Source organism: Plantactinospora soyae, from assembly GCF_014874095.1.
Lineage (GTDB): Bacteria > Actinomycetota > Actinomycetes > Mycobacteriales > Micromonosporaceae > Plantactinospora > Plantactinospora soyae.
The window spans coordinates 115,343-228,859 of sequence record NZ_JADBEB010000001.1; the positions used below are offsets into that span (position 1 = coordinate 115,343).

The 113,517-nt window shown below is 71.1% G+C and carries 104 protein-coding genes, 1 tRNA gene, 2 pseudogenes and 1 riboswitch (2 of these 108 only partly in view); of the genes and pseudogenes, 37 read left to right on the forward strand and 70 right to left on the reverse strand.

Translation table 11 applies throughout. The features are described from left to right. Positions 1-370, reverse strand: the beginning of a protein-coding gene (locus tag H4W31_RS00460) for a GntR family transcriptional regulator (protein ID WP_192764815.1). Its footprint begins 422 nt before the window's first position; the window shows 370 of its 792 coding nt (coding positions 1-370); the start codon lies at positions 368-370; its stop codon lies beyond the left edge, outside the window. 76 nt (positions 371-446) lie between these two features. Here H4W31_RS00460 and H4W31_RS00465 point away from each other — a divergent pair, with 76 nt between their 5' ends. Beyond that, positions 447-770, forward strand: coding sequence for a nuclear transport factor 2 family protein (locus H4W31_RS00465; protein WP_192764816.1), 324 nt, complete (start codon positions 447-449; stop codon positions 768-770). Between the two features lie 52 nt (positions 771-822). Here the strand turns inward: H4W31_RS00465 and H4W31_RS00470 are convergent, their stop codons facing one another. Then, positions 823-1,689, reverse strand: coding sequence for an SDR family NAD(P)-dependent oxidoreductase (locus H4W31_RS00470; protein WP_225945331.1), 867 nt, complete (start codon positions 1,687-1,689; stop codon positions 823-825). A 139-nt stretch (positions 1,690-1,828) separates the two neighbouring features. On the opposite strand from H4W31_RS00470, the gene H4W31_RS00475 reads away from it, so the two are divergent. Continuing rightward, positions 1,829-2,674 carry a helix-turn-helix transcriptional regulator gene (locus H4W31_RS00475; protein ID WP_192764817.1) on the forward strand — a complete coding sequence of 282 codons (846 nt, stop codon included), beginning with the start codon at positions 1,829-1,831 and terminating at the stop codon, positions 2,672-2,674. 322 nt (positions 2,675-2,996) lie between these two features. On the opposite strand, the gene H4W31_RS43615 is transcribed toward H4W31_RS00475, so the two are convergent. From H4W31_RS43615 to H4W31_RS00480, 3 genes are all read right to left on the reverse strand, one after another. After that, on the reverse strand, positions 2,997-3,125 hold the full coding sequence (locus H4W31_RS43615) for a hypothetical protein (protein WP_264084052.1): 129 nt from the start codon (positions 3,123-3,125) through the stop codon (positions 2,997-2,999). A 31-nt stretch (positions 3,126-3,156) separates the two neighbouring features. Next, the gene (locus H4W31_RS43620) at positions 3,157-3,288 is read right to left on the reverse strand and encodes a hypothetical protein (protein ID WP_264084053.1); all 132 of its coding nucleotides are present in this window, start codon (positions 3,286-3,288) and stop codon (positions 3,157-3,159) included. 275 nt (positions 3,289-3,563) lie between these two features. Next, positions 3,564-5,819 carry a glycoside hydrolase family 127 protein gene (locus H4W31_RS00480; protein WP_318782955.1) on the reverse strand — a complete coding sequence of 752 codons (2,256 nt, stop codon included), beginning with the start codon at positions 5,817-5,819 and terminating at the stop codon, positions 3,564-3,566. 407 nt (positions 5,820-6,226) lie between these two features. Here H4W31_RS00480 and H4W31_RS00485 point away from each other — a divergent pair, with 407 nt between their 5' ends. Continuing rightward, entirely contained in the window at positions 6,227-6,661 is a 435-nt protein-coding gene (locus H4W31_RS00485) for a VOC family protein (RefSeq protein WP_192764818.1), read from the forward strand. A 222-nt stretch (positions 6,662-6,883) separates the two neighbouring features. On the opposite strand, the gene H4W31_RS00490 is transcribed toward H4W31_RS00485, so the two are convergent. From H4W31_RS00490 to H4W31_RS00570, 17 genes are all read right to left on the reverse strand, one after another. Next, entirely contained in the window at positions 6,884-7,582 is a 699-nt protein-coding gene (locus H4W31_RS00490) for a DUF4097 family beta strand repeat-containing protein (protein ID WP_318782956.1), read from the reverse strand. 185 nt (positions 7,583-7,767) lie between these two features. Next, a complete protein-coding gene (locus H4W31_RS00495; RefSeq protein ID WP_192764819.1) occupies positions 7,768-8,469 on the reverse strand; it encodes a mycothiol-dependent nitroreductase Rv2466c family protein in 702 nt (233 codons plus the stop codon). 86 nt (positions 8,470-8,555) lie between these two features. Beyond that, entirely contained in the window at positions 8,556-10,109 is a 1,554-nt protein-coding gene (locus H4W31_RS00500) for an ABC transporter substrate-binding protein (protein ID WP_192764820.1), read from the reverse strand. A 9-nt stretch (positions 10,110-10,118) separates the two neighbouring features. Next, positions 10,119-11,054 carry an enoyl-CoA hydratase/isomerase family protein gene (locus tag H4W31_RS00505; RefSeq protein ID WP_192764821.1) on the reverse strand — a complete coding sequence of 312 codons (936 nt, stop codon included), beginning with the start codon at positions 11,052-11,054 and terminating at the stop codon, positions 10,119-10,121. Next, positions 11,047-11,838, reverse strand: a complete 792-nt coding sequence (locus H4W31_RS00510; RefSeq protein ID WP_192764822.1) for an SDR family NAD(P)-dependent oxidoreductase — start codon at positions 11,836-11,838, stop codon at positions 11,047-11,049. Before H4W31_RS00510 ends, H4W31_RS00505 begins: the two co-directional genes overlap by 8 nt. Before the next feature lie 269 nt (positions 11,839-12,107). After that, positions 12,108-13,073 carry an SDR family NAD(P)-dependent oxidoreductase gene (locus tag H4W31_RS00515; RefSeq protein WP_192764823.1) on the reverse strand — a complete coding sequence of 322 codons (966 nt, stop codon included), beginning with the start codon at positions 13,071-13,073 and terminating at the stop codon, positions 12,108-12,110. Beyond that, positions 13,070-14,566, reverse strand: a complete 1,497-nt coding sequence (locus H4W31_RS00520) for an NAD-dependent succinate-semialdehyde dehydrogenase (RefSeq protein WP_264084054.1) — start codon at positions 14,564-14,566, stop codon at positions 13,070-13,072. The genes H4W31_RS00515 and H4W31_RS00520 overlap by 4 nt, the downstream gene beginning before the upstream one ends. Continuing rightward, complete coding sequence (locus H4W31_RS00525; RefSeq protein WP_192764824.1) at positions 14,563-16,062, reverse strand: CoA-binding protein; 1,500 nt, start codon at positions 16,060-16,062, stop codon at positions 14,563-14,565. The genes H4W31_RS00520 and H4W31_RS00525 overlap by 4 nt, the downstream gene beginning before the upstream one ends. Further along, positions 16,059-16,946 (reverse strand): fumarylacetoacetate hydrolase family protein, encoded by an 888-nt coding sequence (locus tag H4W31_RS00530; protein ID WP_192764825.1) that lies wholly within the window; start codon positions 16,944-16,946, stop codon positions 16,059-16,061. Before H4W31_RS00530 ends, H4W31_RS00525 begins: the two co-directional genes overlap by 4 nt. Then, positions 16,943-18,115 (reverse strand): cupin domain-containing protein, encoded by a 1,173-nt coding sequence (locus H4W31_RS00535; protein ID WP_192764826.1) that lies wholly within the window; start codon positions 18,113-18,115, stop codon positions 16,943-16,945. Before H4W31_RS00535 ends, H4W31_RS00530 begins: the two co-directional genes overlap by 4 nt. Continuing rightward, on the reverse strand, positions 18,112-19,509 hold the full coding sequence (locus H4W31_RS00540; protein ID WP_192764827.1) for an FAD-dependent oxidoreductase: 1,398 nt from the start codon (positions 19,507-19,509) through the stop codon (positions 18,112-18,114). The genes H4W31_RS00535 and H4W31_RS00540 overlap by 4 nt, the downstream gene beginning before the upstream one ends. Before the next feature lie 148 nt (positions 19,510-19,657). Continuing rightward, entirely contained in the window at positions 19,658-20,335 is a 678-nt protein-coding gene (locus H4W31_RS00545; protein WP_192764828.1) for a 4-carboxy-4-hydroxy-2-oxoadipate aldolase/oxaloacetate decarboxylase, read from the reverse strand. Beyond that, entirely contained in the window at positions 20,335-20,994 is a 660-nt protein-coding gene (locus H4W31_RS00550) for an RraA family protein (RefSeq protein WP_192764829.1), read from the reverse strand. Before H4W31_RS00550 ends, H4W31_RS00545 begins: the two co-directional genes overlap by 1 nt. After that, the gene (locus H4W31_RS00555; protein WP_192764830.1) at positions 20,991-21,734 is read right to left on the reverse strand and encodes an RraA family protein; all 744 of its coding nucleotides are present in this window, start codon (positions 21,732-21,734) and stop codon (positions 20,991-20,993) included. Before H4W31_RS00555 ends, H4W31_RS00550 begins: the two co-directional genes overlap by 4 nt. Beyond that, positions 21,731-22,765, reverse strand: a complete 1,035-nt coding sequence (locus tag H4W31_RS00560; protein WP_192764831.1) for a DODA-type extradiol aromatic ring-opening family dioxygenase — start codon at positions 22,763-22,765, stop codon at positions 21,731-21,733. The genes H4W31_RS00555 and H4W31_RS00560 overlap by 4 nt, the downstream gene beginning before the upstream one ends. A gap of 31 nt (positions 22,766-22,796) precedes the next feature. Continuing rightward, positions 22,797-23,798, reverse strand: coding sequence for an amidohydrolase family protein (locus H4W31_RS00565; RefSeq protein ID WP_192764832.1), 1,002 nt, complete (start codon positions 23,796-23,798; stop codon positions 22,797-22,799). A 217-nt stretch (positions 23,799-24,015) separates the two neighbouring features. Then, positions 24,016-24,789, reverse strand: coding sequence for an IclR family transcriptional regulator (locus H4W31_RS00570; RefSeq protein ID WP_192764833.1), 774 nt, complete (start codon positions 24,787-24,789; stop codon positions 24,016-24,018). Between the two features lie 185 nt (positions 24,790-24,974). On the opposite strand from H4W31_RS00570, the gene H4W31_RS00575 reads away from it, so the two are divergent. The 7 genes from H4W31_RS00575 to H4W31_RS00605 all read left to right on the forward strand — a co-directional run bounded on the left by H4W31_RS00575 (position 24,975) and on the right by H4W31_RS00605 (position 31,946). Further along, positions 24,975-26,183 (forward strand): cytochrome P450, encoded by a 1,209-nt coding sequence (locus tag H4W31_RS00575; protein ID WP_192764834.1) that lies wholly within the window; start codon positions 24,975-24,977, stop codon positions 26,181-26,183. Next, on the forward strand, positions 26,183-26,380 hold the full coding sequence (locus H4W31_RS00580; protein WP_192764835.1) for a ferredoxin: 198 nt from the start codon (positions 26,183-26,185) through the stop codon (positions 26,378-26,380). Before H4W31_RS00575 ends, H4W31_RS00580 begins: the two co-directional genes overlap by 1 nt. A gap of 56 nt (positions 26,381-26,436) precedes the next feature. Beyond that, positions 26,437-27,663 (forward strand): NAD(P)/FAD-dependent oxidoreductase, encoded by a 1,227-nt coding sequence (locus H4W31_RS00585; protein WP_192764836.1) that lies wholly within the window; start codon positions 26,437-26,439, stop codon positions 27,661-27,663. Between the two features lie 103 nt (positions 27,664-27,766). After that, entirely contained in the window at positions 27,767-29,059 is a 1,293-nt protein-coding gene (locus tag H4W31_RS00590) for an MFS transporter (RefSeq protein WP_318782957.1), read from the forward strand. A 94-nt stretch (positions 29,060-29,153) separates the two neighbouring features. Further along, positions 29,154-30,119 carry a MerR family transcriptional regulator gene (locus tag H4W31_RS00595; protein ID WP_192764837.1) on the forward strand — a complete coding sequence of 322 codons (966 nt, stop codon included), beginning with the start codon at positions 29,154-29,156 and terminating at the stop codon, positions 30,117-30,119. A gap of 171 nt (positions 30,120-30,290) precedes the next feature. After that, the gene (locus H4W31_RS00600; RefSeq protein ID WP_192764838.1) at positions 30,291-30,797 is read left to right on the forward strand and encodes a GNAT family N-acetyltransferase; all 507 of its coding nucleotides are present in this window, start codon (positions 30,291-30,293) and stop codon (positions 30,795-30,797) included. A 21-nt stretch (positions 30,798-30,818) separates the two neighbouring features. After that, the gene (locus H4W31_RS00605) at positions 30,819-31,946 is read left to right on the forward strand and encodes a hypothetical protein (protein ID WP_192764839.1); all 1,128 of its coding nucleotides are present in this window, start codon (positions 30,819-30,821) and stop codon (positions 31,944-31,946) included. Between the two features lie 173 nt (positions 31,947-32,119). On the opposite strand, the gene H4W31_RS00610 is transcribed toward H4W31_RS00605, so the two are convergent. From H4W31_RS00610 to H4W31_RS00690, 17 genes and pseudogenes are all read right to left on the reverse strand, one after another. Next, a complete protein-coding gene (locus H4W31_RS00610; protein WP_192764840.1) occupies positions 32,120-32,929 on the reverse strand; it encodes a hypothetical protein in 810 nt (269 codons plus the stop codon). 128 nt (positions 32,930-33,057) lie between these two features. Further along, positions 33,058-33,819: a mycothiol-dependent nitroreductase Rv2466c family protein gene (locus H4W31_RS00615; RefSeq protein ID WP_192764841.1), complete on the reverse strand. Its 762-nt coding sequence runs from the start codon at positions 33,817-33,819 to the stop codon at positions 33,058-33,060. A gap of 17 nt (positions 33,820-33,836) precedes the next feature. Next, on the reverse strand, positions 33,837-34,883 hold the full coding sequence (locus tag H4W31_RS00620; protein WP_192764842.1) for an ABC transporter ATP-binding protein: 1,047 nt from the start codon (positions 34,881-34,883) through the stop codon (positions 33,837-33,839). Beyond that, positions 34,880-35,902 (reverse strand): ABC transporter ATP-binding protein, encoded by a 1,023-nt coding sequence (locus H4W31_RS00625; protein ID WP_192764843.1) that lies wholly within the window; start codon positions 35,900-35,902, stop codon positions 34,880-34,882. The genes H4W31_RS00620 and H4W31_RS00625 overlap by 4 nt, the downstream gene beginning before the upstream one ends. Then, on the reverse strand, positions 35,899-36,870 hold the full coding sequence (locus H4W31_RS00630; RefSeq protein WP_192764844.1) for an ABC transporter permease: 972 nt from the start codon (positions 36,868-36,870) through the stop codon (positions 35,899-35,901). Before H4W31_RS00630 ends, H4W31_RS00625 begins: the two co-directional genes overlap by 4 nt. Then, positions 36,851-37,900 carry an ABC transporter permease gene (locus H4W31_RS00635; RefSeq protein WP_192764845.1) on the reverse strand — a complete coding sequence of 350 codons (1,050 nt, stop codon included), beginning with the start codon at positions 37,898-37,900 and terminating at the stop codon, positions 36,851-36,853. Before H4W31_RS00635 ends, H4W31_RS00630 begins: the two co-directional genes overlap by 20 nt. Before the next feature lie 131 nt (positions 37,901-38,031). Further along, positions 38,032-38,580 carry a TIGR03086 family metal-binding protein gene (locus H4W31_RS00640; RefSeq protein WP_192764846.1) on the reverse strand — a complete coding sequence of 183 codons (549 nt, stop codon included), beginning with the start codon at positions 38,578-38,580 and terminating at the stop codon, positions 38,032-38,034. Positions 38,581-38,591: 11 nt separating this feature from the next. Further along, positions 38,592-40,166 (reverse strand): ABC transporter substrate-binding protein, encoded by a 1,575-nt coding sequence (locus H4W31_RS00645; RefSeq protein WP_192764847.1) that lies wholly within the window; start codon positions 40,164-40,166, stop codon positions 38,592-38,594. Continuing rightward, a complete protein-coding gene (locus H4W31_RS00650; protein ID WP_192764848.1) occupies positions 40,163-40,924 on the reverse strand; it encodes a mycothiol-dependent nitroreductase Rv2466c family protein in 762 nt (253 codons plus the stop codon). The genes H4W31_RS00645 and H4W31_RS00650 overlap by 4 nt, the downstream gene beginning before the upstream one ends. Continuing rightward, positions 40,924-42,030 (reverse strand): oligopeptide/dipeptide ABC transporter ATP-binding protein, encoded by a 1,107-nt coding sequence (locus H4W31_RS00655; RefSeq protein ID WP_192764849.1) that lies wholly within the window; start codon positions 42,028-42,030, stop codon positions 40,924-40,926. Before H4W31_RS00655 ends, H4W31_RS00650 begins: the two co-directional genes overlap by 1 nt. Then, entirely contained in the window at positions 42,027-43,226 is a 1,200-nt protein-coding gene (locus H4W31_RS00660; RefSeq protein WP_192764850.1) for an ABC transporter ATP-binding protein, read from the reverse strand. Before H4W31_RS00660 ends, H4W31_RS00655 begins: the two co-directional genes overlap by 4 nt. Further along, on the reverse strand, positions 43,226-44,164 hold the full coding sequence (locus tag H4W31_RS00665; RefSeq protein WP_192764851.1) for an ABC transporter permease: 939 nt from the start codon (positions 44,162-44,164) through the stop codon (positions 43,226-43,228). Before H4W31_RS00665 ends, H4W31_RS00660 begins: the two co-directional genes overlap by 1 nt. 82 nt (positions 44,165-44,246) lie before the next feature. After that, on the reverse strand, positions 44,247-45,215 hold the full coding sequence (locus tag H4W31_RS00670; RefSeq protein ID WP_192764852.1) for an ABC transporter permease: 969 nt from the start codon (positions 45,213-45,215) through the stop codon (positions 44,247-44,249). A gap of 563 nt (positions 45,216-45,778) precedes the next feature. After that, positions 45,779-46,282, reverse strand: a complete 504-nt coding sequence (locus H4W31_RS00675; RefSeq protein ID WP_192764853.1) for an O-acetyl-ADP-ribose deacetylase — start codon at positions 46,280-46,282, stop codon at positions 45,779-45,781. 36 nt (positions 46,283-46,318) lie between these two features. Further along, a complete protein-coding gene (locus tag H4W31_RS00680) occupies positions 46,319-47,233 on the reverse strand; it encodes a cation diffusion facilitator family transporter (protein ID WP_192764854.1) in 915 nt (304 codons plus the stop codon). 163 nt (positions 47,234-47,396) lie between these two features. Further along, complete coding sequence (locus H4W31_RS00685; RefSeq protein WP_192764855.1) at positions 47,397-48,413, reverse strand: coiled-coil domain-containing protein; 1,017 nt, start codon at positions 48,411-48,413, stop codon at positions 47,397-47,399. A gap of 3 nt (positions 48,414-48,416) precedes the next feature. Further along, positions 48,417-48,548, reverse strand: a riboswitch (cyclic di-AMP (ydaO/yuaA leader). Positions 48,549-48,896: 348 nt separating this feature from the next. Further along, a pseudogene (locus H4W31_RS00690) lies at positions 48,897-49,921 on the reverse strand (SDR family oxidoreductase). Between the two features lie 271 nt (positions 49,922-50,192). Between H4W31_RS00690 and H4W31_RS00695 the strand changes: the two are divergent. After that, the gene (locus H4W31_RS00695; RefSeq protein ID WP_318782958.1) at positions 50,193-50,915 is read left to right on the forward strand and encodes a polysaccharide deacetylase family protein; all 723 of its coding nucleotides are present in this window, start codon (positions 50,193-50,195) and stop codon (positions 50,913-50,915) included. A 20-nt stretch (positions 50,916-50,935) separates the two neighbouring features. Here H4W31_RS00695 and H4W31_RS00700 read toward each other — a convergent pair whose 3' ends face one another. Both H4W31_RS00700 and H4W31_RS00705 read right to left on the reverse strand, forming a co-directional pair. Then, the gene (locus tag H4W31_RS00700; RefSeq protein WP_318782959.1) at positions 50,936-52,051 is read right to left on the reverse strand and encodes a glycosyltransferase family 2 protein; all 1,116 of its coding nucleotides are present in this window, start codon (positions 52,049-52,051) and stop codon (positions 50,936-50,938) included. A gap of 134 nt (positions 52,052-52,185) precedes the next feature. Next, the gene (locus H4W31_RS00705; RefSeq protein ID WP_192764858.1) at positions 52,186-52,719 is read right to left on the reverse strand and encodes a hypothetical protein; all 534 of its coding nucleotides are present in this window, start codon (positions 52,717-52,719) and stop codon (positions 52,186-52,188) included. A gap of 103 nt (positions 52,720-52,822) precedes the next feature. Between H4W31_RS00705 and H4W31_RS00710 the strand changes: the two genes are divergently transcribed. Then, positions 52,823-54,079, forward strand: a complete 1,257-nt coding sequence (locus H4W31_RS00710; RefSeq protein ID WP_192764859.1) for a GNAT family N-acetyltransferase — start codon at positions 52,823-52,825, stop codon at positions 54,077-54,079. Positions 54,080-54,117: 38 nt separating this feature from the next. Next, complete coding sequence (locus tag H4W31_RS00715; RefSeq protein ID WP_192764860.1) at positions 54,118-54,429, forward strand: hypothetical protein; 312 nt, start codon at positions 54,118-54,120, stop codon at positions 54,427-54,429. 41 nt (positions 54,430-54,470) lie between these two features. On the opposite strand, the gene H4W31_RS00720 is transcribed toward H4W31_RS00715, so the two are convergent. The 3 genes from H4W31_RS00720 to H4W31_RS00730 all read right to left on the reverse strand — a co-directional run bounded on the left by H4W31_RS00720 (position 54,471) and on the right by H4W31_RS00730 (position 57,142). Further along, positions 54,471-54,947 carry a ribose-5-phosphate isomerase gene (locus H4W31_RS00720; protein ID WP_192764861.1) on the reverse strand — a complete coding sequence of 159 codons (477 nt, stop codon included), beginning with the start codon at positions 54,945-54,947 and terminating at the stop codon, positions 54,471-54,473. A gap of 169 nt (positions 54,948-55,116) precedes the next feature. Next, positions 55,117-56,370 (reverse strand): DUF1015 family protein, encoded by a 1,254-nt coding sequence (locus H4W31_RS00725; RefSeq protein ID WP_192764862.1) that lies wholly within the window; start codon positions 56,368-56,370, stop codon positions 55,117-55,119. A 145-nt stretch (positions 56,371-56,515) separates the two neighbouring features. Beyond that, on the reverse strand, positions 56,516-57,142 hold the full coding sequence (locus H4W31_RS00730) for a mycothiol-dependent nitroreductase Rv2466c family protein (protein WP_192764863.1): 627 nt from the start codon (positions 57,140-57,142) through the stop codon (positions 56,516-56,518). A 216-nt stretch (positions 57,143-57,358) separates the two neighbouring features. Between H4W31_RS00730 and pepN the strand changes: the two genes are divergently transcribed. Next, positions 57,359-59,908 (forward strand): aminopeptidase N, encoded by a 2,550-nt coding sequence (gene pepN / locus H4W31_RS00735; protein WP_192771746.1) that lies wholly within the window; start codon positions 57,359-57,361, stop codon positions 59,906-59,908. Positions 59,909-60,062: 154 nt separating this feature from the next. Here pepN and H4W31_RS00740 read toward each other — a convergent pair whose 3' ends face one another. The 4 genes from H4W31_RS00740 to H4W31_RS00755 form a co-directional block, all read right to left on the reverse strand. Then, positions 60,063-60,500 carry a DUF5130 family protein gene (locus tag H4W31_RS00740; RefSeq protein ID WP_192764864.1) on the reverse strand — a complete coding sequence of 146 codons (438 nt, stop codon included), beginning with the start codon at positions 60,498-60,500 and terminating at the stop codon, positions 60,063-60,065. After that, the gene (ctaJ, locus tag H4W31_RS00745; RefSeq protein WP_450091419.1) at positions 60,487-60,783 is read right to left on the reverse strand and encodes an aa3-type cytochrome oxidase subunit CtaJ; all 297 of its coding nucleotides are present in this window, start codon (positions 60,781-60,783) and stop codon (positions 60,487-60,489) included. Before ctaJ ends, H4W31_RS00740 begins: the two co-directional genes overlap by 14 nt. 520 nt (positions 60,784-61,303) lie before the next feature. Then, a complete protein-coding gene (gene kynU / locus H4W31_RS00750) occupies positions 61,304-62,578 on the reverse strand; it encodes a kynureninase (RefSeq protein ID WP_192764865.1) in 1,275 nt (424 codons plus the stop codon). A 72-nt stretch (positions 62,579-62,650) separates the two neighbouring features. Continuing rightward, on the reverse strand, positions 62,651-63,544 hold the full coding sequence (locus H4W31_RS00755) for a tryptophan 2,3-dioxygenase (protein WP_192771748.1): 894 nt from the start codon (positions 63,542-63,544) through the stop codon (positions 62,651-62,653). A gap of 189 nt (positions 63,545-63,733) precedes the next feature. Between H4W31_RS00755 and H4W31_RS00760 the strand changes: the two genes are divergently transcribed. The 3 genes from H4W31_RS00760 to H4W31_RS00770 all read left to right on the forward strand — a co-directional run bounded on the left by H4W31_RS00760 (position 63,734) and on the right by H4W31_RS00770 (position 65,667). Beyond that, positions 63,734-64,186 (forward strand): Lrp/AsnC family transcriptional regulator, encoded by a 453-nt coding sequence (locus H4W31_RS00760; RefSeq protein ID WP_192764866.1) that lies wholly within the window; start codon positions 63,734-63,736, stop codon positions 64,184-64,186. Between the two features lie 116 nt (positions 64,187-64,302). Further along, positions 64,303-64,824 (forward strand): hypothetical protein, encoded by a 522-nt coding sequence (locus tag H4W31_RS00765; protein ID WP_225945333.1) that lies wholly within the window; start codon positions 64,303-64,305, stop codon positions 64,822-64,824. Positions 64,825-64,836: 12 nt separating this feature from the next. Beyond that, positions 64,837-65,667, forward strand: coding sequence for a class F sortase (locus H4W31_RS00770; RefSeq protein ID WP_192764867.1), 831 nt, complete (start codon positions 64,837-64,839; stop codon positions 65,665-65,667). A 71-nt stretch (positions 65,668-65,738) separates the two neighbouring features. On the opposite strand, the gene H4W31_RS00775 is transcribed toward H4W31_RS00770, so the two are convergent. Beyond that, on the reverse strand, positions 65,739-66,272 hold the full coding sequence (locus H4W31_RS00775) for an HNH endonuclease (RefSeq protein WP_192764868.1): 534 nt from the start codon (positions 66,270-66,272) through the stop codon (positions 65,739-65,741). Positions 66,273-66,656: 384 nt separating this feature from the next. On the opposite strand from H4W31_RS00775, the gene H4W31_RS00780 reads away from it, so the two are divergent. From H4W31_RS00780 to H4W31_RS00790, 3 genes are all read left to right on the forward strand, one after another. Next, positions 66,657-67,682 carry a mechanosensitive ion channel family protein gene (locus H4W31_RS00780; RefSeq protein ID WP_192771750.1) on the forward strand — a complete coding sequence of 342 codons (1,026 nt, stop codon included), beginning with the start codon at positions 66,657-66,659 and terminating at the stop codon, positions 67,680-67,682. A gap of 292 nt (positions 67,683-67,974) precedes the next feature. Next, positions 67,975-69,387, forward strand: a complete 1,413-nt coding sequence (locus tag H4W31_RS00785; protein WP_404825679.1) for an MFS transporter — start codon at positions 67,975-67,977, stop codon at positions 69,385-69,387. 89 nt (positions 69,388-69,476) lie between these two features. Beyond that, complete coding sequence (locus H4W31_RS00790; RefSeq protein WP_192764870.1) at positions 69,477-69,908, forward strand: globin; 432 nt, start codon at positions 69,477-69,479, stop codon at positions 69,906-69,908. Positions 69,909-69,942: 34 nt separating this feature from the next. Here H4W31_RS00790 and H4W31_RS00795 read toward each other — a convergent pair whose 3' ends face one another. The 4 genes from H4W31_RS00795 to ettA form a co-directional block, all read right to left on the reverse strand. Further along, on the reverse strand, positions 69,943-70,527 hold the full coding sequence (locus tag H4W31_RS00795) for a type III secretion system chaperone family protein (RefSeq protein ID WP_192764871.1): 585 nt from the start codon (positions 70,525-70,527) through the stop codon (positions 69,943-69,945). Positions 70,528-70,658: 131 nt separating this feature from the next. After that, the gene (locus H4W31_RS00800; protein WP_192764872.1) at positions 70,659-71,423 is read right to left on the reverse strand and encodes a hypothetical protein; all 765 of its coding nucleotides are present in this window, start codon (positions 71,421-71,423) and stop codon (positions 70,659-70,661) included. Positions 71,424-71,444: 21 nt separating this feature from the next. Beyond that, positions 71,445-71,942 (reverse strand): acyl-CoA thioesterase, encoded by a 498-nt coding sequence (locus H4W31_RS00805; RefSeq protein WP_192764873.1) that lies wholly within the window; start codon positions 71,940-71,942, stop codon positions 71,445-71,447. Continuing rightward, the gene (ettA, locus tag H4W31_RS00810; RefSeq protein ID WP_192764874.1) at positions 71,935-73,611 is read right to left on the reverse strand and encodes an energy-dependent translational throttle protein EttA; all 1,677 of its coding nucleotides are present in this window, start codon (positions 73,609-73,611) and stop codon (positions 71,935-71,937) included. Before ettA ends, H4W31_RS00805 begins: the two co-directional genes overlap by 8 nt. A gap of 321 nt (positions 73,612-73,932) precedes the next feature. Here ettA and H4W31_RS00815 point away from each other — a divergent pair, with 321 nt between their 5' ends. Then, positions 73,933-75,333, forward strand: a complete 1,401-nt coding sequence (locus H4W31_RS00815; RefSeq protein WP_192764875.1) for an alpha,alpha-trehalose-phosphate synthase (UDP-forming) — start codon at positions 73,933-73,935, stop codon at positions 75,331-75,333. A gap of 11 nt (positions 75,334-75,344) precedes the next feature. Further along, positions 75,345-77,939: a trehalose-phosphatase gene (gene otsB, locus H4W31_RS00820; protein ID WP_192771751.1), complete on the forward strand. Its 2,595-nt coding sequence runs from the start codon at positions 75,345-75,347 to the stop codon at positions 77,937-77,939. 55 nt (positions 77,940-77,994) lie between these two features. On the opposite strand, the gene cobA is transcribed toward otsB, so the two are convergent. From cobA to cobC, 3 genes are read right to left on the reverse strand one after another with little or no spacing between them, the layout of a single operon-like run. Further along, entirely contained in the window at positions 77,995-79,356 is a 1,362-nt protein-coding gene (cobA, locus tag H4W31_RS00825; RefSeq protein ID WP_192764876.1) for a uroporphyrinogen-III C-methyltransferase, read from the reverse strand. Next, positions 79,353-80,567, reverse strand: a complete 1,215-nt coding sequence (locus H4W31_RS00830) for a nicotinate-nucleotide--dimethylbenzimidazole phosphoribosyltransferase (protein ID WP_192771752.1) — start codon at positions 80,565-80,567, stop codon at positions 79,353-79,355. The genes cobA and H4W31_RS00830 overlap by 4 nt, the downstream gene beginning before the upstream one ends. Beyond that, positions 80,567-81,691, reverse strand: a complete 1,125-nt coding sequence (gene cobC / locus H4W31_RS00835) for an Rv2231c family pyridoxal phosphate-dependent protein CobC (RefSeq protein WP_192764877.1) — start codon at positions 81,689-81,691, stop codon at positions 80,567-80,569. Before cobC ends, H4W31_RS00830 begins: the two co-directional genes overlap by 1 nt. A gap of 144 nt (positions 81,692-81,835) precedes the next feature. Here cobC and H4W31_RS00840 point away from each other — a divergent pair, with 144 nt between their 5' ends. Continuing rightward, on the forward strand, positions 81,836-83,998 hold the full coding sequence (locus H4W31_RS00840; RefSeq protein WP_192764878.1) for a transglycosylase domain-containing protein: 2,163 nt from the start codon (positions 81,836-81,838) through the stop codon (positions 83,996-83,998). Between the two features lie 129 nt (positions 83,999-84,127). On the opposite strand, the gene H4W31_RS00845 is transcribed toward H4W31_RS00840, so the two are convergent. Further along, entirely contained in the window at positions 84,128-84,697 is a 570-nt protein-coding gene (locus H4W31_RS00845) for a GNAT family N-acetyltransferase (protein WP_192764879.1), read from the reverse strand. Between the two features lie 57 nt (positions 84,698-84,754). Next, positions 84,755-86,932 carry a cobyrinate a,c-diamide synthase gene (locus tag H4W31_RS00850; RefSeq protein ID WP_192764880.1) on the reverse strand — a complete coding sequence of 726 codons (2,178 nt, stop codon included), beginning with the start codon at positions 86,930-86,932 and terminating at the stop codon, positions 84,755-84,757. A gap of 255 nt (positions 86,933-87,187) precedes the next feature. On the opposite strand from H4W31_RS00850, the gene H4W31_RS00855 reads away from it, so the two are divergent. After that, complete coding sequence (locus H4W31_RS00855) at positions 87,188-88,078, forward strand: SURF1 family cytochrome oxidase biogenesis protein (RefSeq protein WP_318783695.1); 891 nt, start codon at positions 87,188-87,190, stop codon at positions 88,076-88,078. Between the two features lie 134 nt (positions 88,079-88,212). Beyond that, on the forward strand, positions 88,213-88,857 hold the full coding sequence (locus H4W31_RS42370) for a hypothetical protein (RefSeq protein ID WP_225945334.1): 645 nt from the start codon (positions 88,213-88,215) through the stop codon (positions 88,855-88,857). A 12-nt stretch (positions 88,858-88,869) separates the two neighbouring features. Here H4W31_RS42370 and H4W31_RS00865 read toward each other — a convergent pair whose 3' ends face one another. From H4W31_RS00865 to H4W31_RS00885, 5 genes are all read right to left on the reverse strand, one after another. Continuing rightward, a complete protein-coding gene (locus tag H4W31_RS00865; RefSeq protein WP_192764881.1) occupies positions 88,870-90,627 on the reverse strand; it encodes an ATP-dependent DNA ligase in 1,758 nt (585 codons plus the stop codon). Between the two features lie 69 nt (positions 90,628-90,696). After that, the gene (locus H4W31_RS00870) at positions 90,697-90,903 is read right to left on the reverse strand and encodes a hypothetical protein (RefSeq protein WP_192764882.1); all 207 of its coding nucleotides are present in this window, start codon (positions 90,901-90,903) and stop codon (positions 90,697-90,699) included. A 156-nt stretch (positions 90,904-91,059) separates the two neighbouring features. Then, positions 91,060-92,433, reverse strand: a complete 1,374-nt coding sequence (locus H4W31_RS00875; RefSeq protein WP_192764883.1) for a dipeptidase — start codon at positions 92,431-92,433, stop codon at positions 91,060-91,062. Positions 92,434-92,583: 150 nt separating this feature from the next. Then, positions 92,584-93,762, reverse strand: coding sequence for a M48 family metallopeptidase (locus H4W31_RS00880; protein WP_192764884.1), 1,179 nt, complete (start codon positions 93,760-93,762; stop codon positions 92,584-92,586). A gap of 82 nt (positions 93,763-93,844) precedes the next feature. Further along, positions 93,845-94,456 (reverse strand): uridine kinase family protein, encoded by a 612-nt coding sequence (locus H4W31_RS00885; RefSeq protein WP_192764885.1) that lies wholly within the window; start codon positions 94,454-94,456, stop codon positions 93,845-93,847. Positions 94,457-94,505: 49 nt separating this feature from the next. Between H4W31_RS00885 and H4W31_RS00890 the strand changes: the two genes are divergently transcribed. After that, on the forward strand, positions 94,506-94,916 hold the full coding sequence (locus H4W31_RS00890) for a rhodanese-like domain-containing protein (protein ID WP_318782961.1): 411 nt from the start codon (positions 94,506-94,508) through the stop codon (positions 94,914-94,916). Here the strand turns inward: H4W31_RS00890 and H4W31_RS00895 are convergent. Both H4W31_RS00895 and H4W31_RS00900 read right to left on the reverse strand, forming a co-directional pair. After that, positions 94,913-96,550 (reverse strand): cobyric acid synthase, encoded by a 1,638-nt coding sequence (locus H4W31_RS00895; protein WP_318782962.1) that lies wholly within the window; start codon positions 96,548-96,550, stop codon positions 94,913-94,915. The genes H4W31_RS00890 and H4W31_RS00895 overlap by 4 nt on opposite strands. A gap of 20 nt (positions 96,551-96,570) precedes the next feature. Next, on the reverse strand, positions 96,571-97,656 hold the full coding sequence (locus H4W31_RS00900) for a cobalamin biosynthesis protein (protein WP_192764886.1): 1,086 nt from the start codon (positions 97,654-97,656) through the stop codon (positions 96,571-96,573). A 279-nt stretch (positions 97,657-97,935) separates the two neighbouring features. Between H4W31_RS00900 and H4W31_RS00905 the strand changes: the two genes are divergently transcribed. Continuing rightward, complete coding sequence (locus H4W31_RS00905) at positions 97,936-99,192, forward strand: acyltransferase family protein (protein ID WP_192764887.1); 1,257 nt, start codon at positions 97,936-97,938, stop codon at positions 99,190-99,192. Between the two features lie 115 nt (positions 99,193-99,307). Here the strand turns inward: H4W31_RS00905 and H4W31_RS00910 are convergent, their stop codons facing one another. After that, positions 99,308-100,819, reverse strand: a complete 1,512-nt coding sequence (locus H4W31_RS00910) for a cellulose binding domain-containing protein (RefSeq protein ID WP_192764888.1) — start codon at positions 100,817-100,819, stop codon at positions 99,308-99,310. A 164-nt stretch (positions 100,820-100,983) separates the two neighbouring features. Here H4W31_RS00910 and H4W31_RS00915 point away from each other — a divergent pair, with 164 nt between their 5' ends. The 3 genes from H4W31_RS00915 to H4W31_RS00925 all read left to right on the forward strand — a co-directional run bounded on the left by H4W31_RS00915 (position 100,984) and on the right by H4W31_RS00925 (position 103,639). Further along, a complete protein-coding gene (locus H4W31_RS00915) occupies positions 100,984-101,469 on the forward strand; it encodes a hypothetical protein (protein WP_192764889.1) in 486 nt (161 codons plus the stop codon). Positions 101,470-101,583: 114 nt separating this feature from the next. Further along, positions 101,584-102,951: a hypothetical protein gene (locus tag H4W31_RS00920; protein ID WP_192764890.1), complete on the forward strand. Its 1,368-nt coding sequence runs from the start codon at positions 101,584-101,586 to the stop codon at positions 102,949-102,951. A gap of 121 nt (positions 102,952-103,072) precedes the next feature. Next, positions 103,073-103,639: a hypothetical protein gene (locus H4W31_RS00925; RefSeq protein WP_192764891.1), complete on the forward strand. Its 567-nt coding sequence runs from the start codon at positions 103,073-103,075 to the stop codon at positions 103,637-103,639. Here H4W31_RS00925 and H4W31_RS00930 read toward each other — a convergent pair. Then, complete coding sequence (locus H4W31_RS00930; protein WP_192764892.1) at positions 103,636-104,307, reverse strand: TetR/AcrR family transcriptional regulator; 672 nt, start codon at positions 104,305-104,307, stop codon at positions 103,636-103,638. The genes H4W31_RS00925 and H4W31_RS00930 overlap by 4 nt on opposite strands. Positions 104,308-104,367: 60 nt before the next feature. On the opposite strand from H4W31_RS00930, the gene H4W31_RS00935 reads away from it, so the two are divergent. Beyond that, positions 104,368-105,036 carry a class I SAM-dependent methyltransferase gene (locus H4W31_RS00935; RefSeq protein ID WP_192764893.1) on the forward strand — a complete coding sequence of 223 codons (669 nt, stop codon included), beginning with the start codon at positions 104,368-104,370 and terminating at the stop codon, positions 105,034-105,036. 261 nt (positions 105,037-105,297) lie between these two features. Here H4W31_RS00935 and H4W31_RS00940 read toward each other — a convergent pair whose 3' ends face one another. Both H4W31_RS00940 and H4W31_RS00945 read right to left on the reverse strand, forming a co-directional pair. After that, on the reverse strand, positions 105,298-105,489 hold the full coding sequence (locus tag H4W31_RS00940) for a DUF397 domain-containing protein (RefSeq protein ID WP_192764894.1): 192 nt from the start codon (positions 105,487-105,489) through the stop codon (positions 105,298-105,300). After that, complete coding sequence (locus H4W31_RS00945; protein ID WP_318783696.1) at positions 105,476-106,486, reverse strand: helix-turn-helix domain-containing protein; 1,011 nt, start codon at positions 106,484-106,486, stop codon at positions 105,476-105,478. Before H4W31_RS00945 ends, H4W31_RS00940 begins: the two co-directional genes overlap by 14 nt. A 385-nt stretch (positions 106,487-106,871) precedes the next feature. On the opposite strand from H4W31_RS00945, the pseudogene H4W31_RS44650 reads away from it, so the two are divergent. After that, a pseudogene (locus H4W31_RS44650) lies at positions 106,872-106,995 on the forward strand (flavin reductase); the annotation flags it as partial. Between the two features lie 208 nt (positions 106,996-107,203). On the opposite strand, the gene ssb reads toward H4W31_RS44650, so the two are convergent. Further along, the gene (gene ssb, locus H4W31_RS00955) at positions 107,204-108,076 is read right to left on the reverse strand and encodes a single-stranded DNA-binding protein (RefSeq protein WP_192764896.1); all 873 of its coding nucleotides are present in this window, start codon (positions 108,074-108,076) and stop codon (positions 107,204-107,206) included. A 172-nt stretch (positions 108,077-108,248) separates the two neighbouring features. Here ssb and H4W31_RS00960 point away from each other — a divergent pair, with 172 nt between their 5' ends. The 5 genes from H4W31_RS00960 to H4W31_RS00980 form a co-directional block, all read left to right on the forward strand. After that, the gene (locus H4W31_RS00960) at positions 108,249-109,367 is read left to right on the forward strand and encodes an alpha/beta hydrolase (RefSeq protein WP_192764897.1); all 1,119 of its coding nucleotides are present in this window, start codon (positions 108,249-108,251) and stop codon (positions 109,365-109,367) included. 981 nt (positions 109,368-110,348) lie between these two features. Beyond that, positions 110,349-110,421 (forward strand) — tRNA-Arg (locus H4W31_RS00965). 93 nt (positions 110,422-110,514) lie between these two features. Continuing rightward, complete coding sequence (locus H4W31_RS00970) at positions 110,515-110,982, forward strand: DIP1984 family protein (protein ID WP_192764898.1); 468 nt, start codon at positions 110,515-110,517, stop codon at positions 110,980-110,982. Positions 110,983-111,326: 344 nt separating this feature from the next. Next, positions 111,327-111,950, forward strand: a complete 624-nt coding sequence (locus tag H4W31_RS00975) for an ATP-dependent Clp protease proteolytic subunit (RefSeq protein WP_192764899.1) — start codon at positions 111,327-111,329, stop codon at positions 111,948-111,950. Positions 111,951-112,072: 122 nt separating this feature from the next. Further along, positions 112,073-113,517 carry the start of an AfsR/SARP family transcriptional regulator gene (locus tag H4W31_RS00980; RefSeq protein ID WP_192764900.1) on the forward strand. It continues 1,789 nt past the right edge of the window, so 1,445 of the gene's 3,234 nt are visible here — the first part of the coding sequence; the start codon lies at positions 112,073-112,075; its stop codon lies beyond the right edge, outside the window.

The following is a 113,517-nucleotide window of genomic DNA, read 5'->3' on the forward strand; positions in this document are numbered from 1 at the left end:
CGGCGGCGACGGCGGCATCGGCCGGCAGCACCTCGGCGCGGCGTACCTCGCTGCGCAGGTGACCGCCCCGGGCGGCGACGTCCTCGAACAGCCCCGTCAACGACTGGACCAGCCCTTCGGCGGTCTTCGGATGCGCGACGAAGGTGCCCCGACCCTTGACCCGCTCGATCAGGCCCTCGTTCTCCAGGTCGGTCAGCGCCTGCCGGACGACCGTACGGGAGACGTCGTACCGGGCACACAGCTCATGGTCGCCGAGGAGCCGATCACCCGGCTGGAGTCCCCGTCGCTCGATGTCCCGAAGGATCAACTGCTTGAGCTGGTAGTACATCGGCAGCGGCGAGCCGCGGTCGATCCGGTCCCCTGCCTGCATGTCATGAGAGGATAACAGGACGGGTGCAGGCGAACGGGGCTGACTGACGGCCACCGATGGGCGTAGGTTCGCCTCCATGACCGAGGCCAGGGCGCGCGCCCACATCGAGCGGTTCAACGCGGCCGTCGCCAGTGGTGACTGGTCCTGGCTGACCGCCAGCCTCCATCCGGACGCGGTCATGACCTTCGTCGGCCCGCCGGTCGGCCCGTTCGTCGGCCGGGACGCCATCGCCGAGGCGTACGCGACGAATCCTCCGGACGACACGATGCGGGTCCTGGCCGTACGCACCGACGCGGCGGCCGAGGTGATCTCCTTCGAGTGGTCCCGTGGCGGCACCGGCACGCTCACCATCCACCGCAGCGCCGATCAGATCACCAGCCTCCTGATCAAGTTCGACTGATCACCGGGGGCAGGATTGGCGGAGGGCTGAGCGGTGACGTCCGCCCGTCGTGTCACTTTCGGACGGGGTCGCCTTGTGCGAGGTGTGAGATGTAGTCCCATTCCTCAAGCCCAGCGAGACGGCCGGAGTACTCCGTTCGTAGCGCGTCGAGTCCGTTGGTGCCGAAGAGTACTCGCAGGGGCGGATTGGGCGTGTCGGCGAGTGCGAGGATCGCATGGGCCGTGGCCGCGGGGTCTCCAGGGACGAATCCGGAGCTGGCCGCGCCGGCATAGAGGGCTTCGCGGGCATGCGTGTATGCGGGGTCCGGGGTGGCCTGGGGCGAGGCGGCGGCCAGGCCGGTGGGAAACATGATCGGTTCGATGAGGGTGACGTGGATGTCGTAGGCGGCGACCTCGGCGGCCAGCGCCTGGCTCATCGCTTCGAGTGCCCATTTCGACGCCTGGTAAATGCCCAACGCCGGGTAAGCGACCAGACCCCCAAGGGAGGAAACCTGCATGATTCGGCCACGGCGACGACGACGCATGCCGGGCAGCACGGCCCGGGTGGTCCACAGGGCGCCGAAGTAATTGACGTCCATCTGCGCGCGGGCCTGCTCGGCGCTGACTTCTTCCACCGCGCCGACAAGCATGTGCCCGGCATTGTTGACCAGTAGGTCGATACCGTCGAATCGCTGCTCGGCCGTGTCCACGGCGGCGTCGACGGCGGCGCGGTCGGTGACGTCCAGCTCGAGCGCGAGCATCCGGTCGCCATAGCGGTCGGTCAGCGGTTTCAGCGTTTCGGCGTCGCGGGCGGCGGCGGCGAGGTTGTCGCCGCGGTCCAGGATGGCTTCGGCCCAGTGGGCGCCGAGCCCGCGGGACGCGCCGGTGAGGAACCAGGTGGCCATGGTGTTTCTCCCAAGATCGGTCGAATCAATCGTCATCAACCCAGATAAGCCGAATCCGTCATAATTAAACCCAGATCGGTCGGATCGGTCGTGATCCAAGCTACGGTCATCCCGGCGGCCCTGGCAGAGTGAGTTTCACTCTGTCGAACGAGTGTGTGGGCGCCACACTGGAAGGGTGGATGCTCAACTGCTGGCAGGGTTCCTGAGGACTCGCCGGGCCGCGCTGAGCCCCGGCGAGGTCGGCTTACCCGCGGCTGGCCGGCGGCGGACCCCCGGACTACGTCGAGAGGAAGTCGCTGCCCTGGCCGGCGTCTCGACCGACTACTACACCCGGCTCGAGCAGCAACGGGCCACCGCGGTGCCCTCCGAGGTCGTGGTGCGTTCATTGACCCGGGCGCTACGGCTGAGTCAAGACGAGCGCGACCACCTCTACCGGCTCACCGGTCACCCAGTTCCCGGACGCCACAAAGACGATCGGCATGTCGCTCCGGCGTTGCTCAGTGTCCTCGACGCGCTGACCGACATTCCGGCCCAGGTAATGACCGATCTCGGCGAGACTCTCGTGCAGAACAGCTTGGCGCGCGCCGTCTTTGGCAGTCCTTCCGCTGGTAACAAGTTGAAGGCGAGCGTCATCTACCGCTGGTTCTGCGAGCCCGCCGCACGGGACGGCTACCCCGTCGAGGACCATGGCGCGGAATCCCGCGCACTGGTTGCCGATCTGCGTGCCGCGGTCACGCGCCGCGACGATGCTCCCGCCCGGTCGCTGGTTTCGCACCTACTGGCCGACAGCCCGGAGTTCACCGCGCTCTGGAACCTACATGACGTTGCCGTACTGCGCCGTCGCCGCAAACGGATACGGCATCCTCAGGTCGGGCTGCTCGAGTTCGACTGCCAGTTCCTCGTTGACGAGGACCGTTCGCAAATCCTTGCCCTCTTCTCACCGCTGCCCGGAACTCCGACAACCGAGCGGCTCACGCTGCTTGCCCTCGCCCACGACTCATTCGCCGTCCCGACAAGATGAAACGCCGCGAGGAGAACGTCGATCCCGAGGGGGCTATAGCGGCAGCAGGTCCCGGACGAGGCGGTGTCTCACCTGCCACTGGTCATCGTCACCGGACGGCCAGGGAAAACCGCCTCTCACGCTGGAGCCAGTTGTCGTTCCCTGTTTTCCTCCCGGGCCCGCTGCCACGGCGGCCGTGGTGTCGTTGATCATGCACCGGTAGACGATGTCGGACAGGCGTCGTTTCGGCGCCCGCATCGCTTACATCGATGCGCATGTGCCGGTCCACCTCGGGGTATGCCGGGCCGACCGATAAGGCCCGGCCGGCCCGGATCGCGCGGTGCTACCTGTTGCGCGAGCGCAGGAACAGGATCACGACCATGGCGACCGCGACGAGGACGAAGAAGCCGATCAGCACCGGTGTGGCGACAGGCGTTTTCGGGCCGCCGACCACGGCGAGGTCTTCCAGCATGTCGATCTCCGTCCGATGAGGAGGGTACGGGTCAGAACCTCTCTGTTTCCAAAATGCCCAGCGAGCAACCCAGGTCGGCGCTGCCCGGGCCGACCGAGGTGCCGTACTCGTCCTCGCCGGTCTCCCTGGACTCCTCGACCTCGGCGTTGAACGACCCGGCCAACCCGCCCAGGTCACCGGATGCGACGCGCCTTGCCGCGCGATCAGGGTGGGGAGCGTGGAGTCAGTGTGCGGTCGGTGCCGGCCTGCGGCGAACCCGCCACCACACCTCGAGCTGTCACGCGATCAGGGAGCGGCGCTCGCTCGGGGTGGCGGCCGGCTGCGGGCCGCCGGGCAGCCGGCCCGGTTCTCGAACCGGAGGCGACCCCGGCGGGCCTGGTCCTCCGGCCCGTCGAGGTCGCCTCGTCGGTGTTGCTCAGCCCGTCATCAGGCTGCCGGTCAGGGGTTCAACTCCTCCTCGGCGTTTCCGGCGGCCAGCAGGATGTCCCAGCGATCGTCCTTGGTGATCAGGCCCAGCCGTACCCACTCGGTCGAGGTCTGGGAGACCTTCGTCATGAACCTGCTGTGGCTGGCGAAGGGCGCCGCCGACCAGACCGCGTCGAGGAACGACGTACCGTCCTCGCGCCGGGCATTGGCGACGCCGGAATCCTCCGTACCGAAGACGATCGACGGCTCGTGGCGCCGGAAGTAGACGTGGTGCGCCTGGGTGTCGCCGACGTAGAGCGGCCGGAGCGTGTGGTCGTTCGTGGTGAAGGTGTTCGAGTCGCCCGGCAGGACCGCCCGGGAGAGATCCCCGTTGCGGTTGTAGTGCCGGTAGAACGAGAAGTCCCGCAACGACGTCGCGGTGCTGAGCGCCGGGAGCAGGATCGGGCCGTTGAACAGGGACTGGACCTCCGGGGCGTCCAGCGCCTTCTCCACCCGTACGTCGAACGGGATCGACACCTCGATGGTGTCGCCGGGCTTCCAGTTCCGCTGGATGCTCAGATAGCTGCCCGGGGTCGCCTTCCCCTTGCGTACCACGCCATTGATCTTGACCTGGAAGTCCTTCGCCCAGCCCGGCACCCGGAGCTTGATGTCGAGCCGGCCCCGACCGTTCACGGTCAGCTTGCTCTGCTCCGACCTCGGGTAGTCGGTCTCCTGCCGGATGACGAAACCGTTCGCCTCCCAGGTGAGGACGGACGCCAGGTACAGGTTGACGTAGAGCGCCGAGTTGTCGGCGGCCCGGAAGTAGATTGACTCCTGGTACTTCGTGTGGTTCTCCAGACCCGAGCCGCCGCAGCAGGTGCCGGTGTTGCCGTAGCCCCGGGAGTTGCCCGGGGACAATGGCACGAAGTAGGTGACGTTCGGACTGGTGCCGCTGTCCGCGTCCCGCCGCGAGCCGAGAATGTGGTTGAGCAGGGTGCGCTCGTAGTACTCCATGTACTTCGGGTCCGGGTCGTGGAAGAAGAGGTTCCGCGCCACCTTGAGCAGGTTGTACGACGTACAGGTCTCGGCACCGCTGCCGCCGATGGAACCGGCGATGTTCCCCCTCGGCTGGAACAGTTCGGCGTTCGTGTTCGCCGGCAGTCCCGGGCTCGCCGGCCAGGTACCGCTGGTGCCGCCGTGGCTGTACATCCGGTGCGGAACGACCATGTTCCAGAAGTTCTCCGCCGCCGCGTGGTACGTCTCCTCGCCGCTACGGTCGAAGACCCGCAGGTAGCCGACGAACTGCGGTACGTGGGTGTTGGCGTGCAGCCGGGTGATGATGTCCTGGTCGTTCACGCAGGCGTCGAAGAGCGACTGCCGGTTGTCGAAGCACTTCGCCGTGGTCAGGTACTTCTCGTTCCCGGTGAGGGCGTGCAGGTCCGCCATCACCTCGTTCATTCCGCCGTACTCGCCCGCGATGTAGATGGCCCACATCCGGTTCAGGGTCTCCCGGGGCAGCACGGAGAGCCGGCTGTGCACCCAGTCGCCCATCTTGGTCACGACGTCGAGCGCCTGCTCGTTGCCAACCAGCAGGTACGCGTCCAGCAGTCCGCGCATGATTTTGTGACAGGTGTAGTACGGCGCCCAGATGGTCGGGTACGTCGCGAACGATTCGAGCCGGACGAACTGCTCCTCCGGATAGGCGGCCAGGAATCCGGGATGGCTGTACAGCCCGCCCTCGGCCATCGCATCCTGGCACTTCGCCAACTCGGCGACGATGTAGTCGACCTTGTCGGCGAAGACCGAGTCGCTCGTCGAGGCGTACGCCTGGCTGAAGGCGGTGATGAAGTGTCCGCTGTAGTGACCGCGCAGGTTGCCGGTGGCGTCGTCCCAGCCGCCCGGTGGGCTGGACCCGGTGGGCGTGGGCAGGCCGGCGGTGACCCGGAAGTTGTGCAGCACCCGGTCCGCCGGGTACGCCGCGATGAAGTCCAGCACCCGGTCCCGCTTCTCGGCGAACAGCGTCCCGTCGAGCAGTTCGACCTCGTCCAACCCGAACGGCTTCACCACCCAGCGCGGGTTCTGGTCGTAGAAGTCGCCGTGGGACAGGGTCGCGGCGCGCGCCGCCGCACCGGAATCGGGCGCGGTCCGGGCCGCCGGCTGCCCCGCCGGAACGGGAGCGGCCGAGGCGGCCGTCGGGTCGAGCTGGGTGGTGATAACGGTGCCGGCCGTGACGGCACCGACGGTCTTCAGGAAACGTCGCCGGTCAACTGCCTGCTGGTCTGAGGCCACTGCCTACCTACCTCTCGGGTGGTGGCCGGCGCCCGTCGCGTCCGATCCTGGCGAATCGTGGCGGGGGCGGGCCACGGCGTTCTGGCTGGCTGCCGACCCGTGGCAACGCCCGCCACTGCGGGACGCCCGGGCGTCACCAAGATCGACATCCATGTGATCGCTAACATCTCGGCCGGAATTTACTGAAGAATCCCCGGGGCGCCTATGGACGTTTGTCGGAAACCTGGGCCGGCGAAGACCTGCTTCCGCCGTACCGGACGCCGTCAACCGGCCTCGATGGATCTCGGCGACGCCGCATGTGCGTCCTCGTCTCTTCGAACCGATCGTCAGCCGGGGCCCGGATGTCGAACTCGGGAGCCGCACACGGCCGTCCCGACGACGAAAGATCCCGCAACTATGCTGGACCGATGCCGTCGGTCAAACAGTTCCAAGTCACCTTCGACTGCGCGGACCCTGAGCGCGTCGCCCGGTTCTGGTGCGAGGTGTTGGGGTACGTCGTACCGCCGCCGCCGAAGGGGTTCGCCAACTGGGAGGAGTACAACCGCACGCTGCCGCCCGAGCGTCAGGGTGCATCGTTCGTCTGCATCGATCCCTCGGGCGTGGGCCCTCGGATGTACTTCCAGCGCGTGCCCGAAGGCAAGGTCGTCAAGAATCGGGTGCATCTCGACGTACGGGTCGGCACCGGGCTCGTGGGTGAAGAGCGCCTGGCCGCGCTGGAGGCCGAATGCGCCCGACTGGTCCCGCTCGGCGCGGTACGCGGGCAACTACTGCTTGCCGATGACGAAAACGAGTCGTGCCTCGGGATGCAGGACGTCGAGGGCAACGAGTTCTGTCTCGACTGAGTGGCCGCGAAACGCCCCGCCGTCAGAACGGAACGTCTCAGCTCGGAGCTGTCAACGCCCACCGGCCGGGCCAGCTTGGCACTGGCGGCAACGGCGGGATCTGGCCGGGCCAACCGAGATCAGGCGTGCTCTCCTGTCGCGATCGGCGCGTGTCCCTGCGCCGACGACCGACAGGATCTCGATCGCGGTGGGCCCGGCCGGGTGATCCTGGTCCTGCCCCTGCTAGAGGCTGCGGGCGGTGATGTCGCCGTGCGAGGTGGTGGCACGGATGTCGAGTTCGGCGGTCCCATCGTTCTTCAGGGCGTTGTTGACGCGTCCGTAGCCGGTGCCGGCGTCCAGCGCGGCCGAGGCACCCGCAGCGGCGGTGACCGAAATGTCGCCGGACTCGGTGCGGAGCACCACCGTGCCCCGCACCGCCTCGGCGATCCGGATGTCACCCCGGGTGGTACTGATCTCCGCCGAACCGCCCAGCCGACCGACCTCAACGTCGCCGTCGATCGCGGTCAGCCGGACACTCGCGGCCTCGTCGAACCTGATCTCGCGGTACGCGCCCTCGAACGCGACATCACCGAGACGACCGACCCCACTGACCTCACAGCAGGCGGTCTTCGCCTCGACACCGGAGCCGGCCGGCAGACCGATGGTCACCTCGATCGAGCCGGAAGAACCCAGAAGCTGGTTCTTACCACCCGGGGTCTCGATCCGCAGAACACCGTCGCCGTACGCCACCGTGGTCCGCGCCGCCGCCTTCACATCACGGCCCTTCGCCGCGTCCACGGGCAGAACCCGCACGGTCGTGTCGGACCGGTCGGCGGCGATGAACCGGACCCGTCCGGCCGGGATGTTCAGAACGGCGAAGATCGGGCTGGGGGTGTCGAACGTCCGCATGATGTTCTCCTGTGCCTGGCTGTTGTTCGTCATGCGCCAACTATCGGCACCCGGCCTGCCACGCCCCTGCCACGCCACTGACACGACCGCTGACACGCGTTCCACACCGTGGCCGCGCTCACCCAGGCGGGCCGAGTGAACACGATTGCCGGGCCGTTCCCGGTCCGGGACGAGTGAACACGATTGCCGGCCTTGCCGGTCCGGGACGAGTGACGCGGCTACGGGGCCTTCACCACCGGACGGTCCGGGACGGGTGGCATCCAGGGGCGCGACCCGAAGGTGAGCTTGGACGGCTGGACCCGCCAGCCCGGCAGGTTCGGCTGCTCGGTGCGGTGCCGCTTCAGCTCGAAGAAGTTGTCGTACCCGGCGAGCCAGGACAGGTGCCGCCAGATCCGTACCGCGTCCTCGTCGCCCGGCAGTTCGCTCAGCACGGGGCCGAAGATGGCCGGCCCGGCGCCGCCGTCGAGGATCAGCGTCGGCAGCCCGATCCCGCCCTTCTCGGTCACCAGGTGCCGGTGCTGGTCGAGTACGTCGAGCCAGGTGTCCGGGTCGGCGAGCGCCTCGGCGAAGAGCGACCGGTCGAAGCCGGCCTCCTCGACCGACTCGGCGACCGCGAGGTCCCGGTCCTTCGCCGGCTCGCTGGTCTCCCAGACCCGGTTGCCGAGCGCCTGGTAGAACCGCCCGATCGCCCGGGAGTTCTCCTTCCGGCCGATCGCGGCGGCGGCCCGCAGCGCGGTCGCCGACCGGGCCGTCTCGCCCAGCGGTACCGGGTCGGCGCCGTCGGCGAGGTTGGCCACCTCCAGGCAGTAGAGCGCCCAGTCGAGCTCGATCTCGCCGAGCGCCTCCAGCCGGCGGGCCCACCGACTGGCCTGGTAACACCAGGGACAGCGCGGGTCGAAGTAGAACGTGACCTTCTCCATCTGGCTTCTCCTTCGAATGGGACCGTCGGCCGGTCGGGCCGGCCGGCCGGAGTACCGGCCGACCGCCCCGATCGCGTGGCACGCCGTCAGCTGCTCTGGGAGACCTTCTCCCAGGCCACCCAGGGCACGCCCTGGTCGATCCCCTGTACGGACTTCGCCGCGACGTTGAACGTCTGCCGGGTGAAGAGGATCTTGTTGTACGCCTTGTCGTTAATGATCTTGAAAACGTCCTGGTACGCCGCCGTGCGGGCCGCCGTGTCCTTGCCCTGCCGCGCCTGCTCCAGCGCCCCGTCCAGGGCCGGATCCTTCACCCCGCTGTTCAGCCCCTTCGAACCGAAGTACCGGTCGATGCTCAGGCCCAGCGCCGGGTCATAGTTGCCCACCCAGGCGAAGTCCAGGGTCCAGTTGTTGGAGGCGAAGTTGTCGTTGCGGGTCTGCAACGGCTCCTGCTTGATCGCCTTGACGGTGATCCCGGCCGCTCCCCACATCGTCTTGATCGCCTCGGCGACCTGCATCTCCTCCTGTGCGCCGCCGAGCATGATCTCGACCTCCAGCCCGCCGAGCTGCTGGACCAGTTCCTTCGCCTTGGCCAGGTCGAAGCCCCGGAAGCCGTCGATCGTGGGCTGGTAGAAGAGACCACCGGGCGCGGTCGGCGTCTGGGCCGACTGGTTGAGGCCGCCGAACAACACCTTGTTGATCGTGTCGGCGTCGGTCGCGTACGAGAGCGCCTCCCGGGCCCGCTGGTCGTTCAGCGGAGCCTTCAGGGTGTTGTACTGCAACTGCCACACCGAGACCGAGGCCACCGGCGCGAGGTTGAACTGCTGCTTGGCCTGGGTCAGCAGCGGAACGGTGGTGATGCCCTCCAGCACGTCCGCCGAACCGGACTGCAACGCGGCGTACGCCGTCTGGTCGGAGCCGATGGTCTTGAACGTCAGCTTGTCCAGGAACGGGGCTGCCTTGTCGAAGTAGGTCTCGTTCCGCTGGAGCACGAGTTCCTGGTTGGCGACGTTGCTGACCACCTTGAACGGTCCGGCGCCGACCGGCTTCTGCCCGAACGCGTCGGCGCCCATCGACGTCAGTGCGGCCGGCGAGGGAACCCAGTTCGGCGCCTCGTTCAGGAACGAGGCGATGACCAGCGGGAACGGCTCGGAGAACTTCATTACGACCTTGTGGTCGCCGTCCGTCTCCACGGCGGTGACCGGCGCGAACAGTTGCACGCAGCGGCAGGCGTTCTTCGGGTCGAGCGAGCGGTCGAGGTTCGCCTTCACGGCGGCGGCGTTGAACGGCGTACCGTCGGAGAAGCTGACGCCCTCGCGGAGGGCGATCGTCACCGAGAGCTGGTCGGGGGCGAACGTGTAGCCGGTGGCCAGGACGGGCTCGACGGCGTTGTTCGGTCCCTGGGTGAAGAGCTGGCCGAAGATGGCGTTCCGGTACTCGTGGTTGGCCACCCCGGCGGCGACCGGGTCGAGGGTCGGCCAGCGGGCGAATCCGCCCTCCGACACCAGGACGGTCAGGTCGCCACCCCGGACGGGTGCCCCGGTGGCGGCGGCGCCGGGCGAGCCCGACGAGCCGCAGGCGGCCGAGGCCAGCGCCAACGTGGCGACCAGCGCGACGACGACGCCTTTCCTTCGCCTATTCATTGTCGTTCCTCATTCTGTGGTGGGTACTGGCGGTGGACGTGTCGAGCCCTCGGGGGCCCCGCCGGCAGCCGCTCTCCCTTCCCGGTCGAGCCCTCTCCGGTCGAGGAATGAGCGCACTGAGTCGCGGTGGGCATCGGTCGTGTAGCAGATCGCCTGGGCCTGGCTGCCGAGGCTGGCGATCTGGTCGAGCGAGGATTCGAAGCTGCGGTTGATGATCGACTTGGCCAGCATCAGGGCCGCCCGGGACCGTTCGGTGAACCGGGCGGCGTACTCGGTGGCGTGTGCGAGGACGGCGCCGGGCTCGGCCAGGAGGTCGATCAGCCCGATCTCCAGCGCCTCCGTGGCGTCCACCCGGCGACCGGACAGCAGCAGCTCCTTGGCGCGCTGCGGGCCGACCCGGCGCGGCAGGTGGTACATGCTGCCGCCGTCGGGCACCAGTCCCCGCAGCACGAAGCTGGCGACGAACGACGCGTCGGGATCGGCCACGATGAAGTCGCAGGCCAGGGCGAGGTCCATCCCGAGTCCGGCGGCGGGTCCGTTGACCGCCGCGATGGTCACCTGGTCGAGGCGGTGCAGTCCGGCCGTCAGGGCGTACGTCCCGTGCTGGCGCTGCCAGCCCCGGATCGCCACCTCGCCCGGCGGTACGGCGAGGCGCTGTTCCATCGCCTTGATGTCGCCGCCGGCACAGAACGCGGAACCGGCGCCGGTCAGGATCACCACCCTGACCTCAGCCGCCTGGCCGAGTTCGGCGAGCGCGTCACCGAGGGCCGCCCGGGTGGCGTCGTCGATCGCGTTCCGCACCGCCGGACGGTTGAGGGTCAGCACCGCGATCGGCCCGTCGACGTCGACCAGCACCGGCGCCGGGACCGGAGTCGGGGTCGGCGGAGTCGGGACCGGAGTCGGAGTCGGAGCCGGAGTCGGAGCCGAGCTGTCCGGGCTAGCCATGGACGGCCCTGTCGACGCCGCCGGTGAGCGCGACGACCTCGCCGGTCAGCGCCACCGAGAGGGGTGAGGCGAGGAAGGCCACGAAGGCGGCGATCTCCGGCGCGGTGACCAGCCGTCCGAGGGCCGTACGCCCGGCGACGTGCCCGAGGTGCTCCTCCAGGGTCACGCCGCGCCGCTTGGCCACCTCCGCCATCCGGGACTCGAGCGTCTCAGTGACCGTGGTGAACGGATGTACGGCGTTGACCGTGATGCCGTCGCGGCCCAGTTCCAGCGCCAGGGAGCGGGTCAGGTGCACGATCGCCGAGTTGCGGGCGCCGGCCGAGATGGCACCGCCTTCCCTGGCCTTGTGGCCGGCGATGTTGATGATCCGGCCGAAGCCCTGGGCCCGCATCAGCGGCACCACCGCGCGGCAGCACCGCATGGTGCCGAGGAACTTCTCCTCGAACGAGGTCAGGATCAGCTCGTCGGTGACGTGCGCGAAGTCCTCGGCCTGGTTGCCGCTGACCACGGCGCCGTTGTTGACCAGGATGTCGACCCCGCCGAACTCCTCGGTCACCTGGCGGACCATCGCCTCGACGGACTCGGCGTCCCGCAGTTCCGCCTGGACCGGCAGGGCCCGGCCGGGGCCGGTCAGGTCGGCGGTGGCGGTGCGGGCCCGGTCGAGGCTCCGGCTGGACACGGCGCAGTGCACACCCTCGGCGACCAACTGGCGGGCAATGGCCTTTCCGATGCCCGCACTGCCTCCGGTGACGATGGCTCTCTTGTTCGCCAGGCCCAGATCCATAAGTCGGTCTTCTTTCCTGTTTCCATCGGTCGACGACCGCCGCCACACAGCGCGGCGGGCCGCCTGCCCAAGCCGACTAGCTGCGGAAACGTTGCGTACGGTGCCGGGTCATAGGATGGGTTCGGGGGAGAGGATCTTTACCTCTCACCTGGTCGTACATTACGAACGGATTTCTCGTGGCGCTAGATCTTTACATCTAGTTCTGTATAACAGAACGATTGCGAGTGCTACTGCTCCCGATACCGCCCGCGAAGACGGATTGGGACGGATCAGTGGAAGAAGGCTCCGCCGTCGACCACGACGGTCTGGCCGGTGATGAAGCTCGACATCGGACCGGCGAGGAACCGTACGGCCCCCACCACGTCCTGCGGGCGCTGTTCGCGGGCCAGCACCCGCTTGCCGGGGGCGGCACGCCGGAGCCCGGCCAGTTCCGCGCCGCCGTCGAGGATGCCGTCGCTCACCGTGAAACCCGGCGCCACGGCGTTGACCAGGATGTTGTCCTCGCCCAGCTCCCGGGCGCTGGCCCGGGTCATCGCGATCACCGCGCCCTTGCTGGCGACGTAGTGCAGCAGGTTCGCGACGCCCTTGAAGGCCGTCGTCGAGGCGATGTTCACGATCCGCCCGCCGCCGCGGTCCCGCATCGGTCCCACCACCGCCCGGATGCAGAGGTACGACCCGAGCACGTTGACGTCCATCACCCGCTGCCACTCGGCGACGTCGATCTCTTCCAGCGGTCCCGGGCGGAGCGTGGTGAAGATGCCGGCGTTGTTGACCAGGATGTCGATCCCGCCGAACTCGCGGACCACCTCGCCGGCCAGTTCCCGGGTCGCTGCCTCGGACGAGACGTCCACCTCGATCCCGATCGCCGACATCCCGGCGGCGCGGAGTTCGTCGGCCGCACCCCCCGCGCCGGCCCGGTCGGCGACCACCACCCGGGCCCCCGCCCGACCGAGGTCCTCGGCGATGGCCCGGCCGATCCCGATCGCCCCACCGGTCACGATCGCCACCCGGCCGGTCAACTCGGTCGAGCCGACCAGCCCCGACCCGACCGGAACGACACCGGTCGGCGGCCCGTCCCGGGAGGTCGGCGACTCATCGCGGAAGGTCGGCGACTCATCGCGGAAGGTCGGCGACTCATCGCGGAAGGTCGGCGACTCATCGCGGAAGGTCGGCGGCCCGTCGCCGGAGGTCGGCGGCCCGAAGCCGCCGACGGTCGGTCCGTCGCCGGAGGTCATCGGTCCAGCCCGGCCAGGTTGAGGTACTTGATCTCCAGCCATTCGTCCAGGCCGTACTTCGAGCCCTCCCGGCCGATGCCGGACTGCTTGATCCCGCCGAACGGCGCCTGCTCGCCGGAGACCCGGCCCGTGTTGACCGCGATCATGCCCGTCTCGATCGCCTCGGCCGTCCGCCAGATCCGGCCCAGGTTGTGGCTGTAGAGATAGGCGACCAGGCCGTACTCGGAGTCGTTCGCCAGGGTGATCGCCTCGTCCTCGGTGGCGAAGCTCCGGATCGCCGCGACCGGGCCGAAGGTCTCCTCCCGCCAGGCCAGTGACTCCGTACTCAGCCCGGTGATCACGGTCGGCTCGAAGAAGGTGCCGCCCCGCTCGTCCGGCCGGCCGCCGGTGAGCACCTGCCCGCCGTGCTCGACCAGGTCCGCGACGTGCCGCTGCACCTTGCGCAGCCCCTGGTCGTCGATGAGCGGACCCATCTCCACGCCGTCGGTGAAGCCGGTACCGACCCGGACGGCCCTGGTCCGGCGCAGCAGCGCCTCGGTGAACCGTTCGAGGATCCCGTCCTGCACCAGAATCCGGTTCGCCGCCGTGCAGATCTGACCGGCGTTGCGGTACTTCGCCGAGAAGATTCCCTCGACCGCCAGCTCCGGGTCGGCGTCGTCGAAGACGATGAACGCGGCGTTGCCGCCGAGTTCCAGCGACACCTTCTTGATCCCGTCGGCGCACTGCCGCATCAGCAGCCGGCCGACCTCGGTCGATCCGGTGAAGCTGAGCTTGCGGACCACCGGGTTGTCGGTCAGCTCCCGACCGATCTCCGGCGCGTCCTCGGCGGCCCCGGTGACGATGTTCAGCACCCCGGGCGGCACCCCGGCCCGCAGGCCGAGTTCGGCCAGGGCCAGTGCGGTCAGCGGAGTCTGCTCGGCCGGCTTGAGCACCAGGGCGCAGCCGGCGGCCAGCGCCGGGGCCGCCTTCCGGGTGATCATCGCCGCCGGCAGGTTCCACGGGGTGATCCCGCCGACCACCCCGACCGACTGCTTCAACACGATGATCCGCTCCGCCGCCGAGTTGGACGGGATGACGTCGCCGTAGACCCGGCGCCCCTCCTCGGCGAACCAGTCGAGGAAGGCGGCGCTGTAGAGCACCTCGCCGCACGCCTCCGGGAACGGCTTGCCCTGCTCGGCGGTGAGGATCGTCGCGATGTCGTCCACGTGGGACCGGATCAGGTCGGCCCAGCGGCGCAGGATCCCCGACCGGTCCACGGCGGTCCGGGCCCGCCAGCCCGGCAGGGCCAGCCGGGCCGCCTCGATCGCCCGGGCCGTCTCCGCCCGGCCGAGCCGGGGCACCTCGGCGAGCAGCTCGCCGGTGCCCGGATCGAGGACCGGGAACCGGGCGCCGCTGTCGGACCCGACCCACCCACCGTCGACGAACGCGTCGGTACGCAGCAGCGTCCGGTCCTGGATCCGGGAAGTGATCACGTCACCGATTGCAGTGGTCAACTCGGTCTTCCTCCTGCCGGTCGGGCATCCGGGTGGTCCGGCGCCGGGGTACCGCGCAGCGGCGGTGGCGCGACGGCGGCAAGCCCCCGGGCCACCCCCGTCGAGCTGGTGTACCAGGCCAGTCCGAGTCCTTCGAGGATGCGTACGCAGGACTCGGCCGGATGGGTGTAGGTGTAGACGACCAGCGGCGGCAGATCCCGTTGGCGCAGCGCCGACAACGCCTCCCGGTCGTCCTCCAGCCGCCCGGCCGAGGCCAGCGAGGTGGCCAGGACGACCGCGTCGACCTCGCCGGAGGCGGCCAGCGCCTCGATCGCGGGCGCGAACGAACCACCGGCGATGAACTGGGCGGTGAGGTCGACCGGGTTCACCGGCGAGCCGTACTCGGGCATGAAGCCGGCAAGCGTGTGCTGCAACCCCGGCGACAGCTCCGGCACCGCGAGCCCGGCGTCCCGGCAGGCGTCGGCCAGCCACACCCCGGCCCCGCCGGACGTGGCCAGGATGCCGATCCGCCGCCCGGCCAGCGTCGGAACCTTGTCCAACGCCTGGAGTACGTCGATCAGCTCGCGCTCGTCGCCGGCCTGGGCGATCCCCGGCCGGGCGTAGAGCGCGTCCAGCCCGCCCAGCGTCGTCGCGTCGTGCCGGGTGTGCGCCAGGCTGCCCCGGGCACCCGCGTCGGTACGGCCCAGCCGGGCGACCAGCAGCCGCTTGCCGAGTTCCCGGGCCTGGTCGGCCAGGGCGGTGAGCCGGCCCGGATCGTCGACCCCCTCCAGCACCAGTACGGCGAGTTCGGTGTCGGTCTCGACCAGCAGCGCCCCGGCCAACTCCAGTACGTCGAGGTCGCCCTCGTTTCCGGTGCTGATCAGGTAGTTGAAGCCGATCCCCACCCGGGATCCCCACTGTGCCACCGCGAACCCGAGTCCGCCGCTGTGCGACAGCACCGCGACCTTGCCGGGGAGCACCACCTGGCCGGTCCGGGCCGCGTCGAGCACCGGGCTGAAGGTCAGCGGTGCCGACGCCGGCAGGCTGGCCAGGCCCTCGCAGTTCGGTCCGAGCACCCGCATGGTGGTACCGGCGACGATGCCGGTGATCTCGTCGCGGAGCTCGGCGCCCCGCCCGGTGCCCTCACCGAACCCGGAGCTGAGCACGATCGCCACCCGTACCCCGGCCGCGTCGCACTCGCGCAGCACCGCCGGCACCATCCGGGCCCGGACCATCACCATCGCCACCTCGACCGGCTCCGGCAGGTCCCGCACCGACGGGTACGCCGGTCGGCCCTGCACCGTGGCACGGGTCGGATTGACCGGGTAGACCCGGCCAGCGTACCCGGCCGCGGTGAGCAGTCCGAGCGGGCGACCGCCCAGGCTGACCGGGTTGTCCGAGGCGCCGATGATGGCCAGGCTCTCCGGGTGCAGCAGAACGTCCAGTTCGGAGCGTCCGGCCCCGGCCCGGACGATCGGCTCGCCGGATGCCCGGGGTACGGCGTCGAGGCTGGTCATCGGGCCGGGTCCGATCCGGCGGTCACCGTGGTCCGGAGTACGCCGAGCCCGCTGATGCTCGCGGCCAGCACGTCGCCGGGGTGGATCGGTCCCACTCCCGGCGGTGCACCGGTGAAGATCAGATCGCCGGGGGACAGCGTCATCACCCGGGACGCGTGTTCGACGATGGCCGGTACGGCGACGATCATGTCGGCGGTGTTCACCCGCTGCCGCTGCTCGCCGTTGACCAGCAGCTCGATCTCGAAGCTGTCGTCCGGGCCGGCCTCGTCGGCGGTGGTCAGCCACGGCCCGAGCGGACTGAAGGTGTCGTAGCTCTTGCGCCGCGACCGGTCCCCCGGGCTGCGTACGGTGATGTCGAGCCCGATGCCGTAACCGAGGATGTGCTCCCGGGCCCGCTCGGCGGGGATGTCCCGGCCGCCCTTGCCGATCACCACGACCAGTTCCGACTCGTGGTGCACCTCGTGCCCGGCGGCCAGTACGGCGGCCGGCAGCACGATCGGTTCCCCGGGGCCGGCGAGCGAGGAGGGTGCCTTGAGGAAGACGTCGAAGGACATCATCCACTCCTCCACCTTGCCGAGGGTGCGTTCCTGCACCGCGTGCATCTCGTGCACGTGCTCGGCGTAGTTGCTGGCCGCCGCGATGATCTTTGACGGGTTCAGTGCGGGCGCCCGGAGCCGTACCCGGTCCAGCGGGACGACCGGTCCCCGGGCGACGGCGTCGGCCAGCCGGTCGGCCAGCCCGGCGTAGTCGCGACAGAGCCGACGCCACGAGCCGGCCGTCTCCGGATCCGGATCGTGCGCCCAGGGCAGGCTGTCGGTCAGGTCGACGATCCCGCCGTCGACCACGGCTCCGATGCGGTAATCGTCGAAGAGGCAGAGCTTCACCGGGCCTCCCCACGGGCGGCGGGAACCGGTGCCACGGCCGTACCCGGGGCCGGTACGGCGTCGAGGGTACGGGCGGTGAAGGTCCCGGTGACCGGCTGTTGGGCGTCGAGTACGCGTTCCCGGTAGAGGCCCAGCGCCCGCAACACCGGGGCGTCGGTCAGCCGGAACAGGTCGGCCGGCGCGCTCGCCCGGTGCTCGACCGGTACCCAGGACGGCACGACGAACATGTCACCGGGACTCCAGTCGAAGCGCTGGCCACCGATCACGCTGTAGCCCTCGCCCCGGAAGACCACCCAGATCGCGTTGCCGGTCTGCTGGCGGGGCCGGGTCACCCGGTCGACCGGCAGCCGGTGCACGCTGCAACTCAGCGTCGGCAGCACGCTCGCGCCGGAGTCCGGGTTGGTGAACTCGACACTCGCGATCTCCGCGCCGTTCTCGGCCGCCAACCGGGCCAGCTCGGCGTCGGTCTCCGCCCAGCGGTAGACCAGCAGCCGCGACGGCTTCGGATCCAGTTCGTCGACGACCGCACCCGGCCGCAGCCGGCGCGGACTAGCGGCGTAGGCGGCCTCGACGACGTTGCGCCGGACCGGCTCGGGCTGGGCGAACTCGGGGTACTCCTCGAAGAAGACCGCGTCGAGCGCCTCGATCATCGGCAGGTCGAGTCCGTCGAACCAGACCATCGACTCCGTACCGCCGTTGGTGTGGTCGTGCCAGTGCATGCCCGGGGTCAGGATCAGGTCACCGGGATGCATGTCGCAGGCGTCGCCGTCGACCGTGGTCCACACCCCGCTGCCGGCCAGGACGAACCGGATCGCGCCGGGCGAGTGCCGGTGCGCGGGTGCGGTCTCCCGGGGGCCGAGGCACTGGATCGCACCCCAGAGCGTGCCGACGGCGTACGGCCGGCCGCCGAGGCCGGGGTTGCCGAGGCTGAGCACCCGCCGCTCCCCGCCCCGGTCGACCGGAACCAGGTCGATCGCCCGCTCGGCCAGGGACCGGAGTACGGCACCGTTCCAGAGCCACGGCACCGCCTTCGGCCGTGGCGTCTCGGTCAGCAACTGGGCGGTGATGTTCCAGAGTGGATGCAGGTCGAGCGCGTCGAGATCACGGTAGAGACCCGCCAACGCCTCGCCGGTGGCGTCGTCCACGCCAGCCGCCTTGTCAGAGATCATGATGGACCCTCGTCCTCTTCCCCAGGGGTTTCCGGAACAGCGCCCGGTCGGTGTGCACGGTGTGCGTCATACGGCGCGCTCGCCGGACCCGACCGGCCGCTCGCCGCCACGTCCGGACCGGACTGACCGCTCGCCGCCACGTTCGGACCGGACCGACCGCTCGCCGTCACGTCCGGAACGCGGGCGATGCCGAACCGCCGTACGCTCTCCAGCAGTGACGCCCGCCGGACCCAGGCGTGGTGCCGGACCGGATCGGCGGCGATGGCGCGCAGCTCGTCCTGGTTCGCCCGGCGCCGCTCCGGGTCGGTCTCCTTGAGCCGCTCGGTGTTGCGGTGCGTGTCCGCCTGTACGTAGTCCAGCGCGACCCGCCGGCGCACCGCGTCGAACGCGGCGAGTTCCGGCTCCGCGTCCGCGCCGGCCCTGATCCGCACCAGCCGGCGTACCACGTCCATCGCGTCGTGGATGCCACTGTTCAGTCCGACCCCGCCGACCGGGCTGTTGATGTGCGCCGCGTCCCCGACGACGACCACGTTGCCGAGCCGGAACGTCGACGCCACCCGCTGGTGCACGTTGTAGATCTGCCGGTCGACGATCGGGTAGCCCTCGGCGCGGGGCGCGATCCCCTGCAACTGCGCCTGAAGGGTGTCCGGATCGAGCGCCACCTCACGGGGCTGGTCCGGCGGCACCGGGTAGACGGCCCGCCAGGACTCCCTGGTGTGCAGCAGGAACAGCCACTCCCGGGGGTCCGCCACGTAGTTGACGTCGGCCAGGCCGGGGATCATCTCCCGCAGGTCGACCGAGGTGCTCACGATGAGGAAGCGCTCAGGGTAGGTGTGCCCCTCGAACCCGATGTCGAGGGACTGCCGGACGGTGCTGTTAGCGCCGTCCGCGCCGATCAGGTGTGAGCCGTGGATCTCGGTCTCGCCCGACTGGGTCCGTACCGTGACCGAGACCCCGCCGTCGGTCTCGCGTACGCCGGTCACCCGGGCGCCGAAGACCTCGCGGGCGAGGTCGCTGCCGCGCAGCCGTTCGACCAGCATCCGGACCAGGTGCTGCTGGTTGAGCTGCAACCGGTACGGGTGGGCGGTCTCGTCGCGCAGCAGACCGAAGTCGAACTCGGCGACCAGCCCCGCGTCCCGGTCCCGATGCTGGAAGCGCGGTACGACCAGCCCTTCGGCGATCATCCGGTCGACGATTCCGAGCTCGTCGAGGAGTTCGAGGGTCGGCGGATGGAAGGTCGACGCCCGCCAGTCGGTCTTCGGCTCGGACTCGGCCTCGATCAGCACGACCGGCACACCGTGGCGGACCAGTTCCGCGGCCGCGGTCACCCCGACCGGGCCGGCCCCGACGACGAGCACCGGAGCGGTGGCGGCGGTCGGAATCGTTCTGGACATGCTTGTCATCGTAGCCACGATTCCAATAACCGGAAGAGATGGACGGGCAATTCTGCAACCTGGAACACTTGCGATGAGCAATGCGGTTAGGAAGGGCCCCTTCTTCTACAAAAAGCGATAAGAAGGGGCCCTTCCTTACACCCAAGGCTTAGCGGAAGCCGTAGATGTCCAGGGTGAGTTCGCCCTGGCGGATCCGCTCCAGGTAGCGGCGTTCGGCCTGCTGGCGTTGGCGGGCGGCGGTCAGGACCGCGTCGACCCGGCCGGCCGGAAGGACGACCACGCCGTCCTCGTCGGCCACCACCAGGTCGCCGTCGTGCACGGTCACTCCACCCAGGACGATCGGTTCGCCGACGGTGCCGGGATCGTTCTTCACCGTGGTACGGAGCGCGATCGAGCTGCTGAAGGTCGGGAAGTCCAGGGCGGCGAGGCCGGCGGTGTCGCGTACCCCGCCGTCGATCACCAGGCCCGCGATGCCGCGCTGCTGGGCGGCCACCGTGAGCACCTCGCCCCAGTAGCCGCACGGCTCGCCCTGCCCGGCCACCACCAGGACCTGGCCCGGCCGGGCGGCGGCGACCGCGAGGTGCAGCGGCAGGTTGTCGGCCGGCGCGGTGCGTACCGGCAGCGCCGGACCGGCCACCCGGGCACCGACCCAGGCCGGCCGCAGGGTGTACGGCAGGAAGCACTCCTCCCGGGCCGCCTCGTAGACGGTGGCACTGCCCAGGGCGAGCAGTTCCGCCGCCACTGTCGGGTCTGTTGAGTCCACCGAGTCCGTCGAACCCGTCGAGTCCAGCGCCGTCGCCGGCGGCCTCGGGGAGTTCGCGGACATCAGGTCTCCTCCCGGCGCTGCAACCGGTGGTACCCGTGCCGGCGGCGCGCCTCGGCCAGGGTGGCGCCGGCCAGTATCTCGGCCACGATCGCCTCCTCGCTGGCGTGGATCCGTCCGGCCAGGGCGAGTACCTCGTCCTCCAGATCCACCGGCACCGCGACCACGCCGTCCGCGTCGCCGAGCAGCAGTTGCCCGGCGGCGACCTGTACCCCGCCGACGGTCACCGGTCGACCGACGTCGGAGACCTCGACCCGGTCCTTGCCGGTACGCATGAAGCGTCCCCGGGAGTAGATCGGGTAGCCGACCCCGAGGGCCCGGGCGACGTCCCGGCAGACCCCGTCGATGACGGTGCCGGCCACCGCGCGGTCGTGCGCCATCGCGGTCAGGATGTCGCCCCAGACCGTGCAGTCGGTACGCCCGCCGTTGTCCAGTACCACCACGTCCCCGGCGGGTACGTCGTCGAGGTAGTCGCCGACGCTGCCGGCCGGGTTGCCCGCGGTCACGTACCGCACGGTGAACGCCCGCCCGCAGAGCCGGGCCCCGTCGGCCAGTGGGGTTATCCCGAGCAGGCTGCCGGGGCGGCCGAGCCGGTCCAGCGCGTCCGACACCGTGGCGGTCGAGTACGCGGCCAGCGGATGGCCGATGCCGGGCTCGCTCATTCTGCCTCCTCCACCGAGGGGAACCGGCTGTCGTGCATGACCTGGCCGACGGGCTGGCCGGCCCGTACCGCCTCGGCCATGTCCTCCTCGCGGCGTACGATCCGCTCGGCCAGCGCGACGACCCGTTCCGCCTCGGCGGCCGGTACGAAGACCACGCCGTTGCGGTCGGCGACGATCCAGTCGCCGCTGTCGACCGGGTTGCCGGCGACCTCGATCCGCTCGTCCATTCCGAGCTGCACTATCCGGCCCCGGGCACTGACCGGGACGACGGCCCGGCCGAAGACCGGAAAGCCCAGTGACTCGCTCTCCGCGATGTCCCGGCAGGCGCCGTCGATGACGACGCCGCCGATGCCGCGTCGGGTCGCGGCGAGCGCGAGGATGCCGCCCCAGCACGAGACGTCGAGCCGGCCGTCGTTGGCGATCACCAGCACCTGGCCGGGGCCGGAGTCCTCGACCGCCGACGCGGCGATGTGCGCGGCCGGCTGGCCGTCGCGCCGGGGGCCGGCCCGGACGGTACGGACCGTGCCGACCACCGGTTCGGTCACCGGCCACAGTGCCCGGATGCCCGTGGTGGCGCCGGTCAGCCCGAGGGTGTCCAGCGCATCGGAGAGCGCACAACTGTCGAGTACGGCGATCCGGGCCCGCAGTGCGTCCGTACCCGCGGTATCTGTGACCGCGGTATCCGTACCCGCAACATCCGTGGCTGCGGCGTTCGTAAGCCGGCTTTCGGCGGCGGTCATGCCGGCCGCCCGGCCGAGGTGTCGGACTCCCAGGCGACGAAGCCCATCGCGTTGCCGGTGCCGGCCGCCGAGCGGTAGCAGGGCTGGTAGTCGACGAGCCGGGGAGTCAGCCCGCTGCCCCGCAGGGCGCCCGCGACCACGATCCAGTTCCGTAGCTCGGAGGTGCCGGAGCGGAGCAGCGCCGGAGACAGTCCGCGCAGGTGGTCGCCGTCGTCGGAGAGCAGTGCGTCGAGGAAGGACCGGTCCAGTTCCTCGTCGATGACGAAGTGGCTCAGCCCGCCGGAGGCGGCCAGCCCGACCCGGAGGTCGCCCGGGAAGGAGGCGATGGCCCGGCCGAGCGCCAGGCCGAAGTCCCAGCAGCGGGCCGCGCTCGGCGGGTTCGGCTCCCAGAAAGTGTTGACGAACAGCGGCACGAACGGGATGTCGCCGGAGCCGCCGAGGATGTTCTGGTAGACGAAGCCCCAGCCGTGCGGGATGCCGTGGTCGCCGTACTTCCCGGCGGGGAGTTCCTTCGACGCGCTGGGGTCGAAGCCCTGCTCGCTGGTGGCCCGGATCAGGTGTACGGCCAGCTCGGGATGGCACTGCCGGATGGTGCTCTCGGTGGGCACGTTGGCCACCTCGGCGATCGCCAGTCCGGGCGGCATCGCGGCCAGGTCCGCCGGCTTGAACGGCTCGTGCCGCATCGTGGCGCCGTAGTAGAAGGCGAACTGCGGCAACAACTCGTCGGTGAAGGTCTCCTTGTGGTCGCTGCTCACCACCACCAGTACGTCGGGTCGGGCGTCCCGCACCACGTCGCCGAGGGCGTCGATCGCCTCCCGGCACCGCTGATGCCGCTGCCGTCGTACCTCCGGTTCGTTCTCGGCGGTGAAGTCGTCGCGCAGCTCGGAGAGCTGGTCGAAGGTGTAGTCCTCGCCCCGGTAGGCCAGCGCCGGGTTGCGCCGGTCGGCGGCGGCCCGCTGGCCCCACTGCTTCGGCGGGGTGTTGAGCAGTGGCCCGTGCGAGGTGCCGATGCCCACCACGATCTCTGCCATCGGGTGCTCCTTCCCTGCGTCCCGCCGCCGGCTAGAGCCGGAACAGTTCGCGGGCGTTGGTCTCGAACAGAGCCGTACGTTGCTTGTCGTCGAGCCACTCGATGTCGTTGATCAGCAGGTGGATGTCGTCGATCCAGCGACCGGTCTCCGGGTCCCGCATCGAGCCGGTGCCGGGCTTCTCGGTGCCGAACAGGCAGCGGTCCACCCCGACCGCCCCCAGCAGCAGTTCGATGGAGTCGCGGGTGTAGAGGCAGGTGTCGTACCAGAGTTTGCGCAGGTTGTCCTCGAAGCGCTGGCCCTTGCGCAGCGCGCCCGGGGCGAACCGGCCGCGCTGGTACGGAACGGCCCCGCCGCCGTGCGACACCACGATCTTGAGGTCGGGGAAGTCGGTGAAGACGGCGGACTGGAGCAGGCCGATGACGGCGAGCGTCTCCTCCTGGATGAAGTGCAGCGAGTAGCTCTCCCGGGCCGGGGCGCGGCAGCCGGCGGAGTGGATCAGCACCGGTACGTCGAGTTCGCAGAGCGCCTCCCAGACCGGGTACCAGAACCGGTCGCCGAGGCCGGGCGGCTGGCGGGTGCCCTCGTACGGGTCGGGGTTGAGCATCGCGCCGACGAAGCCCAGTTCCTGGACGCAGCGACGCAGTTCGCGGGTCCACGTCGCCGGGTCGGTCTCCATGCTCTGCGGCAGTCCGGCGACGCCCCGGAACTGTCCCGGTTCCAGCTGGCAGACCCGGTGGATGACGTCGTTGGTCTCGGCGGTGAACCAGTCGACCAGGAAGGCCGGCGACTCACTGTGCATCGCCTGGTAGGGCCGGGGCGAGATGAGCTGGAGGTCGATGCCGGCGGCGGCCAGGTGGGCCAGGTGGGACTCGCCGCCGAAGCTCGGGTTCGGCTCGTGCAGGGCCGCCCGGAGCCGGTCGTCGCTGATTCCCGCGCCGCCCCGGCCGTGCGCGCCGCGATGGGCCAACAGGCCGGCCTTGTAGGCGTACAGCTCGCTCGGAGCGCTGACGTGACCGTGGACGTCGATGAACATGGTGCCTCTCCCGGGACTGGTGGTGACCGCGGCGGAGCTGGCGGTCGCGGCGCGGGCCGCTGGCGCCGTGGCCGGGTGCGGGCCCGGCCACGGCGACGTCGACCACGAGTGCGACCACGCAGTGCTCACACGCTAGCCCCGTGCATCGCCCTAGGGAATAGGAGGCACAGTTATTCTGATGTACGGAATCAGGACGACGGGCGCCCTGACCTGCCGCTCAGCGGTAGAGGCTCTCGCCGAGTTCTCTCGCCGCCTCGCGGAGCGCCTCCACCGCCCGGTTCACCCCTTCCGGGCCCATCCGGGCGGTCGGGCCGGCGATGGTGAGCGAGGCGACCGGCGTACCGGTGCGGTCCGGCAACGGTACGCCCACCGCCACCAGCCCAGGTTCGCTCTCGCCGTGGTTGACCGAGTAGCCCTGGGCGCGGGCCTCCGCCAACTCCTCGAACAGCGTGGCCCGGTCGGTGTTGGTCGCGTCGGTCACCTGCTCCAGCCGCTCGGTCGGGTAGAGCCGCTGCACCGCCTCCAGCGACATCCCGGCCAGCAGCACCTTGCCGCCGGAGGAGGCGTGCGCCGGCAGGCTCACCCCGGCCCGGGAGGCCACCCGGACCGCGTTCGTCGACTCGACCGAGTCGACGAACCGGACGTGGTTGCCCTCCAGGATCTGCAGGCTCGCCGTCTCGCCCGTCGTGGCCACCAGCCGCTCCAGGTACGGCCGGGCCTTGCGCCGTACGTCCAGTTTGGACAACGCGCCCATGCCGACCTCGATCAGCACCGGCCCGGGGTGGTAGGCCCGGGTGGTCGCGTTCTGCGCCGCGAAACCGCGGTAGACGAGCATCGCCAGCAGGCGGTGCGCGGTCGACCGGGCGACGTTCAGCTCGTCCGCCGCCTCCGCGACCCGGATGCTCGGCTTGGTCTTGAGTAGCAGCAGTAGCCGCAGGGCGTGGTCGACCGAAGCGATGTGATACGGCGGAACGGCCGGCTCATTCTTCATAGCGGAATGATAGCCAGGGTATTGCCACTGTGCAGATCCGCGTCGTAAGTTTCTGGCCGAGAGCACCGGCCACCCGCGCTACCCACGACCCGGCGTCGACTCGTCGACCGCCAACACCGGGGGGTGCTCCACTACTACGGCGCGCATGTCGAGCAGCGTGCCGTTGGTCGATGGGAGATTGTTCCATGTCACTGGCCGACCTGGTAGGACTCGCCCCGGACGCGCTGCGCGACCCGGGCCCCGTCTACGACGAACTACGGGCGAAAGGCGTGCATTTCGCCCCGGAAGTGAACGCGTACGTGGTGGCGAGCCACGAGGATGTCGGGCGCGTACTGCGGGACGCCAAGCGGTTCTCCTCAACGATTACTGTCGGAAATCCGCCACCATCGCCCACCGACGACCCCAACCGGCTACGCCCGCTGCTGCTGCTCTCCGACGACCCGGTGCACGCCACCCGACGCTCCATCGTCAACCGCGCCTTCACCCCGTCCCAGGTACGCAGCTGGGAACCGGTCGTCCGGCGGATCGCCGTACAGCACGTCGAGGCGCTGCGCGACGCCGGTGACGTCGACCTGGTCGAACGGATCGCCGCACCCCTGCCGGTACGGGTGATCAGCGCGCTGCTCGGCGTACCCGCCGACGACGTGGACCAGTTCCGGAGCTGGTCCGAGGAGATCACCAACTCGCTGGGCGGGCACGGCGGCGACCCGGAGAAGCGGGCACGGGTGCAGCGCGAGTTCACCGGTTACATGGACGCGCTGATCAGCCGGCACAGCGGCGAAGCCGGCGACGACGTCCTGTCGACCATCGTGGCGGCGGACCGGGCCGGTGAACTCACCCGACGCGAGGCGATCAGCTTCACCATCGAACTGCTGATCGCCGGCAACATCACCACCACGCACCACCTGGCCAGCAGCATCAAACTGCTGGCCGAGACGCCCGGCCTCGCCGACCGGCTGCGGGCCGAACCGGCACTGATCCCCCGGTTCATCGAGGAGTCGCTGCGGCTCGAATCGCCGATCCAGGGCTTCTACCGGCTCGCCCTCGAAGACTCGGTGGTCGGCGGCACCGAGATCCCGGCCGGCTCCCGGCTGCTGGTGCTCTACCAGGCGGCCAACCGTGACCCCGCCGCCTGGGAACAGTGCCCGCACCTCAAGCTCGACCGGAGCAACGCCGCCGCACACCTGGCCTTCGGCAAGGGGCCGCACGCCTGCATCGGCTCCTCGCTGGCCCGGCTGGAGGGCATCGTGGTGATCGAGACACTGCTCGACCGGCTCGCCGAGATCACCCTGCTCACCCCGGCGGACGAGGTGCCGTACCTGGCCAGCTTCATCAACCACGGCCCGACCTCGCTGCCGGCCAAGCTGGTGTTCACGCCATCGGCGGCGGCCTGATGGCCCTGCGGGTACACGTCGACCGGGACCACTGCGAGCTGCACGGCCAGTGCGTCGAACGGCTTCCGGCGGTGTTCCGGTTCACCGACGCGGGCGACCTCGACCACCTGACCGAGGCCGGCGACGACCTCGCCGACGACCTGGCAGACGCCCAGTTCCTCTGCCCGACCCAGGCCATCGAGGTCGGCCCGGCGTGAGCCCCGGCGAGCGGAGTCGGCCCGGCGTGAGCCCCGGCGAGCGGAGTCGGCCCGGCGTGAGCCCCGGCGAGGCCGACGGCGCTCCCGGCCGGGTGGTCGTGGTCGGCGCGTCACTGGCCGGGGTCCGGACCGCGCTGGGGCTGCGCCGGGCCGGGTTCACCGGAACGGTCACCCTGGTCGGCGCCGAGCCCTGGCTGCCGTACGACCGTCCGCCGCTGTCGAAGCAGGTACTGCTCGGCGAGTGGCCGGCGGACCGGACCCGACTGGCCAGCCCGGAACAGCTCGCCGAACAGGGCATCGAGGTCCGGCTCGGCGACCCGGCAGACGCCCTCGACGAGCAGGGTCGGGCGGTACTGCTCGGCTCCGGCGCCCGGATCGACTTCGACGCGCTGGTAGTGGCCACCGGAGCGGCGCCCCGCCCCTGGCCGTTCCCGACCCCGGCAACCGGGGTGTACGACCTGCGCCGGCTCGACGACGCGCTCGCGATCCGGGACGCGTTCGCCGGTACGCCTCGGGTGGTGGTGATCGGCGCCGGTTTCATCGGCACCGAACTCGCCTCGGCCGCCGCCCGGCGTGACCTGTCGGTCGACGTGGTCGAACCGCAGCCCGTCCCGCTCGCCGCCCAGCTCGGTACGGTCGCCGGCGCCGCCCTGCTCGACCTGCACCGCCGGCACGGGGTGCGGTTCCATGCCGGACGCGGCGTGGTCGCCGTACGCGGGCGGGACCGGGTCGAGTCCGTCGAACTCGACGACGGCACGCTGCTCGACGCCGACCTGGTGGTGGTCGGGATCGGCGTACTGCCGAACACCGGCTGGCTGCGCGGCAGCTCGCTGGACCTGGCCGACGGGATCCGGTGTGCCGCCACCGGGGTCAGCACGACGAATCCGGCGATCTGGGCGGTCGGCGACGTGGCCCGGTGGCCGGTCCCGGGAAGTGTCGAGCCGCGCCGGGTCGAGCACTGGACCAGCGCCGTCGAGCAGGCCGGGGTGGTCGCCTACAACCTGCTCCAGCCGCCGGGCGCCCGCCGGAGCGCCGCCGGAGTGCCGTACGTCTGGACCGACCACTACGGGCTCAAGGTGCAGCTCGTCGGGCTGGCGGCGGCCGACGACGAGACCACCGTCGTACACCGGTCACCGGACGGCGAGCGGTTCGTCGCCGTCCGGCACGCCGCAGACAGAGTCAGTGCGGCGCTGGCCTTCGGCATGCCGGAGACGCTGCCGAAGATCCGGGGTGCGGTCCGGTCCGGCGCCACGGTCGCGGAGGCCGCCGCGTTGTTCGGCTGATCGGGTACGAACTCCGACCGGCACCGCCCCGGCCGGTCCGACGGAAATGCGTTGATCCGGTGTCACCGGCCCGGTTACCGTGCGCGCACCTTCGGGTACGAGCGTGGGAAGCGGGGCTGACGTGGCGGGTACGGCCATCGACTCCGGTACCGACCCGCCCGGCCTGGGCGGACTGGGGCTGTTACGGCGTAACCGAGCCTTCCGGACGCTCTGGTCGGCCCGGGTCATCTCGTACGCCGGTGACTCGCTGAGCCTGGTCGCGCTGATGCTGCACGTGGCGGAGAGCACCGGCCAGGCGTTCGCGATCGCGTTGCTGCTGCTCGTCGGCGACTTCGCGCCGGCACTGCTCGGCCCGCTCACCGGTGCGCTCAGCGATCGGTTCGACCTGCGACGCGTGATGATCGGCGCCGAACTGGTCCAGGGTGGGGTGCTGCTGCTGATCGCCGTACTCCTGCCACCGCTGCCGGTGCTGCTGGCGCTGGTGGCGGTCCGGGCGATCGCCGGGCAGGTGTTCCAGCCGGCCTCCCGGGCCGCGGTGCCGGCGCTGGTCCGCGACCGGGACCTGGAGTCGGCCAACGCCGGCATCGGGTTCGGCACCAACGGCGGGGAGGCGATCGGACCGCTGCTCGCGGCGGCGCTGTTCCCGCTGGTCGGCGTACGCGGGGTGCTGTTGGTCGACGCCGTCTCGTTCCTGCTCTCGGCGGTCCTGCTCAGCTCGCTGCCCGGTCTGCCGGCGGCCCCGGCCGACGGCGCGGCGCGCGGGTCGCTGCTCCGGGACGCGCGGGCGGGCCTGGGCTACCTCTGGTCGACCCCGATCGTCCGGACGATCCTGCTGGGTTTCTGCGCCGTCGTGGCGTTCAACGGTGTCGACGACGTCGCCCTGGTGCTCCTGGCCACCGACACCTTCCGGGCCGGAAACTCGGCGGTCGGGCTGCTGCTCGGCGCGGTCGGGATCGGGCTGTTCGCCGGCTACCTGCTGCTGGCCCGGTACGGAGTACGCGCGCACATGGCCGGACTGCTGATCGCCGGGTTCGCGGTCAGCAGTGTCGGGAACCTGCTCACCGGACTGGCCTGGGCGGTCGGCGCGGCCCTCCTGTTGCAGGCGGTACGCGGACTCGGCATCGCGGCCATGGACGTCGCCACCAACACGCTGCTGCAACGGGCCGTACCCGAACGGATGCTCGGCCGGGTCTTCGGCAACCTGTACGGCGCGGTCGGGGTGGCCGCCGCGCTGTCCTACCTGGGTGGCGCCCTACTGCTCGACGCCACCTCGGCCCCGACCACCCTGCTGGTCGCCGGGGCCGGCGGCACGCTGGCCACCATCGTCACCGCCTGGGCGCTGCACCGGAGTTGGCACCGGGCCGCCGGCTCCGCGCAGCCGGATCAGCGGACGTAGCGGCCGCTGGTCCGGCCGTCGCCGGAGCGGATCCTGGTCCATTCGCGGCTCGGCACTTGACCTGGACCCCGGGGGCCGGGTTTAGCGTCGAGGGGTGCGAGCAGGAGAGTTGGCCCGGGTGGCCGAGGTGACGGTCCGGGCGTTGCGGTACTACGAGAAGGTCGGCCTGGTGGTTCCGGTCCGGCTGCCGAACGGCTACCGGGACTACGACCCGGTGGCGGTCCGCCAGGTGCGCGAGATCCGGGAGCTGACCAGCCTGGGGCTGTCGGTCGAGGAGACCCGGCCGTTCGTCGAGTGTCTGGCCAGCGGGCACGGCTCGGGTGACGAGTGCCCGGCGTCGCTGGCGGCGTACCGGCACGCGATCGACGAACTGTCCGTGCGGATCGTCCGGTTGACGCAGCGCCGGGACGCGCTGGCCGGACACCTGCGGGCCGCCGCCGAACGATCGATACCGAAAGGCGTGCAGCCCTTCTCCGCCGGTTACGGGCTCGACGGCCGACCGGTCCGGTGTGACCCGCCGATCCCGTCCGACGACGGGACGGCGGACCGGTTGGCCGGGGTACGGCTGCCGAACGTGACACTGCCGGCCAGCGACGGCTCGACGGTCGCCCTGACGGCGTTGGGCGCCGGACGGACCGTGCTGTACGTCTATCCGCTCACCGGTCGCCCCGGCGTGGACCTGCCGGAGGGCTGGGACACCATCCCCGGGGCCCGGGGCTGCACGGCCGAGGCGTGTGGGTTCCGCGATCATCACGAGGAACTGGTCGGCGCCGGCGCGGCCCGGGTCTACGGCCTCTCCTCGCAACCCGGCCACTACCAGCGGGAAGTGGTCGATCGGCTGCGCCTGCCGTTCACCATGCTCGCCGATCCGGAGTTCGCGGTACGCGACGCGCTGCGGCTGCCGACCTTCCCCGCCGGTGGGTTGACGCTGTACCGGCGACTGACGATGATCGTCAGCCGGGGTGTGATCGAGCACGTCTTCTATCCGGTGTACCCGCCGGCCCAGCACGCCTTCGAGGTCCTCGACTGGCTACGGACCCATCCGGAAAGTACAGAGTGAGTACCGCTACCAACGGCGACGCGGAGGTGGATCTGAGGTGTGCCGAGACGGCGGGAGCGGTCGCCGTACACGCCCGCTGGGGCAGCACGACCGAGGCGCTGGCAGGCTTTCCATGGGTGGCTCACCGACCAGCCCACGTCGTCGACCTGCTTCCGCCTTAGGAGACCCCTGTTGATCAGCACCACTCCCCTCGGCCAGGACGACCGCGCGAGCTGGGAACGGCTCTTCGCCGGCTACAACGCCTTCTACGGGCGGACCTGGCCGGCGTCCCGTTACGAGATCGCCTGGCGGGAGTTCCAGCGGGACGACCGGGTGCACGCGCTCGGGGCCCGGCTGGACGGTCAGTTGGTCGGCATCACCCACTTCCTCGTACACGCCAGCACCACCTCGCCCGACGTCTGTTACCTCCAGGACCTGTTCACGGACCCGGACGCACGCGGCAGGGGCGTCGCCCGCGCACTGATCCACAGCGTGCGGGAGTGGGCCCGCCAACAGGGCTGCGATCGGCTGTACTGGCACACCCGGCAGGACAACCACACCGCCCGCCGGCTCTACGACCAGATCACCGACAACCACGACTTCATCGTGTACGCGGTGCCGCTGGGCGGCTCGGACAACGCGGGTGCTCCCGTTACCGGTGACGCCAGTACCCGCGAACCCGACTCGCAGCCCTTCTGACCTGCGTAAAGTACATCCTCGATGCCAGCTGAGCCGGGTCCCGGGCCACACCTGCCGGCCCAGGCGTCGGCACGCCAACCGATGCTCGGGCTGGCCGGACTGCTGGTGGTCGTACCGTTCTTCTTCCTGCTCGGCTTCGCCTTCGGTAGCGCGGAGGAGTCGTTGCTGGTACTCGGCCCGCTGACCACCTTCGCCCTGTCCGTGATCGCGACCATCGCCTTCTGGTGGCAGGACTGGCCGGGCAGCCGGCTCCGCGCCGGATGGTCGGGCCTGACCGACACGCTGATCGTGATCGTGAGCGCGGTGGCCCTGACGATCCTCGGCCAGGCCGTGACCAGTCAGGTCGACCTGCATGGCGTCTTCGCCGCCGACCCCGGTCCCGGGCACCCGCCGACCTTCCCGGTGACCCTCGCGCTCGGTGCGGGCGCGTTCACGTTTCTCCTGCACCTGACCCTCGTCTGCGAGGGTTGGCCGATGCGCCGGCTCGGCTGGTTCTGGGGCGGTACGACGGCGCTGGTGGTGACGTACGGGCTGGCCGTGGCGGCGTACCTGCTGCTGGCGAACCTGGACGACGTACCGGCCGCGATGCGCGACGCCGAACGGCTGCGCAACCCCGGCGGGCCCGTTCCGGCGGCGCTGTACAGCGCGGCCCTGCTGATCCTGGGAGTGTGGCAGGTAGCGTTCTACGTCGCCCTGCGCGGCTGGCCGTTCACCCTGATCCGGCGGCGCGGCGTCCGGTTGGCGGCCGGCAACGCGGCGGTCGTCGCCGGTACCGCCGGAAGTTTCCTGCTTCTCTGGTCCGTCGCCGGCTGGGGGCCGGACCAGATGAACGCCGTCGGCGGTGTGGTGATCGCCAGCGGGCTGCTGGTCTCGATGCTCTTCGACGGCTGGCCCGCGAGCCGGCTCGGCCCGGCCGCGGCGCGGTTCTGCACGCTGCTGCTGATCGCCATCGTCGCGGTCCTGCTGTACGCGGCGCTGTCCGCCTATGCCGGGCAACTCCACTGGCGGCGGGCCAGTCCTGACGCCTGGGTGGCGCTCGCCGCGCTCAACTATCTCGCCCTCGGAATCGTCCTGCACGTCGCCGTCTGGCAGCGGTGGCCGGTGGTGCTCATCATGCGTCCAGCCGCCACGTCCGGCTCCGGTTCCTGATCGGCTGGAGCAGGCGCACGACCTACCGCGCTCCACATGACGGTCTTCGCGGTCGACGGCCAGTCCCCTCGGCGGTCTCTGCCAGCGTCCGAGCGCTTCTGCCCGCCTCCGGCCCGGTCTCTTCCCACCTCCGGGCGCTTCTTGCCGCGTCGGGCCCGACGGCCGGTGGATCCCTAGACGAACTGCCGGGACTCGGCGCCGCTCTCCGCGATCCCACCGCCGTACTCCGGCGGAAGATCGGCACGGAGTCGGGCCAGTTCCGTCGGGGTGCCGATGCCGGCGCGGAGCTGCGGCTGTTCGGCGTACCGGCGGATCGCCCCGGCGAGAAAGGCCGGCCGTACGTTCAGCATCCCGACCGGCAACTCGTCGGTACGCGGCGGACCCGCTTCCGGGTGCCAACCCCGACGGTAGAGCGTGAGCGATGAACCGGCCCGGGTCGGCGGTGGCGGTCCGCCCGGCGCCAGTTCGTCCCACGAGATGGTGACCCGGTGCCGAATCCGCTGGACGGTGATCCCGGCCGGATCGAGTACGACGGTCGCGCGCCGGACGAAGGCCGTGGCCACCGCGACCGCGATGATCACCCCGAGCAGGCCGACCGGAACGATCGCGGACTGCCAGTCGTCGAAGCCCAGCTGACCATCGGAGGTACGGGCGGCGCTCCCGATGAAGTTGCCGCCGACCCAGAGCAGCAGGATCGCCTGCGTTCCGGCAGTACGGGGAAAGGGCCCGACCACGAACCGGCGCGCCTCGGAGTCGACCTGAAACGCGGCGGGACGCAGCCGCAGCGGGCAGACGAACCGCGAGAAGACGACGACCGGGACGCCCAGACTGACCGTGAACGCCAGGAGATACACCACGAAGCTCAGCCAGGAGGGTTCGAGCCGGTCTCGCAGCGGTTGCGCCCACAGGGTCGCCGTCAGTCCGCCCAGCAGCGCGCCGAAGCCGATCCCCACAGCGGCGACCCGGGCGACCCTGAGTGACATGACGACAGCATAGAGGCAATGGTCAATACGACCGGTCCGTGCGTCCGTGCGGGGACGGGAGCGCCGACAGCCGGCGGAGTTAATAGGGGCCCCTTCCTATGCAGAAAGCGATAAGAAGGGGCCCTTCCTTACCGACGGAGGGTGGACATTGTCCACTCGAGGCTGGCGCCTTCGTGGGGGGCGCCCGGGGCTTGGGCGGCGCGGGCGGCGCGCATCGCCTGGATCCGGAGGTCGGCCCGCCAGACGGCGGCGGGTAGGTCGGCCCGGAGGCTCAGCTCCTTGCGGCGCTTGACCTCGAAAAGGTAGTCGTAGCCGACCAGGCCGGAGAAGTGGGTCCAGAGTTCGAGGCAGGTCTCGTCGTCCGGCAGTTCCCGGATGACCGGGCCGAAGACGGCCGGCCCCACGCCGCCGCCGAAGACCAGGGTGGGGACGCCGAACGCGCGTACCCGCTCCTGCCAGCCGCGATGCTCGTCGAGGACGGCGGTCCAGGTCGCCGGGTCGCCGACCGCCGCGTCGACCAGGGCCGGGTCGCGGCCGATCGCGGCCAGGGCGGCCCGGGAACTCGCCGCGCTGGTCGGCGCGGCGACCGGTCCGTCGGGACCGGCGGCCGGTGGCTCCGACTCCCACATCAGTGTGCCGAGCGCGCTGTAGAACCGACCCATCTCGGCCCGGTCGTACCGGTCGCGCAGCAGGATCGCGGTACGCAGCGCGGCGCCGTACTCCGCGTCGAGTGCCGCCGGGTCCTCGTCGGCGTGCAGGTTGACGACCTCCAGGGAGAGCAGCCCCCAGTCGAGTTCGATGGCGCCGAGCGCCTCCAGCCGGCGGGCCCAGCGGGAGGTCTGGTAGCACCACGGGCTACGCGGGTCGAACAGGAAGGTGATCTTTTCCATCTTCGGGACCTCGTTCTCTAGTCGACCGCGTCGTCGGAGCCGTCCGCCGAGGAGGCCGGGGACGCCGGGGGAAGCGGGAAGTGGCAGGCCACGGCGTGGTCCGGGCGGATGGTCCGGACCGGGGGCGCCTCGGCGGCGCAGATCTCGGCCGCCCGCGGGCAACGGGTACGGAACCGGCAGCCGCTCGGCGGATCGAGTGGCGACGGCGGCTCGGCGGCGAGTTCAGCGGGTACCCGGGGCCGGGGCATCTCCGGATCCGGGCTCGGAATCGAGTCGAGCAGCGCCCTCGTGTACGGGTGCAGCGGGTTCCGGTACATCTCCTCGGCCGGGCCGACCTCGCAGAGCGCGCCGAGGTACATCACCGCGACCCGGTCGCTGACCTGCTTCACCAGCGCCAGGTCGTGCGCGATGAAGAGGTACGACAGGCCCAGTTCGGTACGGAGCCGCTCGAAGAGGTTGAGCACCTGGGCCTGGCTCAGCACGTCGAGCGAGGAGACCGCCTCGTCGCAGACGATCAGCGCGGGCGAGAGGGTCAGCGCCCGGGCGATCGCCACCCGCTGGCACTGGCCGCCGGAGAGCTGGGCCGGCCTGCGGGTGCCGAAGACGCCCGGGTCGAGCCCGACCAGGTCGAGCACCTCCTCGACCCGGGCCCGACGCTGCCGCCGGTCGCCGACCCGGTACGCCGCCAACGGCTCCTCGACGATCGAGGAGACCGTCCACTTCGGATCGAGTGAGCCGTACGGGTCCTGGAAGACCGCCTGCATCTGTCGGCGGGCGGCGACCAGGTCCCGACGTTTCCGGGCGGTGGTCAGGTCGACTCCCTGGAACCACACCTCGCCCGACTTCGGCGGTGGCGCCTGGAGTACCGAGCGGACCATTGTCGACTTGCCGGAGCCGGTCTCCCCGACGACGCCCAGGGTCTCCCCCGACCGCACCTCGAACGAGACGTCGGAGACGGCGTGCACCACGCCGCCGCGTACCCCGCCGTGGGCCCGTACGACGAACTCCTGGACGAGGTTGCGGACCTCCAGGATCGGCTTGCTGGTCCCGTTTCCGACCGTCATCTCTCGTCCTCACATGGGAAGAAGCAGGCCCACTCGTGGTCCGGCTCCTGCTCGTCCAGGGCGGGCCGATCCGTTCGGCAGTGCTCCTGCACCCGGAAGCAGCGCGGTGCGAAGGCGCAGCCCTCGTGCAGCACCGTCAGGTCCGGCGGCCGGCCGGAGATCACCGGCAGCGGGGCGTGCGGCGGGCGTTCCAGCCGGGGTGTCGCGTCCAGCAGTGCCCGGGTGTACGGCATCCGGACGTGCGAGATCATCCGTCGGGTCGGGGCACGCTCGACCACCCTGCCGGCGTACATCACGGCGATCTCGTCGGCGTACGAGGCGGCCAGCCCCATGTCGTGGCTGATCAGTACCAGCCCCATGTCGAAGCGCTGCTGGAGGTCGAGCAGCAGGTCCATGATCTGCGCCTGGGTGGTGACGTCCAGCGCGGTGGTCGCCTCGTCGGCGATCAGCAGTCTCGGCTGGCAGGCGAGGGCGATCGCGATCATGACCCGTTGCCGCATTCCGCCGGAGAGCTGGTGCGGGTACTCGTGGAACCGCCGCGCCGGTGCCGGCAGCCGGACCATCGCGAGCAGTTCGATCGCGCGTTCCCGGGCCTCGCGCCGGCCCAGCGGCAGGTGTACCCGGATCGCCTCGGTGATCTGGTTGCCGATCCGCATCGTCGGGTTCAGCGACCGGGCCGGGTCCTGGAAGATCATCCCGACCTCCCGGCCGAGACACTGCCGCAGCTCCTTCTCGCCGACCCCGACCATCTGCCGGTCGCCGAGCCGGATCGAACCACGGACGGTGGCGGTCCGGGGCAGCAGGCCCAGCACGGCCCGGGAGGTGACGGTCTTGCCGGAACCGGACTCGCCGATCACCGCGAGCGTCTGCCCGGCGGTCACGGTGAGGTCGACCCCACGGACCGCGTAGACGATCTGGTCCCGGGTCTGGAAGGTCACCGAGAGGTCCTCGATGGCCAGCAGTGGCGGCTCCGGGTCAACTCCGCTGGTCGCGGCGCCCGGCTGGATGGCAGTGGTCATGGTGCACCGGTCCGGGCTCGCAGGGCGTCGCCCAGGGTGTTGAGGCAGACGATGGTGAGGAAGAGGCAGGCGCTCGGAATCAGCACCAGCTCCGGATTGCTGGAGATGTACGCCTGACCGCGCGAGATCATCATTCCCCAGCTCGGCTCGGAGGCCGGTACGCCGAAGCCGAGGAAGCTGAGCGACGCCTCGATGGTGATCGCGGCGGCGACCCAGAGCAGGCTGTAGGTGAGCAGTTGCGGCAGCACGTTCGGGGCGATGTGCCGGACCAGGATCGTTCCGTCCCGCTGGCCGGCCAGCCGTGCGGCGACGACGTACACCTGCTCGCGCAGTCGGAGGGTGGCGGCCCGGGCCAACCGGGCGAAGGTGGGGATGGAGAAGAACGAGATCGCCCAGATCACGTTGAGCTTGCTCGGCGTCAGGTACGTCGAGACGACCAGCACCAGCACCAGGGACGGGAACGCGATCAGCATGTCCAGCACGCGCATGGTGAGGGTCTCCAGCCACCCGCCCTTGAACGCCGCGAACATCCCGAGCGAGCCGCCGAGGACCAGCCCGATCAGGTTGGAGGTCAGCCCCACCTCCAGGGACACCCGGCCGCCGTAGAGCAGCCGGGCGACGATGTCGTTGCCCAGCGGATCGGTGCCGAGCAGGTGTCCCGGCGAGAACGGCGGCAGGTTCGCGTGCAGCAGCGAGCCGGTCGTCGGGGAGGGCAGGTCCCGGTAGACCAGCGGCCACAGGAAACAGGCCAGCATGATCAGCCCGAGGATGGCCCCGGGAATCCAGATGTCCCGGCCGGTACGTTCCCGCCGGCCGCGACCACGGCCCCGGTTCCGGCCCGGCGGGGTGGTGGCGGTGGGTCCGGCACCGGTCGGGTCCGCCCCGCCCGGACCGGTGCCGAGCCCGGCCCGGTTCCCGGAGGACCCTGATGAGGCGTTCGCGGCGAGGTCAGGCGGTTGGACGGCCATGGCGAATCCTTGGATCGAGGACGGCGTAGAGCAGGTCGGTGACGAGGTTGGCGCCGACGACGAAGCACGCCATCACCACCACGTACGCCTGGACGACCGGAATGTCCCGGCTGTTGATCGCCTGGAGCAGGCCCTGGCCCATGCCGGGCAGGCCGAACATCTGCTCGATGATCACCGTGCTGCCGATCAGGGCGCCGAACTGGAGCCCGACGATGGTCAGCAGGCTGAAGACCGAGTTGCGCAGGGCGTGCCGGATCAGCACCTGCCAACTGCCCACGCCCTTGGCCCGGGCCGTGGTGATGTAGTCCTCCCGGGCCATCTGGTCGACGATGTCGGCCCGCAGTACCCGGGTGTACTCACAGAACAGCGCGAACGCGATCGCGGTGGCCGGCAGGATCATGGCCCGCAGGTTCTGCCCGAGGCCCTGCGCGACCGGCACGTAGCCGACCGCCGGCAGGATCCGCAGGCTGACCGCGAAGACCAGGACCAGGACGAGGGCGAAGACGAAGTTCGGCACCGAGAGCCCGAACATGCTGATCTGCATCCCGATCCGGTCGGCGAATCCACCGGGCCGCTTCGCCGCGACGACCGCGGTAGGCACCGCGAGCAGCAGCGCCAGCGCGAACGCCAGGACGACGAGTTCCAGCGAGACCGGCAGGGCCCGGCCCAGGATCGTGGTCACGGCCTCGTTGTTCTGCAACGAGTTGCCGAGGTCGCCGGTCAGCGCGTTGCCGAGCCACTGGAAGTACCTGAGCAGGAAGGGTTCGTCCAGGTTGAGCCGGGCGGAGAGCGCCGCGACCTGTTCCGGGGTGGCATCGTCGCCGAGCAGCGCGACGGCGGCGTTGCCCGGCAGCAGGTTCATCAGGCAGAAGGTGATGAAGGTGGCGCCCCAGACCACCGGGATCGACTGGAGCACCCGTTTACCGACGACCCGTACCGCCGGCGAGCGGTTGAGCAGGCCGAACAGCCGGCCCGGACGGGACGGCGTCCGGGCCGGCTGACCGGCTGACCGGGTCAGCGTGTCAGACATCGAGCACCGCGCATTCCGGGGTCCCACCCGGACATCGGCGCCGGTGACTCCGGGCCGAGTTTTGGAGAGCAGAAGAGAGACCTACCGGAGTGGCGTCCACGAGAATTCCTAACATATCCGGGGCGGTGGTGTCACGGGTTACGTCCGCAGGCGAGCAGCAACCGGGTCTGCAGGTCAGCGTCGGGTACGGCCTCCGGCAGCGGCGCCCCGAACCGGTCGGCCGGCAGGCTCCCCTGCGCGGCGGCCGGCGCGAAGAACCCGTACGCGACCCGGACCAACCCGTCGTCCATCGCCTCGTCGAACCCGATCGCCCGGGCCAGATCCCAGCTGTGTACGACCAGCCCGCTGATCCGCATGATCAGAAACTGCTCGCCGCTCACCGTCCGCTTCGGCAGCCGTACCTCGGCGGTCATCGCGCCCGGCTCCCGGAACGCCGACCTGATCACCGGGGTGCTGGCCCGCCAGGCCTCGGTCAGGTCCCCGGTGACCGGGGTCCGGTCCACCTCCTCGCCGCGCAGCAGCTGGCCGCAGTGCGCGTTCCCCTCGATCACGTGCCGGACCAGCGCCGAGGTGTCCCACTCGGTGCACGGGGTGGCCCCGGTCCACTGGTCCGGGCCGACCGCCACCAGCCGCTTCTCGAAGGTGTCCAGAGCCTTGTCCAGCTCTCCGAGCAGATCCATTCCGCACGCTCCTAACAGGTCAGTCGGGCACTTCTGAACTGGGCACCGACGGCCGCGAAGTCGACGTCGGCCAGGCACTTGGACTGGAAGGTGTAGTTCGGCCCGCTGATGATCGGGATGTCGACCCCGAGGTCGTTCATCGTCGACCAGACCTTGCGCCAGGTCGTCTGCCGTACCGCCGCGTCGAGGGTCTGGTTGGCCGACTGGATCAGCTCCGGCACCTCCGGGTGCTCCCGGGCGAACCCGTGCTTGCCCTGCGGCGTGGACGGGGACTGGAACGAGGTGTAGAACTGCGGGTCGTTGATGCCGCCGCTGAAGGCGTACGCCATCTGGTAGGTGCCGTCCGAGTACGCCTCGCTGAGCTGCGGCCCCTGCACCGCCTTGACCTGTGCCCTGATCCCGCACTGCTGCCACTGCTGGGCCAGCGCGTTCGAGATCACCTGCGAGTGGCCACCGATGTTGAGCAGGCTGAACTCCAGCCCACCGAGCTGGTCCACCAGCGCCTTGCCCTTGGCCGGATCGAACGGGTACGGGAACTGCGCCTTCGCCCCGTCCACCCCGCCGTCGGGGTAGTACAGGCTGTCCGCACCGGCCAGTACGTACGCCGGGGTGACCCAGCCACGCTGCACGTTCTTGGCGATCGAGTCCCGGTCGGTGCAGTAGTTGATCGCCTGCCGTGCCTCCGGCCGGTTGAACGGCGGCTTGTACGTGTTGATCGGCAGGAAGGCGTAGAGGGTGTTCTCCCCGGCGATGGTGGCGATCTCCTGGTTGGCCTTCGCGTCGTCCAGCACGTTCGGCGGGGTGGAGACGCCACTGACCTGCACACTGTCGATCGAGCCGGAGGCGACGTGCTGGTAGGAGACCTGCGCCTCGGGGCTGGTGTTGATGTACTTGACCTCGGCCAGGTGGACGTTGCTCCGGTCCCAGTACTTCTCGAACGGCTTGAGGACCAGTTCCTCGCCCGGCTTGTGGCTGACGATCTCGAACGGCCCGGCACCGACCGGCTTCAGCCCGAACTGCTGCTGGCCGATCTTCTTGTGCGCGGTGGGCGAGCCGATCAGCGTCGCCGGGGTGTACGTCAGGAAGGCGATCATGGTCGCGGTCGGCTCGCTGAACGTCATCGTGACCTGGTGCTCGCCGCTGGCCGTGACCGACGACATCTGCTTGAAGTACTGGGCGTTCGGCGACTCCGCGCTCTTGTAGCGCTCGAAGTTGTAGACCACCGCCTCGGCGTCGAACGGCGTACCGTCGGAGAAGGTCACGCCCTGGCGCAGGTCGATCGTGAGCGTCTTGAGGTCGTCGCCGTACTTGTAGCCGGTGGCCAGGTCCGGGACGAAGTCGCCGTCCTTGGACTCCGGCGGGTCGAAGAGCGAGCCGTAGATGTCCAGCGAGATCGGCACGGACTTGCTGATGTAGCCGGTGCCGCCCGGGTCGAGGGTCTTGTAGTTGTACCCACCGACGGTGATCTTGCCGTCCGCGCCGCCGTTGCCGGTGGCGCCGTTGCCACCGGACCCGCCGCAGGCGGCCAGGGCGAGCCCGACGCTCGCGACCAGGGCCAGCCGGAGGAGTACGTTTCGTCGTCTCATCCCTGCACTCCGTTCTTCCCCGTCGACGCCACTACCGGTTGATCTGGAGCCGCCGCCGGCTGATCCGTTTCGGCCTCCGGCTCGGGGGCGGCCCAGGGCCGTTGACCCCAGGGCCACCACGGCGTACGGGCACCGTCGTCGTGGAAGATCGCCGGCAGTGTCGGGGCGCCGAGCCGGCCCCGCTTGAGTTCGGAGAAGCTGTCGTACCGGACCAGCCAGGAGACGTGCCGCCAGAGTTCGACCGCGTCCTCGTCGCTGGGCATCCGGTTCAGCACCGGGCCGAAGATCATCGGACCGTCGCCGCCGTCGAGCGCGATGGTGGGTACGCCGATGCTCCGGGCCCGGCCGATCAGTCCCTGGTGGTCGGCGACGACCTCGGCCCAGGTTCCCGGATCGGCCATCGCCTCGTCGAACAGCACCTCGTCGAAGCCGGCCTCGACCACCGACTCCCGGACCGCCACCACCAGGTCCGGGGCGGGCGGCCGGGATTCCCAGGTACGCCGGGACAACGCCCGGTAGAACGCCCCGATCGCCGTGGAGCCCGCCTTACGCCGGATCGCCACCGCACAGCGCAGCGCCGGTCCGGAGATCGCCTCCAGTTCGAGCGGGTCGGCGCCCTCCGGAAGGTTGAGGATCTCCAGGCAGAAGAGTCCCCAGTCGAGTTCGACCTCGCCGAGTTCCGCCAGTCGCCAGGCCCACTTGGTGGTCAGGTAGCACCACGGGCACCGGGGGTCGAAATAGATCTTTATGGCTTCCACTACAGATCACCCTTGTTTTCCGGCAACGGTTCGGTCAGCGGCATCGATTCGGGACGTGGGGACGGACGGGCGGGAACGGGTACGTCGACGGCCCGGGTACCGCCGAGCGGAAAGTGGCAGGCGACCCGGTGACCGGGCGCGATCTCCCGCAGCTCGGGCACCCGGTCGGCACAGGTCTGCTGGGCGTAGACACAGCGGGTGCGGAACCGGCAGCCGGACGGCGGGCGCAGTGGGGAGGGCTGTTCGCCGACCACCGGGATCCGTTCCCGGACCGTCTCGGTGTGCAGGTCCGGCGGAATCGCCGAGAGCAGCGCCGCCGTGTACGGGTGGGCCGGGCTGGCGAACAACTCGTCCGTCGGGGCCGTCTCGCAGAGCCGCCCGAGATACATGATCCCGGTCCGGTCCGCGAGGGTACGCACCACCGCGAGGTCGTGGGCGATCAACAGGCAGGTCAGCGACAACCGGTTCTTCAGCTCGAAGAGCAGCCCCAGCACCTGGGCCTGGATCGAGACGTCGAGCGCGGTGACCGGCTCGTCCAGGATGACCAGGTCCGGTCGGGACACCAGGGCGCGGGCGATGGCCACCCGCTGGGCCTGACCGCCGGAGAGTTCCCGGGGCCGCCGGCCACCGAAGCGGCTGGCGTTCAGGCCGACCAGGTGCAGGATCTCGGCCACCCGGCGGCGCCGGTCCACGCTCGACCGCACCCCGGCGGTGATCAGCGGCTCCGCCACACTTCGCTCGACCGTCCACCGTGGATCGAGTGCCGAGAACGGGTCCTGGAACACCATCTGTACGCCACCGCCGGTGCCCCGCCGTCCGGTGCCGCGCATCCGCCGCCCGCCCACGGTACGGCCGCTCACCGTCACCCGCCCGCTGACCGGTCCCGGCGCCCCGATGACCGTACGGGCCAGCGTGGACTTGCCGGATCCGGTCTCGCCGACCAGGGCGAACGTCTCGCCCCGGGCGATCGTGAAGCTGACTCCGGCGACCGCCGACACCGTCGACCGCTGGAACGGCCGCCGCCCCTTGACCTTGAACTCCTGGACCACGTCGACGCAGTCCAGCACCGGCGCCGGCACCGGCTCGGATCCCGACCCGGTCGTCATGGGGCCACCTCCGCTACCGGCGTCGTCGACGACGACTGTGAGGACGTCGACGACTGCGAGGACGTCAACGACTGTGGGGACGTTGACGGCTGTGCGGAGGTCGACGGCTGTGCGGAGGTCGACGGCTGCGGGGGCGTCGATCGGGGGTGCCAGCAGCGGACGAGGTGTCGATCGGTCACCTCGACCAGGGCCGGCCGGTCCTGTCCGCAGTCGTCCTCGGCGTGCTCGCACCGGGCCGCGAAGGCGCATCCGGGTGGCGGGTCGCGCGGATCCGGTGGCGATCCCTCGATCGGTCGGGGCGGCCGGCCGGGAAGTCCGACATCCGGTACCGCCCGGATCAGCGCCTGGGTGTACGGCATCCGGGAGGTCCGGGCAATGCCTCGGGCCGGCAACGCCTCGACCACCTGCCCGCCGTACATCACCAGCACCTGTTCGGCCCGGGAGGCGGCCAGCGCCAGATCATGGGTGACCACGATGTTGCTGATCGAGTGGGCCTCGCGCAGCCCGTCCAGCAGGTCCATGATGGCCGCCTGGGTGGTCACGTCCAGCGACGACGTGGGCTCGTCACAGAAGATCACCTTCGGCCGGCAGGCCAGCGCTATCGCGATCACGATCCGCTGCCGCATTCCGCCGGAGAGTTCGTGCGGATAGGCGAAGTACCGCTCGTCCGGCGCGGCGATCCCGACATCGCGGATCAGTTCGACGCTGCGCCGACGCGCCTCCGCCCGGCCGAGTGGCGCCTCGCCGGACGCCTGGTCGGGCCGCCCCGAGCCGGCGAGCATCGCCTCGGCGATCTGCGGCCCGACCCGCATCGTCGGGTTCAGCGACCGGGTCGGATCCTGGAACACCAGCGAGGCGACACCGCTGACGAAGTGACGGCGCTTCGCCCTCGGCAGCTGCGCCACGTCGACGCCGTCGAAGCGTACGGTGCCGGTGACCTCGAACCGGCGCGGATCCAGCAGCCCCAGTACGGCCCGGATGCCGATCGACTTGCCCGCGCCGGACTCGCCGACGATCGCCATCGCCCGCGCGGGTGCCACCCGGTAGGACAACCCCTCCACCAGGGTCAACATGGCCGAGCCCCGCCGCACCCGTACGGTGAGGTCCTCGACCTCGACCACCGGAGTGGTCCCGGGTGCGGTGGATGCCGGCGGCCCAGTGGGCCGGTCGGCCTGGGTGGGTCCGGAACGGGTCATCAGCGCTCCTCGGTCAGCCGACCGCGGAGTCCGTCCGCGACCAGGTTCAGGGACAGGACGGTGACGAACAGCGCCATGCTGGGCAGGACGACCAGTCGGGGATCGCTGCTGAGGTACGCGTCCCCGGTGGCGATCAGGTTGCCCCAGGTCGGCTCGGGCTCCGGTACGCCGAGTCCGAGATAACTCAACCCGGCCTCGATCATCATCGCGGTGCCGATGGTGAAGAGCGCGAAGCCCAGCAGCGGCGGCAGGACGTTCGGCAGGATGTGGCCGAAGATCACCCGGTACGCGGCGGCGCCGTCGCTGCGGGGTGCGGTGACGAAGTCCCGGTGCCGGACGGTCAGGGTCTGCGACCAGGCCAGCCGACCGAACCGGGAGACCCCGAAGAGGCTGATCGCCAGCGTGGTGTTGGTGAGGCTGGGACCGAGGTAGTCGGCGATCACCAGGGCGAGGATCAGGCCGGGGAAGGCCAGCAGCGTGTCGAAGAGCCGCATCACGAACGTCTCGTAGAGGCCGCCGAAGAAGCCGGCCGTCACCCCCAGCAGGGCGCCCGCGAGCAGACTGATCGCGGTGGCACCGAGCCCGACGATGATCGACACCCGGCCGCCGTGCAGCAGCCGGGACAGCACGTCGTTGCCGAGTTCGTTCGTGCCGAGCGGATGACCGGGTGAGCCCATCGGGGCCATCGCGTTGGCCAGGTCACCGGTGACCGGGGACGGCAGCGACAGCAGGGCCGGCCCGGCGAAGCAGGCCAGCACCACGACGACGAAGACCGCGGCCGGGATGCCCACCGACGGCGCCCGCAGCGCGCGGCCGAGTTGGGCGAGCCGGGCGAGGTGGCGGTCCCGGCCGGGAGCGGAGATCCACGCCTCGTCGGCGTCGGAGACCGCGATCGGCGCGGGGTCCGACACGTCCCTTCGCTGTACGTCGGTACTCATTGCGATCGCCTCTCCCTCGTCTGTCCCGCCGTGCCGCCGCCCGACCCGGTCACCAGCCCCGGGCCGGTACCCCGGAGCCGGTTCATCCGGCCCGGACCCGGCGACGCGCGCCCGGCCGTACCCGTGGATCGAGTCGCATCTGGATCAGTTCGCCGACCAGGTTCGCGACCACCACGCCCACCGCGATCAGCACGATCGCGCCCTGAAGAAGGGTCGCGTCGCGGTTGTTGATGGCGCCGAGCACCAGGCGGCCGATCCCCGGGATCGAGAAGACCTCCTCGACGATCACCACGCCGGAGAGCAGGAACCCGGTGGTGAGCGCGATCAGCGTGATCAGCCCGCCGACCGAGTTCCGAGCCACGTGCAGGACCAGGATCCTGGGTTTGGACAGGCCCTTCATCCGGGCGAGGGTGACGTACTCCTCGCTCTCCAACTGCTCGTAGATCTCGCTGCGCAGCACCCGCATGTACTCGGGGAAGACCGACACCCCGAGCGCGACCGACGGGATGATCATCGCCTTGATGTTGGCGCCCCAGCCCTCGGTGGCGGGGTCCACCCAGCCGATCGAGGAGACCATCCGGAGGCCGGTCGCGAAGACCACGATCAGCATCAGCGCCACCACGAACGCCGGTACCGAGTTGCCGATCAGCCCGAGTACGGTGACGAACCGGTCCGCCCAGCGGAACCGCAGCGAGAGCACGGTGGTCAGCAGCGCCAGGGTGATGCCGACGATCTGTGCGCCGACGAGCAGTTCGACGGTCGGCGGCAGCGCCAGCCGGATCGCCTCGCTGACGCTCTGGTGGGTGATCACCGAGGTGCCGAAGTCGCCCCGTACGGCGGCGCCGAGCCAGTCCAGGTAACGGACGTAGAGCGGATCGTCCAGCCGCAACTGGGCGGTCAGTTCGGCGGCCGCCTCGGGGGTGTAGAAGTCACCGAGGATGGCGTAGACGACGTTGCCCTGCAGGATGTTGACGAGCCCGAATCCGAGCGCCGTCACGCAGAGAACGACGACCAGCATCTGGAGCAGCCGGGCACCGATCACCCGGAGCATCGCGGTGTTCCTTCGTGGGATCGACGACGCCGGCTGATCATCCTGGACTCCCTTGCCCTCTGGGGTCGTCGCGTGCGTGCCCGACCCGTCCGGATCGGCTGGGACGCCAGGTGGGACCGGCTCGCCGCTTAGCCGGACGCTACAATTCGGTTCCGCTCATAGCAACGCCCCCCTCTGTTGGTTCTGCTATGCGGAACATTTCGTGGCCGTTTCGTAACAACATCAAGAACGGACCGGTCGACCCGGCTCGGACATCCGGCCGGCACGTCCCGATCCGGGGCGCGCGAGACCGACAGAACGGCGGAGGACAGCAACCTGCTCCGTCTGTCAGGATGTTGATCGTCTGTGTTCCGCGAACCAGAATGATCGCGTCCGCGTCCGCGTCCGCGTGCGGCGGCGGCACGGGCGGGCGGCGACACGAGCGGCGGCCCGCGAGCGGGCGGCGACACGAGCGGCGGCACGGCCGGACGGCGACACGAGCGGCGACACGGCCGGGGGTCAGCCCCGCGGGCCGTCGCGCGGGTACCCGCGAATCACCGGGCGGGTGTCGACGGCCGGCGGGTTCAGGCCGCGAGCGCGGTGCGCAGCAGGTCCAGGGTTTCGGCGTCGAAGGCGATCAGGCGGATCCGGGACACCTCCGTCGGCGTCGACCGGAGCGTCGTGACCGCGATCCGGGCCGCCTGCTCCGGCGGAAACCCGTACACCCCGGTGGCGATGGCCGGAAAGGCGACGCTGCCGGCACCCAGCTCGTCGGCGACGGCCAGGCAGCGGCGGTAGCAGGAGGCCAGCACCCCGGCCTCGCCGTACCGGCCGCCTTCCCAGACCGGGCCTACGGTGTGGATGACGTGCCGGACCGGCGGATCCAGGTCGAACGCCGGGGTCGCCATCGCCTCACCGGGTGGGCACGGCCCGATCTTCCCACCCGCCTCGGCGAGCCGGCGGCCGGCCGCCCGGTGGATCGCGCCGTCCACCCCGCCACCGCCCAGCAGCGACTCGTTGGCCGCGGTCACGATGGCGTCCACGTTCTCCGTGGTGATGTCGCCGAGTACGACGTCGATCGTGGTCATGTGCCGATGGTGCCAGTCAACCGCCGACGGCGCGCGTCACCACGAGGTTCCATGACAGAGTCGCTCGGCGCTCGGCGGTTCGACCTGGAGGGTGGCGTGTTCGATGCCGAAGTCGTCGTGCAGGTGTCGACGGGCCGCCGCCAGTACCGCCGCCACGTCGGCACCCTCGCCCAGGTTCAGGTGCGCCGAGGCCACCTCCATCCCGGAGGTGAGGGTCCAGACGTGCAGGTCATGCACCTCGGTCACCCCGTCCAGGCCGGCCAGCCGCTCCCGGACCAGGGCGACCTCGACGTGCGCCGGCGCGGCCTGCACCAGTACCCGACCGGCTGCCAGCGCGAGCTTCCAGGTCCGGGGCAGGATGAGCAGACCGACCACGACGGCGACGATCGGGTCCGCGTACCGCCAGCCGGTCGTGGCGATGACCGAGGCGGCGATGATGACGCCGACCGAACCGAGGAGGTCACCCAGCACCTCCAGGTAGGCGCCGCGCAGGTTGATGCTCTCCTTGGCCCCGCTACGCAACAGCAGGAAGGCCACCACGTTCACGGCCAGGCCGCCGACGGCGACGACCAGCATCGGCCCGGCCGCCACCTCGGGCGGATCGTCAAACCGGCGGACCGACTCCACCAGTACGAAGATCGCCACTCCGGAGAGCAGCACCGCGTTCGCCAGCGCGGCGAGCACCTCCAGGCGGTACAGCCCGAAGGTGCGCTGTGGATCGTTCGACGCGCGGCCGGCGGCGATGATCGCCGCGAGTGCCATGCCGATGCCCAGTACGTCGGTGAACATGTGTCCGGCGTCCGAGAGCAGCGCGAGCGAGCCGGTCAGCCAGGCGGCGACGGCCTGCACCACCATATAGACGGCCAACATCCCGAAGGCCAACCAGAGCGGTCGGCGATGCCGCTCCCCCGCCCACGCCTGCGGAGTTGCGTGCGCGTGTCCGGCGCCCATCTGTGGCCCCCTCCCCGGGCCGGCCCCCGCCGTCCCGGGAAACAACGTATGCGGACATCGCTATGTATGCAAGTTGAAAGTGGATGTCACCACGCAACCGCCCCGCCACCCGGAGTGGGTGGCGGGGCGGTTGCGGTTGGTACGGGGTGTTGCGTGCGATCGCTTACAGCATCGACATGTGCACGTGGTCGGTGTGGTCACTCGGACCGCTGTACGACTTCCAGCCGGTGGCCGGGAACCAGATCTCCTTGTACCAGATCACGTAAAGGATGCCCAGCCTGTCGGCGTTGCGGACCAGGAAGGCGGTAAGGTCGTTGCCGTACTTCATCTGATCGTCGTTCGCGGCCCGACTGAAGCCGGAGTTCTTCAACGACCAGTCACAGGCCCGACCCTTGGGATGCTCGAAGGGGCCGCCGTCGCGGTGGCAACCGACGAACCTCTTGAAGCCCGCCCGCCGAACCTCGTTGTACGCGTGCAGGGTCCGGGACGTGACGCATCCGTTGGTGGTCGGATCGTCCCTGTTGCATCCCTCCCCCGGGAAGCCGTCCGCCATCCCCGGCCCCGGCCGGGCGACCGCCGACTTGGCGTCCACGAGGCCCCGGTCGGGGCGCGACCTGCCGCCGACCAGCGAGAGGGCCTTCTCGGCCTCCTGCCGCTGCTTCTTGATGATCTTTTCCTGCGCGGCCTGCTTGGCGACCTCGGCGTCGACCGCCGCCTTGGTCTGGCTGACCTGCTCACGCGCCTGGTTCAGGGCCCGGAGCTTCTGATTGTTGAACAGGTTCAGCTCGTCCAGCGCGGCGGCCCGGTCGACGAACGAGTCGGTCGAGGCGCTGTTCAGCAACATCGACACGGCACTGAGCTTGCCGCTGCGGTACGACTCAGCGGCGATCTTGCTCGCCTCCGGAGCGAGCGCCGCCAGCCTGGCCTCCGCCTTTTTGAGGTCTCCGGCGAGCTGCGACTGCCGCTGCCTGGACTTCTTGACCGCGGCCTGGGCCTCCGCGTACCGCCTACCAGTGGTGGCGAGTACGTCACCGAGGATCGGCGAGTCGACGTCCTCCTTGGGAGCCGCCGGCTTCGGTGAGGCCGGCGCCGCCGACGCTGCCGACGGAACCACGATCAGTGCTGCGGCGGTGAGCAGTGCCAGGGCAGTCGCCAGCGATCGGCGTAGGGGTGCCCTCACATGTATCCCTTCCGTCGGCCGCCGACCGGGTTAGCTGACGGGTTCGGGATGGAAGAGGTCCCTACCGCTCGCGCGGATTCACCCCACGTGCTTGGGTCCCCGGTTCGCCGGGTGGCGATTAGGCGGCGATCAGCGCCGGCACCACGTGGTATCCGGCGACTATGAACGGCAGACAGCATACCTGGTTTCACTTCCAGAATGGCAAGACCCGATTGGCGACAAAAGCGTTGTCAGTCAACAACTATCAGTAATCATGGCGTGGCAGATCCATCGAAGAACATCCTTTGAGTCGCCGTTATCGACATACTGCTGTCGGCTATTTACCTAGCGCATGGACGGCAACCCGCCGACCGCTCCGAGAGATGTCCTATTTGACCGGTCGACGATTACCGACCACCTGCGACAAACCGCAGGTCAGAGCGGTTTGAGGCGGCAGGTCGACGGATCCACGGCCGGAGGTCGGCGACCGGGCGGCGACCGCGACTACCGCCGCCGCAGCGCCGCGGCGCCGAGCACCGCGCCGACGGTCGCGGCGGCGACCAGCCCGGCGGCGAGCAGACCCCGGTGCTGCGACAACCACAGTTGTGGACTGCGCGCCCCGGACCGCCGGTCGAACGAGCCGTGCGCTCCCGGGTCCACCCCACCGCCGTCGTCCAGCGGGTGCCACAGGTTGCTCGGCCGGTCTGGATCGGCCGGCTGGTCGGTCTGCTGCCCCGAGTAGCCCGAGCGGGCCAGATAGCGATCGAGCAGGCCGGGTACGCACCGGTTGGCCAGGATGGTGCCGACGGTGGAGGCACCCACCCAGTACTCCCGGCGCTGCGGTCTGTCGGCCGCGTAGACGATGGCCTGGGCGGCGACCTCGGGCTGGTAGATCGGTGGCACCGGCTGGGGCCGGTTACGCAGCCGGGACAGCACCCAGTCGAACTGCGGGGTGTTCACCGCCGGTAGGTGCACCATGGTCACGCGCACCGGACTGCGATCGTGCAGAAGTTCACAGCGTAGCGACTCGGTGAAGCCGACGATCGCGTGTTTAGCGCCACAATAGGCGGACTGTAGCGGAATCGACCGGTACGCCAGTGCGGATCCCACCTGCACGATGGTGCCGGACCCCGGGGCACCATCCGCCGGAGCGCGGCCTGGGTGCCGTACACGTAACCGAGATAGCAGACCTCCGTCACCCGGCGGAACTCCTCCGGACCGATCTCCGAAAACGGCGCGAACACCGACGCGAAAGCGTCGTTCACCCAGAGATCGATCGGTCCGAGTTCACTCGTCGCCCGGTCGGCCGCCGCCTCCACCTGGGAATGGTCCGACACGTCGGTCTCGATCGGCAGCGCGACGCCCCCGTTGGCCCGTACGTCCTCGGCGGCGGCACGCAGCCCCGTTCCGCCCCGGGCCAGCAGGGCAAGTCGCATTCCCCGTCGGGCCAGCAGACGTGCCGTGGCCCGGCCCACTCCCGCGCTCGCTCCGGTGATCACCGCCACCCCCGGCGCAGGTCGGGCACGCATCCGTCGTCTCCTCTGTCCATCCTGGCCGCCGGACCCCTCGCCGCCGGGGACCAGCTCGCGCCACACCGGGCCCCGGCCCCGCCCCGGGCCCCACCAGCGCCACTGCCGGCACGCTGGCCTGCCCGGCTACCCGGGATCCGGCCCGCCAAACGTCGGGCGTCCGGTGCCAGCCGTGCGGATCGGGAAACGAACCCCCCACCTGCCCACTCCACCCGTCCGGGTGAGGGTGAAGGCGGCTGTCGCGGGTACCCGGCCGGCGATGGTGAGGCGGGTGGAGGAACGAGTGCGGGCACGCGCGGTACCGGCGACAACGGTCGGTGCCGCGCTGGCCGCCCAGGCCGTACCGGCTCTGACCGTGCTGCCCGGCGTACGACTCCGGTTCTTTCCCCGGCTCAGCGGCCGGGGCGCCCCGGGCCACGTCGCGCTGACCTTCGACGACGGCCCCGACCCGGCCTCGACCCCGCTCTTCCTCGAGGCACTGGCCGCGCACGGTACCCGCGCGACGTTCTTCCTGCTCGGCTCCATGCTCGCCCGGGCCCCGGAACTCGGCCTGGACCTCGCCGCCGCCGGCCACGAGGTGGCGGTGCACGGCTGGGCACACCAGAATCTGCTCCTGCGCGGTCCGCACGCGACCTACCGCGACCTGGCCCGGACCCGCGAGCTGATCGGGGCGGTGACCGGCCGGACCCCCCGGTTCTTCCGGCCACCGTACGGCGTGTTCAGCACCGCGGCGCTGATGGCCGCCCGCCGGCTGGACCTGACGCCGGTGCTCTGGACCTGCTGGGGTCGGGACTGGACCCGTACGGCGACCCGCTCGTCCGTGCTCGACACGCTGCGGGGCGGCCTGACCGGGGGCGGGACGGTGCTGCTGCACGACTCCGACTGCACCTCCGCGCCCGGCGCCTGGCGGGCCAGCCTCGCCGCCCTGCCCCACCTGTTGGAGGAGTGCCTGAGCCGGGGCTGGCGGGTCGGGCCGCTCGGCGAGCACCGCTGAACGGCCCGGCCGAATAGGCCTCAGCCCACCCGGTCGGTCAACTCCCCGGGCGACGCCTCGGCCCGGCTGCCGGGCACGGTTGCCGGAGCCGGACCGGCACCGGCCGGAACGGGTTCGCTGCTCGGCTGCCTGATCCGCGCGACCATGCCGATGTGCGCCCGCCGGGCGACCCGGAGCGCGGCGAACAGGCTGTAGCCCCCGTGACCGACGATCCGGTGCTTGAGCCCGAGCGCTCCGCCGGGCGGCCGGTAACCGCCGGCCGGCAGGTGTGCGCGGTATCGGGCCACGATCTCGGCGAAGAACTCCCGGCGCCGGTCCGGCGGCACCCGACGGGGATGGCCGAGAACCTGGAGCAGGTGCCAGATCATCCGCTGGAAGATCAGGTGACGCAGTTCGGCCGGTACCGTCGGATCGGCGGCCAGCCGCGCCAGGACCCGGTCCCAGTGGGCGAAGACCTCGAAGTGGCGCTCGCTGACCGTCGAGGTGATCGCCCCACCGGGCCGCTGCCGGTACGCGTAACAGCAGCGGTCCAGCAGGCTGATCCGTCCGGCGGCGAGCATCAACGGAAAGGTGAACGAGACGTCCTCGTACCAGCCGGAGCCGAAGGTCAGGCCCGCTTCGAGGAGGAACTGTCGCCGGATCACCTTGTTGCAGGTGATATGCAGTACCGACAGCAGGGTCGGGCGCTCCCGCAGTGTGAAGGTCTCCGGGGCACCTCGCCCGGCACCGGCCTGGGACAACGGGTGGTGCCGCACCCCACCGTTCGGATAGTGCCGGGTGTACGCGGTGACCAGCAGATCCGGCGCGGTCCGGGCCAACCGGTCGGCGACCGCCGGCAGCGCGCCGTCGGGCAGCCAGTCGTCGCTGTCCACGAACCAGACGTACTTCCCGGTGGCCTGGGCGAGGCCGGCGTTGCGGGCCGCACCCAGCCCCTGGTTGCGCTCCAGGCTGACCAGCACGATCCGGGGGTCCCGGGCGGCGTACCGGGCGAGGATCCGGGCGCAGCCGTCGGTCGAGGCGTCGTCCACCGCGACCAGTTCGATGTCGCGCAGGGACTGGCCGAGGATCGAGTCGAGGCAGTCGGCCAGGTACTTCTCCACCTGGTAGACCGGAACTATCACGCTGAGCAGGGTCACCGTCGGCAACCTCCAGAGGAGGGGCGGAGACCGAATAGTAGCGTCGGGTAATCGGGCGCCAGGCGCTCAGTAACTATCGAGTGACCAAATTGTGATTTATCGCTTCGATCAACACCTGTCCCGGATCGTCGGCCTCACAGCCCGGCGACCCAATTCCACAGGTCCACGACCCACTCCGTCTGGCGCAGGTAGGCCACCCCGACGCCGACCAGGAACACGGCGGTCACCAGGTGGGCGCCCCGGGCCGTACGCCGGATCCGGCCGAGCTGCCGCTCCCAGATCACCCGCCCGACCAGCCGGGCCAGCGCGAAGAGACCAACCGCCACGAAGAGGGTCAGCACGAAGGTGACGACCGGACTGGTCAGGTCGCCACGCGCGGAGATGGCCCAGATCCCCCAGCAGACGAAGGCGAACAGGCCGCCGATCATGCTCCAGTGCATCCCCCGACGAAGCTGCCGCCAGTGGTAACCCGGGGGCAGCTGGTGCGGCTCCTCCTCCACCGCTGGCCACCCCGTGCCGGTCGGCTCGTGCGGCGTGACCGGCATCGACTCGGTACGCGGCTTCGGTGCGCCCACCGGCGCGACCCCGCGCCGGAAGCCCTCCGGACGGAAGCCCTCCGGCGGCATCTCGACGGTCCGTTCGGCCCACGGCTGCGTCTGCTCTGGCATCTGGTCCTCCCCATCGGCTCGGGCGCGAACCCGTCCCGGTTTCGAGGGTAGCCAGCCCGTAAACAGCTCGCCGAATCAGCACCCGGTGCACTAGACAGGGACGATGCTCGACACAGAGTCACCGATCGAGGCCGCCACTCCCGCCGACCTGGACGCCATCGGCACGCTGCTGCGAACCCTCTTTCACAACGAACCCGACGCCACCTTCACGGAGGTCCACGCCGGTATCGCCGAACCGGACCGGTCCCTGGTGGTCCGCTCCGGTGGGACCGTGGTGGCACACGCGGGGGCGTACACCCGGAAGTTGACCGTTCCCGGCGGCACGCTGCCGGCCGCGCACGTCACGGACGTCGGGGTGGCACCCACCCATCGACGCCGAGGGCTGCTGAACCGGATGATGCGGCGGCAGTTGCGGGACATCCAGGCCGCCGGGCAGGAGTCGATCGCGGTGCTCTGGGCCAGCGAGGGGCCGATCTACCCCCGGTTCGGCTACGGCCAGGCGACCCAGCAGTTGCCGCTGGAGGTCGACACCGCCGCGCTGCGGCTGGTCGAGCCCGCCGAGGCGGACCCGTCCGGCGGCCCGGTGCCGGCCGTCACGCTCCGGGTCGGCGACCCGCTCGCCCTCCGCTCCGTGCTCGCCCCGCTCTACGAGCGGGTCCGCGCCGGCCGCCCCGGCTGGTCCGACCGGACCGAGCCCTGGTGGCGGTACGTGCTGACCGACTACCCCAGCCGCCGGTCCGGGGGTACGGAGCGGCAGGCCGTGATCGCCGACACACCGACCGGACCCGCCGGGTACGCGCTGTGGCGTACCCGGGACGAGTGGGACGCCCGTGGGCCGCGCGGCATGGTGATGATCGACGAGGTGGTGGTCGAGGATCCCGTGGCGTACCGGGCGCTCTGGCGGTTCCTGCTCGGCGTGGACCTGACCCGGACCGTGATCTTCCATCACGCCGCCGTCGACGAGCCGTTGCACCACCTGGTCGACGAGCCGCGTCAGCTCGGCGCCCGGCTGAACCACGGGCTCTGGCTCCGGATCGTCGACCTGCCCGCCGCCCTGGCCGCCCGGAGCTACGCCACCGGAGTCGACGTGGTGCTCGACGTCACCGACCCGCTGCTGCCGGAGAACGCGGGCCGGTGGCGGCTGACCGCCGCGTCCGGCACCGCCCGGTGTACCCGGACCGACGCCCCGGCCGAGCTGGCGTGTGACGTACGCGATCTCGCCGCCGCCTACCTCGGTGGTTCCTCCCTCGGCACGCTGGCCGCGGCCGGACTGGTCCGGGAAGTCCGGCCCGGCGTGCTGCCCCGGGTCTCCGCCGCGTTCGGCTGGCACCGGGCGCCCAGCGGGCTGGGGACCTTCTGAGCGGCGAACGCCGGGCGTCCGGGCGGTAGTGTCGGGCCATGGGTGAACCGGAGCGTCGACGGCGTCGGCTGCGGCACGAACCGGCGAGCAGTGCCAGCGGACCGGCGGGCGAGGGACGCCGTGCCGCCGAGCCGGGTGCCGGCCCGGGACCGGGCGACGACCGGGACGTCGAACGCGGGCTGCGCGGCCTGATCGGCTCGGGCGCCTCCCAGGTGAGTGTCTCGGCGGCGATGCGGGCCCGGGACGCGGCCCGGCCGACGGACGCCGACCTCGCCGAGGCGGCCGAGCGGCTGGTGCTGGTCCGGCGCAACTGGGTGCCCCGGGAGGACCTTCCCCGCAACGGTCGCTGACCCACCGCCCCGCCACGGCCGCCCACGGCGGCACGTTCCGGCTACGGGCTGGTCGGCAGCGCCGGCAGCACCCCTACCCTCTCGTACTCGGCGACCTGCGCGATCCGGCGCGCGTGCCGGTCGTTGCCGGAGAACGGCGTGCTGAGGAACGCCTCCACGATCGCGGTCGCCTCGTCCAGGGTGTGCTGCCGGGCGCCGACCGCCACCACGTTCGCGTCGTTGTGCTGCCGGGCGAGTTGTGCGGTCTCCACGTTCCAGGCCAGTGCCGCCCGTACCCCGGCGACCTTGTTCGCGGCGATCTGCTCGCCGTTGCCGGACCCGCCGATCACCACCCCGAGGCTTCCCGGGTCGGCCACCACCCGGGCGCCGCTGTGCAGGCAGAACACGGGGTAGTCATCGTCCGGGTCGAAGAGGAAGGGCCCGACGTCCACCAGGTCGTAGCCCTGCTTGGCCAGGTGGTTGGCCAGATGCACCTTCAGTTCGTAACCGGCGTGGTCGGATCCCAGATAGACGCGCATACCGCGCAGTCTTCCAGCCCACCGCGCCGGCCCGCCGGCAGGCGCGGCGGCAGCCGGACAGATCACAGCCCGGACGGTGCCGGCTCGGCCGTCCGGGCCGCCGTACGGCCACCCGGTCGCGCCGCCGATCAGTCGCGCGGCGGTTCCCCGCCGATCAGTTCCCCGCCGATCAGTCGCGCGGCGGTTCCCCGCCGGAACGGCCGAGCTCGGCCAGGACGAGACCGCCCCGGGCCTTCGGGGTGAACCAGGTGCTCTTGCGGGGCATCTTCTGCCGGGCCAGGTTGACCGCGACGAAGTCCCGCACCGTCACCGGAGCGATCAGGATCGCCAGCTCCGCCCGGCCCGCGTCGACCTCGCCGACCAGCCAGTCCGCCGGGTAGTCCCCGCCGACGTAGGTGATCCGCTTGTCGCCGGGGTCGAGACCGAGCGCCTCCCGGAGCAGGACCCGCTCGACGAGGGCGTGGTCCAGGTTGTCCACCCCGTCCCCGGCACCCGCAGGCAGCGTGACCGCGTAGGTGGTGCCGGCGGCGTACAGGACGATGGTTCCGCCGGAGTCGGGCACCGCCGCCCGGCCGGTCACCGGCTCGACCCGCGCGCCCGCGCCGCGCAGTCGGGCGATCAGGTCGTCCGGGGTGGTGGTCAGCTCGCTGACCAGCCGGTTGTACGGCTGGATCGCCACCGACGCGGGCGTGGTGACCACCGCGAGGAAGCGGGTCAGCCGGCCGGTCTGGGCGGCCAGGCTCCGGTGGTTGCCGTCCGCGACGACCAGCTCCCCGGCCCCGGCCAACGCCAGCAACTCGTCCTGGCGCCGGCCCGGCCCGACCAGCCAGATCGCGTGGGTCCGGCCCGCCTGGTCGGTGTCGGTCGCGGCGGGTGCCCCGGCGGTGTCGGTCGCCTCGGCGAGGGCCAGGTGCAGGGCCTCGGCCGGATTCGGGTCGCCGGCACCGGCAGCCCGGTTGCCCGTCTGGAGCAGCAGCACCGGCGAGAGGAGATGACCGGTCGCCTCGGCCAGCGCCACCCGCTCCCGCACCTTGGCGATGAAGACGTCTTCGTTGCGGATCACCAGGCCCGGCTCGTCGGCGCTGGTCGAGATCTGATCGGTGTCGACCATGGCGAACAGGCCGTAGCCGGGCTCCTCGTCCGCCGCGGTGATCCGGTACAGCACGACGACCTGCTCGGCCGGGGTGTAACTGCCGTCGTCCCGGGCCTGCGCCAGCCGCGCGACGGCGTCGGGCAGCGACTCGGCGAAGGACCGCCCGAGGCTCTCCGGCGCCCGGTGCGGCATCTCGATCGCGAGTGCGCTGTGTGGATTGGACCGGATGATCTCGGTGATCTCGGCGTCGTCGGCGAACTCGTCGTAGTTCTGCGCGCCGGTGCCGCCCGTGGTGATCCAGGCCCGGGAGATCGGATGCACGACCGTCATGTCCCGGAACGCTACCGGCGGGACCGGACCCACCGTACGGACACCCCGACCCCGCCCACCTCGTGGGCATTCGCGGGGCGGGTTCGCGGTTAGGAGGGGGCCCTTCTTCTACAGAAAACGATAGGAAGGGCCCCCTCCTTACACCTCACTCGAAGCTGGGCGAGGCGGTACGGCTGCGCTTCAGCTCGTAGAAGCCGGGGGTCCCGGCGACCAGGAGCACCCCGTCCCACAGCCGACCGGCGGCCTCGCCCTTCGGCGCCGGCGTGATCACCGGACCGAAGAACGCGACGGTCTCACCCGGCACCGGGCCCGGAGCGTGGATCACCGGGGTGCCCACGTCCTGGCCGACCGGCTTCATCCCGGCGTCGTGGCTGGCCCGCAGCGCCTCGTCGTACTCGGTCGAGTCGGCGATCTCGGCCAGCGCCGGGTCCAGACCGACGTCGGCCAGCGCCGCCCGGTACAGCTCCTGGTTTCGTTCCTCCTTCTTGATGTGGATCCGGGTACCGAGAGCGGTGTACAGGTCACGCACCACTGCCGATCCGTGCTTCTGCTCCACCGCGACGCAGATCCGTACCGGTCCCCAGGCCTTCTTCAGCCCCTCCCGGTACTGCTCCGGCATGTCCCGGCCCTCGTTGAGCACTGCCAGACTCATCACCCGGTACCGGACGTCGACCGGACGTACCCGTTCCACCTCCAGCAGCCATCGAGAGGTGATCCAGGCCCACGGGCAGGTCGGGTCGAAGAACATGTCAACGGCCGCACGCTCGGACACGGCGACTCCCTTCATCGTCGGGACGCCTGATTCGGCGACACCCGTTACAGATCTTCACCCCAGTCGACCGATATCGACAGCGGGATGAGACCGTGACCTGGAGCACCAGTACCTCGCTCGCCGGCATGAAAGACTCGGCGTGAGTCGTGGGGATGGCTCGATGCTGTCAACGGCGACAGCCAGCGGGAAGATCGGATGGAGATTCACGTGCCCGGAGTGCGCAACCTGACCCAGGTCGAGGCGACGGAGCGGGGGCGTCTGCTCGACGTCACCGGCTATGACATCCGCCTGGACCTGTCGTCCGCCGGACGAGCCGCGGACAACCGCACCTTCCGCTCGACGACCGAGGTCCGGTTCCGCTGTGCCGAGCCCGGCGCCACGACCTTCATCGAGCTGGCCGCCGACTCCGTCCGGGCCGCGACGTTGAACGACGCCCCGGTCGACCTCTCGGACTGGTCCGCCGAGGCCGGACTCACCCTGCCCGGCCTGGCCGCCGAGAACGTCCTGGTCGTGGAGGCCGACTTCCTCTACTCCTCCAGCGGCCAGGGGCTGCACCGCAGCGTCGACCCGGTGGACGGCGAGACCTACCTGTACAGCCAGTTCGAGACCGCGGACGCGCAGCGGGTCTTCGCCTGCTTCGACCAGCCCGACCTGAAGAGCGTCTTCAGCTGGCACGCGACCGTTCCGGCACACTGGCGGGCAATCTCCAACATGCCGGTACGCGACGAGGAGCCGGCCGACCAGGGAAGCAAGACGATCCACTTCGCTCCCTCGGCCGTGATGAGCACCTACGTCACGGCGATCTGCGCGGGGCCGTACCACGAGGTCCGCTACACCCACGACGGCATCGACCTCGGCTACTTCTGCCGGGCCAGCATGTCCCAGTACCTCGACTCGGCGGACCTGAACCTGGTCACCACCCAGGGCTTCGACTTCTTCCACGACCAGTTCGGCGTCCGCTACCCGCTGCCGAAGTACGACCAGGTGTGGGTGCCCGACTTCAACGCGGGCGCGATGGAGAACTTCGGCTGCGTCACGCACGCCGAGGCGCACTACCTGTTCCGCTCGCAGGAGACCGACTTCGAGTACGAGCAGCGCGCCAACACGATCCTGCACGAACTGGCGCACATGTGGTTCGGCGACCTGGTGACGATGCGCTGGTGGAACGACCTCTGGCTGAACGAGTCGTTCGCCGAGTGGGCCAGTCACTGGGCCAACACCAACGCGACCCGGTTCTCGGACGCCTGGACGACGTTCCTGTCGGTCCGGAAGAACTGGGGCTACCGGCAGGACCAGCTCTCCTCCACCCACCCGGTCTACTGCGAGATGCCCGACCTGGAGGCCGTCGAGGTCAACTTCGACGGCATCACGTACGCCAAGGGCGCCAGCGTGCTCAAGCAGCTCGTCGCGTACGTCGGCGAGGGGCCGTTCCGCGACGGCCTGCGCAGCTACTTCGGCAAGTACGCCTGGAGCAACGCCACCTTCGACGACCTGCTCACCGAGCTGGAGGCGGCCTCCGGCCGGGAACTGCGCAAGTTCGCCGCGGAGTGGCTGGAGACCGCACAGGTCAACACGCTGCGGCCGGAGGTGTCGATCGGCCCCGACGGCACGTACCAGTCGGTCGTGGTGTTGCAGGAGGCGCCGAGCGAGCACCCGACACTGCGTACGCACCGGATCGGGGTGGGCCTCTACGACCTGCGGAACGGCCGGCTGGTCCGCCGGGACCGGATCGAGGTCGACGTCGCCGGGGAGCGTACCGAGCTGGCACAGCTCACCGGCGTGGCCGCGCCGGACGTGCTGCTGCTCAACGACGACGACCTGACCTACGCCAAGCTCCGGCTGGACGAGCGGTCGATGGCGGCGGTCGTACAGCACATCGCCGCCTTCGAGTCGTCGCTGCCCCGGGGCCTGTGCTGGGCCGCCGCCTGGGACATGGTCCGGGACGCCGAACTGTCTGCCCGGGACTACGTGGCGCTGGCGTTGACCGGCCTGCCCGCCGAGACCGACATCAACCTGGTCACCCAGACGCTCCGGCAGACCGCCGCCACGCTCACCTCGTACGCGGCCCCGGACTGGGCACCGACCGGCTGGGCACAGCTCGCCGCCACCGCGTCGACCGCGCTACGGGCCGCCGAGCCGGGCAGCGGGCTGCAACTGACCTGGGCGCGTACCTTCGCTTCGGCCGCCCGCAACGCCTCGGAGCTGGCCGTACTGCGGGGCTGGCTGGACGGCGTCGAGGTGCCGGACGGGTTGACCATCGACACCGAGCTGCGTTGGACGGTGCTCCGGGCCCTGGTCGCGAACGGGGCGGCCGGGCGGGCCGAGATCGACGCGGAGTTGTCGTCGGACCGGACGTCGAGCGGCGAGCGGGAGGCCGCACTGGCGTACGCGCTGATCGCCACCGCCGAGAACAAGGCGGAGGTGTGGCGCACGCTGACCGGGGACGAGATCCTGCCGAACTGGCGGCACCGGGCACTGTTGCAGGGCTTGCAGCATCCGGCTCAGGTCGAGCTGACGGCCCCGTACGTCGAGCCGTTCTTCGCCTCGGTCGGCCAGGTCTGGGCGAGCCGGGACAGTGAGCCGGCCCAGGAGTTCGTCATGCTGGCGTACCCGGCGTACCAGGTCAGCGAGAACACCATCCGGGCCACCGACGGTTGGCTGGCCGAGTCGGGCCATCCGGCGTCGCTGCGCCGGCTGGTCGCCGAGGGCCGGGACGGAGTGCTCCGGGCGCTGCGGGCCCGGGCCAAGGATTCCGCCTCGGCCTGAGCGCGACCCGGCCCGGGGCACCGGCCGCGGCGACCAGCGCGCCACGGCCGGTCCGGAACCCCTGACCGGCCGGTCCGGATCCCCCGACACGACCGCACCCCGACCTCGGCGGCAAGCCGGTGTCGGGGTGCGTTGTCTTGGCTGGGCTGACGGGTTAGTCGGACCGACCTGCGCGGGTGGCGAGCTGGTCCAGGCCGCTGACGATGCCGCCGGCCAGGTCGCCGCCGCCGAAGGCCGCCACCATCGAGAGGGCGGCCAGTTTTGCGTCCCGGTCCGGAACCCGCTTACGCGCCTGGACGCCGGTCACCACCTCCAGCACCCGCTGGTTGGGCGAGAGCGCGACCAGCACGGCGTGGGCGGGATCGACCAGCTCGGCGTGCAGCCGCTGCGCGTGCTCCCGGACCGGCTCGGTCAGCGGCCCGACGTAGACCGTGAAGACCAGCCCGGTGGCGCCGTCGGCGACCCGCAGCGCCTCGTCGATGCGCAGCAGTTGGCGGGTGGTGAAGGGACCGTCCAGCACGTTGGGCTGCTCGGCGACCCCGGCCGAGGCATCGGGCCGGTCGGTCGTCGCCACGCTCTTACCAGCGGTCACTTGCGCCCCCTGTCACGCCGGCGCGCGTCGGCGCGCTGATGGTCTCGATCTCACCGCTGGTCAGACTGCGGGCCTCCGCGCCGGCCGGCAGCGCGGTCCGCGCGGACTCGGTCAGGTGCTCGGGCGAGGAGAGAAACCAGACCGGAGTGAACTCGAACGGCCGTCCCGGCCGGTAACGGCGGGCGTTACGCCCGCTCTTACCGGCCCGCGCCAACACGGTGATCACCAGTACGGCGGCGACCGGGATGGCGACAAAGACCAGCAACGTCTCGGAAACAGACAACCTCAACGCCCCCAGACGAAAACGGGATCATCGTGCCCGGCCCGAGCGGTTGACGATCTTGCCAATCCGCCCGACCCAGTCGCCGTTCACGGTATCGGAAAGCGAGGCCCGGCAGATCTCGGGGGGCCGATCCCAGCGCCGACGGGCAGCCGATCCGCCCCACGAAGGGCCGATCCGGGCGCGGCGGGGCCGGTTCCGGACCCCGCCACGCCCGTCGGAACGCGACCAGCGTCGGCACGCCCGGTGGGGCAGGCTCCCACGGCACCGGCCCCACCGGGCGCCGCGCTACGGCGTGATCGCGTACGCCCGGATCACGGTCTGCCGGACGGTGTTGCCGGCCCGGTCCGTGGCAGCCGCCGGCAGTGAGACGAAACATAGGTCCTTCTGCGCCGACCCGGTGTCCTTTCCGGAACAATAGCTAGACCATCGACAGCGACCAAAGGTTACGTCGGGTTTCGTACCGGCCGATACGTAGCTGAGATGACTCGATCCGAATCGATCACGGTCACGGCAGAGCGGCTCAGTCGACGAGCCGGGCCAACGCCTCGGCCGCCCGCCAGCAGTCGTGGTACGTCGAGTAGAGCGGCACCGGGGCCAGCCGGATCACGTCCGGCTCACGGTCGTCGACCAGCACTCCGTACTCGGTGGAGAGGCGTTTGGTCAGCGCGGCGGCGCCGCCCCGGCCGATCCGTACCGACAGCTGGCAGCCGCGTCGGGCCGGATCGCGTGGCGTGATCACCGTGAGCGGACGGGTCGGGGTGATCTCGTCCAGGAGTTCTTCCAGATATCCGGTCAACCGTTCACTGCGACTCCGCAACGCGGCCATTCCGACCTCTTCGAAGATCCCCAACGCCGAACGCATCGGCGCCATCGCCAGAACCGGCGGATTGGAGATCAGCCACGCCTCCGCCGTGGCCGGCGGCCGGGAGACCGGGGCCATCTCGAACCGGGTCGCCTCGTCCGTACCCCACCAACCCTCGAACCGGTTGACCGTCGGGTCGCCGAGGTGTCGCTCGTGGACGAAGATCCCGGCCAGCGCCCCCGGACCGGAGTTCAGGTACTTGTACGTGCACCAGGCGGCGAAGTCGACGTTCCAGTCGTGCAGGGCGAGCGGCACGTTCCCGACCGCGTGCGCGAGGTCCCAGCCGACCAGGGCACCGGACCGGTGGCCCGCCTCGGTGATGGTGGGAACGTCCAGCACCTCACCGGTCAGGTAGTTGACGCCGCCGAGCAGGACCAGCGCCACCCGGTCGCCCTCCCGGTCGAGGTACGCGACCACGTCCTCGGTCCGCAGGGTCTCCTCGCCGGGGCGGGGACGCAGCCGCACCACGGCCTCGTCCGGGTCCAGCCCGTGGTGCCGGGCCTGACTGCGTACCGCGTAACTGTCCGACGGGAAGGCACCGTCCTCGATGACGATCCGGTTCCGGGCGCCCGCCGGCCGGTAGAACGACACCATCAGCAGGTGCAGGTTGACCGTCAGCGAGTTCATCACCACGGTCTCGGCCGGCAGCGCGCCGACCAGCGACGCACTCGGGCCGGTGAGCGAGCGGTAGTACGGCACCCAGGGCCGGTCACCGGAGAAGTGGCCGGTCACGCCCCGGGTGGCCCAGGCGTCCAGCTCGGCCAGCAGGTCGGACCGGGCGGCCCGGGGTTGCAGGCCGAGGGAGTTCCCGACCAGGTAGGCCGCCTCCGGATACCGGCCACCCTCGGCCGGTGGAACGTGGAACAGGTGCCGATGGCCGGGATCGGCCTCGTCGCGACGCCGGGCGGTCGCCTCCGCCTCCGGGGTGGTCATGGGTGTTTCTTGCTCCTTCCCGCATCACCCGCGTCGCCGCGGGACCCGGCCGTACGGCACGGCCGGTCTCCGCTACATCTCCGTCCGGGCGGCCCACAGCTCGGGAAAGACCTCCCGGGCCATGCTCCGGCGCAGCCATGCCGCGCCGGCCGATCCTCCGGTGCCGACCTTCGCCCCCATGGTCCGACGTACGGCCTTGAGGTGCTGGTGCCGCCAGTCGTCGAACTGCTCGACGATCTCGACCAGCGTCTCACCCAGGAGCCGGAGGTGGTTGTCCGGCCCGGGGTCGGCGTAGACCTCGACCCAGGCGGCGGTGACCTCGGCGCTCGGCTCGGCCTCGTTCGAGAAGTCCCGGTCCAGCAACCCGGCCGGTACGGCGAAGCCCCGCCGCGCCAGCACGGCGATCACCTCGTCCCAGAGGCTCGGCGCCCGCAGCGTCTCGACCAGTTCGGCGTACACCTGGGGTTGCCGGTGGAACGGCCGGGCCAGGGAGACGGACTTGAGCCCGAGCAGGAACTCCAACTGCCGGTACATCGCGGACTGGAACCCGGAGCCCTCGCCGAGCAGGTTACGGAACCGGTTGAAGTCGGCCGGGGTCATCCAGCGCAGCCCGCGCCAGGCGGCGTTCAGTCCCTCCAGGTGCAGGGCGGCGCGGTGCAGCGGGGCGAGGGCGGCCCAGACGTCGTCCTCACGCAGCCGCTTGCGCGCCTCGCGCACTTCGAAACAGGTCAGCCCGAAGTACAGCTCCATGATCTGGCTGACCATCAGGAAGGACATCTCACCGGGATCCCGGCTCAGCGTCTGCTGGAGGCTGTGCAGGGTGCTGGCGTGCACGTACGTGTCGTACGGGGTCCGCTCGGCGAGTTCCAGCGTCGGCTCGCCGCCGTTGGCCGCCGCCCGGTCAGCGCGCTGCTGGGCGTTCGCCGGCCGTACGCGGGGCCGCTCGGGCAGCCGCTGCCGTTGAATGCTCTCCACCAGTTGCCTCCGTTCCGTGACGCGATACCGTCATGATCTCGCTGATCGGCCGGTCGACGGAATGCCGGAACGACGGCACTGGACCCGCAGTCTCCGTGGTTGTGCGGTTGATAGCCGAGATGACTTAACGTTTGAAAGGTCGTTTCGGCGTTCGCGATTGATTACGGAGAGTTAGCGACTATGGATGACATGGACTGGGCGCTGCTGCGGGAACTCCAGGCCGACGCGCGGCTCTCGTTCAGCGAGCTGTCCCGACGGGTCCACCTCTCCCCGCCGGCCGTCGCCGAGCGGGTACGACGGCTGGAGGAATCCGGTGTCGTGACCGGTTACCACGCGCACGTGGACCTGGACCGGGCCGGCCGGGCGGTGGTGGCGATGATCCGGATGTCCTGTTACGGCTCCCGGTGCATCCTTCGCGACCCCGAGGTGCCCGGTTGGCCGGAGATCCTGGAGATCCACCGGATCACCGGGGACGCGTGCAGCATGCTCAAGGTGGCAACCGGGTCGATCGAGGCGTTCGAGCAGGTCATCGACAGACTCGCCCCGTACGGGCAGCCGTCGAGCACGATGGTGCTCTCCAGCCCGCTCGCCTGGCATCCGGTCGCCCCGATCGCACCCGTACCGGCCGACTGACCAGCCCCGTACCCGGCCGAACGGCGATCGCGTGTGTGCTCCGAGTCGATGGGAACACCGATCCCGACGACGGTCGTGAACGCGACCGGCCGGGAGAACCGGCGGGGAGGAAAGTCATGCTCAGTGCCAAGATTGTCGGCCGTACGATCGCCGCCGGCGTCACCGTCGCCGCCCTGGTCCCGGGGCCGGCGTTCGGGACCCTGTCGGCCCTTCGGGCCGGGCCGAACACGTTCGTGGAGGTCACCCCGAACACCGCCCAGGGTGGTACCCGGGTCAACCTCCGGGCGAGCTGCGAGAACGGCAACAACCAGCAGGCCACGGTGCAGTCCGAGGCCTTCGGCCGGGTCATGCTCCGCCCCGACAACGGCTTTCTCACCGGTTCGGTGACGATTCCGGGCAACAAGGCACCGGGACCCTACGCCGTCAACCTCAGCTGCCAGAACGGCAACACCGCCACCACCACGCTCACCGTGGTGAACATGAGCCAGGGCAGCCAGGGACCGGCCACCGGTGGCGGCGGTACGGCGGGCGGACCGGGCGGCGTGCTGATCCTCGCGGGCGGTATCGGGGTTATCGCGCTCGGCCTCGGGTTCGGGCTGGCCGGGCGGAGCCGGCGCCGTACCGAGCCGGGTAGCTGATCCGGACCGGCGATGTTCCGTGCCCCCCGTGCCGATGGCACGTGGCGAAACCGGGCGGGCCGGTGGCGGGACCGGGCAGGTCGGTGGCGACGCCGTACCGCCCGGCTCGCCAGCCAGGCCACCGCGGCGAGCATCGCCAGCCCGGACCCGACCGATGGCACCCCGCCCGGGACGTTGGGCACGGTGCCGCCGAAACCGACCCGTCGGCGGGTACGGCGGGGCCGGCGGATTCGCCGACCCGGCCCGGTGGCCGTGATCACGCTGCTGCTCGGCCTGCTCATCACCCTCTTCGGGGTGCAGAACGTGACCGGTTTTTCCGTGCTGCCGACCGGGTTGACCTTCGGCGCTCCGGCGCCGCCCCGCAAGTTCCCGGTCCTGGAGTCGAGCCCGCCGGTGGGGATCGGGATCCGGTCGCTCGGCCTGACCGCTCCGGTGCATCCGGTGGGGGTGGCCGGGGACGGCACGATCGAGGTTCCGGCGTCGGACCGCCGCGACGAGGCCGGCTGGTACAGCCAGAGCCCCACCCCCGGCCAGTACGGGCCGGCGGTGATCGTCGGTCACGTCGACACCCGGACCGGACCGGCGGTCTTCCACGACCTCCCCGGACTGCGACCGGGCTCGAAGATCGAGGTCAACCGGGAGGACCGGTCGGTGGCGGTCTTCGAGGTCAACTCCGTCAAGCGGTTCAACAAGTCGCAGTTGCCGGTCGAGCGGGTCTACGGCGACTTCACCCGGCCGTCGCTCCGGCTGATCACCTGCGGCGGGCGCTGGGTGGGTGGCTCCACCGGGTACGCGGACAACGTCGTCGTCTTCGCGTCCCTGGTCTCGGCCCGTCAGTCATGACGACCCGACAGGCGACGCCGGAGACGGCCGGCCCGCCCGGTACGGCGGTCGCCGTCGCCGGACGGGTCGGGTCAGGCCGCCTCGCTCTCGCGCAGGTCCAGCCAGCTCGCCCAGCGCGGGTCGGGGGCCCGGTGACCGAGCACCCGCCAGGCGATGCCCTTCGGCGCGGCCGGCAGTGCGTGCAGCCGCCAGCCCAGCTCCGCCGGGGTCTTGTCGCCCTTGGTGTGGTTGCACTTGGCACAGGCCGCCACGACGTTCTCCCAGGCGTGCCGGCCGCCCCGGCTGCGCGGGAAGACGTGGTCGATGGTCTCGGCCGGGCCACGGCAGTAGACGCACCGCCAGTTGTCCCGGGCGAAGATCGCCCGCCGGGACAACCCGACGTGGGTCCGGTACGGCACCCGGACAAAACGGGTCAACCGCACCACCGATGGTACGGGGAGGGCGTTGCGGGCACTGTGCAGGATTCCTTCCCCGTCGGCCACGCAGACGGCCTTGGCCGACAGGACCAGGATCGCGGCCCGACGCACTGAAACGACACACAGCGGCTCATAGGTGGCATTGAGCACCAACGCTCCGGAGCCCACCGTGGGTCGTATGTCAGGCATCGCGCTCACCTCTCGGTCGTGTCTCGTCCGCTCCCTGTCGCCCGCCGGTGTCGACCCCGCTCCCGGTGGCCACAGTCGGCCCAGCACGCACCGACAGACCGCCACGACCGCGGCCGACGCCGGCAGATCACCGGCGTCCGTGCGCCAATAGTCCCCGATAGGTGCCCCGATTGCACGTACTAATCGGGGGTCCCGCAGAAAGCTTTCACGTCCCGTGGCAAGATGACCGGTTCCGTCCCCCCGCCCCTGGCCGGGCCGGAGCCCCATCCGGGGTCGCGGCGGCCTCGGCCACGAGCCGGCGGGTCGGCCGACGGCCGCCACCGGTCGTGCGGTACGAAGACACCCGTGAACCCCGCGAACCTGTTGACCACCGTCGTCCTCGGGATGCCCAGCGCGCCGACCCCGACCCCGGAGCCGGAGCCGAGCTGCCTGGACAACCCGTTCTGCAAGCAGGTCTACCGGGTGACGGACTCCGTGTGGTTCGCCGAGGGCAGCAACTACCTGCTGATCAAGCCGGCGACCATCGCGCTGATCCTGCTGCTCGCGATCCTGCTCCGGTACCTGCTGAACCGGACCATCAACCGGCTGGTCCGGAGCACCTCCGAGAGCCGGATCCCGGCCGTGCTCCGGCCGTTGCGGGAACGGATCCCGACCGCCGCACCCGACCCACAGGCCGTCGTACCCGAACGGCGGCGCCAGCGGGCCGAGGCGATCGGTTCGGTGCTGCGCAGCATGACCACGGCGGTCGTCTTCGCCATCGCCACCCTGCAGATCCTCAGCGAACTCAGCCTCGACCTGGCACCCCTGCTGGCCAGCGCGGGCATCGCCGGCCTGGCCCTGGGCTTCGGCGCCCAGACGCTGGTCAAGGACCTCATCGCCGGCCTGTTCATGCTGCTGGAGGACCAGTACGGCGTCGGCGACACGGTCGACCTCGGCGAGGCCACCGGCGTGGTGGAGGCCGTCGGGCTGCGGATCACCACCGTCCGGGACGCCCGCGGGGTGGTCTGGTACATCCGCAACGGCGAGATCATCCGGGTCGGCAACAAGAGCCAGGGCTGGGCGATGGTCGTCGTGGACATGCCGATCGGGTTCGCCCGTACCGAGGAGGCCACGGCGGTGCTGCGGACCGCGGCGGCCTCGGTGGCGGTCGATCCGGAACTCGCTCCGGAGCTGGTGGAGCCGCCCGAGGTGATCGGGGTCGAACAGATCACCGTGGACGGCTCGGTGATCCGTACCATCGCCAAGACCACGGCCGAGGGACAGTTCGCGGTCTCCCGCGAGCTGCGTCGCCGGCTCGCCGAGGCGCTGGAGAACTCCGGCATCACTGCCGGGATGGCGGCGACCCGGATGTTCCCGCGCCCCGCGGCACCGCCGGCCGAGGGCGAGACCGGCCAGGGTGGAGCGACCTGACCGACGTGGACCGACCCGACCGCGCGGAGCGATCCGACCGACGTGGAGCGACCTGACCGACCGAGGGACGAAGGGCGCGCCGGACGGCCCACGTCGGACGCCGCGTGGCAGGGGTCGCGTACCGCGCGGGCGGTCGGGTATCGTCCGTTCGACCAGTCGGAGATGCGACGATCTATCCGTTCGCCCTAGCCAGTTGTCATACGATCGGGCAGAATCCAGAACAGGCTCCCTCCCGGAGCGTAATGAAGACCTCGCTGATCCGAACGTCTGACGTTCTCGGCAGCCCCATCACATTTGGTCAGCGGTCGAGAACGATGGAGGCCCATCGGTGTCCGAAGAGACACACGCGCCCGAAAGGCCGGCAACCTTTCGGGAGGTGTTCGCCGAACGTGAGTATCGGGCGATCTTCGCGGCTACCGTACTGACCTGGACCGGTGACTATCTCGCCAAGGCCGCCGTCACGCTGCTGGTCTACCAGCAGAGCCGGTCGGTCGCGCTCTCGGCCGCCGCGTTCGCGACGAGCTACCTGCCCTGGCTGATCGGCGGACCGCTCCTCACCACGCTGGCCGACCGGTACCCGTACCGCACGGTCATGGTCATCTGCGACATCATCCGGGTGCCGCTGTACGTGGTCATCGCGATCGACGGCCTGAGCGCCGAGGTCATCCTCGTACTGCTCTTCGTCGCCACCCTGGTGAGTCCACCGAGCCAGGCCGCCCGGTCCGCGACGCTGCCGCTCATCCTGACCGGCGACCGGCTCGTGGTCGCACTCGGGCTGCACGCCAGCACCGGCCAGGCGGCGCAGGTCGTCGGCTACGTCGTCGGCGCCGGCATCGCGCTGTACAGCCCGGCTCTCGCACTGCTGATCAACGCCGCCGCGTTCGGGCTCTCCGCGCTGATCATCCGATTCGGGGTCCGGCACCGGCCCGCCGCGCCGACCGAGGGCGGCCGCCGCCATCTGCTGCGGGAGACCGCCGCCGGCTTCCAACTGGTGTTCGGCACCCCGGTACTGCGGGCAATCGCGATCATGGTCTTCTGCGCGATGCTCTTCGCCATCGTCCCCGAGGGGCTGGCCGCCGCCTGGGCCACCACCTTCGCCGGCGAGGGTGCCGACCGGAGCGCCACCCAGGCCCTGATCATGATCTCCGCGCCGGCCGGCTTCATCCTCGGCGGCCTGCTGATCGGCCGGGGTGTCCGGCCGGACCGGCGCCGGGCCCTGGTCCGGGTGTTCGCCGTCCTCGCCCCGCTGGCCCTGGTACCCACCCTGTTGAATCCGCCGCCGGTGGTGGTGGCGCTGCTGGCCGCGGTCGCGGGCTTCTCGGTCGCCGGCCTGCTGCCGGTGGCCAACGGCCTGTTCGTGCAGGCGCTGCCGCACGGCTACCGCGCCCGGGCGTTCGGGGTGATGAACACCGGCGTCCAGGTGATGCAGGGCGGCGCGGTCCTGGTCACCGGGGTGCTGGCCGAACGGTTCCCGATCCCCCGGGTGGTGGGCCTCTGGAGCGTCGCCGGAGTGCTGCTGATGCTGCTCCTGGCCGTCCGGTGGCCGCGTTCCGAACGGTTCGACGCGGCGATCGCCCAGGCCCGGGAGCGGGCCGCCACCCCGCCGCCCGAGGTACCGGCCAGCCGGGCCGGTGGCCGCACCGGAGCCGGTACGCCACCCGGCCCCAGGCCGCCGTCCTCCGAGGCCGGCGTCGGCGCCGTCTGACCCCGGGCAGGCCCTGGATGTGAGCCAGACCGCACCGGTACGCGGCTCCGACAGCGGTCGATCACCCTGTCGGATGGCAGGATGGAGCGGTGAATCCCGCAGGTGAGCGAGAGCAGACCCGCCCGTCGCCAACCTTCTTCGAGGAGATCGGCGGCGAGCCGGCCTTCCGGAGGTTGGTGGACGAGTTCTACGCGGGTGTCGCCGCCGACCCGCTGCTCCGGCCGATGTACCCGGAGGCCGACCTCGGTCCGGCCGCCGACCGACTCACGCTGTTCCTGATCCAGTACTGGGGCGGCCCCAACACCTACTCGGCACAGCGGGGCCACCCCCGGCTCCGGATGCGGCACGCACCGTTCCGGGTCGGCCCGGCCGAGCGCGACGCCTGGCTGCACCACATGCGTCGGGCCGTGGACAGCCTGGATCTGCCGGAGGAGTCCGCCACGACCCTGTGGCAGTACCTCGAACGGGCCGCGTACTTCATGGTCAACACCATGGACGAGACACCGGGCCCGGACCGCTGACGATCGCAGAACCGGGGCGTACGGCCGGTGCGGGCTAGAGCAGTGCGCCCTCGTCGTGCAGCCAGTCGACGAACGTCGTGGCGACCGCCGCACCGCAGTCCAGCATCTCGACGAGCAACGCGTCGTGGGCGCCGGCACTGAGCGGCACCTGCAACTCGGCGTAGATCGGCAACTGGCCGCGTTCGGTCGGGTCACCCACGTACGCCTTGCAGAACCGGCGGGTGTGGTTCCACTCGTTGACCACCCGGTACGCCCGGTCGGCCCAGTCCGGCGGCACGGTCGAGTGTGGACGTGCCCGCATGACGAGGATCTCGTCGTCGGGGCCCTCCAGGGCGAAAAGCACGGCGTGCCGCTCCCACATCGCCAGCAGGCTGCCGTCGCCGTCGGCGAGGTAGCGCACATCGAGCAGATCGAGGGCGTCGCCGACCCGGCGTAGCGTCACCGGTGCGATGACCGGTGGAACCTCTCTTATCGTGGCCCGGTCCCCCGGCCGGGAATCATGTTCCGGCTCCCGCGGCGCCGGCGGTCCGACCCGGACCGCGCCGTCCGTCTGGATCCTGCTTCGAGTTTCCGGCTCACCGCCACCGGCGTGGCCGGGGCGCCATGACCACCACGGCATCGCTTGCGCACCTCGCTCCCCAGCGGATCCACTCGCCTACGTTGCGTTGGATCCGAGGCCCGACGGTACCCGTACAGCCGGCTTGAAGCATCCCCCCAACGACAGCCCCAAGACAGATGGACCATGCCTCATCAGCCGTTCGGGTGATCACGGACCGGGGTTATCGCAAATTGGCTAACTTTCTGTGACCAAGCTGCTCCGAAAGGTGCGGCAAGTCCGACCCATCGACCCATGATCCGCACCTGTACGGCGTCCCGCTCGGTCGAGCCGGGGGAACCGAGAAAGCCCATCCGAACGATGGCCTGGACGAGTCGTTGAGAGATCTCGATCCGACCGTCGACCGACGTACCGGGTACCTCCGCGCCGGGCGACGCCGCCGGGGTCACCACCACCGCCACGTGGTCGAGCAGGGCGTCCCGCAGCGCCCGCTGGCCGACCGCCCGGCCGCCGACCCCGTCGGCCGCCGCGCTGCGCAGGGTGCCCGCCGCCGCGACGGCGATCCGGCGCAGCTCGTCGGCGGCGATGGTCTCGACCACCGTGCCCACCGCACCCGGCACCGGCCACCGCCAGTCGGTGTCCCGGCGCGGCGGCAGCGCCGTGCCGCCCCGGGCGAGTTCGCCGAGCAGCTCGGCGGCCGAGACGGTCGCGTCGCCCGGACCGTCGCCCGCGACCACCCGGTTCACCAGGACGGACCAGGGCAACCGGGCCCAGAGGACGGTTCGGCCCGTTCCACCGGCCGCTCCGGCGGTGGCCCCGGACCGCAGCCGGACCACCGCCGCCGGATCGAGCCGGGTCAGCCGGGCCAGGAAGGCTCCCGCGTCCCCTGCACCGGACAACCCGTGTCCGTCGCCGGTAGCCACCGTCCCACCGCCCTCAGGCCGCTCCGCACCGGACACCGGTCCACTCCCCACCGTCGCTCATCGCCGCGCCGACTCGTCCTTCGCGTCGCCCGCCGGGGCGAGGTACGGCCGGAGGAACTCGTGCTCCTGGTCGGTCAGTCGACGCGGGCGCTGCCGCTCGAGGTCGAACGGCACGAGTACCGAGCGGGCCCGGCTCGCCAGCACGTCGGCGTCGAAGAGCTCGTAGGCGATGGTGAACCGGGACTGGCGCAGGTCCTCGACCCACATCTCGATCCGTACCGTCGGCGCGCGCTCCGCGGTTGCCCGGCCCAGGGCGTACTCGACCGGACGCAGGTAGTCGATCTCGTGCCGGTAGATCACCACACCGTCGGCGAAGGAGCCGACGCCCCAGGCCCGCCCACCGGCGAACATCAACGCCACCCGGGCCTCCTCGTACAGGGTGAGGAAGCGGGCGTTGTTGATGTGCCCGTACGCGTCGAGGTCGGACCAGCGCAGCACGCAGTCGTAGACGTACCGGACGGCCTGGGGCTGGTCGGCCTCGACCCGACTAGTCACGGGTGAGCTTGCGGTACGTGACCCGGTGTGGCCGGGCCGCGTCCGCACCGAGCCGGTCGACCTTGTTCTTCTCGTACGCCTCGAAGTTGCCCTCGAACCAGAACCACTTGGACGGGTCCTCGTCGTCGCCCTCCCAGGCCAGGATGTGCGTCGCCACCCGGTCGAGGAACATCCGGTCGTGCGAGATGACCACCGCACAGCCGGGGAACTCCAGCAACGCGTTCTCCAGCGAGGAGAGGGTCTCGACGTCCAGGTCGTTGGTCGGCTCGTCGAGCAGGATGACGTTGCCGCCGATCTTGAGGGTCAGCGCCAGGTTGAGCCGGTTCCGCTCGCCACCGGAGAGCACCTTGGTCGGCTTCTGCTGGTCCGGGCCCTTGAACCCGAACGCCGCCACGTACGCCCGGGACGGCATCTCGACCTTGCCGACCATCAGGTGGTCCAACCCGTCCGAGACCAGTTCCCAGACCGTCTTGTCGCCGGAGAGCCCCTCCCGGTTCTGGTCGACGTAGGAGAGCTTGACCGTCTCGCCGACCCGGACCGCGCCGTCGGTCGGCTGCTCCAGCCCGACGATGGTCTTGAACAGGGTGGTCTTGCCGACGCCGTTCGGGCCGATGATGCCGACGATGCCGTTGCGGGGCAGCGAGAAGCTGAGGTTCTCGATCAGCGTCCGCTCGCCGAACCCCTTGCGCAGTGCCTGCGCCTCGATCACCAGGTTGCCCAGCCGTGGGCCCGGCGGGATCTGGATCTCCTCGAAGTCGAGCTTGCGGGTCTTCTCTGCCTCGGTGGCCATCTCCTCGTAGCGGTCGAGCCGGGCCTTGGACTTGGTCTGCCGGGCCTTGGCGTTGGAGCGGACCCACTCCAGTTCCTCGGTCAGCCGCTTCTTCATCTTCGCGTCCCGACGGCCCTCGACGGCCAGCCGGGCGGCCTTCTTCTCCAGGTAGGTGGAGTAGTTGCCCTCGTAGCCGACGGCCCGACCCCGGTCCAGTTCGAGGATCCAGCCCGCGACGTTGTCCAGGAAGTACCGGTCGTGCGTAATCGCCATGACCGTGCCGGCGTACTTGGCGAGGTGCTGCTCCAGCCACTGCACGCTCTCCGCGTCCAGGTGGTTGGTCGGCTCGTCCAGCAGCAGCAGGTCGGGTGCCTCCAGCAGCAGCTTGCAGAGCGCGACCCGGCGGCGCTCACCGCCGGAGAGCTGGGTGACGTCGGCGTCCGGCGCGGGGCAGCGGAGCGCGTCCATCGCCAGTTCGAGCTTGGAGTCGATGTCCCAGGCATCCTCGTGGTCCAGGTCCTCCTGGAGCTGGCCCATCTCGGCCATCAGCTCGTCGGAGTAGTCGGTGGCCATCTGTTCGGCGATCTTGTTGAACCGCTCCAGCTTGGCCTTCGTCTCCGCCACCGCCTCCTCGATGTTCCCGAGCACGGTCTTGGCGTCGTTGAGCGGCGGTTCCTGGGCGAGCAGCCCCACGGTGTAGCCGGGCATCAGCCGGGCGTCGCCGTTGCTCGGCCGGTCCAGCCCGGCCATGATCTTGAGCAGACTGGACTTACCGGCGCCGTTCGGTCCGACCACACCGATCTTGGCCCCCGGCAGGAAGCTCAGCGTCACGTTGTCCAGCACGACCTTGTCGCCGTGCGCCTTGCGCGCCTTCTCCAGGACGTAGATGTACTGGGCCACGGTGCGGCCTACCTCCCACGGATAATGTTTCCCGGATGCCGTGACGTGTTTGCCACCGACCACGACGTCGGGCTTCCTTTGGACCACGGAGTCGGTTTCGTACCGCATCCGAGGTTGGGCGAAACGCCGTTGTCAATCCTGACAGGTCCACCACGCTGGGCCCACATCACCCTCCACCGGGCCGGTCAGGTGTCCATGATCACCTTTGAGTTTCCCCCAGACGTCCCGCAGGGCAGTAAGAGTGGCACTGGGGGTTAGGCACCGCAGCTACGCTCAGTACGCTCAGCGGTGACACCCGTCATCACCGGAGGTGCACTGATTGTGACCGTTCGTAGCTCGTTCGTGGTCGTAGCGAATCGTCTGCCGGTTGACGAGGTGAACACGCCCGAGGGACGACAGTGGCGGCGAAGCCCCGGAGGCCTGGTCACCGCCCTGCACCCGGTGCTCGCCCAGCACAAGGGCACCTGGGTCGGCTGGGCCGGCGGGGTGGGCGCCGCACCTGAGCCGTTCGACCTGGAGGGTATCCGGCTGCACCCGGTCCCGCTCAGCGCCGAGGAACTCGAACGCTACTACGAGGGCCAGTCCAACGCGACGATCTGGCCGCTCTACCACGACGCCGTGGAGACTCCGGTGTACAAGCGCCGCTGGCGCGAGGCGTACCGCCTGGTGAACGCCAGGTTCGCGGAGGCCGCCGCCGAGGTGGCGGCCGAGGGCGCGACGGTCTGGGTCCAGGACTACCAGCTCCAACTGGTGCCGGCGATGCTCCGGGAACTCCGCCCCGACCTGCGGATCGGCTTCTTCCTGCACATCCCGTTCCCGCCGATCGAGCTGTTCATGCAGATGCCGCTGCGCGCCGAGGTGCTGCGCGGCCTGCTCGGCGCTGACCTGGTCGGGTTCCAGCAGCGGCTCGCGGCGCAGAACTTCGTCCGGCTGGCCCGGCACCTGCTCGGGCTCCGCTACGAGGGCCAGATGATCCAGGTCGACGGGCGCCAGGTGAAGGCGGGCGCCTTCCCGATCTCGATCGACGTCGCCGAGATGGAGCGGATGGGTGCCGACCCGGCGGTGCAGGCCCGGGCCAAGCAGATCCGGACCGAGCTGGGCGATCCGAAGACCGTGATCCTCGGGGTGGACCGGCTCGACTACACCAAGGGGATCGAGCTTCGACTCAAGGCGTTCCGGGAGTTGCTCTCTGACGGAAAGTTGACAGTTCCCGATGCGGTTATGGTGCAGGTTGCTACGCCAAGTCGGGAACGTGTCGAGCACTACCAGGCACTCCGGGTCAAGGTGGAACGCGAGGTTGGCCGGATTAATGGTGAATTCGGCCGGGTCGGTGTACCGGCAGTCCATTACCTCCATCAGTCGTACAGTCGCAGTGAACTGGCCGCGCTGTACTGCGCGGCCGACGTCATGATGGTGACCCCGCTGCGAGACGGAATGAATCTGGTGGCCAAGGAGTACGTAGCAACGCGCGCCGACTCGGGCGGCGCACTCGTGCTCAGTGAGTTTGCCGGCGCTGCCACCGAGCTGCGCCAGGCATTCCTCTGTAACCCGCACGACCCGGACGGAGTCAAGGACGCGCTGCTGCGCGCGGTCCACGTCGACAAGGTCGAGGCCCGGCGCCGCATGCGCATCATGCAGCGCCACCTGCGTACCCACGACGTCGGACACTGGGCCCGTTCCTTCCTCAACGAGCTGGGTGTACCCGAAACGGAGACGGAGTGAAGCCCTCCTCCCTGCTCGACGGCGGTCCACGGACCCTCGACGCGATCGACCCGGAACTACGGGCCGCGGTCGGCCGGATCGCCCGGGTGCCGCAACTGCTGGTCGCCTGCGACTACGACGGCACCCTCGCGCCGATCGTGGAAGACCCGACCAAGGCCGTACCGCTGCCCGAGTCGGTCGCCGCCGTACGCGCCCTGGCCGCCCTGCCGCAGACCACGGTGGCCGTCGTCTCCGGTCGGGCACTGCGCGACCTGGCGACGCTGTCCCGGCTGCCCAGCGAGGTGCACCTGGTCGGCAGCCACGGCTCCGAGTTCGACGTCGGATTCGTCGAGCGGCTCTCCCCCGAGCTGATCGAGGTACGCACCCGACTGCGCAACGAGCTGCGGCAGATCGTCGCCGGCCGGAACCGGGTACGCCTGGAGACCAAGCCGGCCAGCATCGCGGTGCACACCCGGGGCGCCGAACCGCAGGTGGCGGCGGAGGTCGACGCGGCGGTCAGCAACGGTCCCGCCACCTGGCCGGACGTCACCGTGACCCGGGGCAAGGAGGTGATCGAGCTGTCGGTGATCCCGACCAACAAGGGCACCGCGCTCGACCAGCTCCGTACCCAGATGTCGGCCAGTGCGGCGCTGTTCCTCGGCGACGACGTCACCGACGAGAACGCCTTCGCCAAGCTGCACGGGCCGGACGTCGGGATCAAGATCGGCCCCGGCGAGACCGTGGCCGGCTTCCGGATCGAAGCACCGGTCGACGCCGCCCGGGTGCTCGCGCTGCTCCTGGAGGTACGCCGGAACTGGCTGTTCGGCGAGCGTGCGGTGCCGATCGAACGGCACTCGATGCTGGCGAACGGGCGTACCGTCGCGTTGCTGACCCCGGAGGCGAGCCTGAGCTGGCTCTGCCACCCCAAGCCCGACTCGCCGGCGATCTTCGCCGACCTGGTCGGCGGCAATCCGGCCGGCTACTTCAGCGTCGCTCCGGAGCGCGGCGGCCTGCCCCTGGGCCAGCGCTACCGTTCCGGCACGATGACGGTGGAGACCCGCTGGTCCGGGCTGACCGTGACCGACTGGCTCGACCGCCCGTCCAGCTTCGGCGTGCCGAGCGGCCCGGCGGTGGTCGCCGGCGACTCGACGCTGATCCGGGTGCTCAGCGGCGCCGGCCGGGTCCGGCTGGACTTCGCTCCCCGCCCGGAGTTCGGCCAGGTCGCCGTGCAGCTCCAGCCGCTCGGCGACGGGCTGCTGGTGCTCGGCTCGAACGAACCGATCGCGCTCTACTCCCCCGGGGTCGAGTGGGAGATCGTCAACGACGGCGGCTACGAGACCGCCCGCGCGGTGGTCGACCTGGCCGCGGCCGGCGGCTCGGTCACCTGTGAGCTGCGCTTCGGCTCGCACAGCCTGGCCCATCACCGGGTGCCGGTGCACGAACGGCAGGCCATGGCCGAGCAGCCGTGGCGGGAATGGGTGACCGGGCTACGGCTGCCGAACACCGCCCGCGACCTGGTCGGCCGGAGCGCACTGACCCTGCGCGGCCTGGTCCACGAGGCCAGCGGCTCGATCCTCGCCGCCGCCACCACCTCGCTGCCCGAGGAACTCGGCGGGGTACGCAACTGGGACTACCGCTACTGCTGGCTCCGGGACGCCGCGATGACCGCCCGCTCGCTGGTCGACCTCGGTTCGCTGACCGAGGCCGAGGGCTTCCTGCGCTGGGTGGACGGCTGCATCGAGCGCACCGGCGGCCATCCGGAGCGGCTGCACCCGCTCTACACCGTCGACGGCTTCGAACTCGGCGCCGAGGCGGTCATCGACACCCTGCCCGGGTACGCCGGCTCCCGGCCGGTCCGGGTCGGCAACCTCGCCAACCACCAACTCCAGCTCGACGTCTTCGGGCCGGTCGCCGACCTGCTGGCGGCGGTCGCCGACCTGCGCGGCTCGGTACGCGACACCGAGTGGCGGGTGCTGGAGAACATGGTCGAGGCGGTCAGCCGCCGGTGGCACGAGCCCGACCACGGGCTCTGGGAGGCCCGGCTGCCGCCCCGGCACCACGTGTACTCCAAGGTGATGTGCTGGATGACCGTGGACCGGGCGCTGCACGTCGTACGACAGCACGGCGACGGGGACCGGCCGGAGTGGGTGGAACTGCGCGACCGGATCGGCCACAACGTGCTGGAGTACGGCTGGCACGAGCAGGCCGGCGCCTACACCGTGGCGTACGGCGACGAGGAGATGGACGCCTCCTCGCTCTGGATCGGGCTCTCCGGGCTGCTCCCCGACGACGACCCCCGGTTCCTGGCCACCGTCCTGAAGGTCGAGGCCGATCTGCGCAGCGGCCCGGTCGTCTACCGGTACCGCTGGGACGACGGCCTACCCGGGCGGGAGGGCGGCTTCCACATCTGCACGGCCTGGCTGATCGAGGCGTACCTGCGCACCGGTCGACGGGCCGACGCGGAGGAACTCTTCACCCAGATGGTCGACACCGCCGGCCCCACCGGCCTGCTCCCCGAGCAGTACGACCCGATCTCGGAGCGCGGGCTCGGCAACCACCCCCAGGCGTACAGCCACCTGGGCCTGATCCGCTGCGCCCTCCTCCTGGACGACATGATGAAGAGCTGAAAGGAAGGGCCCCTTCTTATCGTTTTCTGTAGAAGAAGGGGCCCTTCCTAACACCTCAGGCGTTGCCCGGCAGCTTGGCCAGCGTGTTCACCACGTCGCCGAAGACCACCACCGCAGGGGGGCGGAACCCGGCGGCGCGGGCGTCCGCCGCGACCGCGTCGAGCGTCGAGCGGACAACCCGCTGACCGCCCGTCGTACCCTCCTGCACCACCGCCGCCGGTGTCTGCGGCGACCGGCCGTACGACCGCAGCGCCGCCGTGATCGCCGGCAGGTTGTTCAGCCCCATCAGTACCACCAGGGTGCCCCGCAACCGGGCCAGCGCCGACCAGTCGACCAGCGAGTCCGGGTGGTCCGGCGGAAGGTGCCCGGAGACGACCGTGAACTCGTGCGCCACGCCCCGATGGGTGACCGGGACACCGGCCGCCGCCGGTGCGGCGATCGAGCTGGTCACCCCGGGCACCACGGTCACCGGTACCCCCGCCGCCGCGCAGGCGAGCGCCTCCTCGCCACCCCGGCCGAAGACGTACGGGTCGCCGCCCTTGAGGCGTACCACCCGGGCGCCGGCCAGGGCCCGGTCCACCAGCACCCGGTTGATCTCCTCCTGGGCGGCGGCCGGCCCGTGCGGGATCTTCGTGGCGTCCACCAACTCGACCTCGGGCCGCAACTCGTCGAGGAGCAACCCGGGAACCAACCGGTCGGCGACCACCACGTCCGCCTCGGCGAGCAGCCGCCGGCCACGGATCGTGATCAACTCTGGGTCGCCGGGGCCCGCACCGACCAGCGCGACCCGGCCGACCGGCCGTACCGCCCCCTCGGCCGACGCCGAAGCCGACCCCGCCCCGTTCGGGGGGATCCCGTCCGGCGTTGCCCCGTCCTCCACCGTCCCGTCCGGCACACCGTCCATCGCCCCGTCGAACGTTCCGTCCGGGTCCGGCCCGTTCCGCGGCGCCGGGCCGGAGCCGGGCAGGGTGCCGTCGATCAGCCCCTCCCGGATCGCATCCCGGACCACCACTGCCCGACGCGGATCACCACCGCCGAGCACGGCGACGGTGACCGCCCCGTACCGGGTCACCGCCGGGGTCCAGGCGGTCGCGGCGGCGCGGTCGTCGGCGCGTACGCAGAAGACCTGGCGCGCGAGCGCGGCGTCGCTGACCGCCTCGGCGGCGGCCGGATCGTCGACCGCCACCTGGACCAGCCAGGCCCCGTCGACGTCGGCCGGCTCGAACCGGCGGGCCACCCACTCCAGCCTGCCGGCGTCGACGTGGGCCTGTAGGGCCGGGGTCAGCTCCGGGGCGACCAGCACCACCCGGGCCCGCGCCTCCAGCAGCGCCGGCACCCGGCGGGTCGCCACCGCACCGCCGCCGACCACGAGTACGCGCCGGCCGTCGAGCCGCAGCGCCAGCGGATACAGCGTCATTTCTCCGAGACTCCCGCCGCGTCGAACGTGGCCACCTCGTGCAGTACCCGGACCGCGCCGGCGACGACCGGAAGGGCGAGCAGGGCACCGGTGCCCTCGCCGAGTCGCAGCCCGAGGTCGATCAGGGGTGGCAGGCCCAACCGGTCCAGCCCGACGGTGGCGCCGGGCTCGGCCGAGCGATGCCCGGCGACCAGCGCGCCGGCCGCGTCCGGGGCGAGCGCGACCGCGGCCAGCGCGGCGGCGACCGCGTTCACGCCGTCGAGCAGTACCGGCACCCGGGACGCCGCACCGGCCAGGATGAACCCGACCAGGGCCGCGTGCTCCAAGCCGCCGACCGCGGCGAGCACCCCGACCGGGTCGGCCGGATCCGGCGCGTGCCGGGCCAGCGCCGCGCGGACCACCGCCACCTTCCGGGCGTACGTCGGATCGTCGACCCCGGTGCCCCGCCCGGTCACCTCGGCCGGGTCGGCACCGGTGAAGACCGCGATCAGCGCCGCCGCCGCAGTGGTGTTGGCGATGCCCATGTCCCCGGTGACCAGGAATCCTGCTCCCCGGTCGCGCAGCTCGTAACCCGTCCGAAGTCCGGCCTCGACCGCGTCGCGTACCTCGTCCCGGGTCTGCGCCGGCTCGACCGTCATGTCCCGGCTGCCGTCCCGGACCCGCATCGACACCAGTCGGGGGCTCCCGTCGGGCGACGGGCGGCCGGCACCCGGTGCCGTGATCCCGGCCTCCGGTCCGGCCGGCCGGCGCGGTGCCGGTGTGGCCGACGGCTGGGGACCAGGCGCCGGTGTCGGTGTCGGTGTCGCCGACGGTTGGGGACCGGGCGTCGCCGCCGGCCCCGGCGCCGGCCGGGCGATCGGGGTGGCCACCCCGACGTCGACCACGGTCACCGACGCGCCGACCTGACGGGCGAACGCGTTGACCACCGCGCCGCCGGCCAGGAAGTTGCTCACCATCTGCGCCGTGACCTCCTGCGGCCACGGGGACACCCCCTGGGCGTGCACGCCGTGGTCCGCCGCGAAGATCGCCACCGCCGTCTCCGCCGGCAGTGGCGGCGGGCAGACACCGGCCAGGCCGGACAGCCGTACCGAGAGTTCCTCCAGGACGCCCAGTGAGCCGGCCGGCTTCGTCAACCGGCCGTGCAGTTCCCGGGCCTCGGCCATCGCCGCCCCGTCCAGCGGACGAATCTCCGCGATGGCTTCGTCCAGCATCATCCCGCCTCCAGAATCTCGGCCAGCGCGTCCACGAACACGTCGGTCGTCGCAGTGTCCCGTACCGCCACGCGCAGCCAATCCGTGCCCAGCCCCGGGAACGTGTCGCCACGCCGTACGGCGATGCCCCGCTCGCGCAGCGCCAGCCGTACCCGTGCCGCCCCCGGCAGGTGGATCAGGACGAACGCGCTCGCCGGGGTGCCCGCGACGCGTACCGGCGGAAGTTCACCCAGCCGGCGGACCAGGTACGCCCGTTCGACCGCGAGCCGCGCGGCGATCCGCCGTTCCGCCGCGACGGCGGTGGGGGTGGCGCAGGCCTGCGCCGCCGCGAGCGCGGGGGTCGAGACCGCCCAGAGCGGCTGTACGGCCGCCAGGCGCCCGATCAGCTCCGCCGGGCCGAGCAGGTAGCCGATCCGCAGTCCCGCCAGCCCCCAGGTCTTGGTGAGGCTCCGCACTACCACCAGACCGGGCAGGTCCCGCCGGCCGGCCAACGATTCGGGCTCGGCCGAGGCGTGAGCGTCCGCGGCCGGGTCGACGGCGTCAGTGGGGTCCGGTGTCGGTTCGGGTGTCCCGACGGTGGAGTCGGCGAACGCCTCGTCGACGACGAGCACCCGGCCCGGCCGGGCCAGTTCGGCCAGTACGGCGGCCGGATGGAGCACCGAGGTGGGATTGGTCGGGTTGCCGACGAAGACCAGGTCGGCGTCGGCCGGTACCAGGGCGGGGTCCAGCCGGAAGTCGGTCTCCGGCGGCAGCAGTACCCGCTCGACCTGGTGTCCCGCCGCCCACAGCGCCGCCTCCGGCTCGGTGAACTGCGGATGCACGACGACCGGCCGCCGGGCGTCCCGCAGGGCCTGGGCGAGCAGGACGAATCCCTCCGCCGCCCCGGCCGTCAGCAGCACCTCGTCGGTGGGCCGGCGGTGGCGGGCGGCGATCGCGGCCCGGGCCGGTGCCGGATCGGGGTAGGCGGTCAGGGTGTCCAGGGCGGCCACGATCGGCTCCCGCAACCAGGCCGGCATCGGCTGGCGCTGGACGTTGACCGCGAGGTCGAGCAGGCCGGGCGCGACCTCCGCGTCACCGTGATGGCCGAGGTCGGGCCCGGCGGGGGTGGGCGCGGGTGCCTGCATGGGGATGATCCTGCCGGGGCGCCACCGGCAGCGGCCAGCGAGGCGGCCGGACGGGATCGGGGACCATCGACGCGATCAGCTCCGGGACTGACACATTCGCGAATCTTTATCGTGTTTTGCCAGTCTTTATCATAGCTTGAAAAGGTGACCAATCCCACCCGCCCCAACTCCGGTCGAATCGTGTACCTGCTCCGTGCCGGCCTCATCGCCGGTGTCGTCGTCGCGGCGGCGGCGTTCCCGCTGGTCGCGATCGGTGGACTCACCGCGAAGGCCGGCGCCAATCTGGTGGAGAAGACCCCCGCCGACCTGCTCGCCTCGGCTCCCGCCCAGACCAGCTACGTCTACGCCGCCGACGGCACGACCCTGATCACCACCTTCTACGAGGAACACCGGCGGTACGTGCCACTCGCGCAGATGTCGCCGTACATCCAGCAGGCGATCGTGGCCTCGGAGGACTCCCGGTTCTACGAACACAACGGGGTCGACCCCAAGGGCGTGGTCCGGGCCTTCGTCGCCAACCAGCAGGCCGGTGGCGTGTCCCAGGGCGCCTCGACCCTGACCATGCAGTACGTCCGGATGGCCCTGCGGGACAGCGCCAAGGACCCGTTCGAGGTCCAGCAGGCCACCGAGCAGACCCCGCTGCGGAAACTCCGCGAGATGCGCCTGGCGCTCGACCTGGAGAAGGAGACCAGCAAGGCGCAGATCCTGGAGCGCTACCTCAACTCGGCCTACTTCGGCCACCGGGCGTACGGGATCTACTCCGCGTCGGAGATCTTCTTCTCGAAGCTGCCGAAGGACCTCAGCCCGGTCGAGGCGGCCACCCTCGCCGGCCTGGTTAAGGCGCCCACCGCGTACGACCCGGCGAGCTCGGACCGGAAGGCCGCGACCGACCGGCGGAACTACGTACTCGACCGGATGCAGGCGATGGCCTACCTGTCCCCGCAGGCGACGGCGACGGCGAAGGCCGAGCCGATCCAGCTACGGCTGAGCAGCCCGCCCAACGACTGCATGTCGGTGCCGGAGGAGCGGAACAGCTGGGGCTTCTTCTGCGACTACCTGAAAACCTGGTGGAGCATCCAGCCCGCGTTCGGCGCCAACCCGCTGGAGCGGCTGGACAAGCTCCGTCGCGGTGGGTACACCATCGTCACCAGCCTCGACCCGAAGATCCACGATGCGGCCGAGCAGCGGGTGCTGACCGAGGAATCCGCGGGCAGCCCGTTCGCGCACGGCCTGGTCGCGGTCGAGCCGGGCACCGGGTACGTCCGGTCGATGGCGGTCAACCGGGTCTACTCGCTGGACCAGAGCGAGAACGGGGCACACTCGGACCCGAGCCGGCGCGGCCAGATGAAGGGCAACTATCCGAACACTGTCGTTCCGCTGCTCGGCGGCGGCGGCCTCCCCGGCTATCAGGCCGGATCGACGTTCAAGATGTTCACGATGGTCGCCGCGCTGGACGCCGGGCTCGGCCTGGGCACCGCGTTCGACTCCCCGCACCGGATCGTGTCGATCTACCCGGACGGCAGCGGTGGTCCGACCGACTGCGGTGGATTCTGGTGCCCGTCGAACGCCAGCGGCGCGATGAGCGGCCGGCAGACCATGTGGTCCGGGTTCGGCAAGTCGGTCAACACCTACTTCGTCTGGCTGGAGCAGCAGGTGGGTGCGGAGAACGTGGTCCGGCTGGCCGAGCGGCTGGGCCTGCAGTGGCGTACCGACATCGACAAGCGGCAGGCCTCGCCCAGCCAGGCGAACAAGTGGGGCTCGTTCACCCTCGGGGTCTCCGACGTGACGCCGCTGGAGATGGCGAACGCGTACGCCACGATCGCCGCCGAGGGCCGGTTCTGCGAGGCGCTGCCGGTGGTCTCGATCACCGGTCCGGACGGAACGCCGGCGACGTACCGGAGCGGGTCAGGAATGGATCTTGAGATCGCCCAGCCCCGGTGCAACCAGGAGATCGATCCGGACGCGGCCCGGGCCGCCACCGACGCCGCCCGCTGCCCGACCGGAGACACTCCGGCCCGTGGCTCCTGTGGAGGCTGGTCCACCGCCGACCGGGTCCGGGGCATCGTCGGCCGGCCGGTCGCCGGCAAGACCGGAACCACCGACAGCGACCGGGCCGCCTGGTTCGTGGGATACACCCCGGAACTCGCCGTGGCGAGCTTCCTCTCCGACCCGGACAGCCCGATGAACCCGGTCGGGTCGGGACAGGCGAACAAACCCATCGACGCGGTCGCGGGATTCCTCAAGGACGCGCTGAAGGACCAACCGGTCCGCCAGTTCAACCCACCGTCGGATCGGATCAGTGCCTGACCGCTGTCAGTGCGCCAGTGCGCCGCGTCAGGGCGGCAGGGCGGGCCGGCAGGGCGGGGCGGCAGGGCGGGGCGGCAGGGCAGTGCGTCAGGGCGCCCGGGGGCCGGGCAGGGCATCGGGGCGGGGGCGTCAGTGCAGGTCGGCCGCGACCAGCGACCAGACCTCCAGGTCGACCCGGCCGCTGTGGACGTACCCGGCGTTGCGCAGCAGCCCCTCGTAGGTGAAGCCGGCCTTCTCGGCCACTCGGCGGGACGCGGTGTTCCCGGGCGCCACCCGTAGTTCGAGGCGCTGGAAGCCGTGCTCCAGGATCAGTGCCACGGCCAGCGCGTCGACCGCCTCCGCCGCCATGCCGAAGCCGCGTGCCTCCGGCGCGATCGCGTACGACACCTCGGTGACCCGACCGGCCCAGTCCGTACGCTTCGTCCACAGGCAGCCGACCAACCGGTCGTCCTCGCGCCTGATCACGCCGTAGTGATCGCCGTTGCCGCTGTCCCGCCGCTCCTGTGCCATCTCGGTGCACCAGGCCTCACCGTCGATCTGTCCGAGTTCCCGTTGGAACGGCAGCCAACGCTGGGTCTGCTTGTCGGCGAAGATCGCGGAAACCGGGTTCGCGTCGACGGCGCGCAACGGTCGTACGTGCACCCTCGGCGTCGACACGGTCAGGGTCGGAAAGCGGCGTATCGCCACCTCACCGCTCATTCCGCCGACTCACCCCGCTTCCGCCGGGGCAGCACACGACTCCGCAGAGCCGGCCGGTCACGTCGCCGGCCTCGCGGCCTGTCCGGCCTGCGCCGATCCGGCCGTCGGATCCGGTCCGGCCGCCCCTACCGGCCCGGCCGCGTTGACCGCCGGTTCGGAGCCGGCCCTGGCGCCTCCCGACGACGCGTCCGATCCGTTCGCGGTAGCCGTCGGCCGGTTGACACCGGTCGGCGGCGGCGGTCCATGGTCCGCAGGTGCCGTACCCGACCCGGGCACCGTGGACGCACCAACCGGCATCGGCTGCGCCGGCGCGCCGGACGACGGGACGGCAGCCGGACCGGCAGCCCGCCCGCCCGTACCCCGCTCTGCGGCCATCCGGTCCGGCACGGCCCGCCCGTCGACGGCCGAGGCGTGCGGCCCGGCCGGCGAGGTCGGTACCGCGTCCGCCGGTGCGCCCGACACCGACCTGGCCGGGAGTCCCGAGGTCGGGGCCACCAGCGGCGCGAACGCGGCCGGAGCGGGCGTGGGCGTCGGGACCGGCCGAGCCGGAACGGACGTACCGGCCGAAGCGGCCGGCGCCGCCATCGCCGGAACCGGCGCCCCGCTCGGGGCGGGCGTCCCGGCCGGAGCGACCTGTCCGGGCGAGCCGGCCGGAACACGTTGCCCCGGCACGCCGGGACCGGTCGGAGCGGCCGGACCCGCCTGGCCGGCCGGACCCGCCTGGCCGGCCGGACCCGCCTGGCCGGGCTGACCCGGCTGACCGGCTTGGACGGGCTGACCAGGCTGGCCAGGCTGGCCGGGGGCGCTCGCGCCGGGAGGTCCGGCCGGCGCCGTCGGTCCGCTCTGCCCGGCTGGTACGGCCGAGGCCACGGCGGCGACCAGTCGGCTGGCGATGGCGGGGCTGCTCGCCCAGTGCAGGGTCAACTGGGAGGCGTGTACCCGCCGCCACACGAAGCCCTCCGGCGGCCCACCGCCCCAACTCCACGCCGGAGTCTGCCCGGACCGGGGAGTCAGCACCCCCCGGTGATGCTTGTAGCCGACCAACCTCGCGCCGAGCCGGGCCACCGGTGTCTCGGCACGGGCCGTCGCCTCGCGGTAACCGACCACGGTCCGGTCCAGGCTCACCCCGGTGGCGTCCAATACCCCGCACATCGGGCGCCCGTCGAGTTCGCGGGCCAGCCACAGCAGGCCGGCCCCCTCGGCGATCACCGGCCGACCGGTACGGGCCAGCTCCGCGACCGCGATGCACAGCCGGCGGTTCGCCGACAGCTCCTCGGCGTACGCCTCGGGAAGCGCGCCACCGATCACCAGGGCGCCGGTGTCGGCCGGCAGGGTCTCGTCGCGCAGCGGGTCGAAGGTCACCACTTCGGCACCGGCCGCCGCCAGCAGCTCCGCAGTCTCCGCGTACGAGTACGACAGGGCCGGTCCGCCGGCCAGCACCACCACCGGACGCCGGGCCGGCGTATCGCCGCCCGCTCCGGACGGGTCCAGCTCGCCGAGCGCCTCCGTGGCCGACCACGCCGTCGCCGACACCCGGGGTGCCGACCGGGCCAACGCCAACAGCCGGTCCAGGTCGACCGCGCCCGCGATCGCATCACCGAGCCGACGCACCCCCCGGTACGCCTCCACCCCGAGCTGCATCACCGGCACCACCCCGTGCTGGCGGGAGGGCAGCACGGAGGGCAGGTCCCGGCGACGCAGCGCCCCGAACACCGGTACGCCGATGTCGTCGAGCGCGTCGCGGAGCAGTTGCTCGTGCCGGTCCGAGGCGACCCGGTTCAGGATGACGCCGCCGAGCCACAGCATCTCGTCGTACGCCCGGAAGCCGTGCGCCAGCGCCGCGACCGACTGCCCCATCGATCCGACGTCGATGACCAGCACCACCGGTGCGCGCAAAGTTGTCGCGATCGCGGCGGTCGAGTCGCTCTCGGGCCGGCCGGCGAGGCTGTCGAACAGGCCCATCGTCCCCTCCACCACCGCGACCTCGGCACCGGTCGCGCCGTGGGCGAAGAGTGGCGCGACCCGCTGTGCGCCGACGAGTCGGGGATCGAGGTTGCGGCCCGGCCGTCCGGCGGCCATTCCGAGGTAGGCGGCGTCGGTCTGGTCGGGACCGACCTTGAACCCGGCGGGGTTCAGTCCACGGGCGGCGAGCGCGGCGAGCAGGCCGACCGCGATGGCGGTCTTGCCGTGCCCGGACGACGGTGCGCTCACCACTACGCGCGGCACGGCGATCATGGTCGGCTCCTCGGTACGCGGACACCAGCCCGATGCGGGCGGTGCGAATGACGATGACGACGGGCGGTGCTGCGGACGGTGGTACTGGCGAAACAGTGGTGCGGACGGTGGTGCTGGCGGACGGTGGTGCGGCGGAGCTGGTGCGGCCCGACCCGTCGATCGGACCGACGCGCGTGAGGATACCCGGCGGCGGGCGGCGGGCTGGACCGCCGAGCCGGCCACCTGGGGAACCGCCCTGGCGGTCCGGGTAACCTCATCGCTGTGTACCGGTTCCTGCTCACGCCCCGCTGGCTGGGCATTCTGGCCCTGACCCTGGCTGCGGCCGTGGTGATGGTGCTGCTCGGCAACTGGCAGCTCAGTCGCTACCAGGAGCGGGCGGCGATCAACGAGCGGATCGACACCACCGCGAAGGTGCCGCCGGTGCCGGTGGGCCAGGTCCTGCCCGCCCCCGCCGGTACGGCCGGTACGACGGGTCAGGCACCCCCGGCCGAGGCTGCCTGGACCCGGGTCACCATCACCGGGCGGTACGACGACACGAACGTGATCCTGATCCGCAGCCGTACGGTCGAGAGCAAGGTCGGATTCGAGGTGCTCACCCCGTTGCTCCTCGCCGACGGCAGCGCCGTCCTGGTGGACCGGGGATGGATCCCACCGGCTTCCGGCGGCAGTGCGCTGGCCCGGCCCGAGGTGCCGGCCGCCCCGTCCGGCGAGGTGACCGTGGTCGGCCGGGTACACCTGTCGGAGAGCAAGCCCGACGCCGTCGTCCGTCGCGACGGCCGGATCGAGACCCGTCGGGTCGCCGTACCTGTCCTGGCGCGTGAGCTGCCGTACCCGATCTACCACGGGTACCTGCTGCTGGACGAGCAGACACCGGCCGCCGACCCGGTCTTCTCGGCGATACCGATCCGGCACGAGAACGACTGGCAGAACGGCGGGTACGTCGTCCAGTGGTGGCTGTTCGCGGTCCTGGCCCTGGTCGGGTTCGGCTGGGCGGCCCGCCGGGAGGCACACGGCGGCCCCGGCAACAACGGCGGCGACCGCGACCGGGCAGGTCAGGACCGACTGGGCCAGGACCGGCTGGGCGGTCAGGACCGGCTGAGTGGTCAGGACCGGCTGGGCGAGCCGGCTCCCACTCCTCGCCCCTGAGCACGCCGGTTCGGCGTTGTTCGCTCCCCCGTTCAGTCTGATCCGGACGCCGGGCGCATACCTACCGATGTCGTGGCACGCCGGCCCGGGTTAGGGTCTGCGGAACGCGTGCTGACCCTGGGGAGGAGCCCGGCATGAGCGTGGACCCGAGCGGGTCGTCGGAAGTTCCACCGCCCACGGATCCGTGGCCGACCGACGCCTCGGTCTCGCCGGCATATCCGCCGACCGCACCCCTACCGCCGACCCCGCCGGCTCCGCCGTCCTCGTACCCGGGGACCGGCGACCCGTACGCCGCAGCGGCACCGCACCATCCGGTCCCGACGCAGGCGTACCCGGTCCCGACGCAGGCGTACCCGGTGCCGGGCCAGCCGTACCCGGGTGGTGGGCAGCCGGTCAGCGGCCTGCCGTGGCGACCGGCGGCCGGACCGGAACCAGTCATCGCGCAGATCGGTGAGATCGCGGTGACGTCGTCCACTGTGCGCACGCCGAGCGGCGAGATCCCCCTGGCCGGTACCCAGTGGCACGTCGCGGACTACTGGCAGAGCGAGCAGAAGACACCGACCTGGGCGATCGTCGTGGCGGTCCTCGGCTTCTGCGTACTGACGGTGTTCAGCCTGCTGTTCCTGTTGATCAAGGAGACCATCCACCGTGGCACGGTGCAGGTGACCGTGACCAACGGACCGAGGCAGTACGTCGCCCGGATCCCCGTCACCAGCGAACCGCAGGTGCAGCAGATCCACCAGCAGGTCAACTACGTGAGGTCGCTGGCCGCAATCTGAACGTACCGACCGTCAGGCGGGATGCCGACCGGCGTGGATGGCCCGTACGGTCTCGATGGTGTCCGCCTCCGCGGCGGTCTTGTCCTCGCGGTAGCGCAGCACCCGCGCGAAGCGCAGCGCCACCCCGCCCGGATAGCGCGGGCTGCTCTGCACCCCGTCGAACGCGATCTCCACCACCTGCTCGGGCCGGACCCGGACCACCCAGTCGCCCCGGTCCACCGCCAACTCCTGGAACCGCTCCGTCTGCCAGCGCAGCAACTCGTCGGTGAGCCCCTTGAACGTCTTGCCGAGCATCACGAAGCCGCCGCTGTCCGGATCGCGCGCACCGAGGTGCAGATTCGACAACCAGCCCTTGCGCCGGCCGCTGCCCCACTCCACGGCAAGCACCACGAGGTCGAGCGTGTGCCTCGGCTTCACCTTCACCCAGGCGGAGCCCCGCCGCCCGGCGTCGTACGGCGCGTTCGGGTCCTTGACCACGATGCCCTCGTGGCCGGCGTCGACCGCGTCGGCGAACGCCGTGGCGGCCTGCTCCGCCGTCTCAATCGTGATCCGCTCGACGAGTTGGGCCGGCGTGAGGATGCCGGCGAGCGCGTCCCAGCGCCGATGTCCGGGCGCGTCGAGCAGGTCGACGCCGTCGAGGTGGAGCAGGTCGAAGAAGTACGGGGTCAGCACCGTCGCACCACTCGTGCTGGCCGCCGCGAGCACCGACGGCGCGGCGGCCACCGGTCGGTCCGGCCCGGGGATCGTCGCGGGTGCCGTTCCGGAGGTGCCGATCCGGGGTATCTCGGAGATGTCCACCGGCGCCCCGCCCGACGTACGTGCCGAACCGGCTTCGGGCGATTCGACCGGCTCGGCGCCGAAGCTGCGGGTCCCGCCCTCGTGCGCGCCGGCCGACTCCGCCAGGACGGCCCGCCGGGCGCCTCTGGTGGCGGCCCGGCTGGCGGTCTCCTGGAACGGTCGTGGCCGCCCCGAGGCGTCGAGCGCGATCGCCTCACCGTCGAGCACCAGCTCGCGGGCCGGCAGGGCGCGTACCGCGGCGACCACTTCGGGAACCCGGGAGGTGATCTCGTCGAGGCTGCGGGTGAAGACCGCGATGTCGTTACCCGAGCGGTGCACCTGGATGCGGATCCCGTCGAGTTTGACGTCGACCACCGCCGGCAACCCGACCGAGGTGAGGGCGTCGTCGACCGAGGCCGCGCTCTGGGCGAGCATCGGGGAGAGGGGCCGACCCACCTCCAACGCGAACTCGGCCAGCGCTCCGGCGCCGCCGGTGAGCGCGGCGACCGCCACGGTCTTCAGGTCGCCGGCCAGCAGCAGAGCCCGGCGAACCATGGGAAGCGGGACCCCGGCCGCCTGGGCGATCGCCTCGGCCAGCAGGCCGGCCTGCGCGCCCTGGCGGACTTCCCCGCTGAACAGGCCGAGCAGCATCCGGCGCTCGTCGGCGGTGGCGGCACCGAACAGGGCGGCCAGCAGCTCACGGCGGCGGGACTGGGAACCCGGCCCACGGACCTCGGCGAGCCCGGCGATGGCGGCGTCGACGCCGGCCACGGTCAGCGAGGGCTGCTCAGCCACCGGCGGCAACTCGCGGAGGCTGGCGTAGCCGACGCCGGTCTGCCGCTGCCGCACCTCCCCGGCGAGGTACGCCGAGCCGGCCGCGATCTCGTCGGGCCCGAGATTCCGTAACGCCCCGGCGAGCAGCTCGACCTTGGCACGCCGGCCGGAGGTCGCGGCGACGGCGGCGGAGGTGGCTGCCAGGTCAACGAAGCGCACGGCTCCATCCTGGCAGCACCTACCGACAACTTCCGGCCGCTCCGGCATCGCGGGCCGGTCCGGAAGAGGTCAGGCGGGAACCGCCTCCTCGATGCGTAGGCCACGGGCGCGTACGCCGTCGGCCACCCGGGCAAGGGCGGCATCGAGCGCACAGAGAACGGTGGAAAGCTCGCCGAGCTGGTCCCGGAGCGCATCCTCGGACCACGCGGAGACGTCGACGTCCCGCAGCGCACTGACCGCGGCATCAAGCCGCGCGATCGCCTCGTTCGTACTCATGTGCTAAATCCTAGCGGCTCGACGGTCCGGCCGGGCGCTTTCTCCACTTTCCCCCCACGGATCCCCGAAGCATGAGAAGTTCGGCTATCCCCGACCGGGGTCGTGACCGGTATCAGCCGATCACGACCCCGGCACGTCAGCCCGGCCGTACCCGGGTCAGTCGGCGGCAGCCGTTTCGGCAACCTCCGCCACCTTGGCGAGCAGCAGCGCCTCGGCCAGGCAGACCCGGGCGAACTCCCCCAGGTGCAGGCTCTCGTTCGGGCCGTGCGCCCGCGCGTACGGATCCTCGACCCCGGTCACCAGGATCGCCGCCTTCGGGAACATCTGCCGGAAGGTGTCGATGAACGGGATCGACCCGCCGACCCCGATGTCCACCGGATCGACGCCGTCCCAGGCGGTCCGGAAGGCGGCCCGCGCGGCGTCGTACATCGGCCCCGTCGCGTCGATCACGCACGGCTCACCGTCGTGCTCCAGCGTCACCGTCACCGAGGCACCGAACGGCGCGTTCCGACGCAGGTGCTCGGTCAGCGCGGCGTACGCCTTCGCGGCCTCGTCGCCCGGCGCCAGCCGTACGCTCAGTTTCGCCTTCGCGGCCGGCACCAACGCGTTCGGCGCCTCGCCGGTGGCCGGCGCGTCCAGCCCGATCACCGAGATCGCCGGCTTGTTCCAGAAGCGGTCGGTCAGCCGACCGGTGCCGATGAACGACACACCGTCGAGCATCCCGGCCTCGGCCCGCAGCCGGTCCTCCGGATAGTCCACGGAGGCGCCCTCCGCACCGACCAGTCCCGCTACCGCGACGTCGCCGGCGTCGTCGTGCAGGGTGGCGAGGAGCCGGCAGAGCGTGGTCAGCGCGTCCGGTACGGCGCCGCCGAACATCCCGCTGTGCACCGCCTGCGACAGGGTACGGACCTCCACGAAGCAGTTGACGACGCCGCGCAGCGAGGTTGTCAGCGCCGGTACGCCGATGTCCCAGTTCATCGAGTCGGCGATCACGATCACGTCGGCCGCGATCTCTTCCCGGTGCTCCTTGAGCAGCCGCTCCAGGGAGTCGGAGCCGTACTCCTCCTCGCCCTCGACGAACAGCACCACGCCGACCGGTAGCGCGTCACCGAAGGCCCGCAGCGCCGCGACGTGCGCCATCACGCCGGCCTTGTCGTCGGCGGCGCCCCGGCCGTAGAGCCGACCGTCGCGTTCCACCGGCTCGAACGGGTCACTCTGCCAGAGCGAGAGGTCACCGACCGGTTGCACGTCGTGGTGTGCGTACAGCATGACGGTGGGGGCGCCGGGTGGCGCCGGGCGCCGACCGATCACCGCCGGCTGGCCACCGGACCGCACCACCCGCACGTCGAGGGAACACCCGCGCAGCAGTTCGGCGACCGCCTCCGCCGAGCGCTCGACCTGGGAGTGGTCGAAGCCGTCGAAGGCGATGCCGGGGATCCGGACCAGCCGCTCCAGGTCGGCCCGGACGCCGGGCAACTCGCGCTCGATCGCGGCACGCAGTTCGGACTCAGTGCGGATAGTCGTGGTCATGGGAAAGATCGTAGGCGCCGTCGCGGCCGCCAATCGGCCGAGCCCCGCGCCGACAGCCGACGAGGGCGCATCGCCTGACCAGGCGATGGCCGGGCACAAGTAACGTCCGGGCGGGGAGGAGCGCCGAGGGGCCAGCAGCAGCGTTCCGGGCTAGGGCCGGTCGTCGGTAGCGTCCCCGCCGGCCGGGCCGGTCTCGTCGGCCGGTGCCGGGTCGCCCGCCCCCGGCGTACCGCCGTCCGGTCTCGTACCCCGGCGGGTACGACCGGCGGCCCGGGTCGCGGCCTCGCCGGCGGCGTTCATCCACGAGCGGGCCCGGCCGGCACCGCCGCCGGCCCACTCGCCGACGTCGCTGGCCCCGTCGCCGAGCCGGCGCAGCAACCCGACGAGCGGGTCCTGGGAACGACCGAAAGCCTCCCGGTACGACTCCGCGGCCGCCTTGATCTCGGCGGAGACGGACGTCATCGCGTCGTCCTCCCGGCGCGGGTAGTCGCCGCCGAGCAGCCGGGCGTACTCGCCGGAGTCGACCCACCGGCGCGAGTCGGCGGCTCGGGCCACCGGCACCGGATGGGTGCTCCAGGCGGTCATCCGGATCTTGTGCAGGCTGTCCCGCAGGTCGCCGCCGCCGTCGTACTCCGAGGCCTGCTCCAGGAAGGCGGTGGTGTCGATCTGGCTCAGATCGCCGCCGCCGGCCATCTTCATCAGCACCCGCAGCGCCGCCGCTGGATCCTGCCCGGCGAGCAGCCCGGCCCGGTCGCCCGACAGCTCCGCCTTGCGCCACCATTCCAGCATCGCGGCGATGATCGCCCGGAGCGCGATCGCGCCGACCGGCAGCCAGCTCAGGTTGGCCGCCCAGCGGGTGAGGATCGTCAGGATGGTCTTGTAGACCGCGTGGCCGCTGCCCACGTGGCCCAGTTCGTGGCCGAGCAGGAAGCGCAGCTCGTCGTCGTCGAACTGGTTCACGCAGGCCGAACTGATCACGATGAACGGCCGGTCGAGCCCGATCGCCTCGCCGGTCAGCCACGGCGACTGCGTCACGAAGAGTTCCGGCAGTTCGGCCACGTCGAGTGCCGCGCCGGCCTCGGCGTAGAGGCGGTAGACCCGGGGATACTGCCGGTGGTCGACCCGGATGGCGGCGGCCAGGTAGGAGAGCCGGAAGCCCCGCTCGTTCCACATCCCGAAGAACGCCTTGACTACGTCGTCGAAGCCGCGCAACTCACGCAGCGCGGTGAGCGCACCCCGGTCGGCCGGATGCTCCCAGGCCCGGGAACTGATGCCGGTGAGTACGACCCGCCGCCGAGCCGGAGTGCCGCCCGTACCGCCTGTCGTCATGGTGCGCCCCCGCTCGCGGTACGTCGGCCTGTCCTGCCGATCGTGCCCCAGTCGCCCGGATACGTCCATGGGCCGGCGTCGGTCAACTCTTCCCGCCGAGCCGGACGAACCGGCCGGACCCGTCCTTTGCCGGGGCGGCGGCGCCGTCCACCACCAGGTCGGCCCGCTCGGCGGTACGGTCCGCCGCGAAGTGCACCCGCTCGGCGCGCCGCCACACGGTGAGCTGGGGCAGTATTGCGGCGCCGTCCCGGGCGAGCGTACGGCTCCGCCGCAGCCCCGCCGGAGCGGTCACGAAGACGGCGAAGGTCAGTTCGGCGGCGATGGCGGCCCGGGCGCTGGACACCCCTTCGAGGATCACCACCGGGGCGGGCGGGACCGGAATCCACTCCTCGGTGAAGCCGCCGGCCGCCCAGTCGTACCGGCGGTAGCGCCCCGGCCGACCGGCACGGAGCGGGCCGAGCACCCACTCGTCCAGTCGGGGCCAGAAGCTGAACTGGTCCGCCCAGCCGTCGAGCAGGTCGTCGGTGTTCACCACCGGTGTCCCGGGCAGCGCCGCCGCCAGCCGTCCGGCGAAGCTGCTCTTGCCGGCGCCGCTCGGCCCGTCCACCGCGACCAGCCGGGTACGCCCCAGCCGGGCGGCCCGGCCCAGAATCCGCGCGGCCAGGTCCGGGTACGACTCGACCACGTCCGGCATCTGCCCGACCCTACTGCCCGACCTTCCCGAGCAGGGAGACAATGGCCCGGTGGAAGATCAAAATCGGGGCGTGGCGGCACTGCTGGCCCACGCCCGCGCGGGGGTACGTCGGTTGACCCCGGAGGAGACGGTGACGGCGACCCGACGCGGGGCGCTGCTGGTGGACACCCGGACCGATCCGCAGCGCGCGGAGCAGGGTGAGCTGCCCGGGGCGCTGGTGATCGACCGTACCGTGCTCGAATGGCGGCTCGACCCGGCGAGCGCGGCCCGGATCCCGGAGGCGGTCGACTACGACGTGGAGATCGTCGTGGTGTGCCGGCAGGGCTACAGCTCCAGCCTGGCGGCGGCCAGCCTGCGTGCCCTGGGCCTGTGGCGGGCGACGGATCTGATCGGCGGCTTCGAGGCCTGGCGGCGGGCCGGACTGCCGTGCGCTGACGGGCCCGCCGACGTACGGCGCTAACCCGACGCGGGGCGGGTGGTGGCCAGCGTCGACGGCCGCGTACGCGGCGGCGATTCACCCGACGGCGGCACTCCGCTCGACGGCGGCACTCCGCTCGACGGCGGTGCTCCGGGTGGCACGAAGGGCAGCCCGGCGGGTGGGCCCCGCTCGATGAGCCGCCACAGCGCGTCGGTGTCCAGGTGTTCCTCCACCAGGTCACCGATGAGGTCCAGGGTGCGTTCCCGGGCGGCGGCGAACGAGGTGTCCGGGGCAACCTGGAAGCCGTGCCGGCCGGCCAGCCGGGCCGCCTCGGTGAGGAACCTGCGCCGGAAGTCGTCCGAGGAGAACGCGCCGTGCCAGTGCGTACCGAAGAGATGCCCGACTGCGGCGCCCTCCACCCGGCCGTCGGCGGCGCGGATCAGGGGTGGCAGCGCCGGGTCGGCGTCGGAGACGTACCCGTGGTGGATCTCGTAGCCGCGCACCGGCACCGAGCCGAATGCCGCGCCCACCGAGCGGGTCACGGTCTTGGCGGCGCCAAAGGTGATCTCGATGGGCAGGAGTCCGAGCCCGGCGACCCGACCGCGTCCGCTCTCCACCTCGTCGTCGATGCTCCGGGCGAGCATCTGGAAGCCGCCGCAGATGCCGAGCAGCGGCCGTCCGGCGGCGGCGTGCGCGTGTACGACGTCAGCCAGTCCGGTACGCCGCAGCCACTCCAGGTCGTCGACGGTCGACTTGGTCCCGGGCAGTACGACGAGGTCGGCGGCGGCCACCTCGGCCGGCTCGACGGTCAGCCGGACCCGTACGCCCGGTTCGGTGGCCAGTGCCTCGACGTCGGTGGCATTGGAGATCCGGGGTAGCCGGACGACCGCCACGTCCAGCCACTGCGCGCCGACGGGTGCCGCCGGTCGGCCCAGTACCCGGCCGTAGGCGAGCGAGTCCTCGGCGTCCAGCCACAGGTCGACCTCCCACGGCAGCACCCCGTACGTCGGCCGCCCGGTCACCTGGGTCAGCATGTCGAGCCCGGGTCGGAGCAGTCCCAGGTCCCCCCGGAACTTGTTGATCACGAAGCCCGCGACGAGATCCTGGTCGGCGGCGTCCAGCAGCGCCACCGTGCCGAACATCGACGCGAAGACACCGCCCCGGTCGATGTCACCGACCACGATCGTCGGCAGTCCGGCGTGCCGGGCCAGCCCCATGTTGGTGTAGTCGCTGTCCCGCAGATTGATCTCGGTGGGGCTGCCCGCCCCCTCGCAGATGACGACGTCGTACTCGGCGCGCAGTTCGGCGAGCGCCTCGAAGGCGGTCGCGGCGAGTCGGGGTCGGAGGCTGCGGAAATTGCCGGCGGTGACCGTGTCGACGGCCTGGCCGAGCAGGACCACCTGACTGGACCGGTCGCTGCCGGGCTTGAGCAGCACCGGATTGAACCGCAGGTCCGGGGGGAGTCCGCAGGCGGCGGCCTGCATCGCCTGCGCCCGGCCGATCTCGCCGCCCCGGCCGTCCGGCCCGATCACCACCGCCGAGTTGTTGGACATGTTCTGTGCCTTGAACGGGGCCACGCTGACGCCCTGGCGGTGCAGCCAGCGACAGATGCCGGCGGTGAGCACGCTCTTGCCCGCGTCCGAGGTGGTGCCGGCCACCAGCAGCCCCCCACCCACCGGACTTGACCGACCACCGCTCACCGGGCTGGCCGCAACCGCGTGGCGATCCAGCGGACGCAGGCGCGCCGGGGTCGGCTGCTCGCCGCGTACGCCACCGTGACGCCGAGGGCGGCGAGCCCGACCGTGCCGGAGAGTCGGGCGGCCCGACTGATGTGCCGGGCCTCCGGCCGGGGTCCGTCACCGAGGAACGGCCGTACCTCCGAGCGTCCGAAGTAGACGTTACGGCCACCGAGCCGGACACCGAGGGCACCTGCCATCGCCGCCTCACACTGGCCGGCGTTCGGACTCGGGTGATCATCCCGGTCCCGCCGCCAGACGTGCCAGGCCCGACTCCGGTCGCCCCGGACCAGCGGCGCGGCGGCGACGGTGAGCAGTCCGGTCAGCCGGGACGGCAGCAGGTTGAGCAGGTCGTCGAGGCGCGCGGCGGCGGTGCCGAACCGGGCGTACCGGTCCGACCGGTGTCCGACCATCGCGTCCAGCGTGTTGGCCGCCCGGTAGCCGAGCAGGCCGGGCAGTCCGGCCACGGCGCCCCAGACCAGCGGCGCGACCACCGCGTCGGAGGTGTTCTCCGCGACGGACTCCACGGTGGCGCGGGCGAGTTCGGCCTCGTCCAGCGCCGACGGGTCCCGGCCGCACAGGTGCCCCAGCCGGCGTCGTGCGGCCGGCAGGTCGTCCCGGCGCAGTGCCCGACCCATCGTCTCCGCCTCCCGGCGCAGCGTGCGGCCGCCGAGCACGGTCCAGGTCCCGGCCGCGACCAGCACCGCGCGGGCCAGGGGCCGGTCCCGGGTCGCGGCCGCCGCCGCCCCGGCCAGCACCACGGGTACGCCGACCGCCAGCGCCGTGTACGCCACTCCGGCCGACCGCCGTGGCTGGTAGATCCGGCGTTCGAGCGCGCCGGCCAAGGTTCCGAACCCGGCGACGGGATGTCCTCGGCGGGGATCGCCGAGCAACGCGTCCAGGGCGTAGCCGGCGGCCAGCCCGGCCGCGTTGGCCACCCCGCCGCTCAACCAGCTCGACGCTCCGGCGCGACGGCCGGCAGGACCACCGGAACGGCGGGCCCGCACCACGATGTTCTTCGGCCGCACGGCGACCACCTCCCCCATCGGGGGAGCCTAGCCGCGCCCGCCCCGGCACGATCGGCGACATCGGGGTGACCAGGACGTGTCGGCGCTGCGGGCCGGCGGGCGATACGTGCCGGGAGCCGTACCCGGCCGTACCGGATAGGGTCGCCCACGGACCCGCGGGAGCGGGCATACCCAGCCGGGATCCCGCACGACCGGACATCTCGGGACAACCTTACCGATGGGAGGCGTACGTGCTGGCCATCGATGTACCCGTCGGGGAGTGGAGATGACCAGCGGAGCGCCCACCGGAGAGGTCGAATGACCAGCGTCACGACCCTCGCCGAGCCGGTGCCGGCGACGACCCGTACGCCGCTGAGCCGGCTGCCGTCGCTGACCGGCCTGCGCTGGGTGGCCGCGATGCTGGTCTTCGGTTTCCACATCGGGACCATGCAGATCGTCAGCGAGCCCGGCTACAAGGCCGTGATCGACTGGGTCTTCACCCTGGGCCTGTCCGGGGTGCAGTTCTTCTTCATCCTCAGCGGGTTCGTCCTGGTCTGGTCCGCCCGGCCGGACGACACGAAGCGGGCGTTCTGGCGTCGCCGGGCCGCCAAGATCTATCCCAACCACCTGGTCACCTGGGCCGTGGTCATCGCGCTCTGGATCTACTGGGACAACCCGATCAACATCAAGGCGGCCCTGGCCAACCTGTTCCTGGTCCAGGCCTGGCTGCCGATGGACGGCTACTTCTACAGCGTCAACAACGTCAGCTGGTCGCTCGCCTGCGAGATGTTCTTCTACCTCTGCCTGCCGTTCGTCCTGCCGCTGATCCGCCGGATGCGCCCGTGGATGCTGTACGCCGTCGTGATCGGCATGCCGCTGCTCATCGCGTCGATGTGGCCGGTCCAGGAGTTGGTGCCGGAGACCGCCCGCTGGTGGTTCACCCAGATCTTCCCGGTCGTACGCTCCTTCGAGTTCTGGGTCGGGGTGGCCGCCGCCGAACTGCTGTTGCGGGGCAAGTGGCGCGGGCCGGGGCTGCTGCTCTCGACCGGCATCTTCGTCGTGATCTGGGTGGCGTCGATGGAGTGGATCCGCGCCGAACTCTGGACCACCGTGCTGGCCCTCGGGTACATCCTGGTGATCGCCAGTGCGGCGCGGGCCGACGTCACCGGTCGCTGGTCCCCGTGGCGCTCGCGGCCGCTGATCTGGCTCGGCGAGGTGTCCTTCGCCTTCTATCTGGTGCACGTGTTCCTGATCAAGGCCATCCTCCGGTTCGCCGGTCATCCCGGCGGGTTCTCGGGATGGCGGGGACCGGTCGTCACGATCGGCCTCCTGCTGGTCAGTCTGCTCGCCGCCTGGCTGCTGTTCCGGTTCGTCGAGACGCCGATGATGCGCGTTCTCAGTCCCCGGCGGCGCCGCCCGGGCGGCGAGCCCGTCGTCGGTGGCCCCGATCGACATCCGACGCCGACCCCGGCAGCGCCGCACATCGTCCGGCAACGCCGTCCCGGTCGGGCGAGCCAACCTGCCCCGGCGATCGGGCCGGTGGCCGAGGATGCGCCGGACCAGCCGGTCCGCTGACTGAACGGTCATGAACGGGCGGGCCCCGCCGGATTACCGGCGGGGCCCGCTGTCGTGCGGAACCCGGATTGTGCCGGGTGCCTGGCCGTGCTGGTGCGCAGCCTGACTCCCAGGGTCAGTTGCAGACGGTGCCGTTGAGGGTGAAGGGTGCCGGCGCCACCGGCGAGCCGTTCGCGGTGAAACCGAAGCTCACCGCACCGCCGGTCGGGATGCCGGCGTTGTAGTTCTCGTTGGCCACCGTCACCGCCGAACCGGTCTGCTGGAAGACGCCGTTCCAGTGACCCTGGATGAGCTGGCCACTGGGGAAGGTCCAGCCGAGCGACCAGCCATTGACCGCCGGGCCGTCGTTGTAGACGGTGACGCTGGCGCTGAAGCCGGTGCCCCACGAGTCGGTGACGGCGTAGGAGATCCGGCAGTTGGCGGGGATGGCGGTCGCCGGCACGAGGTCACCAAAGTCGTCCCGGGCCGTGGCGAAATCCTGGAAACCGAAGCCGGGCCCGGCGAACCGGGTGGTCGTCCCCGCGGCGAGCACCGTGCCGTCGGCGTTGACCGCGTAGACCGGACCGCCGCTGTCGCCCTGCCGCGCCGCCTGCTCCCCGTTGAGCTGGGTGGCCTCGACCAGTTCCTCCCGGTCGTCGTAGTGGAACTCGACCCGGAGGTCGCAGATCGGGCCGCCGAGCACGCCGGCCGAGGTGACACCGGACTGGCAGAGGAACTGCCCGGGAAACACCTCGGTCCAGCCGACGACCTCGGCGCGAACCTCGTCGCTCACCCCGCCGACGTAGATGTGGTCGCCGGGTGTCGGCGTCGAGATCAGCATCGTGTCGTGATCCGCGTTCCGGTGCGTGACGGAACCGATCGGCGTCCCGGCACCGGTGCTCCACACCTGGCCGAGAGACCCGCAGTGACCGGCGCTGAGCAGGTGGGTGGCGTCGGAGGAGGCGTCGCGGACGCCGAAGCCGGCCGTGCAGTAGGCGCCGCCGCCCGGCGAGATGTACGCCCCACCGTCGTACGGTGCCGAGTCGGCGTTACGCGAGATCGGGGCGAGCCGGTCCCGCTCGACGATCGTGGTGCGGACGCCGGTGGTCGGCAACTTCGGCAGCGCGGCGCCGGCCGTGTCATCGACGGCGACCTCGATGCCGGCACCGTCGGTGCGCAGCGTCACGGCGTGGGCGGCGTCGGCGGGGTCCGCCTCGACCACCGGGGCGAGTTTCGCGGCCGCCTTCTCCAGATCCGCGCGGGAGTAGGTGGACCTGGCCACCTCGACCGGTACGGTCCGGTGGACGGTCGCCACCGCCGCCGCGATGTCGGCGGGCAGCGTGCCCTTCCACCAGAGGGTGACGTGGTCGTCGACCAGGCCGATTCCGGTGTAGCCGGGAGAGGACGTGTCCTCGACGGCGGTCCGGATGACGTTGGCGGCATCGACCAGAGGAATCTGGGCGACCATCCGGTTCAGGGTCTCCGCCGGGATCACATCGACGATCGATTCGGCCCCGGCCGCCGCCCGCTGGGACGGCTCACCGGGTTCCGCGTACGCGGAGGTGGAGAAGGGGCCGATCAGTGCTACCGCACCGACCAGTGCCCCGACGACCACCATACGGGCGGTCGCTTTCCAGATGTGTGTCATGACGCTGAGCCAAGCAACCCCAGGCGCCGGGAAACAGGCAGGATGCCAGGCAGGACCACTCCTGCCGGGCCGGCTGCCGGTGTGGTGGGGAGCATTTCAAGAGGACCCTGTCCGGCGTCGTTGCGGTGGCGTGGCGGCTGCCGCCACGTGTCTAGGGTGGTCTTGTGACGGAGACGGAAGCCACCGGTTACGACGGGCTGTTGTCCCGCCTGGTTCCGGAGATCGAGCTGCGCACATTCCTGCTGGACTGCTTTGCGATCCCCGAGCAGGAACTGTTCGTGAGCCACGAGGACCGGGTCGCCGAGGGGTTGCGGGATGTCCCGCAGGAGTTGGTGTTCGCCGCGTTCTGTACCTACCAGCAGGTCTCCGGACACTTCGCGATGTCCTTCAGCGTCGGGATCGAGGGCCGGTTGGCCGACCGGGTCGGGCGTCGGGAATTCGCCGAACGGATCACCGCCCACTTCGACGCGTACATGTTGTACAGCGACACCGAACCGCAGGGCGTCTGGACGATGACTCTGGCGGACGGTACGCATCTGCTCGCCGGGATGGACGAGGAAGACGGTCTGATCCTGCTCTACTCGGCCACGGCGCCGGTGCCCGGACTGCCTCAGCTCCCGATCGACGAGGAGCTCTCGCAGGTGCGTTGAGCCCGCCGGGGCGATGTCGGGTAGGCGCGGTTGGCGTGGACTCACGGTCCCACATACGATAATGTTCTCGATCGCGAGAATGTTCCCCGTGCTGGGAATGACGAGAGGTGGGACATGCAGGACGTCGAGGTGACGGCCATCGGGTCCGCCCGCCCCGGTAAGGACGCCCTGCGGATCGTCTGGGCCGAGTTGCGTCGCCCGGTGGTGCCGGCGATCGCCGTGTTCGCCGCCGTCCTCGCCTGGGCCCTGCTCGGTGACGCCGAGCGCTGGGACGGGCTGTGGATGGCGACGGTGCTGGTGCACTACAACAACCTGGGACTGCTCTGGCCGCTGGTCCTGGGCGCTGGCGCCTGGCTCGGTCGTCGCTACCGGTCGGGGCGGACCACCGAGCTGGTGGAGTCGACTCCGCGTACCGGCGCCGGGCGGGCGACCCTGGTGGCGGTGCTCCTCGCTGGGCTGCTCGCCACCGGGTGGGTGCTGAGTCTGCTCGACGGGGCGGCCCGCGCGGTGCTGGCCGAGTCGTACCGGCCGGCGAGTTGGTACTGGCCGGTGCTGGTCGGCGCGGTGGGCGTCGCCGCGGCCGGGGTACTCGGCCTCGGGCTCGGCCGGCTGATGCCGTCGCGGCTGACCGCGCCACTACTGGCGCTCGGCGGACTCGTGATGATCATCGGCCCGCAGGTGCTCTGGGAGGAGACCGGGTCCCGTGCGCTGCTGCTGATCCCCGGTTACCTCGGGTCGACGGACGAGTACTCGACGGTGGGCTGGCGCACTGTCGTCGGGCAGGCGATCTGGTTCGTCGCTCTGGCGGCCACCGGCTGGGCCCTGCTCGTCGCCGGTGCCCGCCGGGCGGGACTCCTCGCCGTGCTACCGGCCGTACTCGGTCTGGCCGTCGCCCTGGCCACGTTGCCACCGGCCGATCGCGTGGCGCCGCACCACCCACACGCCGCCGAACTGGTCTGCGCCGACGGGGAGCCACGGGTATGCGTCACCCGGCTCTACGAGCCGATCCTGCCGCAGCTCGTCGACCCGGCCCGTCGCGCACTGACCACACTCGGCCGGCTGCCTGCGCCGCCGACCGCCGTGATCCAGGAAACCGCCGGGTACGGGTCCTTCGTCGAGCAACGTCACGACACCGTCCATTTGAGCCTGACGGTGGCCGGCGACGGGACGATCAGCACCGGTGCCGGCTCGATCGAGGAGGACATCCTCGACGGCGCCGGCACCTGGAAGTGCGGGGCCGCCGACGACGACACCGAAACCTGGGAACGCATCGACGCCGCCCGAACGGTCGCCGGACTCTGGCTGCGGGATGCGGACGTCCCGCCGGAGATCCTGCGGGGCCCGGTCCGGGGACTGGTCGACCGGGCGTTGACCTCCCTGCGGGCGCTGCCCGCGACTGCGCAGGTTGCCCGGGTGGCCGCGATGCGGGACGCCGCCCTCGCGTGCAGGCCGGACCTGTACGACATCCTCACCAATCCCTGATCGCCGCAGCTTGCCTGAACCGCCGGGCCCTTGCAGGACCTCACGGAGCTGCGCCTCGACCGGGTCCTCGTCCAGACGTACGCCAGGCGGCCTCGACGGCCCGGCTGGTAGCGTTCGGTCCATGTCGCGTCGTGCCCTGGCTGTCGGGCTGGTCGCGGCCCTGCTCTGCGGCGGCTGCGGGGAAGACGAGCTGACCAAGCTACGGCTGGGCACGCCGGCGACCCTTCCCGTCGCGGTCCTGCGCGATGCCGACGGCGCCATCTCCATCACTCCGTTCGAGGTGTGGCGGGGTACACCCGATGACCTGATCGGACTCGACGTCCGGCACAACGACGGGACCGAGGAGCTGGCGCCATCGGGGACGCCGTACTACGTGCCGACCACGTTCGGCAACCACAGCCCCGGCATCATGCCCAAGCCTTCGATCCACAGGTGGGTACGCGCCGTCGACACCGACGGAGAGTACGTCGAGCCGCTTGACGACCCGCAGTGGCAACCGGGCAAGGACCCGTGCGAGGGCTTCACCTTCCGTGAGGGTGATTCGGCGGTCGAGGTGCTCGACATCTGCCTTGTCTTCGTCCTACCCGAGGGAGCCGAACTGGACTACCTGAGGACCGCCGCGCCGGGCGAAGAACGGTTCGCCTGGGCCGTACCGCGCAAGGACGCCACGGCCCCGCCCCGCCGTTAGCGGCGCGCCCGATCCGGCATGACACGCCCTAGCCCGGGGTCGGCGCAGAGTTGGGAGGTCAAGGCGGTGCGGGCCCACTCTTCCCACGTGTCCGGTGACCAGTCGCGGTCGCGGACGAAGATCAGGTAGAGCTGCGGGCTGAGCAGGCCGAACAGCAGGTCCGCGGCCATCTCGATGGAGAGGCCAGGACGGGTGTCGGGCTTGCCGGCCAGGGCTTCGGCCGCTGCGTACTGCACGGTGTAGCGCGGGTCGGGGCCGTCCGGCCACTGTGCGGCGATCTCAGGGTCGGTGGCTGCGGCAGCCGCTATCAGCGGCATGATCGGGGCGACCCGGCCCAGAATCTCGCGGGTGCCGTGGACGTGCGCGCGCAATTGCCCGGCTGCGGTGGGCTCGGCGCACGCGGCGCGAAACCACTCACGATCCATGGTGGCGACCGGCTCGGTGTCCCCGGCGATGGACGTGTCGACGACGTCCTTGAACAGCGTGCGCTTGTTGCGGAAGACGAAGTAGACCGTCTGGACGGCCACGCCCGCCCGGTCCGCGACCTCCTGCAGGCTCGTCGCCCCGTAACCCTGCGCGACGAACAGCTCGCGAGCCGCCTGGACGACCTTTTCACGGGTGCGACGTGACCGCTCGGCTCGCTTGTCCGGCCGCTTGACCTTGTCCATATTGCGAGTCTATCTTTAGAGTAGACCACTAGAGTTCAACTCTAAGTTCTTGGGGGAACGATGAACCAGCCCAACGCCACGCAGAAGCCGGAACCGGACCTGGCCTCAACGCAGCGAGACCCGGAGGAGGAGTCCGTCCACCGCGCACTGGAGGGCTACTACCGCACCGGCAAGCCACCGTGGGACACCGGCGTGACGCCGCCCGAGCTGGTCGCCCTGGTAGAGGGACACGGCGCGCTGCCGCCCGGCCGCGCCCTCGAACTCGGCTGCGGCACGGGGACCAACGCCACCTACCTCGCACGGCACGGCTGGGAGGTGGCGGCCGTCGACCTGATCGACAGCGCCGTCGATCAGGCCAGGGAGAAGGCTACGGCGGCGGGAGTGGCGGTACGGCTGCTGCACGGAGACGCCACCCGCCTCGACCAGCTGGACGTGCCGGGCCCCTTCGACCTGTTCTTCGACCTGAGCTGCTACTGCGGGGTCCCGCTACACCGCCGCGACGCCTACGCCGCCGGGCTCACCCATCGCGCCGCTCCCGGAGCACGGTTGCTGATGTTCGGCTACGGCCCCGAGCCGCTCGGCAATCCGATCCCCGAGGTCACGTCGTGGGCGGCAGGCGTCACAGCCGACGAGCTCCGCACCAGGTTCCCTGGCTGGGAACTAATCGACGTCACACCGGGCACCAACTCCGTGCCGACCTTCTGGTTCACGCTGCGCCGCGACGCCTAGCAATCTCCGGTCGCGGGTTTCTGTAACGGTGCGGCAGTTGCGGCCGGGGCTCCAGCGGCTGAACCCCGATTCATCTGAACGGCGAATCCGTGCTGTTCAACCGGCTCGAACACCCTCGCCAAACACCGCGGTGCTTTCGGGAGCTACGAGAACGTGGAGATCACTATGACAACCGGCCACGGCGCCGGTGTCTGGACTGCCCCAGGCCCCGGTCGGCGAGGAACTCTGGCAATGGCGTTGAGCCCTCGGCTCTCCGACCTGCTACGGCCGACGGGCGAGTTCGCTGACGAACGCGCGCCACGCCTCGGGGCCGAACGCGAGCGACGGGCCCTGCTTGTCCTTGCTGTCCCGGACCAGCACCCGGCCGACTCGGTTACCGGCCACCTCGACGCAGGCGCCACCGTTCGAACTGCTGCGACTGGATTTCCGCCAGGTCGGCTCAGCTGTACTCATCGATCACCTTCAGCATGAAGTCACGGGACTGGTCGCGCGGCAGCGCCACCGCACTCAAACTCTCCCACGTTCTTTCCAGGTCGCCTACCTCGTCGACGTCCGAGACGACCCGGCCGCGCAACTGGTCGTCCAGGTAGCCGAGGCGGGAGCCGCCGGGCAGCGTGGCGACGACGAACGCGCCGGCCAGGCCGGCGTGCAGTCCGACGTCGCCGGGGAGGACCCGGAGGTGGACGGTCGATCGGTGTCCGATGTCGACCAGGTGCTCAAGCTGGTCCTTCATGATTGTCGGACCGCCGTACCGCAGCGCGGGCTCGCCGATGATCGCCGCAAGGGTCGGGGGATCGGGCCGTTCCAGCGTGGCGGTCTGCCGGGCCAGCCGACTGGCCGTCATCTCCGCCACCTGCTCCGGGGTGTGCGGCCCGACCGTCAGGATCGCGCGGGCGTAGTCCTCGGTCTGCAACAGGCCGGGAATCACGCTGTGCTCGAACCATTTGAGCAGCGTTGCGCGACGCTCGTTGTCGGTCCACGGGCGCAGCCACGGGGCCTGCGCCTCCTCGCGGGCCTCGGCCGACATGCGCTGGATCTCATCACCGGTTTCGAAGAGGTCGTCAAGGGCTTTCGCCGTGTCAGGCATCGGCACCATCCGGCCGGATTCGAACCCACCAATCGACGACCCGCTGACGTTGACTGCCGCCCCGGCCTGATCCTGTGTCATTCCCCGTTTGGACCGTTCCCGTCGGACCAGCTCCCGAAGATCGTTCACAAATTGCTCCCTGGCTCCGGCTGATTGTGAATTACTGCTAACCATTCCCCTACCACTACTCTCGCAACATCTTCCGTCGCACACCGTGGTCCGTCCAGGGTGGAGGGCAAGCGCACGCGCTCGGATCCCAGCCAAAGAGCGTCTAAGGACGGGCGGGTGCTGCACAGCCGGGGGCGGCGTCGAGGGCAATTGCTCGGCGGCGTCCCCGTTCCATTTCGGCGACGGAGGGACCATGAGACGGATACGTCGAACCAAGCCATGCCACCGCCGGGACTGGCGTCGACTGTGGCGGTACTGCCGTTGTGGGTTCCGATGGCGCTGTCCGGACTCGATCTCAGTCGTGCCGATGCCCTACCCGCCGCAAGCGGGCGCCGTCCGCACCGTGGCGGTCACGCCCGACCCACCACCCCCACCGGCCCGGCCACGATCGACGAACCAGCGGCCGGGCGGGAAGGGTCGCCCCGCTCGCATCTGGCCAACGCTCGTGCCGGCCGGTTCGCCCCTGGACAGACCGCGCGAACGCGGACGTCCCCGCAGACGACAACCGACACCACGCGATGATCGACCAGCGGCCGGACCGCCATCGGCATCGGCATCGGCATCGGCATCGGGCCACATGATGCTTCGCCCGCACGCGCGGTTCCGCGCTCATACGCACATGCGTCCCCTGTTCCTCTGCCGCGCGTGCGGCGCGAACTGGCCATGCTCGCCCGCCCGGCTGGCACTGCTGGTCATCTATCGAGACAACCCGGCAGGGCTGCGGAACTGTCTGACCGACCGGCTGACAATCGCCATCTCCGACCAGCCTCGGATGGATCCCGTCGTGCTGACCACGCGTTTTCTGGGCTGGATACCACCCGACGACTCCTGACCACCTCGGTCACCCGTCCGACCCGCCTCGGTCCGTCACAGCCGGCAGCGTGACGGCCCGAGGCAGGTCCCCACTGCGCCTCAGACGGAGGCCGGTGTCCGGCCACGCCCGCGCCGACCTCGTCCGACACCACTTCCGGTGGCGTCGGGCAGGGCCTCCCGGCCGTCGTCGGGGTCGTCACGGAGCAGAGGATGGCTCCCGTCTGCCACGGGTTCGCCGTCGATCCCCTCGCCTCCGAGGCCCTCGACCCCCGGGCCGCCTTCGACCCGGGGCTGCCCGTCGGGCGAAAGTCCGGTGTCGCGGCCGGGCCCGGACACGTCGCCGCTCGGCAGCGTGTCGAGGTCGATCCGCCCATCCAGGTCGACCCGGCCATCGAAGTCGTCGGCCGGGAGGTACGTCGACGCGTAGCCCGGAGTCGGCTCGTAACCCCGGGCCACCGGCATCGCCAGCCCGCGGTACTCGTCCTCGTCCTCGAACACACGCTCGTCGAGCGACACCGGCGCCTCCTCGACCGGCACGGACTCGGTTGCCTCGCCGTGCACCCGGGCCTCGGTCTCGCCATCCTCGACGGACGAGGTCGACATCGTCGGGCGGTTGCGGGCGAACCGACCCCGACCCCTTGCCAGGTCGTGGCCGACGGCCACCGCCTCCAGTTCGTACATCGTGCGGTGGTTGCCGGCGTCGTCGGTCCAGTCCCGGGTGTACATCCGGCCGACCACGACAACCGGATCTCCGACCATGACCGAGGAGGCCACCCCCTCGGCCAGCTTGCGCCAACAGTTCACCCGGACACGCAGGCTGTTTCCATCGACCCAGCGCCCGCTCTCCCGATCGAGACGGCGGGCGGTCGACGCCACCTTGAAGTTGGCCACCAGAGTGCCGCTCTGGCTGGTACGCCGCCATTCAGGGGCAGTGAGAACATTTCCGACAATAGTTACATGGGTATCAAACATCGTCCCTCCCCAGGGATCCAGGTTGTTCCCGTCCGAGCCGACTCGACCGACAGCGTGGCCGGCCCGCCGCCTCCCGCGCCAGCAACCCGGACCGACCTGTGGACAACTGGGCACCCTGTGGAAAAAGCCCTGATCAAGGATCGATCTGGTATTGCGGAGTAGCGTCAGCAAGGTGGAACCGGACCTGCTCGGGCCGCCGTACGAGCGGCAGACGATTGATCTCGGCCGAGACGATGAAGGCCCGGTACTGGCCACCCTGGTCCGGCGTCGGGCGACCCGGGACAGCGATCGGGCCGTGCTCTACGTACACGGATTCGTCGACTATTTCTTCCAGACCCACCTGGCTGACTTCTTCGTCGAGCAGGGGTGGCACTTCTACGCGCTCGACCTGCGTAAACACGGGCGCAGCCTGCTCCCGCACCAGACGCCGAACTTCTGTGCCGACCTGGCCGAGTACTTCCCCGAACTCGACGCGGCGGCGCGGATCATCCGGGAGACGGACGGCATCCGGACCCTGCTGGTCAACGGACACTCCACCGGCGGCCTGATCACCCCGCTCTGGGCGCACGCCCGCCGGACCGCCGGCATCATCGACGGCCTCTTCCTGAACAGCCCGTTCTTCGACCTGAACCTGCCCTGGCTGGTCCGCCGGCCGATGGTGGCCGCCCTGTGCGGCCTGACCCGGCTGGGCCGCCGGCTGCCGTACCGGGCCATCCCGGTCGGGCTACCCGACGTGTACGGCCGCAGCCTGCACGCCGATCACCAGGGCGAGTGGAGCTACGACCTCGGTTGGAAGCCCGTTGCCGGCTTTCCGATCCGGGCCGGCTGGCTCGCCGCGATCCGACGGGCGCAGCGACAACTGCACGCCGGTCTGGACATCCCGGTGCCGATCCTGGTCAGCTCGTCGAGCCGCAGCTTCCGGGGCCGGAGGTGGCACGATTCGGCGACGGCGGCGGACGCCGTACTCGACGTGGCGCAGATGGCCCGGTGGGCGCCGAAGCTGGGCCGGCACGTCACGCTGATCCGGTTCGACGGCGCCCTGCACGACCTGACCCTCTCCGGCCCGGCCGTACGTCAGCAGGTCTTCACCGAGCTGAGCCGTTGGGTCTCGGCCTACGTCGTTTCGAGCGACGCGCCGGAGTCCGCTCCGGCCAGTCCGTCGTCCCGCCGTCACCCGAGCGCTGCCGGGGCAACCGGTACGGACTCCGCTCCGGCTCGGGCTCCGGCTCCGGCTCGGGCGGCACGACCTCAGGACGCGCCCAACGGGCCCCGCCCGGCTCCCGCGCCGTAGCCGGACCGGTCCAGCGTTCCCGTTCCGGCTCGGGCTCCCGGGGCGTAGCCGGACCGGTCCAGCGTTCCCGTTCCGGCTCGGGCTCCGGATCCCGCTCCCGTGCTGTCCGGGGACCGGCCATCGGCGGACCTGACGCCCGAGAACCTGACGTCCGAGAACCTGACGCCCGGGGACCGGCCATCGGCGGACCTGACGGCCGGGGACCTGGCGTCCGGCCCCCTGTCGCCCAGCGCTCCTGCTCCGGCTCCGGATCCACCTCCGGATCGTCGTAGCGGCTGCGCGGCGGCTCCTCCGGCTCGTTCCACTGCTCCGGATCCCGCCCAGGGCCCGCCCAGCGGTCCTGCGGCGGCTCGGGTTCCGGCGTCGTCCGCCGATACGCCGACCAGGCGCCCTGCCGCCACACCAGCAGGTCGGGACTGAGCAGATTCTGGTCGCCCGCGAAGAAGATCCGGTCAACCGCTCGCCGTACCTTCTCCATGCCCGGCCGCGACTCCGTACCCGTGACGATCACCACGTCCCGGGCCGGTACGCCCACGACCAGTTCGCCCGGTACAGACCGTTGCAGATCCTCCCAGACCTCCGCCGCGAGCAGCACGCTGGACTCCAGCCCGCCGAAGGAGAGCATCGGGGCCGGCGGCTGCCCGTCGATCCGCAGCCGGGGCAGCAGCCGGTAGAGGTTGTCGACCGCCACCTGGCGAAGCTCACGCTGGCCGACGTCGAGCTCGTCGAGATCGTCCCAGGTAACGAGGCGGTTGCCGTACGGCGGACCGAACGAGTAGCCGACGTCGAGATCCTGGGTGAAGTCTTCCAGCACGTGGTCCGCGCCATAGCGGGCGTCGTCGGTCGACACCAGCATCGGTAGAAACATTGTGCTCGTCAACTGCACGCTTCGAAACCTAGTATGTGCAGGCCAGAACGTCACGCCCTGAGCCGATCGTTTGTTACCCGCAACGGTAGCCTGCTGGGCGTACGACCGGTCCCGCGCCCGTAGCTCAGCGGATAGAGCAGCTGCCTTCTAAGCAGTTGGCCGCAGGTTCGAATCCTGCCGGGCGCACCGTACCCCCCTTACGCGGAGGACCCGCCCGCGCTGCCCGCTCGGGGTGATCCATACTTGTCCGGACTCTGGCCGGCCGTGGAGGTAGGAATCGTGAAGCTTGCCGAGGCACTGGCCGACCGCGCCGCCGCCAGCCGCCGGGTGGAGCAGCTCCGGGGGCGCATCGTGAGCAACGCCCGGCACCAGGAGGGCGAGTCACCCGCCGAGGACCCCCAGCAGTTGCTGGCCGAGGTCGGTGAGGCGCTCGACCAGCTCGAATCGTTGATCCGGCGGATCAATCTGACCAACGCGGCGGTGGCGGTCGGCGACGGCACGCTGACCGACGCGCTCGCCCGCCGGGACGTACTGCGACTGCGGCACTCGGTGGTCACGGCGGCGGCGGACGCGGCGGCCGGCACCGACCAACGGGCGATCGTCCGGCAGCTCCGGTCCGAGCTGAAGATGCTTCCCGCGTTGCCGGTGACGGAGCTGCGCGGTCAGGCCGACGTCCTGGCACGGGAGATCCGGGAGCTGGACGTACGGATCCAGCGCACCAACTGGGAGGCGGACCTGCTGGGCTAGCTTCGGCGGTGAAGACGTGGAGCAGGTAGTCGTTACCGGAGGCGTGCACAATCCGAGGTCGGCGGTTTCCGGCCACCTTCTTGGCGCGCGAAGGGCAGCGTGGGGTTCGACTCCCCGACGTACAGTGCAGCCCAGCACAGCGCACAAGTGATCGGGTATCGCGCACGGCACATCACCAACGTGCAGATTCGGTAACGGTGAGGGCGGGGTCGGGGTATCTCCACGTCATCGACGCCGCAGCAGGTCGCGGCAGTGCCACCGGCACGATTTCGCCGAGGGCGCAAGCCGTGCGCTGACAGCGAAAGCGCGCGCCTTCCCGGCGTTCCCGTCACTACGTTGGGCGCATGACTGACCTGCATGTCCCCATGGCACGTGGCGGAAGCCCCTCCCCCAGCTCGCTCGACGACTCGGTCTACAACCGGCTCCTGAAGGAACGCATCGTCTTCCTCGGCAGCGAGGTCACCGACGAGTTGGCGAACCGGATCTGCGCCCAACTGCTCCTGCTCGCCGCCGAGGACTCCGAGCAAGACATCAACCTCTGGATCAACTCCCCGGGCGGCTCGGTCTTCGCCGGCATGGCGATCTACGACACCATGCAGTTCATCGACAACGACGTGTCCACTGTGGCCATGGGGATGGCCGGCTCGATGGGGCAGTTCCTGCTCTGCGCCGGAACACCCGGCAAGCGGTACGCCCTGCCGCACGCCCGGATCATCATGCACCAGCCGTCCGGCGGGATGGGCGGTACGGCGTCCGACATCGCCATCCAGGCCGAGCAGATGCTGCACACCAAGCAGATGCTGCTGGAGATGATCGCTCAGCACACCGGGCAGACGTACGAGCAGATCGTGGCCGATGCCGACCGGGACCGCTGGTTCACCGCGACCGAGGCCAGGGACTACGGCTTCATCGACAAGGTGGTCGCCGGCGCCAGCCAGGTCCCCGAGAACGCCGAGACCGCCGGCTGACGGCGATCGGGACGGCGCCGCCACCACCCCTGACCTGCACCCCGCCCGAACACCGGGACGGCGCCAGCCATACGTAGACGCCCGTGGATCGCACGTGTCAGCATTGATCCACGGATCTGGAGGTGGGCGTGCAGGTTCGGGGCGTGCTCGTGCAGGTGCTCGGTCCGGTGCGCGGCTGGCGCGACGGCCAGGAACTCGACCTCGGTCCGGCCGGGCGACGTGCCGTGCTCGGCCTCCTCGTCCTGGCCCGGGGCCATCCCCTGCCGCGCGCCGAACTCATCGACGCGCTCTGGGGCGACCATCCCCCACCCACCGCGGCGAACATCCTCCAGACGCACGTCAAGCACCTCCGCCGACAGCTCGAACCCGACCGGCGACCACACTCGCCCAGCACCGTGCTGCCGGGCGTGGGCGACGGCTACGCCCTCCGGTTGTCCAGCGAACAGGTCGATCTCGGCAGGTTCCGTACCCTCGTCGGTGCGGCCACCGCCGCGCAGCGCACCGGTGACGTACGGGGCGCCGCCGTCCTCTCCGGTGAGGCGCTCGCACTCTGGCGGGGCAATCCGATGGCCGACGTACCCCTGCTCGCCGACCATCCGAAGGTGCTGGCGCTGACCCGGGAACGCCAGGCGGCACAGGCCCGGTACTGCGACGCGATGCTCGAACTCGGTGCGGGCGCCGAGGTGCTGTCCACAGTGGCCGAAATGGCGGCCGGTCAGCCGTTCGACGAGGAGGCCCAGGCCCGGCTGATCCGGGCGTACCACGCGCTGGGGCAGCGGGCCCAGGCGTTCGCCGCCTACCGCACGGTCCGCCGCCGGCTCGCCGACGAACTCGGGGTCGATCCCGGTCCGGTGCTGGCCGCGGCCCACGCGGCGCTGCTGCACCAACCGGCACCCGACCGGCCGGTCCCGACCGGGACCGAGCCGGATCCGCCGGCCGGCGCCGAGGTCGGCGCCGCCCCGCCGGACCCGGTCCCGGCGCCGACACCGACGGCCGTGCCACGGCAGCTTCCCGCCGACGTGTACGGCTTCACCGGGCGCGAGGCCGAACTCCGGCACCTCGACCAGCTGCTAGCCGTGGAGTACGACCACGAGCCCGCCCCGGCACCGGAGGATCCGACCGATCCACCGTCGACGGTCGCTGCCGCCGCCCCGACACCGGCTCACCGGAGCAGCGATGCGACCCCGGCCCACCGGAGCACGGACGCGCCGCCGCCGGTGGTGATCGTGGCGATCTGCGGTACCGCCGGGGTCGGCAAGACCGCGCTGGCCGTGCACTGGGCCCACCGGCTCCGGGCGCGGTTCCCGGCCGGGCAGCTCTACGTCAACCTGCGCGGCCACGACGACGGGCAACCCATGCCCGCCGGAGACGCCCTGGCCCGGCTGCTCGCCGCGCTCGGCGTACCCAGTGACGAGATCCCGCTCGACCTCGACGAGCGGGCCGCCCGGTACCGGACGGAGTTGACGGACCGGGCGATGCTCGTCGTACTCGACAACGCCGCCTCGGTCGAACAGGTCCGGCCGCTCCTGCCCGGCACCGCGCCGGGGATGGCGCTGGTGACCAGCCG

Bases quoted from the DNA above. Each gene is read 5' to 3' on its own strand.
- H4W31_RS00555 (WP_192764830.1), bottom strand. From the start codon at position 21,734: ATGACCGCCGCCGAAAGCCGGCTTACGAACGCCGCAGCCACGGATGTT.
- H4W31_RS00930 (WP_192764892.1), bottom strand. From the start codon at position 104,307: ATGGACAAGGTCAAGCGGCCGGACAAGCGAGCCGAGCGGTCACGTCGC.
- H4W31_RS00885 (WP_192764885.1), bottom strand. From the start codon at position 94,456: ATGCCGGACGTGGTCGAGTCGTACCCGGACCTGGCCGCGCGGATTCTG.
- H4W31_RS00760 (WP_192764866.1), top strand. From the start codon at position 63,734: ATGGATGACATGGACTGGGCGCTGCTGCGGGAACTCCAGGCCGACGCG.
- H4W31_RS00920 (WP_192764890.1), top strand. From the start codon at position 101,584: ATGCAGGACGTCGAGGTGACGGCCATCGGGTCCGCCCGCCCCGGTAAG.
- H4W31_RS00720 (WP_192764861.1), bottom strand. From the start codon at position 54,947: ATGCGCGTCTATCTGGGATCCGACCACGCCGGTTACGAACTGAAGGTG.
- H4W31_RS00725 (WP_192764862.1), bottom strand. From the start codon at position 56,370: ATGACGGTCGTGCATCCGATCTCCCGGGCCTGGATCACCACGGGCGGC.
- H4W31_RS00575 (WP_192764834.1), top strand. From the start codon at position 24,975: ATGTCACTGGCCGACCTGGTAGGACTCGCCCCGGACGCGCTGCGCGAC.
- H4W31_RS00830 (WP_192771752.1), bottom strand. From the start codon at position 80,567: ATGCTGGACGAAGCCATCGCGGAGATTCGTCCGCTGGACGGGGCGGCG.
- H4W31_RS00710 (WP_192764859.1), top strand. From the start codon at position 52,823: ATGCTCGACACAGAGTCACCGATCGAGGCCGCCACTCCCGCCGACCTG.
- H4W31_RS00505 (WP_192764821.1), bottom strand. From the start codon at position 11,054: ATGGCTAGCCCGGACAGCTCGGCTCCGACTCCGGCTCCGACTCCGACT.
- H4W31_RS00935 (WP_192764893.1), top strand. From the start codon at position 104,368: ATGAACCAGCCCAACGCCACGCAGAAGCCGGAACCGGACCTGGCCTCA.
- H4W31_RS00680 (WP_192764854.1), bottom strand. From the start codon at position 47,233: ATGGGCGCCGGACACGCGCACGCAACTCCGCAGGCGTGGGCGGGGGAG.
- kynU (WP_192764865.1), bottom strand. From the start codon at position 62,578: ATGACCACCCCGGAGGCGGAGGCGACCGCCCGGCGTCGCGACGAGGCC.
- H4W31_RS43615 (WP_264084052.1), bottom strand. From the start codon at position 3,125: ATGCTGGAAGACCTCGCCGTGGTCGGCGGCCCGAAAACGCCTGTCGCC.
- H4W31_RS00545 (WP_192764828.1), bottom strand. From the start codon at position 20,335: ATGTCCGCGAACTCCCCGAGGCCGCCGGCGACGGCGCTGGACTCGACG.
- H4W31_RS00795 (WP_192764871.1), bottom strand. From the start codon at position 70,527: ATGCCGTGGTGGTCATGGCGCCCCGGCCACGCCGGTGGCGGTGAGCCG.
- H4W31_RS00765 (WP_225945333.1), top strand. From the start codon at position 64,303: ATGCTCAGTGCCAAGATTGTCGGCCGTACGATCGCCGCCGGCGTCACC.
- H4W31_RS00485 (WP_192764818.1), top strand. From the start codon at position 6,227: ATGCCGTCGGTCAAACAGTTCCAAGTCACCTTCGACTGCGCGGACCCT.
- H4W31_RS00910 (WP_192764888.1), bottom strand. From the start codon at position 100,819: ATGACACACATCTGGAAAGCGACCGCCCGTATGGTGGTCGTCGGGGCA.
- H4W31_RS00845 (WP_192764879.1), bottom strand. From the start codon at position 84,697: ATGAGCGGTGAGGTGGCGATACGCCGCTTTCCGACCCTGACCGTGTCG.
- H4W31_RS00560 (WP_192764831.1), bottom strand. From the start codon at position 22,765: ATGGCAGAGATCGTGGTGGGCATCGGCACCTCGCACGGGCCACTGCTC.
- H4W31_RS00675 (WP_192764853.1), bottom strand. From the start codon at position 46,282: ATGACCACGATCGACGTCGTACTCGGCGACATCACCACGGAGAACGTG.
- H4W31_RS00605 (WP_192764839.1), top strand. From the start codon at position 30,819: ATGCCAGCTGAGCCGGGTCCCGGGCCACACCTGCCGGCCCAGGCGTCG.
- H4W31_RS00580 (WP_192764835.1), top strand. From the start codon at position 26,183: ATGGCCCTGCGGGTACACGTCGACCGGGACCACTGCGAGCTGCACGGC.
- H4W31_RS00515 (WP_192764823.1), bottom strand. From the start codon at position 13,073: ATGACCTCCGGCGACGGACCGACCGTCGGCGGCTTCGGGCCGCCGACC.
- H4W31_RS00665 (WP_192764851.1), bottom strand. From the start codon at position 44,164: ATGAGTACCGACGTACAGCGAAGGGACGTGTCGGACCCCGCGCCGATC.
- cobA (WP_192764876.1), bottom strand. From the start codon at position 79,356: ATGACGCTGTATCCGCTGGCGCTGCGGCTCGACGGCCGGCGCGTACTC.
- H4W31_RS00940 (WP_192764894.1), bottom strand. From the start codon at position 105,489: ATGAGTACAGCTGAGCCGACCTGGCGGAAATCCAGTCGCAGCAGTTCG.
- H4W31_RS00900 (WP_192764886.1), bottom strand. From the start codon at position 97,656: ATGGGGGAGGTGGTCGCCGTGCGGCCGAAGAACATCGTGGTGCGGGCC.
- H4W31_RS00565 (WP_192764832.1), bottom strand. From the start codon at position 23,798: ATGTTCATCGACGTCCACGGTCACGTCAGCGCTCCGAGCGAGCTGTAC.
- H4W31_RS00510 (WP_192764822.1), bottom strand. From the start codon at position 11,838: ATGGATCTGGGCCTGGCGAACAAGAGAGCCATCGTCACCGGAGGCAGT.
- H4W31_RS00870 (WP_192764882.1), bottom strand. From the start codon at position 90,903: ATGAGTACGAACGAGGCGATCGCGCGGCTTGATGCCGCGGTCAGTGCG.
- H4W31_RS00535 (WP_192764826.1), bottom strand. From the start codon at position 18,115: ATGATCTCTGACAAGGCGGCTGGCGTGGACGACGCCACCGGCGAGGCG.
- cobC (WP_192764877.1), bottom strand. From the start codon at position 81,691: ATGCAGGCACCCGCGCCCACCCCCGCCGGGCCCGACCTCGGCCATCAC.
- H4W31_RS00850 (WP_192764880.1), bottom strand. From the start codon at position 86,932: ATGATCGCCGTGCCGCGCGTAGTGGTGAGCGCACCGTCGTCCGGGCAC.
- H4W31_RS00540 (WP_192764827.1), bottom strand. From the start codon at position 19,509: ATGTCCAGAACGATTCCGACCGCCGCCACCGCTCCGGTGCTCGTCGTC.
- H4W31_RS00500 (WP_192764820.1), bottom strand. From the start codon at position 10,109: ATGAATAGGCGAAGGAAAGGCGTCGTCGTCGCGCTGGTCGCCACGTTG.
- H4W31_RS00495 (WP_192764819.1), bottom strand. From the start codon at position 8,469: ATGGAGAAGGTCACGTTCTACTTCGACCCGCGCTGTCCCTGGTGTTAC.
- H4W31_RS00615 (WP_192764841.1), bottom strand. From the start codon at position 33,819: ATGGAAAAGATCACCTTCCTGTTCGACCCGCGTAGCCCGTGGTGCTAC.
- H4W31_RS00470 (WP_225945331.1), bottom strand. From the start codon at position 1,689: ATGACGATTGATTCGACCGATCTTGGGAGAAACACCATGGCCACCTGG.
- H4W31_RS00550 (WP_192764829.1), bottom strand. From the start codon at position 20,994: ATGAGCGAGCCCGGCATCGGCCATCCGCTGGCCGCGTACTCGACCGCC.
- H4W31_RS00770 (WP_192764867.1), top strand. From the start codon at position 64,837: ATGTTCCGTGCCCCCCGTGCCGATGGCACGTGGCGAAACCGGGCGGGC.
- H4W31_RS00670 (WP_192764852.1), bottom strand. From the start codon at position 45,215: ATGCTCCGGGTGATCGGTGCCCGGCTGCTCCAGATGCTGGTCGTCGTT.
- H4W31_RS00655 (WP_192764849.1), bottom strand. From the start codon at position 42,030: ATGACGACCGGGTCGGGATCCGAGCCGGTGCCGGCGCCGGTGCTGGAC.
- H4W31_RS00635 (WP_192764845.1), bottom strand. From the start codon at position 37,900: ATGTCTGACACGCTGACCCGGTCAGCCGGTCAGCCGGCCCGGACGCCG.
- H4W31_RS00490 (WP_318782956.1), bottom strand. From the start codon at position 7,582: ATGACGAACAACAGCCAGGCACAGGAGAACATCATGCGGACGTTCGAC.
- H4W31_RS00570 (WP_192764833.1), bottom strand. From the start codon at position 24,789: ATGAAGAATGAGCCGGCCGTTCCGCCGTATCACATCGCTTCGGTCGAC.
- ssb (WP_192764896.1), bottom strand. From the start codon at position 108,076: ATGTTTGATACCCATGTAACTATTGTCGGAAATGTTCTCACTGCCCCT.
- H4W31_RS00625 (WP_192764843.1), bottom strand. From the start codon at position 35,902: ATGACCACTGCCATCCAGCCGGGCGCCGCGACCAGCGGAGTTGACCCG.
- H4W31_RS00525 (WP_192764824.1), bottom strand. From the start codon at position 16,062: ATGACCAGCCTCGACGCCGTACCCCGGGCATCCGGCGAGCCGATCGTC.
- H4W31_RS42370 (WP_225945334.1), top strand. From the start codon at position 88,213: ATGAGCGTGGACCCGAGCGGGTCGTCGGAAGTTCCACCGCCCACGGAT.
- H4W31_RS00660 (WP_192764850.1), bottom strand. From the start codon at position 43,226: ATGACCCGTTCCGGACCCACCCAGGCCGACCGGCCCACTGGGCCGCCG.
- H4W31_RS00875 (WP_192764883.1), bottom strand. From the start codon at position 92,433: ATGACCACGACTATCCGCACTGAGTCCGAACTGCGTGCCGCGATCGAG.
- H4W31_RS00620 (WP_192764842.1), bottom strand. From the start codon at position 34,883: ATGACGGTCGGAAACGGGACCAGCAAGCCGATCCTGGAGGTCCGCAAC.
- H4W31_RS00775 (WP_192764868.1), bottom strand. From the start codon at position 66,272: ATGCCTGACATACGACCCACGGTGGGCTCCGGAGCGTTGGTGCTCAAT.
- H4W31_RS00975 (WP_192764899.1), top strand. From the start codon at position 111,327: ATGACTGACCTGCATGTCCCCATGGCACGTGGCGGAAGCCCCTCCCCC.
- H4W31_RS00905 (WP_192764887.1), top strand. From the start codon at position 97,936: ATGACCAGCGTCACGACCCTCGCCGAGCCGGTGCCGGCGACGACCCGT.
- H4W31_RS00925 (WP_192764891.1), top strand. From the start codon at position 103,073: ATGTCGCGTCGTGCCCTGGCTGTCGGGCTGGTCGCGGCCCTGCTCTGC.
- H4W31_RS00465 (WP_192764816.1), top strand. From the start codon at position 447: ATGACCGAGGCCAGGGCGCGCGCCCACATCGAGCGGTTCAACGCGGCC.
- H4W31_RS00715 (WP_192764860.1), top strand. From the start codon at position 54,118: ATGGGTGAACCGGAGCGTCGACGGCGTCGGCTGCGGCACGAACCGGCG.
- H4W31_RS00780 (WP_192771750.1), top strand. From the start codon at position 66,657: ATGCCCAGCGCGCCGACCCCGACCCCGGAGCCGGAGCCGAGCTGCCTG.
- H4W31_RS00645 (WP_192764847.1), bottom strand. From the start codon at position 40,166: ATGAGACGACGAAACGTACTCCTCCGGCTGGCCCTGGTCGCGAGCGTC.
- H4W31_RS00640 (WP_192764846.1), bottom strand. From the start codon at position 38,580: ATGGATCTGCTCGGAGAGCTGGACAAGGCTCTGGACACCTTCGAGAAG.
- H4W31_RS00630 (WP_192764844.1), bottom strand. From the start codon at position 36,870: ATGGCCGTCCAACCGCCTGACCTCGCCGCGAACGCCTCATCAGGGTCC.
- H4W31_RS00880 (WP_192764884.1), bottom strand. From the start codon at position 93,762: ATGACGACAGGCGGTACGGGCGGCACTCCGGCTCGGCGGCGGGTCGTA.
- H4W31_RS00945 (WP_318783696.1), bottom strand. From the start codon at position 106,486: ATGGTCCCTCCGTCGCCGAAATGGAACGGGGACGCCGCCGAGCAATTG.
- H4W31_RS00705 (WP_192764858.1), bottom strand. From the start codon at position 52,719: ATGCCAGAGCAGACGCAGCCGTGGGCCGAACGGACCGTCGAGATGCCG.
- H4W31_RS00610 (WP_192764840.1), bottom strand. From the start codon at position 32,929: ATGTCACTCAGGGTCGCCCGGGTCGCCGCTGTGGGGATCGGCTTCGGC.